We start from the raw sequence: 115,343 nt of genomic DNA on the forward strand, positions 1-115,343 counted from the left end.
AGAGGCTTATATTTACCATCTGTGATGGCTTGATACATTTCAGCAAGGAACAGCACCTCTAGCATGGCGTTGGACACAAGGCAGCTTTCACCGGCTAATGTATTTAAAAGGTTGATTTCACTGTCAGGGAGGCTGTGGCTGAATCGCTTTTCTTCACGCGCGAACCATTCGTTGCCGATCTCATGAATCCGCAGCTGTTGCTGCTGCTCGCCATGGGGAAGAAGAAGTTCAATAGCCGAATCCAGCGTTTGAAAATGAAAGGGGAGGAAGGTGTTTGTTGTCATTGTCATCAGGAATTCCTCTTTTCTGTCGAATCCATACTTATTATGAGATCAGTATATGAGGGGTAGCTGAGATTGAATTGACCGTTAGCTGAAAAGTAGCTGAAGATATGTTAACTTTCAGCTAGCTTTCAGCCGCTGCTCAGATTGCTTTTAGGCAGGATATGGGATACTGATTGTAGAAGTCGTGTACGAATGAATTTCTCGGGGGAGACGATGGCAGATGCGTCAATTAAAAGGGATTAAAATACTACTCGTCGATGACGAGCCGCATATCTTAGAATTTCTAGAGCTAGGGCTAACGAACGAAGGCTTCGAAGTGATGACGGCACAAGATGGCATCAGTGCGATCACAGCTTGTAATAAATTTCAGCCGCATATCGCGATTCTGGATGTCATGATGCCGGGGATGGATGGTTTCGAGGTATGTCGCATGATTAAGAAGACCGACAATGTCGCGGTCATTATGCTAACAGCCAAAGATGAAATCGATGATCGGGTAAAAGGGCTTACGCTCGGAGCCGATGATTACATGATCAAACCGTTTAGCTTTGAGGAGCTGCTAGCGCGGATCTATGCGCGGATTCGGAACCATTTTCCAAACTTGTTCGGGGAAGTCGTTATTGGACCGCTTCGCATGGACGACCGCCGCAAAGAAATCAGTATGCATGATCGGATCTTGGAGCTGTCGCCAACGGAATACGAGTTGCTTAAATTTATGGCGATCAATCACGGTCTCGTGCTGAGTAAGACGATGATTCTGGATAAAGTGTGGGGCTATGATTTTGGCGGTGAGGAAAATATTGTGGAAGTGTACATACGCTCCCTGCGTGACAAATTAGGAGATAAGGAGCACAAGCTGATTCGCACCATTCGCGGGGCGGGGTATCGGATGGATTTGACATGAAGACGCGCGGTTGGTTCGCTGCTGTCTTGGAGACGAAATCCTTAAAGTTTCAAATTTTATCTCGTACCTTATTGGTTATGTCGGCACTCTTGCTGTTAATTGGCGTGTTTCAATATGTTTTCATGCAGCAGTTTATGTTTCAAAATAAAGCAGAGACGATTCGCAACCAGCTTGCAGCGCTGCCGCCTAACGTCTGGCTTCGGGCTGAGCTAGGGGGAGATAAGAGTACGAGCCCATTTCTGCCTAGGCAGGATTTCATGCGCAATAATCGGCAGGATAATTTCGGCGAAGGTCCGCGGATTTTCGTACCGGATTTAACCATTGCGCTAATTGATGACAAAGGGACCTATAAACTCGTTTCCTCTCAAGATGAACAGTCGACGTTAGAGTTGGACAAAGAAGAATATGTGAGAATCCTGCAAAAGCGCACAAAGAAGCAGGAACATCTAATCATGAAAGACAGCAAAGGGAATGAGCAATTAATTGTATTTCATCAAATTGGGGGAGGGGAACCAGATCGTTCCCGCGGCTATCAGGGGCTCATTCAAGCAAGTACAAGCACAGCGCCGATTAAGGATGTTCTCCTAAGGCAGCTGCTCACGTTCCTATTTCTATCCATGCTTGCGATGGTTATTGGGTTGCTAGGCTTCCTGCCTGTGCTGCGCCGAACGCTTGTGCCACTGTCTAATTTGGTAGATACGGTAAAAAGTATTGATTCCGGTAACTTGAATGAACGCTTCCCTGACCATCAAGGACAGGCGGAGATGGATCGCTTGGCGACTTCCTTCAATAGTATGCTAGAGCGGCTGGAATTTTCATTTGAGGCGGAAAAGGAAGCGAAGGAGCAGATGCGGCGTTTTGCTGCAGATGCCTCGCATGAGCTTCGCACACCACTTACTTCCATTCATGGATTCCTGGAGGTGCTGCTGCGCGGGGCTTATCAACAGCCTGAACCGCTGTTGAAAGCTTTGAAAAGCATGCACGGCGAATCCGTTCGTATTAATAAATTAGTTGAGGACCTGCTGCTATTGGCGCGGTTGGACCGTACGCCGTCTTTCCATAAGACGGAGGTAGCCATGGACGATGTGCTTCATGAAATGGAGCATCAGCTGCGTCTGCTCGCAGGCGAGAGGGGGGTCACCTTCCTCTTGGAGCCGGAGACGCTGTGTCATTGCGATCCGGATAAAATCAAGCAAGTCATCCTCAACTTGTTCCACAATGCGGTCCAGCATACGCATCCAGAGACAGGTGAGGTAAGGGTCCTACTTACGAAAACGGACGCAGGCGTTGAGATCGCTGTACGCGATAACGGCCCCGGGATTGCGCCTGAGCATATCGCCCATTTGTTCGATCGGTTTTACCGCATCGACTCCTCGCGGGCAAGACGCAGCGGCGGAGCGGGCTTAGGCCTTTCGATTACGCGCTCCATCGTGGAGCTGCATGGCGGATCTATTCATGTGGAGAGCAGCGTCGGTGAGGGAAGCGCGTTTATCGTACGGTTGCCGGGATAGGTGGGAGAAGAAGAGGCTGACGCTGAGGCGTTGGCCTCTTTTGTGTTGGCGGTGTGCCCAGTGGGCAGGTAGGGTGGCTAAAGAAGCCAAGAGTAGGGGCATAGCAGGTTCATGCCGAGTATGTAGCCTAGAGGTGGAAATAGATGGATTTCATACAGTTAATTTGGAAGAAAATCCTGCTTTTGAGCAAATAGATGGATTTCATGTAGCTAAATTCAGCTGATGTGGCTGATTTTACTGAAATCGTCAGAAATAGATGTAGGAAATCCAGTTAACCGTTGATATTAGGAAATTGTGCGGGAATTAACTGTACTTTTTACAGTTAATGGTTGGTGGGGATGGAAAATGAGGGACGGAGTGAAGGAGGAAGTAGATAAGCAGGAAAGCAGGAAAGTAGGGGGAGTAGATAAGTAGATAGGGGAAGGAAGGTAATAAGTAGAGTAGAGTAGAGTAGAGTAGAACCCAAAGGCCAACCGTCGAACGGTTGGCCCTTGGCATCAGCTAAGAAACAAGCTTGCGGCTGCGCGGGCGAAGTGCCCATGAAGCCATAACTAGCGCTAGAAATACTAGCGGTTGGGCAGCGAGAGCTAGACTGTCGCCATTCAAAATATGCGAAGCCGCGGCACCCGTGAGCTCGAAGAAAAACCCAGCGTATGCCCATTCTTTCAGTCGCGGGAAACGCGGGATCAGGATGGCAATGACCGCCATGAGCTTCCAGAAGCCCAGGATGGTCAAGATATACTCGGGATATCCGAGCCCAGTTAATGTAGTGATTTGCTGCTCACCATGGGTTATGAAGAAGAATCCGCCGATGACGAAACTCGCAGGTCCTAGGATGGTGGTTACCCAGTAAGCGATTAGCTTATTGCGCTCTTTACGATAAGACATTAGACAGCGTCCCCCTATCTATTTCGAAATTGTACTCATATGATCCTTATTCTACCATAAAGAATGCTGAAAGCGAACACCAGTGCGTAAATTTTAATGAAATTTTTGCCATACCATTTTCAGCTAATTCTCAGATAGCTCTCAACCAACCTTCAGTTTACGCTCAGATGGGTTTCAGGTAAGGGGTCTATACTTGGTTTTGTAAGGGAAACACAAACACAAATCCAAAGATGAGGTGGAATACCATTATGAAAAAAATCAGCAAAAAAATTCTCGCAGGTTCACTAGTAGCATCTTTTGTCATCGGAGTTGGCTTAGTAGGAGCCCTACATAATGAAGCGTTCGCAGATACAGCAGTAGGCAATTCCACAAGCACAGCGGCACCAACAGCAGGACAGGGCGGTAAAGGCTTTAACGATAAAGGCCGTGGACAAATGGGAGATCGTGGAGGCTTCCGTGGCGGCAACGTGATCAAAGAAACAGCAACGATTCTAGGCGTTGAAGAAAGCGCTGTGCAGGAAGCACTTAAAGCAGATAAAACATTAGCAGCGTTTGCCCTTGAAAAAGGATTATCGAAGGAAGATTACTTGTCCAAGCTTGTTGCAGCCGAGACAGCTACGATTACAGCTGAAGTTACCGCTGGGAAGCTGACGCAAGAGAAGGCCGATGCGGTTATTAAAGGTCTGAGCGACCAATTAACGAAGCAAATTGATAGCACTGGCTTCAAGGGCGGCTTTCCAGGCGGCGGTAAAGGTCCAGGTCAAATGGGAGATCGCGGTGGCTTCCGTGGCGGCAATGTGATCAAAGAAACGGCAACGATTCTAGGCGTTGAAGAAAGTGTTGTGCAGGAAGCACTTAAAGCAGATAAAACATTAGCAGCTTTTGCCCTTGAAAAAGGACTAACGAAGGAAGATTACTTGTCCAAGCTTGTTGCAGCAGAAACAGCTACGATTACAGCTGAAGTAACCGCTGGGAAGCTGACGCAAGAGAAGGCAGATGAGATTATTAAAGGCCTTAGCGACCAGTTAACAAAGCAAATTGATGGCACGGGCTTCAACGGCGGTTTTCCAGGTGGCGGTAAAGGTGGCCCAGGAGGCCCTGGCGGATTTGGAGCAGGACACTTCGGCAATCCGGAGGTCATTACGACAATTCTAGGCCTTACACAAGATGAGTTGAGAACAGAGCTAGAATCCGGCAAATCCCTCGTGGATATCGCAACAGCGAAAGGGATTAGCGAAGATGATTTGATCAGTAAAATTAAAGACGGCATGACAGATTCGATCAAGAAGGCTGTTGAGGAAAAAGGTACGGCTCACCAACGTCCTGAAGGCGGTCAAGGTCGTCCGGGTCGCAACACCTCTAAACAATCAGCAACACCAGCCCCGACAGCTGCTAACTAAGGGGATGTCATAAGAAGCTGCTCACTGTGTGAGCGGCTTTTTGTGCTTGAGGTGGCAGGTTAGATGCGATTTTGCTAGATCGGGGGCTGTTAAAGTAGCTAAGTCATAATAACTGAAAAACATACAGTTAATTTCGCATGAATTCTCCCTTTCACTCTACTAACTGTAGAAAGTACAGCTAATTTCGGGCTATTAGGCGAAACACGTCAGAAAGTGAAAAAATAGATGTACATTTTCCATCTACTCTTTAAATTTGATGGAAATCCAGAGAATTAGATGGAGTTTTTCCAGTTATTTAGGAGTCGGGGGCAGACGAGGGGGCAGGGGCAGTCTTGGCGGCAGTTGGGTGGCGGAAACAGTAGCAGCATTCGCATTCGTAGCCTTAGCGATAGTAGTAACAGTTGCCGTAGTCTCAGTCTCAGCAACCGCAGCTAAGGCGATAAGCAGCCCGTCCCCATTTTCAGCAAACGCTCAGCTTTCGTTCAACTTACTTTCAGCTTACACTCAGACAGGTTTCAGTCGCCCCTAGTAGACTACATCTTGTGAAGATTGTACGACCTAGGCAACGAGTGTTTAGGTAAAACCGTGAGAGGGGTTATGACGGATGAAAGTAGGCAGTAAGAAAAGGTGGCTCATAGTAGCCCTAGCGGCCATCCTGTGTGGGGCAGGTACATACTACTATGTACATAATAATGCGAAGCCGGCAACAGCGGCAACACAACAAACGACAATGAAAGTGACCAAGGGCGCCATTTCGATGGCCGTATCAGGTACCTCCCAATTGGACGCTAAGGATAAGCAAAACATTGTGATCCCGATCGAAGGTATCATCAAAACGATGAATCTAACCCAGAATCAAGCGGTTAAAAAAGGCGATGTGCTCGTCGAACTTTCTGTCCCGTCAACGGAAACGAATCTTAAGGAAGCGCAAGTGACCTTAGGGCAGTTGGAGACTGATCTAGCTGAGCTTAAGTCTGAACAAGGAAATATGAGCGTATCCTCTCCGATGTCGGGCAAGATTACCTTGAATGCTAACTTCGATGTCGGCAGCCAAGTGAATAAAACGACGAAGATCGGTACGATTTCAGATACAACGCAGTTTAAGGTAAAACTGCCATTTTCACTGCAAGAAGCTGTGCAATTGAAAAAAGGTGACCCCGTAGAGCTGAGCGTGGATGGCTACTTGTTATCCAAGGTTGGGGCAGTCGATACGATTGGTCATGAAATTAGCGCTGACGCGAATGGGAATAAAGTGGTGTTAGTCGATGTGCTCGTCGATAACGATGGTACGCTTTCGGCAGGCTTAAAGGTCAAAGGCAGTATCGGCAGCGGCACGACCAAGGTAGCGTCCTCCGATCAGGCTGCACTGGCTTATGTGCGCACAGCGTCTATTTTCTCCGAAGCTAGCGGTACGGTGAAAACGCTGAAATTTAAAGATGGCGATACGATTAAACAAGGCGATCTGATTGTGACCCTTTTTAACGACGACCTCCAAAAGAATATCGTCGCTAAACAATCTGCGATTGAAAGCCAGAAAATCCGTGTTAGCGATGCCCAGCAAAAAGTCGATCAATTAACGATCAAAGCACCGTTTGATGGCGTGTTCTCGGCGGATTTTGCCAACAGTAAAAATAATGTCCTTCGTAATTACCCGGTTGGCGCGCAGATTAATGCGAACACCACGCTCGGTGCAGTGGCTAGTCTAAGCACGATGCAGCTCGCAATTGCTGTGGATGAGCTTGATCTGACGAGTGTGAAGGTCGGACAAAAGGTTAACGTTAAAGTCGATGCGATTGCGGGGAAAACTTTTACAGGTGAAGTGACTTCTGTATCCAATGTGGGTACAACGACGAATGGCGTGACTACGTATGATGCGGTTGTGGCCATTCCGAATACAGCACAGAATGATTTGAAATATGCGATGACGGCGACGGCTGAAATCCTCATCCAAGATAAGAAGGATATTCTCGTACTTCCGATTCAAGTCGTGACGACAACAAGAGGCAAGTCGACGGTTACGGTGAAGAAGGCCGATGGTACAACGGAAGAGCGGGAGTTAAAAGTAGGTATTCGAAGCAAAACGCAAGTTGAAGTGCTCGATGGCGTAAAAGAAGGCGAAGAGGTAGTCATGCCAGTTCGCAGAGCGACAACGACGACAAATCAGCAACAGCAAGGCTTCCCAGGCGGAGGTGCTTTCCCAGGTGGCGCAGGCGGCTTCCAAGGCGGTGCAGGTGGAGCTGCTGGCGGCGGTGGTTTCCAGGGTGGCGGTAATGCTGGCGGTGGCGGCGGAGCACGTCAATAAGGAGCTAATCTCGCCCGGAAAGGAGTTAATGGGATGAATATTATTGAGCTAAATGAGATCACGAAGAGTTATACCCGTGGTGCGGAAGAATTGCAGATTTTGCGCGGCATTACCCTGCATATTGCTGAAGGGGATTTTGTCGCCATTATTGGTCCCAGCGGATCGGGGAAATCGACGTTGATGAATACAATTGGGCTGTTAGACAGCCCAACGTCAGGTTCATATACATTGGATGGCGTAGCTACGGAGAAAATGTCAGACAACGGACTTGCTCAGCTGCGCAATCGGAAAATTGGTTTCATTTTTCAACAGTTTAACCTGTTGCCAAGGCTAACAGCGATGGAGAACGTGGAGCTTCCGATGATTTATGCGGGTATTTCTCCTAAACAACGGAAAGAACAAGCCAAGCGCATGCTGACGAAGTTAGGGATGGGAGAACGCGGACATCACAAGCCAAGCGAGCTTTCGGGTGGACAGCAGCAGCGGGTTGCGATTGCGCGTGCATTGGCCATTTCACCGTCGCTCATTCTAGCGGATGAACCGACAGGCGCCTTGGATTCCAAAACGGGCATTGAGGTACTCGAGTTGATCAAAGAGTTAAATCAGCAGGGCAATACGATTGTATTGATCACCCATGATCATCACATTGCAGACAATGCGAAGCGCGTGGTGGCGCTGCGAGATGGCGAAATCGTCAGTGATACGCGGGGTGATGCTTGGTCGGTTGAAGTGCCTAAGTTAGAGGAGGCGCATTCATGAGAATTTGGGAGCTTTTCCAAATGGCGATGAGCACCATTCGCTCGAATCCGTTACGAACGATTCTGACCATGCTAGGCGTTATTATCGGGGTTGCTTCGGTGATCACGCTTGTCTCGATTGGTCAAGGAACCTCCAAAGCCATCGAAAAGCAATATGAAGGACTGGGAACGAATCTTCTAACGGTTAACCTAATGGGGAACGGGCGCGCGACACAGTTGAATTATGATGAGTTCATGACCTTGGAAGGTACAGCGGGCATCTCGTCGATTGCACCCACCATGACGCAGAATAGCTCCATTAAATTCGACCGCACAACGGAGAGTTACAATGTGATCGGAACGAATGACCGTTATTTGGACTTGCAAAAAGGGAAGATGGCCAGCGGACGTTTCCTCGCTCAGGCAGATCTGGATTTCCGCAATCACGTTGCGGTTATCGGGAGTGACGTGGCGACGAAGTTTTTTGGCAAGGAAGACCCGATCGACGAAGAAATTAATGTGAAGGGCTACATGTACACGATTATCGGTGTTCTTCAAACGAAAGGCTCCAATACGAGTGGAACTTCATTGGATAGCTCCGTATTGGTGCCGCTGCCGACGATGAGTCGGGATTTTAAGCTAGGTAACATTCGGACCGCCTATGTGGAAGCATCCTCTGGTGATCTCGTCAGCCGTGCACAATTAGCCGTAGAAGCTTACTTATTTCAGAAGTTTAAGAGTACAACTGGATACAATATTTTGAATTCATCCGAGCTCATTAGCGCAAGACAAACCGCGTCTAGCACGCTGACCAACCAATTGGTTGCTGTCGCTGCGATTTCCCTGCTTGTAGGCGGGATTGGGATTATGAATATTATGCTCGTCACCGTGAGTGAGCGAACGAGGGAAATCGGGATTCGGAAGTCGATTGGGGCGAAGCGAAGAAATATTTTGCTGCAATTCTTAGTCGAAGCTACCTTGATTAGCGGGATGGGCGGTCTGATCGGTCTGCTGGTCGGGGTCGCTTTATCACTGGCCTGGCCGTATATCAATCCAAGCCAAGAGACGAGCCTATCGCTCAACGTTGGGTTTTACGCGTTCTTATTCTCAGCACTTGTTGGTGTCATTTTCGGTTTATATCCAGCGAATAAAGCATCAAAATTAAAACCTATCGACGCTCTGCGTTACGATTAGGCAACAGGAGGTTTGTACTATGATTCGTCAACTAACATCGATTGGACTCCGCTCCAAAAACTCACTTAAACAGACAAGTCTAGCTGTACTGCTGACGGGAAGTTTGCTGGCTGCCTCATGGGCAGTTCCGGTACCTTCCGCACATGCTGCATCTGAAGGCGTTTTTATCTCGAAGGATTCCTATTTTATGCTAAATAAAGCTTCACTTTCCTCATCATCCTTGCAATTCTCCGTCCTGTTCCATAATGGGGAAAATCAGACGCTTGATTTTAACAAATATGGTGTGCGCGTGACGGACAGTGCTGGACATAGCTACACGGCCAATTTGAGTGAGAAAAAGAGCGGCATCGTGAATGGCGGGCAAGAGGAAAGCTTCCGATTCTACGCGAATTTGCCAGCTGGTGAAAATGCTGATGATTTGAAAGTGGATGTATTCCGCTGGGATTACAATAAATCCGACTTCATGAATCATCTCGATGAGCTGCCGATTGCCTCCGTCATCCAAGATGGGCAGCTGGAAGCGCCAGAAGAGATTATTAGCTTGCGCACGCTAGACAGTACACTGGCGAATGATGCGTCCCTTGCTTTTCAATTAGGCCAGAGCGTACGTGTAACAGAGAATGGCAAATGGTACATGTACACGCAAGTTGCAGCGAAGAACTTAGGCTCAAGCAGCGTGAAAGTACCCGCAGGTTTGCTGGCTAGACTTGTGGATGCCAATGGCTTGAAATACACGGCGACTGTTGCAAGTGGGGCGGATACGGCTATCTTGCCGAATCAGTCCGATACATTGACGCTCAAAACGCTTATTTCCAAGGGCATGCCGACAAGCGGGTTAACGTTGGAATATTATTACCTCAATCAAAGTGAAGATGTTTCACTGGGAACTTTGGGTATGAACTCGTCGCTGAATACGGTAGCTTTGGGCGTGAAACAGAGCTATGCGGGGCAGCAAGAGGGCGAGAACGTGACAGCGAAAGCAAGCTCGTCTACGTATTCGATTCAAGCCGATGGTGTCCACGTTCAGACTGTGGTTACACTGAGCAATGATGGGGACGTTGTCGCTCCTATTCCTTCATTAGCAGCCTCCTACCAGTTCGGTGATTCAGGCTCATCCGTGTCATCGACAGATAACAGCACGCGCAGCGGCTTTTTAGCGCCGAAGGAAACGGCGTCTTATTACTTCAATGCGACGCTGCCAACGGGCATCGATCCGAATGCGGCACAGCTCGTGCTGTGGCAGAAAGCGGCGGCTAGCACGGGAAGCTCGACGGGGAGCGGGACCACGACTGGTAGTACGGGGAGTGGATCAACAACAGGTAATAGTGGAGCGACGACTGGAAGCGGGTCAACGACAACAGTTAACAGTACAACGACAACATCAGGACAACAGCCTGTGGCTGTGTTCCTGCTCAAGGGTGCGAGCGAAGCCCAAAACGGCTATACCACAGCAGTAGACTATGAGCTTGGAAGCAAGCTTGCGCTGGGCAGCAGCGTTGTGAATCCGAATCTGGATGTATCGCTCATCGAGCTTCATGCGCATGAGAATGATGATCTTGGCTACAAAACCGCGATCGCCAAGTACAAAATCACAAACAACGGTACGAGCACGCTTGCCCTGCCTGAGCTGCAGAACGAGCTTATCGATAATAAAGGCAATGCCTATACCGGCTCTCGCCAAAGTGCGGCGGCTACGCAAATTACACCGGGAAGCTCCTATGTAGTCAGCTACTCCTACTTGCTGCCTAATAAAGAAACGACAGAAGATGATTCATTTGCGCTGAATGTGTACGATGATAAGTCCGTTTCAGAAGGAAATGTGTCCGCAGGGACGTTCAAAGTTGCTTTACAGGGAGAAGAAACTGGAGATACCATCGCGATCTATCCATTCTCACTTAAAGTGAATGACAGCTCGATTGGCTGGACGTATAGCGGCGGAACCTATTCCTATGTTCTTCAACTAGACATGGATATTACACATGAAGATCAAGTCATTATTGATTCTAATTTCTCCAAAATCCAATTCGAAATGGTCGATTCTCTCGGTCGTATCGTTGGCACCCAAGATGCTTCATTAATGGGTACAGGCAAATTAACGAGCGGCAGCCAGAGAGTAAGCATTTCCGGTTTGAAAAATGAGCAAGTGCAAACTGGCGTCATCGTCAATATGTATGAAGTCATTGACACGCCGAACGGAACGGCGAAGCGCCTTCTGAAGCAATTTAAGTAAAAGAGAAAACAGCCCTACCCTTGAATTGTCGGGGTGGGCTGTTTTTGGTTTATTAGCCGATAAAGACGAAAGCCGAAATACCAGAACGAACCGTACGTGTACGGAAGATGACGCCGTCTGCATCAAAAGTTCTAAGCACTAAAGTACGTGTGGTAGGGGTACCGATTGTACGGAATACGGCAGTTCCAAATGCGTCAAAGCGAGCAGTTGCAAGGCGGGTTCCATTTAAAGTACGAGCCTCACAGAAAAAGCCCGAAGTGACGAAAGGAACACCGGCGTTATCTACCCAAAGAATAGTAAGTCGTCTAAGTGTTTGTGTAGGACCGAACTTTTTGCCCAGAGGAATGCGCGTGTACGACTTGCCGAACTTGCCAGAGTCTTTGAGAGTAGGGATGCTGCGTTTTGTGTTTTGCATGTAAGTTTCACCTCCTTCTCTCTATCTGCTTATAGTAGATGTCGAAGGAGGCATGCCCGTTAACTAGATTTACCTATGTAATAGAAAATGTGTTAATAGATTGATTAATAGATTCGGGTTTTGCGTGATGAATCCGAAGCAATTCCATTGTACGGGTAGATGAAGCGTGCAAGAAGAGAAAGAAAAGAGAAAGAGACCGTTCCAATGTGGAAGGGTCTCTTTCAGTGTAAGTGTGAAGGAATAGTTAGGAAAATCCAACTTAATTGAGCCAAGCAGTTCCAGAAAGTTACCTTAATCCGATATTACCGAACTAAATAGCTAATTACGGTGATATCAGCTGGTTAGGGGCATTTTAAGTGGGCAAAATCGGACTACAGCAGCTGAACACCTCGAACAATAGCCATTAAGCTGGCAGTTGGGGTGACGGTTAAAAAGTAGGAGGTATGAAGAAGAGATCCTACTCGAAGGAACCTATCGTCACTTCACATCATACCCCTTCGCGATGGATGGCTCGATCCATCGCTTCTCGGTATGCTCGCGGCGCAGAATAGCTACGCGATCAGGGTAAACATCGACGATGAGGCTCTGGCTAAGCGACCGCGTCTCGGGCTCATTCTTAGCGCTCCATACCTCGCGGATGGAGGCGCTGGAAGCGGCAAGAAACTTCAGCTGCTTCACTTGGCTGGTCGTTTCAACGTTCCAGTGGGTGTGCCCACTGAACAAAATGACGTTCGGGTGCGCGTCAAGCAGCGCACGCAGTTCCTTGTGCTGGACGACGCCCAGCTCCAAATCCGTACCATCCAGCGTGCGCGGCAGCGGCTGGTGGAGGAACACGAACACGGGCTTGCCGGCATCCGCCGAGCTCGCTGCCGTGAGCCGCTCGCTCAGCCAGCTGAGCTGCGTGGGAGAGAGATACGCATCCTCGTTAATGGATGCGTCCACATCTCTATACGCTTCCCCGCTAAGGAACAGGAAGCGGTAGCCATCCACGACAAGCTCGTGATACGGCTTGTCGTACCCCATCATGCGGTCGAATAACGCGACCGCATTCGCACTCGACCACGAAGAATTCATTTTCGTGTAATCCATCGTGCCATCCGGCTTGCGCCACACGCCGTAGTAGTCATGGTTGCCCATGGTCGCCTGCACAGGGGCATGGGGCTGTCGGCTGAGCAGTGTCAGCAAGCTGCGATAATCGCTCTCACTGCCATTCGTGAGATCACCGTTCAGCACAAGCAACTTGCTGTCTGGGCGCAGCTCATGGTGATCCGCGAGCGCTTGCCGCAGAAGCAACTGAGAAGCCGAGTCCGTCGATAGGATATGAACGTCGCTCATCACCGAGAAAGAAAACAACGGTGCAGCGGTTTGCGGCTCTACTTGTGCAGCAACAGTTTTCAGCTTATCTTGTACCGCAGGAAGTTGTGAATCCTCATGTGCAATAGTGGTTTGCGGCGCCACTTGTACTGTAGCATGCTGTGACGCGCGAGTAGACTTTATTCCTTCTCCAACAGGGTTAATCAACGCAAACCCTAACAAAACCACCAAACTACTCCGTATGATAGATAGAAACATAGAACCCCTACCTTCCAATAAGTGTGTCGTCATGCGCTTTTTCTTTTCTATGTCTTTAACCAGCTCTTCTTTTATTCAACCATTTCTTGTCCTTTATCTTGACCTAGACCGGTTCCCACCCCACGCCCTACTGGTATTCCCCTGCAAAAAAGAAATTATTTAACTACCCAATTTTTGTATTACGCTTGACTTCAACGTTATTTGGTTGTATGGTTAATTACATGAGTAACTAACCAATGTAGTAATGAAAGCGGTGGTGAGAATTGTGGGATTTATGATGGACGATAGCCGCCCGATTTTTGTGCAAATCGCAGAGCAGATTGAGGATGACATTATCGAATCACGCATGCCGGAAGAATCGCAGGTTCCTTCTACGAATCAATTTGCAGCCTTTTATCAGATCAATCCGGCAACGGCAGCGAAGGGTGTTAACCTGCTAGTGGACCAAGGGATTTTATACAAGAAGCGTGGAATTGGCATGTTTGTAGCGGAGGGAGCGAGGGCGAAGCTGATGGAGAAGCGTAAAGAACTTTTTTACGAGCAATATGTCGTGACGATGGTGAGGGAAGCCGAGAAGTTAGGCATAACGGTAGAGCAATTAACGGAAATGGTGCGGAGAGGGGAGAAAGCGTAATGACGAACGTTGTTGAGGTAAAAGGACTGACGAAGGCCTATGGCCAAGTTAAGGCTGTTGACGGGGTCAGCTTCACGGTAGAAGCGAACAAAATTTATGGCTTACTCGGCAGGAATGGTGCAGGTAAAACAACCATCATGCATATGATCTCCGCACAGCAGTTCGCGACAAGCGGTGAACTGAAGGTGTTTGGTGAAGAGCCTTATGAGAATAGCCGCGTGCTAAATCAGATCTGCTTTATTAAAGAAAGCCAAAAATATCCGGATACCTTCCGTATTATTGACGTTCTGGCCGTTGCCAAAACCTTATACCCGAACTGGGACGATGCGTATGCCAACGCGTTAATTGATGATTTCCGACTTCCGATCAAAAGAAAAATTAAAAAGCTTTCCAGAGGTATGCTCTCCTCGGTGGGTATTGTGGTGGGGCTCGCTAGCCGTGCGCCATTAACAATCTTCGATGAGCCGTATCTGGGGTTGGATGCTGTAGCGCGTGTACTTTTCTATGATCGTCTGTTGGAAGATTACGCGGAGCACCCACGCACAGTGATCCTTTCTACACATCTGATTGATGAAGTAAGTCGTCTGTTAGAGCATGTTCTTGTGATCGACAACGGGAAATTAATTCTAAATGAAGATGCCGATGCGCTTCGCGGCAGAGCATGTACGGTTTCTGGCCTGAAATCAGCGGTAGACGCCTTCACACGGGGGAAAGAGGTCCTGGAGCGTAACGCAATTGGTTCTGCTGCAACGGCGACCATCATAGGGGCTCTTTCGGTGCAAGATCGCAACTACGCCGGAGAATTAGGACTGGAATTCGCTCCAGTTTCCATTCAGCAGCTCATTGTTCATCTGACACGCACGCAAGTGGCGGGAAAGGGGTCTGAATCACTATGAACCGAGTTAAGCAAGTAGTCATGCTCCATCTAAGGAACAAGAACACATGGTTTTTGGTTCCATGGGCCATCCTGGGCGCTAATTTTCTGATCAATGCTTTAATTGCTCTTTCATTTAATGACGGTGAAACCGTCAATACGGGTGCAGTTGCTTCTGTCTTCGTATACGCATTTATAGCAGGTACGCTGACGCTTAAAGAAACGTTCCCATTCGCCATCGGTCTTAGTATTCGGAGAAAAGATTATTTCTTTGGTACAGCGTTGACTGTCCTTTTGGTAAATAGTATTTCGGGGATTGCCCTAACCATACTATCGGCCATTGAACAAGCAACAGACGGGTGGAACGTGAATTTGCATCTGTTTAAAATAGGTTTTCTAAGCGATCTATCGTACATCGGTATTCTGGGGTTTAATATCCTTGTATTGGTACACTGTTTTTTCCTCGGGTTTGCTATTTCTAGCTTGCATCGCCGTTTTGGCAGCATGTCCATGTACATCTTTTTTACAGCGATGCTGCTGATTGGGACGATTGGCTCTTATACGATGGCACATTTCGATCTATGGAGCGATTTTGGCCATTGGGTAGTTGATAATTACATGGATTTGTTCTGGTATATGATCCCTTTGGTCGTTATCTATTCGCTCATTTCCTATGGATTGCTGCGCAAAGCAGCTGTATAAATATCCTGTTACAAAACAAAAACGAGCCACAGAAGAGTTCTTCTGATGCTCGTTTTTGTTTGTTTGTGTATGGGATTAAGCTGTAATTTTCGCAATGTAGTCATCCAATTGCTTGAACGTTCCGCCAAATCCTTCTTCCATAGAACCTTTCATCGAAGCGAAGAACTGAATTTCTTCTTCCGTCGCATTGATCGGGCCGCCGCTCATGACGATGATCGTTTTGCCATCTTCTTCGGTGAATGTTAAATTATTTAAGATTTCAAGAGGGAAAATAGGACTAAATGGTGCACGAATTACGTTACCTTCTGGATCTGCGAAGGAAGTTACATAGGAAAGCTTCTCCGGTGCAACAACCTCTTGATATGCGAATCTGCCAAACATTTCAAAGCCTTCCGGTGATTTCATTCCGTAGTGGAAAAGGCCGCCTGGGCGAACATCCAGAGATACGACTGTCAACTCCATACCCGTTGGCCCCCACCATGCAGCTAAGTGCTCAGGTTCTGTCCATACCTTATAAACAAGTTCGCGAGGTGCGTTAACGATACGTGTAATTACCAATTCTGTACCTTCATGATTCATCTCAAATGTGTTTTGTTGTGTCATGTCTATTCCTCCATTATTTAAAATAGTTTACGCTAGCTTGATCGCGATTTATTTCGGATCAGCCGGTTTGTTTTCCTTTGCCTGCAAAGCCTCTATATAGGCCTCCATACGATCAAATCGGGTTTCCCACAGACGTCTGAAGGAACCGAGCCAATTCTCAATGTCCTGAAGGGACTGCGGCCGCAGTTTATAGACCCTTCGATTCGCTATTGGCTGTACCTCTACGAGTCCTGCTTCACTTAGTACACGGAGATGCTTGGAAACTTGCGGCTGACTAAGGCCGAGCCTGTCGACGATCTCCCCTACAGTTAGAGGCCCGTCTCGTAATAGCTCAACCATGCGTAAGCGATGTGGTTCGGCAAGAGCACTGAATATCGTATTCATGTATTGAATATAACTCAAATGGAATATTCCTGTCAAGGCATATTTAGATAGTGAAATAATCAGACAGGACTCATCTTATTGCTTTTAATATCATCCATAGGTTTACTATCGTAAACAGAACAAGGTGGAAATATACAAGACAGCCCTTATGTTCTCTCTTAATATTTCTATGTTTCTAGCATTAATTTCATAGGAAAGGTATAGAAAGTTTACTTTTAGCCGAGTCTAGTAGCTATAACTCTATTAACTTTTTTTAGGAGGAGCTATAGCTATGATGTTTCGTAAACTATGTATATCGACCTTATCCTTAATCCTGTTGCTTGGTTTGTGGTTCATGCAATCCAAAGCGTACTCGTATCCAACGAGCTATGAAGATATGGATATGTCGCCTGTCTATGTGGCCTCTACGAGTGGAAGCTCGGATTCTTCGACTTCTGAAGCTCCAGCTGCTGCAGTCGAGCAAGCTGCGACTACGTACAAGGTAAGCCAAGGAGATACCCTGTTCAAAATAGCAAAGAGCTTTGAGATCGCTGTCGATGACCTCATTTCTGCCAATTCCATTTCGAATCCGAACCAACTGACGATCGGACAAAGTCTAACAATCCCTCTTGTCGCTGTAGCAGCTGCATCCGAGGGACAGCCGAAAATTATCAAAAAAGTGATTAATACAACGTTAACCGCGTATACCGCGGGCTTTGAATCGACAGGCAAAAAAGCTTCTCACCCTACATACGGCATCACTTATAGTGGTATCAAAGCCAAGGAGGGCCGCACGATTGCCGTAGATCCAGCCGTCATTCCTTTAGGATCCACGGTGTTCATTGAAGGCATTGGCATCCGGAAAGCGGAAGATATCGGATCAGCGATTCGCGGCTCTAGAATTGATGTCTTCATGAATGATTTGGGCCAAGCACAGGAGTTTGGTGTGAAAAAGAACGTGAAGGTGTACGTGTTAGATAGGGAAACGGTGTAGCAGCGACTATGCGCATAAGAAAAACCGACGTCATTGACGTCGGTCTTTCTTTCATTTTCAAGCATACAACTTTGGTTTATGAGTTGTAACCGTATGTTGATCCAACCAATCTAGTAAATCAGAAAGAAATTGCTCTCGCCCTAGGTCATCAAAAGGACGATGAAGCATCCTATCGTAAGCGTAGCTCTTCTTATCTTGCGAACCCACCAAGTGCAGGAATTGCTGAAGCTTGGCGGGGGGAGTCAATTTATCTTCTAAGCCATATTGCAGGAGAAGGGGGAGTTGAAACGATTTTGCGTGATTCAAGATTCTTGGAATGGCTTGGCTTAGTCCAAGGCCTAAGCCTGGCGTTACGGTACTATGACGCAAAGGATCTGCTTGCAGCTTCGCCGCCATGTCGGGATCTTGTGTTAATCCATCGACACTGCCTGACTTTTGAATGGTGAGTTGTGGTCTTATTTTCCCCAGAAGTTTAATGAGCCAACGCTCAAAGGTCGTCATTTCATACGAAATCGCGGGAGCCACCAAAACGAGTCCACTAATCCCAGTGCCCTGATCGAGCACATAGTCCGCACTAATCACGCCACCCATACTGTGACCAATGATAAAGAGAGGCAATTCAGGATTTTCAGATAGGACGAGTTCTCTAAATACATGCAGATCTCCTTTGTATTCATCCCATGAGCGTATGAATCCACGAATACCGGGGCTTCGCCCATGACCGCGCGAATCAGCCGAATAGACAATATACCCTCCCTGTACGAGTTCGTTACACATATTGACTAATCCACCGCTGTGGTCTCCATGTCCATGGACAGCAATAATGGCGCCTTTGGCTGGTACTTCTGACGGAGTGGCTCTTCTATAGAAAAGTTCAACCCCACCAATTCCCTGAAAAGTTCCCTCCGAGATGTTCACAAGAGAATCCTCCTTACGCAATAAAGCGAGATAGTTCAAACTAGCCCTTATTTTACCATACTTCCAAAATAGGCACTCACGATAATTTTAGCCATGCCATCAAGGGGAATGCCTGTCTATCACAGGTCGTAGACCCACCCCGACTAAGGTCTAGGAGTAAATACCGTCCACGGTCCGTTTTGGAAAGCTGTGATTTTACCTAGAATAAAGACATGAAGAAGACGACGACAAAGGGCGAAAGGCGGTGACGAAACGATGAAAAGAAATACAGGATTTGCCGCTCTGCTGATCGCATTCGGCGCACTGATTTTATTCAATAAGCTAGGTTTTCACTTAGGAGACTTTATTGGCTCGGTGATGGGATATGTAATTCCCCTCATTATGGTTGGACTGGGTTACCTAGGGATTAAGAACGATAAGAAAATAGGATGGGTAATTGCCGGTATCGGGATAATCATTCTAGTAAGTAAGCTAGCAGGTTGGATCATTATTCTTCTGGCAATCGGGTTAATCGGATATGGATTTTCCATGTTAAAAGGAAGAACAGCTTAACGTAAGCGGTAAGAGAATCGAATATAGAGTGTGAAAAAGGTGGAGTGAAGATGAGCCTATTTAGGCGGATGAGAGATATAACCGTGGCAACTTTGAATGAACATTTAGAGAAGTCGGAAGATCCGGTACGCTTGATTGACCAATACTTAGCAGCCCAACGTGAGCAGCTTGTGCAGTCAGAACGATTGTATCAGCAATGCGTAAGTCATGCAGCGTCACTTCGGCAGCAATATTTAACCGCATTAGAAACGAAAGAAAAGCGCGAGCATCAAGCGCTGCTGGCTTTGAAGGCTGGCGAAGAGCACATGGCACGAATCGTGCTGCAAGAGAAGTTGCAGGCGGAAGAAAAAAGCGTGCAATACCATGATCTGTATGAGCAGGCGAAGCAGTCCATCCTTGAGCTTGATGAGGAGCTGCAACAACTGAAGGCAGATTACAAAGAAGTCGCAGACAAACGAAGCTACTACTTGGCTCGTATGGAGTCCGCTCGCTTGCAGCAGCGCATGCATGCTCGCAGCAGTGTCACACAAGATGGGGCACCGCGGATGTTCGGCCGATTGGAAGAGCGCGTATCCGATATGGAGCTGCACGCCAGGACGCTTCGCGACGTTAGGAAGATGGGTCGCGAAAGCTACTACAGCGGGGGCAACCCAGCTGTAGATGCGGAAATGGAAGCACTTCGCAATAGACTGAAACAGGAGGGAACACAGGATCATGAACAAACTATATCGCTCACGAAGAGATAAGAAATTAACGGGCCTATGCGGGGGACTTGCAGAAGCCATGAATGTAGATGTCACACTATTACGTTTACTAGTCGTGATCACCACGTTTTTCACCGGAGGCACCGTCATTTTCGTCTACTTTGTAGCGGCGATTGTTATTCCGAAGGAACCTGGGTTTGATCAGCCCCCATTTGATCCCTATGCAAGCCCGTATGGAGGGGGATCATGGAATCATCATAAATCCCATAACCACCATAACCACCATAACCACCATAATCACCGCCAAACACCACAACCGACTAGCAAGTATGCTTCGTATGAAGCTAGCCAACCAACGAACAACATCGATGAGATGATGAAAGACATTGAGAAGAAAGCTTTGCAAAGAGAAGTAGACGAACTAAGAGCCAAAGTCGCTCGTTTTGAAAAACAAACATTGGATAGTAAAAAAGGAGACGTGTAAACCATGGGTGTATTCACAAGAATGAAAGATATGACGAAAGCTTCAATTCACGAGGTATTAGATAAAATTGAGGATCCAATCGTAATGTTGAACCAGTATCTTCGCGATATGGAGCAAGAAATTGCTCAAGCGGAAGTAACGGTTGCTCGCCAAATCGCAAGTGAGCGCAAGCTGAAGCAGCGCCTTGAAGAGTCCGTTCGCCTAGTAGCTGATCGTGAAGCGAAAGCTTCCGCAGCCATCAAAAACGGCCAAGAAGCGATTGCTCGTCAAGCTGTTGAAGAAAAACTATACCACGAAGATAAAATTGTTGAGTACACAGATCTTCACGCTTCTGCGAAAGCACATGCGGATGAGTTGACACAGCAATTGCACGAGATGAAAGATGAATTCTACAAAATGCGCAACAAACGCAACGAGCTTGTATCCCGTGCTCAGTTAGCGAAAGCGAAGAAACAAATGGCGCAAGTATCCTACAACGGTGTGATCGAAAGCGGCAACGCATCCCGCGGTTTCCAACGCATGGAAGAGAAGATCATTCAGCTCGAAGTTGAAGCTGAGATCGCTCGCAAGCCATACGTACCAGCTGGTGGGGTTGGCAGCTACACGCCGATCGACACAGCGAAGCAAGCTAAAGTGGATGAGCAGCTGAACCTGCTCAAAGAGAAATTGAACGGTCAAGCTGCTGAGTAGCAGCTTGGGTAGTGAAGTGCGGAAAGCCCCTCCTAGTGAGGGGTTTTTTGGCGTTGGAGTGACGGTCTGCCGCAACCAACAGCCGGCCTCGAGTAAGGTTCCAATAACCCACTAGCCAAGCACAACCCAAGTCATTTAACAAGCACAACCCAAGTCACTTAACAAGCACAACCCAAGTCACTTAACAAGCACAACTCTAGTCACTTAACAAGCACAACCCTATTCACTTAACAAGCCATCTTCACCAACAGCACGCCCTCGCACCAAATCCAGTCTCCCACCAGCCAAGCCGCAACACTAACTAACCATCCTCCCAATTAGTCCACCTCCCCGCGCCCCATTGGATAAATCCACTAGAATGCTCCTCCAAGTAGCCCAAAAGTGGATTTGATTGGACAAATCCACTCAAATTTCAAAAATAGCCCCTTGTTAACACCAAAACAGGCTATCCCACTGGATATATCCAATTCAGCGATGGATTTTCCGCCTATTTTACTCATCCCATTGGATTTATCCAACGAAGCTCGCCGTTGGGTGCCCAGCGCACGATGAGCCTGTCTCTCTCACCATGAACAGACTGGTCTCGGAATCAGCGCACGACGTCCTGTGCCCCACACTTAGCTCGAACCCCATGCTCAGAATCAGAAGATTTTCAACTTTTTTGAAGAGATTTATCCACTCTCATTCCAGCTTTTGGCAGGTAGAATGAATTCATGAACAAGGGACATGACGAACTGGAGCACGAGGTGAGATCGACGATGAGTGAAGAAGTTTTGCTTAGGATGGAAGGGATTGAGAAGCATTTTCCCGGCGTGCACGCGCTGCATCAATGCCGACTAACTTTAGCGGCAGGTGAGGTACTCGCGCTGGTCGGTGAGAATGGGGCAGGGAAATCGACGTTGATGAAAATTGCCACGGGTGTGTATCAAAAGGATGAAGGAAATATCTTCATCAAAGGACGCGAAGTGAGCATCCCCCATACAAGAGCAGCGCAGCAGCTAGGTATTTCGATGATTCACCAAGAGTTGAACCTGATGCCGGATTTGACGATCGCACAGAATATTTTCATCGGCCGAGAGCCGAGACACGGTATTAAACTTTTCGTTGATGAGCGCAAGCTGAACGAGCAAGCACAGCGTCTCCTCGATCAGATGAACCTACAGCTAGATCCGCGAACGATGGTAGCGGATTTGACGGTGGCGAAGCAGCAAATGGTCGAAATTGCGAAAGCGCTGTCTTTTCAATCCGAGGTGCTGATCATGGATGAGCCGACAGCGGCGCTAACGCACGCAGAGATAGAGGAGCTGTTCCGCATCATCAACCAGCTGCGCGCAAGAGGTGTGGGAATTGTCTACATCTCTCACCGGATGGAAGAATTGAAGCGCATTAGCGACCGCATCACCGTCATGCGTGACGGTCGCTATATCGATACGGTACCGACGGCGACAACGACCATCGATCAAATCATTTCGATGATGGTAGGGCGAGAGCTCTACGTCAGCCCGAATCAACAAGCGACAAACACCTCACCGACAAAGGTGCTGGAGGTTTCCAAGCTAAACCGCGGCTCAGCGGTGAAGGATGTGTCCTTCCACCTGGCCAAAGGCGAAATCCTCGGCTTCGCTGGCCTCATGGGAGCGGGGCGCACGGAGGTGGCTAGGGCGATTTTTGGCGCAGACGCCATCGATTCTGGCGACATCCGCATCCACGGACAGCAGGTCCGTATCCAAGCGCCGCATGACGCAGTGAGGCATGGAATCGGCTACTTGTCCGAGGATCGCAAACGCTACGGGCTCATGGTGGACATGGATGTGAAAATGAACATCGCACTCGCATCGTATCGCAAGGCAAGGCGTGTTTTTGGCTGGATGCGTGACGGTGTTATCGCTCAAACCGCGCAGCACTATGTGGAAGCGCTTCAAATCAAAACGCCGACCATCCACCAACAGGTGAAATTCCTATCCGGCGGTAACCAACAGAAGGTTGTTATCGGCAAATGGCTGCACCGCAACTGCGATATTCTCATCTTCGATGAACCGACGCGGGGGATTGATGTGGGAGCCAAAACTGAGATTTACAAGCTGCTCGATGATCTCGCCGCACAGGGGAAATCGATCATTATGATCTCCTCGGAGCTGCCAGAAATATTACGTATGAGTCATCGCATCATGGTCATGTGCGAAGGTCGCATTACCGGTGAACTCACCCAACAAGAAGCAACACAGGAAGCTATTATGAAATTCGCCACGATGCGGATCAGTTAGGAGGACTCCGATGTCAACACGACTAGCACATGCCTACAAAAAAACCATTCCCACCTTGTCCAAACAAAGCGGGGCTGCACAAAAGCTGCTAGCATTCGCCAGCTTGATTATGCTCGTACTCATCTTTTCCTTATCGTCGAGCAACTTTTTCCAATTCGATAACTTAGTCGCGATCATGCTTTCAACCGCCGTTATTGGGGTTCTAGCCTTGGGCTCTACGTTCGTTATCATAACGTCTGGTATCGATTTGGCCGTAGGAACAGTCATGACCTTCTCCGCCGTGATGGCCGGTGTAATTATCACGACGTGGCAGCTGCCTATGCCGCTCGGCATACTCGGAGGCATCCTCGCCGGAGCGATTTGCGGTCTCATTAGCGGGCTGCTCGTAGCTAAAATGAAAATTCCACCTTTCATCGCGACACTCGCCATGATGATGGTAACGAAGGGCTTATCGCTAGTTATCTCAGGTGCGAAACCGATTTATTTTACCGACACGCCCGGATTTACCCAAATTTCAATGGGCTCGATTATCAGTGGAATTCCGAACGCGATTCTCATCTTCTTCGGGGCCGCGATTGTGGCCAGCATTATTTTGACCAAAACGATTATTGGCCGTTACAACTTCGCCCTAGGAAGCAACGAAGAGTCCACAAGACTCTCAGGCGTTAACGTCGACTACTGGAAAATCGTGATTTACACACTGACAGGTGTGTTTAGTGGGATTGCCGGCATCATGATGGCCTCCCGACTTAATTCCGCACAGCCCGCACTCGGATCTGGCTACGAGCTAGAAGCAATCGCTGCCGTTGTAATCGGCGGAACTTCTCTTAGCGGGGGTAAAGGATCTATCCTCGGAACGGTTATCGGGGCCTTGATCATGAGCGTGTTGACGAATGGATTGCGGATTTTATCCGTGAAGCAAGAGTGGCAGACCGTCATTGTAGGTATCGTGATTGTGTTGGCGGTTTACGCAGATATGATGCGTCGTCGTAAGAAATAACTGTGGTATTTACTCCATTAGGAGTCCTATACAAACCAAATTAATTAGGAATAAGGGGCGATCAACCGTGCAAAAACGGACTAAGAAATTTGCAATAGCGTCTTCGTTAATCTTGCTATCCGCTATCGTTTTGAGTGCATGTGGGTCCACTTCGACGAAAACAGCAACATCAACTGCAGGGACAACGACAGCAACTGTGAAATCAGATAAGATCTACATTCCTGTCATCTCCAAGGGCTTCCAGCATCAGTTCTGGCAAGCGGTGAAACAAGGTGCTGAGAAAGCAGCGAAGGAATTTAATGTTGAGATTACGTTTGAAGGTCCTGAAACCGAAACACAAGTCGACAAGCAAATTGAAATGCTGCAAGCGGCACTGGGCAAAAAGCCTGCGGCTATCGCTTTCGCTGCGCTTGACAGCAAAGCAGCTTCACCGCTGCTAGAGAAAGCGAAAGCGGGCAAAATTCCGATTATCGGTTTCGACTCTGGTGTCGATAGCGACATTCCGGTAACGACTGCCGCTACGGATAATAAAGCCGCTGCCGCACTCGCTGCTGATAAAATGGCTTCGCTTATTGGGAACGAGGGCGAGATTGCGCTAGTTGTCCATGACCAAACGAGCCGTACGGGTGTTGATCGCCGAGATGGCTTCGTGAACCAAATCAAAGCGAAATACCCGAATATCAAAATTGTAGATACCCAATACAGTGGTGATCCACTGAAAGCAACAGATTTGTCCAAAGCGATCATCCAAGCTCACCCGAACATCAAAGGAATTTTCGGATCTAACGAAGGTGCGGCCATTGGGGTTATTAACGGGATTACAGAAAGCAAAAAAGATGGCAAGATCGTCGTGATCGGCTTCGACTCTGGTAAACAACAAATGGATGCCATCCGAAGCGGTAAAATGGCTGGTGCGATTACCCAGGATCCAATCGGTATCGGTTACTGGTCCGTGAAAGCAGCTGTGCAAGCGATTAAAGGTGAAACGGTTCCGAAAAATATCGACACAGGCTTCCACTGGTACGACAAAACAAACATTGATGCAGCGGATATCAAGCCGCTATTATACGAATAAAATCTTCTAGTAAAAAGCATCGTTCACGCTAACATGGTGAATGATGCTTTTTTGCTGTGTAGTTAAGCGCTCGAGATGATTGTTGAATCATTCTTGTTAAAGTGTACAATTAACTTTAAAATCCGACAGAGACCGATACATCGTTCAATCTAAAAGAGGGAAGCTATGTATAGTCCACAAAGGAGTAAGTCATGGAGACGTATTGCAAGGTATTAATTGTTGATGATGAGATGCTGGTGCGTCAAGGAATCAGACATCTTCTTGATTGGGAAAGCGAAGGCTTTCAAATTGTCGGTGAGGCATCGAACGGTAAGGATGCCCTAGATATGGTGAAACAACTCGAACCCAACATGATCCTGACGGATATCGTTATGCCGGTCATGAATGGAGAGGAATTGGTCAGAGTTGTGAAAGGCTTATATCCGGAGATTGAAATTGTGGTTCTCAGCAGCTACGGTGAATTTGAGTATGTACGCTCCACATTTCAGAGTGGTGTCGCTGATTATTTATTAAAGCCCAAATTAGATGCGAAGTCGCTGCTAGCCGTCTTAAAAAAGACGGTAGAGGGGATGCCAGCCTTTCGACACATGGACTTTACGAATAAAAAAGGGCAGTCTGTCGACTATGTGTTGGACAAGTTGATTTCCGGCTATGCCATGGAGGTTGAAGGTGCGGAGATAAGGACCCTTTTCCCGTATCCTTGTTTCGTTCTACTCGTTGTAGATAGGCAAGATAGCTCATCCTCGATGAAACGAAACGAGGAATGGATCGAAGCCTTTCTGAAAGGTATGGTTCAGGATAGTAAGGAACCGTGCATCATTCACCGCCTTTCACATCAAGACAGCCATATCCGGTTTTTGCTGAATACAGAGGATACTGGCCGAATGGATGTCATTCATATGGCCGAGCAATTGGTACAATCCGGCGTAATGGCGGGTTTATCCTTTTATGCAGCACTTAGCAAGAATTTTACGAAAATTACAGAACTTCATGATGTGTATACACAGGATATTCTCAAAGTGTTGGATCACCGTTTCTTTCTGTCGGATCAACGACTGTTCTTTGCAGACGAATTGGTGGAACATGAAGGGAATGGCGAAACGTTTGATTCGGAGGCGTTTACTGCGGAGCTGAACCGACAAGAATTTCAACAAGCTTTTGGGCGTCTCAGCAATTATGTAGACACCATGCCAGACAGGCTGGATACGGATATGTTTGAGTTTAAATCTTTTTTAGGTCACAGCCTATTCAATATTATTGTTTCTTTACTGCATTTTCACTACGAGGCTAAAACGCTGGATGAAGCCAAGTATGAGTATTTCCGCGCCATTCATGAGGCCAAACATATTGGGGAAGTGCGTTCTCTTTTGGCCAAATTCCTGAATGAGGCGACAGATTGTGTCACAGGAAACAAAACAAGTTCTCCAGGCATACAAAAGATTTTATTGTATCTGGATGAGCATTTTACTGAACCTCTCACGCTGACAGAGGTAGCCAAACATTTTCATTTCAATCCATCGTATCTATCCAATTATTTCACCATTCATAATAAAGAAGGTTTTAATGAGTATTTGAATCGTATTCGAATCCAACGTGCGTGTGAATTATTAAGGGATAACGCGCAAATGTCGATTTCGGAAATCAGCAGTCTTGTTGGATACTCGGATCACAGTTATTTCACGAAAGTGTTTCGGAAGTTGATGGGGACTTCACCTAGCCACTATCGAAAAAAATAAAGATGAAGGGAATCATCAAACCTATGGGGGCGTGGCTTAGAAAGATCTCTGATCAAAGTTTATTTAGTAAATTGTTTCTTGTTATGGTGATTAGCATGATTACGGTTACGGTGGCAACTTCTTGGGTTACCGTGCAAATGTCGGAGAAGCTGTTTGTGCAGACATTTAGTATCACAAATTCCAAAATAATTGAACAAATTAAAAGCGGTCTGGAATCCATTCATTATTCCAATGTCAATATTGTCATTAACACCGCGCAAAGTGGTGCGATTAAACGTTTCCTGACGGAAGGCGATGTGGATTCGATAACCAACTCCAAAGTAACGTTTGACATGAGTGAGCAGATGAAGCGAATTCAGTCGGGTATTGGAGCTAAGAACATTGGAATGATCATTTCAGGTATAAATGGCAAAAGCTTTACGAGCGACCGGACCTATTGGTCCGGTTCTTCGGCGGATTTAGGGCGAAAACCGATTACACAAGAGTCGCGGAACCAGCCAGGACGGTTGTTGTACGGTTATTTAGGTGAAGGAACGCCGGGTTCTGGGGATCAAGGACTGGTTGCCGTCAAAACGCTAACTGATTCTGGCAGTAAAGAAGGGTATGGAACGCTTTATATTTTCCTGAAAGAAAGCGATTTAAGATCCATTTATACCAGCTTTACAAGTGTTGGGAATGATGTGATGATTCTGGATCGTCAAGGTCTAATCGTTTCTAGCGACCGAACCGAGTTGATCGGAACTACATCGCGAGAACTTTTAGAGAGTGCGCAGAGGATTCAGCAACAAGGTCTAGCTAAGGAAGAAATGAAGATGTCTGATAAGGATGTCATTGTATTGGCTGGCGACTTGCCGTTGTACGATTTTTACATTGTGAATGTCATTGATAAAAAGGTGACACTTGGTCAAATGCTCAACAGGAAAGCGATTTTCTTCATTGTGGCAGGAATCGTGGCTATTGCTGTGCTCATTGTAAATGTGATCACGCGGAGGTTGACGCTCTCGCTAAGAAGGCTTGTTAAGAAAATGTCCACGGTGACGAAAGAGAATTTTCACAATTATATGGCGGTAACGGGCACCTATGAGACAAGGGAACTTAGCAGATCCTTTAATTTTATGCTCGACGAGTTGAACGACTATATTAGCCAGCTTGTTGATACGCAGAAGGAACAGCGCAAGGCAGAATTAGCCGCGCTGCAGCAGCAGATTAATCCTCATTTTTTATATAATACGCTGGCTTCCGTTAACATCCTTGTTCAGCGCGGGAGCCAAGAGAGCGCCACACAAACGATTCATGCGCTTATTTCTCTCCTGCAGAATACGATCAGCAATGTGAAAGAAACGATTCCTGTTGTGCAAGAGTTAGTGAATTTAAAGCATTACGTGTTCATTAATCAGATTCGTTATGGCCAAGGGATTAAGGTTGATTACTTTGTTTCACCGGACTGCTTGCCTGCGCAAGTGCCTAATTTGATGCTGCAACCGTTTATCGAGAATGCTTTTTTTCATGCTTTTAATAAGAAGGGCACCGGATATATTTACGTTATCATCACCAAAGAGAGAGATACGCTGCATTGTGAAGTCGTTGACAATGGGGATGGTATGGAAATTTCGGACAAGACGGATGAGATACCGAATCCCACAAGTGCGAGGCAATTGTTCACAGGGATTGGTATTCGTAATGTGCATGATCGTCTGGTTCTTTTGTACGGAGAAGAGTATGGGGTTACGATATCAAGCACCTTGGGACAAGGAACGAAAATATCTATTAATCTTCCATGGCGTACAGATCAGTACACGTAGAAGTATAAAAACTAAAATAAATACAAAATATAAAAATAATACAAATGAGTAATTAAGGATGGGATGACAGACACAATAAAAACGCTAATTTCAGCAAATTTCGTTCTAACAGGACGATTTGCCCAAATGATATTATTTATAAGTAAGCACTTACAAAAGTAAATCATCCAGGGGGATCACATGAAGAAGAAAATTTCTACGGTTTTACTTGCAAGTTTTTTGCTTTTGACGGCATGTTCAAGTAATTCGTCAGACACATCCTCAACGACTACTCCTAGCGGCGGTGCAGCGAGCACTAGTAAGGAAATTACAGTTTGGGCATGGGATAAGAACTTTAATATCGCAGCAATGAACCTTGCGAAAGACGCTTATGCGAAGGATCATCCAGATGTGAAAATCAACGTTGTTGAATATGCACAAGATGACATTATTCAAAAAATGAACACTGGTTTGAACTCCGGTTCAAAGTCAGGCTTGCCGAATGTGGTATTGATTGAAGATTACCGTGCACAAAGCTTTTTGAAAACTTATCCAGATGCATTTGCAGATATGTCCGCATCCATTAAAGCTTCGGATTTCGCTGAATATAAACTAGGTCCAACAAGCTTGAACGGTAAACAATACGGTGTACCCTTTGATTCCGGTGTAACAGGACTTTATGTTCGCAGAGATTACTTGGAACAAGCAGGCTACAAGGTTGATGATTTGAAAAATATCGACTGGCAGAAATTCATTGAAGTCGGTAAAGCGGTTAAAGCCAAAACAGGTAAAGACTTGCTGACACAGGATCCAAATGATCTTGGTTTGATCCGTATGATGATTCAATCCGCAGGCGCTTGGTATCTGAAAAGTGACGGCACTACGCCAGACCTTAAAGACAACGCTGTGTTGAAGGAAGCATTCGAAACTTACAAAGAAATCATGAACGCGAATATTGTGAAAATCAACTCGGATTGGAACTCTTTCCTAGCTGGTTTCAACAGCGGTGCTGTTGCTTCTGTTCCGACAGGTAACTGGATTACGCCATCGATTAAATCACAAGCTGATCAATCCGGTAAATGGGCGGTTATCCCATTCCCTAAGTTGAAAAACACAGCTACTTCGGTTAACGCATCCAACCTTGGAGGAAGTTCCTGGTATGTATTAAACAGCACAGGTAAAGATACGGCTGCTGATTTCCTTGGAAAAACACTAGGTTCTGATGTGAATTTGTATCAAAAATTAGTAACAGACGTAGGTGTTGTTGGTACTTATAAACCTGCTGCACAAGGTGAAGCTTATACGAAAGCCGACGATTTCTTCGGAGGTCAAAAAGTGATTTCTGATTTCGCAACATGGACGGCTCAAATTCCTAAAGTCAACTATGGTCTGCATACGTATGCGATTGAAGATATTCTCAAAGTTGAGATGCAAAACTACCTGAAGGGCAAAGACATCGCGAAAGTATTTAGTGATGCTCAATCCCAAGCAGAATCCCAACTTAAATAAGTTAATCTTCCCATTTACCACATGAACGCTGACCTCTGAATTGCGCAATATGCAAAGAAGAGGACAGCGTTCAATTTTTAATCGCTAAGAATAGGAAGGATTTGGACTCAATGAACTACTCGATGCGTAGCCGTGCAAAGCTTACGGGATGGCTGTTTATCGCTATTGCCGTATTGATGATATGTTTGTTTTACTTTTATCCCATGATTCAGGCATTGCTGCTTTCGTTTAAAACAGGCGCGGGTGCTAATCTACATTTCAACGGGATCAGCAACTATAAGCGGCTCTTTAGCGATAAGACTTTCATTACTGCCGTTAAAAATACGTTTATCTATTTGATTATCCAGGTGCCGGTCATGATCATTCTGTCGATGATGATTTCCGTATTGTTAAATGATAGCAAGCTTCGTTTCAAAGGGTTTTTCCGTACAGCTATTTTCTTGCCGTGCGTAACTTCACTTGTTGCCTACTCCGTTGTTTTTAAATATTTGTTTGGCAACGATGGTTTAATCAATATGGCTTTAATTAAGATTCACTTGATTTCACAGCCCATCGCATGGATTTCTGATCCTTTCTGGGCGAAAATTACGATTATCCTTGCCATTACATGGCGCTGGACAGGATATAATATGATTTTCTTCCTTTCCTCTTTGCAAAACATTGATAGCTCTATTTATGAAGCAGCTCGTATTGACGGAGCCTCTGCGTTCAAACAGTTTTTCTTTATTACGTTCCCAATGCTTAAGCCTATTGTTCTCTTCACGTCCATTACCTCGACGATTGGTACGCTGCAATTGTTCGATGAGATCATGAATATTACGAAGGGTGGCCCAGGTAATTCTACCCTCTCCATATCGCAGTACATCTACAATCTTTCTTTCAAATACACACCTGATTTTGGCTATGCAGCAACAGTTTCCTATTCGGTTGTGGTCATGATCATTGTGTTATCTGTCCTTCAAATCAAATTGGCAGGTGATAAAAAATGATAGGTTTAAGACGTACAATCATCTATGTCTTCCTTTTTGCTGTGGCGCTTATCTCCATTTTTCCATTCATATGGATGGTCATTAGTTCCACGAATCTGTCTGTGGACGTTACACAGGGCAGAATGTTACCAGGATCGCATTTTATGGACAACTTCCATAAATTAACCAAGTCAATCAATCTCGTTCCTGCACTTTGGAATTCCTTGAGGATCTCGTTGGCTACAACCATCTTGGCCTTAGTCGTTGCTTCGCTGGCAGGCTATGCCTTTGAAATCTATCGGAGCAAAGCCAAGGACATCGTATTCAATATACTACTTGTCTCCATGATGATTCCGTTCGCGGCGTTAATGGTTCCGCTTTACCAAATGTTTTCAAGCCTATCTCGTGCGGTTCCATTTATCGGGATTAACACGATGAACGCGGTAGTCCTTCCGACATTTACGACAGCGTTTCTCATCTTCTTCTTCCGCCAAAGCACCAAAATGTTTGCGAAGGAGCTTCTGGAAGCGGGGCGTATTGATGGATTAACGGAATTAGGGTTGTTCTTCCGGGTCTATATGCCGACGATGAAAACAACGTATTCAGCAGCAGCTATCATTACCTTTATGTCGAGCTGGAACAATTACTTGTGGCCGCTTATCGTCTTGCAAACACCGGAGAAACGAACAATTCCTTTGTTAATTTCGAATTTAGGTTCTAGTTATTCACCGGATTTTGGGGTTATCATGACCGCTATTGTGATCTCAACACTGCCGACAGCGCTCGTATTTTTCTTGATGCAGAAACAATTTGTCGCTGGTATGGTTGGTTCTGTGAAATAGTACGTAATTAGAGACCCTTCTTGGGTCTTATTTTTTGGGAGGCGTTGAAGAATGAAACATTCGGTACCAAGCCTTGATTGGCTTCAAGATGTACGTGTATTCAAAGTGAATAGGCTGGAAGCCCATTCGGATCATCGTTATTATCATTCGATGGCGTCTGCGGAGGCAGGCGCACCAATGGACATGCGGCATAGCTTGAACGGGCGATGGCAGTTTAGTTACGCGGTTAATCCCGCTAGCCGCGTGGAGTCTTTTTATCAAATGGATTATAACTGCGCGGCTTGGGAGCATATTCAAGTGCCTGGACATATCCAGCTTCAAGGCTGGGGTCAGCCACAATATGTCAACACGATGTATCCATGGGATGGTGTAGAAGCGCTTCGACCACCTCATATTTCGCAAGAGCATAATCCAGTTGGCAGCTATGTGAAAAATTTTGAATTACCAGATACGATGATTGGCAAACCCGTCTATATTTCGTTTCAAGGTGTTGAATCGGCTTTCTATGTCTGGCTTAACGGCGAATTTATCGGTTACAGCGAAGACAGCTTTACGCCTGCTGAGTTTGACTTAACACCTCATATTCGTGAAGGTGAGAATAAACTGGCCGTTGAAGTCTATCAGCGAAGCACTGGAAGCTGGCTGGAAGATCAGGATTTCTGGCGGATGTCGGGGATTTTCCGCGAAGTGTATTTGTACACCGTACCTAAAGTCCATGTTTGGGATTTGCGTGTGAAAGCAGATTTGGATGATGCGTATGAGCAAGGGTTACTGGAAATTGACCTCAAACTTCGCAATGAACATACGGAGTCCGTCAGCGCTAAGCTTGAACTGAAGGATGCGGAAGGGCAAATTTGCCTCACAGAAGATGGTGAATTCCGCGGAGGCAACCTAACTTTCAACCTTTCAGCAGGTACTGTTCAGCCTTGGAGTGCGGAAAGCCCTTATTTATACGCCGCGTGTATCTCGATTTACGATGAAAGCGGAAATGTAATTGAAGCCATCGTTCAGAAGATCGGGTTCCGCCGGTTTGAAATGAAAGACAAGCTGATGTGCATCAATGGGAAACGTATTGTTTTCAAAGGTGTCAATCGCCATGAATTTAACAGCCGCAGCGGACGTGCGATTACGAAGCAGGATATGCTGTGGGATATTCAAACGCTTAAACGGAGTAACATTAATGCGGTCCGCACGTCTCACTATCCGAACCAGACTCTTTGGTATGAGCTTTGTGATGAATACGGGGTCTATGTCATTGATGAGATGAACTTAGAGACGCATGGCTCATGGCAGAAGATGGGTGCTGTTGAGCCTTCCTGGAACATTCCGGGTAACGATATGGCGTGGCAAGACATCGTAATGGACCGAGCGATTTCAATGGTGGAGAGGGATAAGAATCATCCGTCGATTCTCATTTGGTCTTGCGGTAATGAATCGTATGCAGGGCAAGTTATTCTGAATGTGTCCAACTATTTCCGTGAAACGGATCCTACACGACTTGTTCATTACGAAGGTGTTTTCTACGATCGCAATTATGGCGCGACAAGCGATATGGAAAGCCGCATGTATGCGAAGCCAGCGGATATCGAGGCGTACCTCAATAGTCAGCCTGATAAGCCGTACATTAGCTGCGAATATATGCACGCGATGGGGAATTCCGTCGGAGGCCTTCATAAGTATACAGAACTTGAAAACAAGTATCCGATGTATCAAGGCGGCTTCATTTGGGATTATATCGATCAAGCAATTGTGAAAAAAGACCGCAATGGCCGTGAGTTTTTGGCATACGGTGGTGATTTCAAAGATCGTCCGACCGATTATAGCTTCTGCGGTAATGGTCTCGTCTTTGCTGATCGTCAAATCACGCCTAAAATGCAGGAAGTTAAATTCCTTTATCAAAATATCAAGCTGGAACCAACCAGAACTCAAATTAACATCGTGAACGAGAATTTATTTGCGAATACAGATGATCTGGTGCTTGTGTACCGTCTGTTCCATGAGGGGAAAGAAATTGGTGCTGGGCAAGCGAATATCGAAGTCGAAGCTCAAAGTGAATTCAGTCTGCCAATTGAATTGCCGGATGTAGAAGGAACACCTGGTGAGTACTGTATTCAGGCTTCTTTAGTTCTAAGAGAAGCTACGCTATGGGCGGATGCTGGGTTTGAGACTACGTTTGGTGAAACGACGTTTGTGGTAGCGGCAAGCCGTCAGGTTGAGCAGCCTTCTGGCGAAGTCATTGTCGTTGAGGGCGATGTGAATATGAGCGTGACAGGCAAAGGCTTTATCGCTATTTTCTCGAAACAAGTCGGATCACTCGTTTCGTTGAAATATGAAGGTCGCGAAATGATAGCTACGCCGCCTGTTCCATTGTTCTGGCGTGCTACCACGGATAATGACAAAGGAACAGCAATGAGTTTCACTGCTGGAGCTTGGTATGCCGCTAGTCTGGCTCGCAAATGCGTCAATTGGGAGCTTAGCCAAGAAAAAGGTTCAGCAACTGTCATTTTCGATTACAAATTCAGCATCAACGCTGAAGTGACCGTTCGCATCGCGTACACGGTATTAGCGAATGGAACGATTCGTGTGAATACACATTATAAGGGTGCCACGGGTCTGCCGAATTTGCCGATACTCGCTGTATCGTTCAAGATGTCTGCGGATTATAGTCAATCCGAATGGTATGCGATGGGACCTGAAGAAAACTATATCGACCGCAATTTCGGTGCTCGCTTGGGCGTATTTAGCCGTCCGGTGAATCAATTGCCTACACCTTATCTGGTGCCACAAGAATCAGGTAACCGTACGGGCGTACGCCGTGTGAATGTGACGGATGTGGCTGGTGTCGGCCTGTCGATTCAGTCAGATCCACTAGCACCAGTTGAGTGCAACTTGTCTCCGTATACGGCATTTGAACTTGAGCATGCTGATCATGCCTTTGAGCTGCCAGAGGTTCATTATACGGTTGTTACCGTTGTTGGCAAACAAATGGGTGTTGGCGGGGATGACAGCTGGGGTGCACCTGTTCATGAAGAATATCAGATTCCAGCGGATCAAGAGATTAAGTTTGAGTTCTTCTTGTCTAGCCATAACGTACCTTCATAAGCATTGTAGCTGTAATCGGTTCTCCGAAAATAATCATACAAGCGATAGGGGCTGTAATAAATGCAGCCTCTTTTGCGCGTTTGTCAGCGCATCAATTGAGGAGTATGCATTGCCAGTTACTGGGACTGCTGTGTACAATACACATAGAGCCTAATTCGATGTAGCCAGAGGTGAACGGACCATGTACACAATCATCATGATAGATGATGAGGATGAAGTCAGAGAAGGCATCAAGAAGAAGACGAACTGGGAAGCTTGCGGCTTCCAGCTTGTCGGCGATTACGATAATGGCCGTGACGCCTACGAGGCGGTTGAGCGGCTGCAGCCAGACGTCGTTATCACCGACATTAATATGCCGTTCATGGACGGACTTCAGCTCACGGAGCGGATTGTCGCCAAGTACCGTACGATTAAAGTCGTCATTGTAACCGGTTACGAGGATTTTGACTATGCCAAGCAAGCGATTAAGCTGAAGGTGAAGGACTATTTGCTGAAGCCGATCAATAGCGCAGAATTCACGGAATTTCTGCAGAAACTATGCCTCGAGCTGGATGAGGAGCGCAAGCAGCACGAGGACATCACGTTCCTTCGCCACCAATTCCAAGAGAGTATGCCCTTGCTGCGCGAGCGGTTTCTGGAACGGTTGGTCACGTCCGGCATGCGGCAAGACGAAATCGAGCGAAAGCTTCCGATGTTCGGTCTGAACTTAGAGGGTGCCGGACATACTGTCCTAGCACTCGACATCGATGATTTTGGCAGGGAGCTGTACAGCGACCAGGTGGCGGAAGAGGAGCTGCTGCGATTTGCGGCTTATAATATTTTGCATGAAATTGTAGAGAAGGAGCATGGCGGTACGGTTTTTCGGACTCGTGATGATAAGCTTGTCGGTCTCGTTTCGGGCAGGGAGAACCAGGTCGAGGTCATCGGTCAGACGCTTGCCGAGCAAGCTAGATACAGTATTGAGAAATATTTGGGCATGACCGTCACAGTAGGCATTAGCCGCATGTACAGGGGACTGCAGGAGCTGCCGAAGGCTTTTCAAGAAGCGCTTGCCGCATTGGATTACCGCTTTATGTTAGGGAATAATCGCATCATCTCTATTGGAGATATGGAGTTCGGGAGCAGCCAAGATAACTCGAGCTATTTACGTACAGAGAAGAGATTGATTGCAGCGATCAAAACAGGTGAAAAGACTGCCATCACGAACACTCTGCACGAGTGGATCGACGATTTGAAGAAGTCGGCGTGTCCGATGGAATCTTGCTACGGCAAGCTCCACAAATTGCTCGTCGCCCTGATGAATGCTGGGGTGGAGACGGGGTTGGATGATGGAGATGTGCTTGGCGATCATTCGTTTATGGAACTCTACACACGCAAGACATTAGATGATGTGCGACTGTGGTTAGAGGGCATTTGTTTAGCGTTCGTAGATCGGCTTGCAGAGAAACGTACGCATGTGTCAGGGGCGCAGTTGGAGTCCGCTGTTGCTTATATCCATGAGCATTATGCCGATGAGCAGCTTTCGCTGCAGCAGGTGTGCAATCATATCTATATGAGCATGAGTTATTTCAGCGCCTTATTTAAGCCGTATACGGGGGAGACTTTCATTGAGTATGTAACCCGATACCGGTTGGATAAAGCCAAAGAAATGCTAGCCACCACGCAACTCAAAACCTATGAGCTTGCAGCGAGGGTAGGTTATGGCGATCCGCAGTATTTTAGTGTTATTTTCAAAAGACACACGGGTATGACCCCGAAGGAGTTCAGAGCCGTCAACAAGGCTGGGCTGAGCTTATGAGAAGTCTACTTCGATCTTTTCAATTCAAAAGCATTCATACGAAGTTCGCGTTGGCCTTTTCTTGTTTAATTTTATGTACAACCGTCATTCTCAGCTATAGCGCCTATCGGCTCTCAACAGTCGCCGTAACGGATGCCTCGCTGACCTATACGAACCAATTGATCGAGCAAGTGAATAAGAACATTCAAACTTACATTGGCAATATGGAGAGCATTTCTACGCTTTCTTTGAGCAATACGGACCTGAAGCAATATCTCTCTATGAAAAATCCGCAGGATACGGAAGCGCAGCAGTTGAAGCGCCAGATCAGCAGCTATTTCAGCACAATCGTTGCATCGCGAAATGATATCGCTTCCATTGTGTTCATCGGTTCGAATGGTGCTGTTGTATCGGATCGGGTGTCACCTGAATTTAAGTCTTATGCCGAGCTGATTTCACAGGAATGGTACACCAAAGCGAGCAGGAGCAAGGGAGATATCGTCATTTCCTCGTCGCATGTGCAGCATGTGTATCAAAATGAATATAAATGGGTCGTTTCAATCTCGAAACAGATGCCAAGTCCGCAGCCAGGCGGCGCAAGCGGGGTACTGCTGGTTGATCTGAACTTTAACCTCATTAATGATTTGTGCAATCAAATTCAGTTGGGCCAGCGGGGATACGTATTCATTCTCGATCAGAGCGGCGATCTTATTTATCATCCTCAGCAGCAGCTGCTGTATTCGGGATTGAAGTCCGAGGATATCCGCGCCTTGATGCAGGCCAAGGATAGTACGTTCGAGACGGAGGCGACGGATGAAAATAAGATCTATACCGTGCGTACCACAAGCTTTGGCTGGAAAATGATTGGCGTAACCTATGCAGGTGATCTCAGCGGGAACAAGAAAGAGATGCAGCTGACATCCGCGATGTGGGGAGGGATTGCGCTTATTATTGCGCTGGCGATTTCGATTTGGCTGTCGATCACGTTGACCAAACCGATTAAACAGCTCGAAGTGCACATGAAGCAAGTCGAGAAGGGCAATTTCGATATCCGTGTTGATGTGGAAGGCGCGAATGAGATTAGCAAGCTGTCTCGGACGTTCAATCTGATGATTAGCAAAATTAAAGAGCTGATGAGCCAGACGGTACTGGATCAAGAGGTCAAAAGGATTAGCGAGCTAAAGGCCTTGCAGGCGCAGATTCAGCCTCATTTTTTATACAATACACTGGATTCGATTATTTGGATGGCCGAGATGGGGAAAGTCGATGATGTCGTGACGATGACTTCTGCCTTGTCCAAGCTGCTGCGTTCGAGCATTAGCAAAGGAGAGGAACTCGTTCCTATTCGTGTGGAATTGGCTCATATTGAGAACTATTTAACGATACAAAATATCCGTTACCGTAATAAATTCACGTACGACATCGAGGTGGATGCGGATCTATTGGAGGATCGTAGTTTGAAAATCGTGCTTCAGCCGCTCGTGGAAAACGCGATCTATCATGGCATGAAGCATTTGGCAGAAAGCGGGCATATCCGTATTACCGGGCGGAAGTCGGACGGTGTCATCGAGCTTAAGGTTATGGATAACGGTGTTGGCATGAGCGAGGAGCAGTTGAAGGCTTTAAGACTGAAAACGACGCATCAATCACAATCAGGTAAAGGGTTCGGTTTGCAAAATGTGAATCACCGCATTCAGCTGTACTTTGGAGAGCTGTACGGGTTGCAATTCGAAAGCGAACTCGAAGAGGGTACGACAGTCACGATTACGTTTCCTGAAATGCCGCCCGTTCCGGGTCAAGGTGAAGGCTAGAAGTGAGGTGTTCTTTTGAAAATTAGAGTGAGTGCTGTTGTGATTACGCTTGCCGCTGCCGTTATTCTGATCACGGGATATCTAATCTTCGCTAACCAATTGGGTGCCAAGAACAATGCAATTATTGTGATCCCCAAGACGATTGATCCACATGTGGAATTCTGGCAGGTGTTGAATCAAGGCGTATTTGCAGCCGCGAAAGAGTATAATGCAGAGATTAAGATCGTGGGGACCGCTTCGGAATCACAAATCGAGGAACAGATTAAACTTGTGGAACAAGCCATAGTGGAGAAACCGAAGGCGATTATCCTGGCGGCAACGGATTATAATCGGCTAGTTCCTGTTGCTCGGCGTGCGATAGATGCAGGGATTACGCTGATCACGGTCGATTCAGGTCTTGCGGGAGGCGTATCGGAGAGCTTTATTGCAACGGATAATTACGCGGCAGGGCGCAAAGCTGTGGAAACGATGAAGGGTTATGTGCAAGGGCCAGCAACGTACGCAATCGTTAGCTTTGTGAAAACCTCGACCACCCAGATGGATCGCGAAAACGGGGTGCGGGATAGCTTGAACAGTGATGCTTCCGTTAAGCTGCTAGATTCGTTGTATAGTAACGGATCTGAAGACAAGGCGTATGAGCAAACGATGGAACTTCTCAGGGAGCACTCGGAAATCAAAGGCATTTTTGGTTTGAATGAGGTTTCGACTATTGGCGCCGGGAGGGCCCTGAAGGAGATGGACCCTGGGCGAACAATAAAGCTTGTCGGCTTCGACAGCTCAATGAATGAAATTTCCTTCCTTGAGGCTGGGATTTTGCAAGCAACAGTCGTGCAGAAGCCTTTTAACATGGGATATCTCGCTGTCAAAACGGCACTCCAAGCGCATCGCGGCGAAACGGTCAAACGTATGATGGATACGGGTTCCGAGGTCATCACCAAGGATAACATGTATACGAACGAGAATCAGAAGCTGTTGTTTCCTTTTGTCGGGAAATAGGATGGGGACAAAGAACGCTGGAGATCGTTCATCAGTAAGTTCGAGGGATTTAGACAAACGTTCACGCTCTTCTGCAAAATTTCCCAGGAAATAGTAAGCGTCTTGTCGAAAGTTAAGTGCATGAATGTTATGTTTAGGCAAAAAGAGTCGGAGGTCACCTATGCCTGAAGTGGTACAAATCGGACCGCTGCAATTGCAGGGGCAGTTAGTCGCGTTATTGTTGGCTTGTGTGCTCGGGTTTTGGCTGATGCGGCGTGTAGTGCGGCAATGGAATCGGGTGGAGCTGGAAGTGCCCGATACGGATCGGGGAGCCGTAAAAGGGTTGGATGATCTGATTTTGAACAGTGTCTTGATCGTGTTCTTTACTTGGCGCTTGGGTAGTCTGCTGACACAGCCATCCTTGCTATGGGAGAGCCCGATGAAGCTGCTTCTGACAGCAGGCTCTAAGATGGAGATCGTAGTAGGCATCGTACTAGCTTACATTTACTTATCGTATCAGGTGCGTAAGCATGGTATTGCTTGGCGAGTTTTATTGGATATGCTAGCGATTGGTGCTGCGTCAGCGGTGTTCCTATATGCGGCTTTGACGCCTTCATTCGGGCTGCCAACCCAGTTGCCCTGGGGAATTGGCGTGGAAGGTACGGTGTCGAGATTTCATCCCCATCATGCGTACCTGGCGGTCTTATTGGTGCCTTTACTGGTGTGGCAGCAGCTGTGGACAGCTCGTTCGACAACCTTTCTAGGAACAGGCAAGCTGCTGAAAATCACCTTGTTCTATGGTGGTGCAGCGGGGATGGTTGCGAGCTATTTCGCTTTGGCGGAGCCGACCGCTTTGTATCTTACCCCTGGGCAGTTACTGAATCTACTCATGCTGATTATTGGAATGAATCTCCCTATTTTGTCACATACTACGGGCAGAAGGGAGCTGATGGATATGAGTCAGAATGATTCCAAAACGCAAATCCAGCAAGAACAGCAAAATCAACAGCGTGATAAAAAACCTGCAAGTAAAGAGGGCTATGATAAAAAATTGGACGGCCCCAACCGCCCATCCACATGAGTCAAGATCAGAAGAAGTCGACCACGTCCAAGGACCAGAGCGAGCTCGATCCCTACGAGATCGAATTTTTGCCGCAATTTGAGCAGGGAAGAGGCCCGAGAGCGCCATTTGTGAATGAGTTTGGGGTAACCATCGGTGATCATGATTATGAATCCGATAACTCTCCCCTGGAGCAGTGGACGTCGGATACGAACCCCGAAGTCATGGCAGGCGACCAGTGGGTGCATCCCTTTAAGGATGTTGGTTTCCAAAGTGCCGAGAATCGGGAGATTTTTGAAGAGGGCGTCGCGCCGCAAAGCGGGATATTTACCCATGCGGATAAGAATGTGGCCTCTGTGACGGCCGAAGCTACGACTAGCAAAAAGAATGATGAAGCGGAAGCCTAACAGCTTTCGCTTTATTTCTTTGCCGGGAGGCTGGGACATTGGACTTTGCTTTCATCGCTAACGGATGTATAATATAAGTTATAGTCATTACGTTTTAAGAGTAACTATTAAATCCTAAGGGGTGGCACATATGGCAATGTCTTTTGATTCATACATGAAAGATATGGTTAAACCGATGAGAGAAGATTTGACTCGTCTGGGAATTACGGAGCTTTTGACTCCTGAGCAAGTGGAAGAAGCAATTGAAAAATCCAAGGATGGTACGATGTTACTTGTCGTAAACTCCGTTTGTGGATGTGCAGCTGGTCAATGTCGTCCAGGTGTTGCGAAAGCTCTTCAAAACGAAACGGTACCAACTTACACATACACAGTGTTCGCGGGTCAAGAGAAGGATGCTACGGCAAAAGCGCGTGAGTACTTGGCACCATACCCGCCATCATCCCCCTCCATCGCGTTGTTCAAGAACGGTGAGCTAGCTCACTTCATTCAACGTCACCAAATCGAAGATCGTTCCGCAGACATGATCGCTGGCGATTTGATTGGTGCTTTTGAACAATATTGCAAATAATAATTGTTAGGCATATAGGCCCTACCTGCCAATGAGCAGGTGGGCTTTTTTCTTTTTGCGGACTCACCTCAGGGAGGAGTAAGCATTGCGGGTGGAGTTAGTCGGAAAAACCGACTAACTCGGAGTGTTTAGGGGCATTGCAGGTGGAGTTAGTCGAAAAAACCGACTAACTTGGAGTGTTTAGGGGCTTTGCAGGTGGAGTTAGTCGGAAAAACCGACTAACTCGTACGTCTTTCGGCCCCGCTGGTGTAGATCGTCGAAATTATCGACGATCTACAGATACACCACGTAGCCCGAGTCCGCTGTTTTCGAAATTACTGTGGATTACACTTTGAAATTTGAGAGCCGAAAGTCTATACTAGATCTCAAAGAAGGCATCATTCCAAAATTTAGATAAAAGGTGGAGAGTTGCATGAGTTTACAAGCTGAAATTATCGCAAAGCTCGGCGTTAAACCTGAAATTGATATTGATGAAGAGATTCGCAAACGTGTGGATTTCCTGAAAAATTACGTGCTTGGCGCGCACGCGAACGGTCTGCTGATCGCGATTAGCGGCGGTATCGACAGCGCGGTAGCAGCAGGACTGTGTAAGCAAGCTACAGACGAGCTAACAGCGGAAAAAGGCAAAGAATACAAAACCGTCGGCGTGTTCCAGCCTTATGGCCAACAAGTCGATATCGAAGATAGCTACGCGGTGGCGAAAGCCTTCGATTTGAAATACCAAATCGAGAACAACATCGAAGAGTCCGTCGACGAGATTGCCATCGAAGTCGAATACGGGCTCAAGCACATCGGCGTTCACCAGCATGTGAGCCGCGGCGGCAAAGGCAACATCAAGGCGCGGACGCGCATGGTGATGCAGTATGCCTTGGCTTTCGAGCTGGGCTTGATCGTCGTAGGCACGGATCATGCCTCTGAAGCGGTCACCGGCTTCTATACGAAGTACGGCGACGGCGCAGTTGACATTACACCGCTGAGCACGTTGAACAAGCGCCAAGTGCGCTCGCTCGCTGCGAAGATCGGTGTACCGCAAAGCGTGTTAGACAAAGCGCCTACAGCGGGTCTTTGGGATGGCCAAACCGACGAGGACGAGCTAGGCATCACCTACGGTGATAACAGCGACTATCTCGAAGGTAAGCAAATTGATCCAGCTATTCAAGAAAAGCTGGAGAAGCAATATGTGAAAACCGAGCACAAGCGTGTTCCGATTCCAGGTATTTAGGTTTTGGAGTAAAGAGACTATCCATGTTAAATATGGATAGTCTTTTTCATTTTCTCTTTCTTTTTCATTTTCTTAAACTTACGCAGCTTGACAACGCTGGATTACAACTGTAATATTCAAATTGTATTACAGTTGTAATCCAACCGAAAGGAGGAAACGATGTGAAGACGGTCCCTCATATTACGGATGCCGAATGGGAAGTTATGAAGGTACTCTGGAACGAATCACCACGCACAGCCAATGAAGTTATTGATGCCATGCAGGAGCGGACAGAGTGGAAGCCCAAAACGATTCGAACGTTATTGAACAGGTTAGCGCAGAAACAGGCGATCTCGTTTACGCAAGAGAACAGGGTGTATGCTTATTTCCCTTTGGTCTCTGAGGGCGAGTGTGTGAAGTCGGAGACGCAATCTTTTCTGAAAAGAATTTATGGCGGGGCGTTTAAGCCGATGCTTGTTAATTTTTTGAAAGAGGAGCAATTGTCGGAGGAAGATATCAAAGAGTTAAGAGATATGCTGGACGGTAAAAACAAATGACAAGGAACCCGAGAATGGGCAGTGCTCCAGCAAGGTTCCACTTCTAGGGAAGAAGGGAGGGATGAAGGTGAACCCAATGAGTGAACTTCTTACAGGTTTTTTTGATTGGATCCTATCGGTATCGATCATGGCAACCATTACAGTAGTGTTCATCATGCTGATTCAGCGCATCCTGCATAAACGGATCAAACCTAGATGGCACTATCTCATGTGGTTATTGGTGATCGTAAGACTGCTCCTGCCTTGGCACTTGGAGAGCCATTTAAGCATTTATAATTGGTTATCCTACCCTGAAACTATTCGCGAACTCGATCCAGCAGTAGCGATAGGAACGCATGAGGAATTGGCAATTGGTGACTCGTTGTCGAATATTTTGTATAAATATGCGATGTACGTATGGGTGCTTGGAATCGTCCTATTTGCGATATATACCTTCGTGATCAACCGTAAATTTGCGCTGAAAATAACGAAAGAAACGAGACCGATCACAGACAACGGCATCTTACAGTTATTCACTCAGAGCCATCAGCTAATGTCGATACATAAACCAGTCACATTAGTGGTATCAAACAAATTGTCCACACCCACGTTATTTGGATTCAGGAACCCCTGTTTAGTCATACCGCAGTCGGTCATTAACAGTTTAAACCATGAGCAATTACGGCATGTTTTTCTACATGAATTGGCACATTGCAAACGAAATGATATTGGCGTCAATTGGCTGATGCAATTTTTGTTGATTATTCATTGGTTCAACCCTGTACTTTGGTACGCGCATCAACGGATACGTGAAGACCAGGAGATCGCAAGCGATGCTTTAGCCCTTTCTTATATAGAACCAGCTCGGAGAGAAGAATACGGATATACACTCATTCAATTATTGGAAAGCTATGTGCGACCCGTCAGTGTGCCTGGCAATGTTCATTTATCCGGAAATAAGTCACAGTTAAAGAGGAGAATTATGATGATTAAACAGTTTCAATTTAATTCGTACCGGTGGTCGTTCCTTGGTTTGGCTGCCATTCTCATCATTAGTGGGTGCTCGTTGACGAATGCGAGTGTGGATAAGAAATCAGCAACCGAATCGAATTCGCCGATTATTGATCAGAAGACAACAGATACAAGTGCGATAACAACGGGGACGGATAAGAATACCTCAGTTGAAACTTCAGGTGAAACCAAGACTACCGACGTAGTGACACCGACTACACCGACTACTCCGACAGTGGAGTCAAGTCCAGCACCTGCGGCATCCCAAGCAACGGAAGGGTCCAGATCAGCCCCAGCACCTGTACCAGCGCAAGTAACGGAGGGGTCTAGATCAGCACCTGCACCAGCCCAAGAAGTGAGGAAGCCAAGTTCAGTACCAGCAGCAGTTCCAGCAGTGGAGGGATCCAGATCAGGCCCAGCGGCAGTCCCAGAAGTGAGAAAGCCAAGATCAGCGCCAGCAGCAGCCCCAGCAGTGAGAGAGTTAACGCCGGTACCGACAGCTGTGCCAGTAAGAAATTAATGCCATAACACAAGTAGACCCTAGGCTAAATATGCCTTGGGTCTTTTTTAAATAAACAAATAACTGTAAAATATACAGCTAAAATTGTCATATTATCTAAGATTTAGCGAATAACTGTAAAATATACAGCTAATATCAGGAAGAATGGCCGATTGGTGGACTTTGGTGGAAATTAACTGCAGGAAATCCATCTAGTGCTCCCAAATGGGGAGAATCAGCAAAATTAGCTACATAAAATACATTAATTTGTTTAATGGGCGTAGAACAGGCTGGATGGTTGAAGCGGTTTTAGGAGTAGAAGGAGGATTAGGAGTAGAAGTCACCCAAAAAATAGTAACCATAGCTGAAATTTGAAGCCTTACATCGCCGGAATAGAAGACCTATAATGAGTAAAGTGAAAGTGCTTACAAGGACGAAGACACAGGAGGTGCAGCCAGAAATGAAGACGGAGACGGACATCGCCACTCCGAATCACAAGTCAGTCCCATTCCGCAAATCTGCCTCAAGGCTGCTCCGCATCGCATACGCACAGCGATATTTGCAGGTGATGGCGCTGCTGGGTGTCGCGTGGATGATCATTTTTCACTATGTCCCCATGTACGGGATCATCATTGCCTTCAAGGATTTCAATATTGTGAAACCCATATCCGCAGCACCCTGGGCGGGGCTTGAGCACTTCAAGGCTTTTCTGGAAGATGATAATTTGGCAAGTGTCATTAAAAATACTGTCGGGATGAGCGTACTCAAGCTCGTCATAGGCTTTCCGCTTCCCATCGTGTTCGCTTTGTTTCTGAATGAACTTCGTTCTATTCGTTTCAAGAAGCTGGTTCAAACCATATCCTATTTACCCCACTTCTTATCTTGGGTTATTCTCGGGGGGATTCTCGCCACTTGGTTAGCCGACGTTGGCCTAGTTAATAAGCTCCTTCTGGCGCTAAACATTATACAAGAGCCTATTAGTTACTTGGCAGAGCCCTCGTATTTCTGGAGTATTATCGTCACCTCTGATATCTGGAAGGAGCTCGGCTGGTCGGCGATTATCTATCTAGCTGCGATGGCCGGCGTATCTCCGGATATGTATGAAGCGGCTACGATCGACGGGGCAGGACGCTTTCAGAAAATGTTCTATGTGACCCTTCCCTCGATTAAAGGAACGATCACGATTCTGTTTATTCTGTCAGTGAGCGGTATTCTCAACTCCAACTTCGATCAAATTCTCGTACTCAAAAACCAACTGAACGCCAGCGCCAGCAACGTAATTGATGTGTATGTATATGAAGTAGGCCTTCGTCAGAGCCGCTTTTCCTATGCTACTGCGGTCGGCTTAATTAAGTCTCTCATCTCACTCATTTTACTGCTTTCGGCGAATTTCATTACCAAACGACTTAATAACACATCCTTATTTTAAAAACATAATGCTTCTAGGCAAGGAGGTGAGCCAACGATGCTTTCCCTGAATCGCAGAACCTACAAAGAGGCTGCATTCGATTATTTCAACTTTATATTCATGCTAGTCATCTGCTTCGTTACCATTTACCCGATCTGGTATGTGCTCGTCAATTCCTTCAATGAAGGGAATGACGCCATGCGAGGGGGGATCTATTGGTGGCCACGGGTGTTCAGCATCGACAGCTATAGGGCTGTATTTGCGAACAATGGCATTATGCTTGCGATGGGAGTAACTGTAGCGAAAACGCTGATAGGTACCGTGGTTCACGTGCTTTTTACAGCGATGGTTGCCTACGCATTTTCCCGCAAAGAGTTAATCGGCCGCAACGTCTACATGCTGATCGGTACGGTAACCTTATTTTTCAGCGGAGGCTTAATTCCGTATTACTTATTAATTCGAGATTTGGGGATGCTCGACAGCTTCCTGGTGTATGTCATTCCGGCGATGTTCAGCTTCTTTGATCTTATTATCTTCTTATCCTTTTTCCGAGAAATCCCGGACGCGTTGGAGGAGGCCGCCAAGATTGATGGCGCAAATGATTTCAAAATCTTTTATCAAATCATCCTGCCGGTGTCTATGCCTGTCGTAGCTACGATTGCCCTCTTTCATGGCGTCTACCAATGGAATGATTACTTCACCGGGATGATCTATATTAACAAAAGCGAGCTTCAACCCATTCAGACGTATCTCTATCGGGTAGTTGCGCAGTCCAGTTCCAATCAAATGATGGCAGCAACGACGGGAAGTGTGGCGAAGACGGTATCGTCTCAGTCCATTAAGTTAGCCACGATGGTTGTGACCACATTACCTATCGTGTTGGTCTATCCATTCTTACAGAAGTATTTTGTAAAAGGTTTTATGATTGGCTCCATTAAAGGCTAATCAGGTTTATCTTCACGTAACACAGGTGGCCAGCTCTGTTAATCGAACAGAGATTACACATAATGAATCCGAAAAGGGGAAACGCCAATGAGGAAACCACGCAAAACGCTAACGACCTTACTTGCTTTATTTACAGCTTTTTCAATAACCGCATGTACAACTGATAAAGAGACCAGCACCAGCACTGCAAGCCCAGAGGCCACCAAAGCAGCAGAAACGGCTGCACCGCAATCCGCTGCGCCTGTAGCTAATGCAAATGATCCAGGTTGGAAATCCGATACGAAGCCGATTACGTTCGATTGGTATCTTAACTTTTCCTGGTTTCCTAATAAATGGGGCGTTGATGCCACTTCGCAGTACATAACCAAGAAAACCGGTGTGAATATCAACTTTATCGTGCCTGCTGGCAATGAGAACGAGAAGCTGAATACGATGATTGCATCGGGTAAACTGCCTGATTTTATCACGCTAGGTTGGTACGAAGATGCTGTGAAGAAAATGATCGAAGGGAATATGGTGCTTCCGCTAAATGAGCTTGCCAAACAGTATGATCCATATTTCATTAAGGTTGCTGACCCGGCTAAAACATCGTGGTACACACAGAAAGATGGCAATTTCTATGGTTATCCGAACGCTTCTTCCTCCTCCGAGGACTATAAGAAATACGGGCAAAACTTCGTATCCAACCAAACGTTCCTTGTGCGCAAAGATATGTATGAGGCGATCGGTAAACCGGATATGAGAACACAAGAAGGGTTTCTGAACGCACTCAAAGCGGCGAAAGAGAAGTTCCCTGATGTGAACGGTCAGCCACTGATTCCGCTAGGTTTGCATGAGTTCGGAGACTTAGGGAATAGTTCACTGCTCGATGCTGGTCAAAATGGTTCCATGCTGCAGAATTTCTTAGCGATTCCGTATGAAAAAGATAATAAGCTCTATGATCGTTCCACAGATCCAGAGTTTGTGAGCTGGCTCAAAACGTTCCGTAAAGCCAATGAAATGGGCTTGCTGGCTAAAGATATTTTTATCGATAAGCGCCCTCAAATGGAGGAAAAGATTGCCCAAGGCCGTTATTTCGCCATGTTGTATCAACGTTCTGATTTAGCGAATCAAAATATTTCCCTGTACCAAAAAGATCCAAACAAAGTCTATATTGCCGTTGACGGTCCAGCTAATGCTGCAAAAAGCCCGCCAACCCTAGCAGGTCCTGGTATCTCCGGTTGGACAGTGACCTTGATTTCCAAAGACGTGAAGGACAAAGCAAGAGCAATTAAATTCTTGAGCTACCTCATTAGTGAGGAAGGAAATAAAGATCTGTACCTTGGTGAAAAAGGCGTCAGCTATGACACCATCAATGGCAAAGATCAATTTAAGCCAGAAGTGTTGGATCTGATGAATAAAGACCGAGCTGCTTTTGATAAAAAATACGGATCGTCCTACACTTTCTGGATGCTAATGGATACCAATATGAATCTGCAATGGGCGCCGCCTAGCGTAGAACCTATTAAACAACCTGAAGAGTGGACAAAAGGCAAGTCGAAGAGCTTCTCGCAGTACGACAACATTGTGCCAACAGGGACATCGGAAGAGGGAATTGCCAATACGAAAATCGCCCAGGCGTGGGGCAAAACGCTTCCGAAATTGTTATTAGCCAAGACGGATGCTGAATTCTATCAATTGTTCGATAAATACCAAAAAGATCGAAAAGCAGCTGGATTGGATAAGGTGCAGGCCTACCAACAGAAAGAATTTGAATCGAACACGAAGAAAATTGCCGCATCCGCGAAGTAAATCTATAAGTTGACCTGAGAACCCGAATTTATCGGGTTTTCGGGTTTTTCGCCGCAAATAGTTCCCGCATCCGATGCGTTTTAGTTTAAAATAAGAGAACTACCGAAAGAAAGACGGGATATGAGACCATGGGAACCATGCTGGGCAAAGGGAGAATGCGGATTACGCAGATGACGAATCGTATTTCGATTCAAACGAAACTAATCGGTGCCTATATTATCATCATTTTGATTCCCATTATATTGATTTCTTGGTATTTATTTAATGAATTTTACCAAAATACGATTCAAGACACCGTGAACAATAACCAGTACGCTTTAGAGAGCGAGAAGGCGAGTATCCTTAACAATATTGAAGCGATGGGACGCGCCGCTCAGTTTTCCATAACGGACAAAGAGGTTATTCAATATCTGCATAGCGCTCATGAGCTTGAAGTGTCTGAACTTGTTGATTTTAATATGAATACGTTTTCAAATTTACAGCGGCTCCTATTTAACAATCCGAGTATCGCGAATGTTCGCTTGTTTACGGATAATCCGAATACGGAGGAGATTTGGCCCATTTTTCTCAAAGAAAACCGGATTGCCAATCGCCCATGGTATAAGGATGTGCTGGAGCGGAAGGGCGAGGCTCGATGGGAAATTTTGCAGAATGAGAAAGATATTATGAATCGGTACAACACGGATAATGAAGCCAGCTGGACGTATGTATCCCTGTTGAAAGAGATTTATTACCCGAAGGACACGCGTGTTGCCATTCTTGAGGTGGATATGCTGATGGAGAAGTTTTTTCAGAAGCTGTTCAGTCCCATTCAGGATGGCCAGTCGCACATGCTCGTTATCGATCGACATGGTGGGATGTTCACGGGGAATGGCGATACGTTTTTCAAAAGCATGAACATGGAGCTGCTGCGCCAAGCGTGGAACGCCAACTCGCATCCCGAAGGGTCTAATTTCACTGTAACCATCGGGGATACGCTGTATCTCATTTTGACAACGGTCATCGATAACTTGGATGCTCACTTGCTGAATGTGGTGTCTTTAAAAGAACCCGTGACGCAAATCCATCATACCCGCAATATCTTTATCACGGCTGCTGTTGTGTTAATTGCGTTACTGTCAGCTATTACATATTTCCTGCAAGGGTTAATCTTGAAGAAATTGCATATCCTGCGTGATTCGATGAAAAAGGTGCGCAGAGGCGATCTCAATGTGCAAATTGATATGGATGCTGGCGGGGAAGTGGGCGAGCTTGCCCATCATTTCCGGCAAATGATGAAGAAAATGAATGAGCTCATCGTGGAGGCTGTGAATAAACAAGCGGCGACGAAAGAGGCGGAGCTGAGTTCATTGAAGAATCAGATCGACGCCCATTTCCTATACAACACGTTGGAAAATTTAAAAATGATGGCCGAAGTCGAAGCGCAGTATACGATTTCTAATGCATTGACGTCACTTGGCGCCATGATGCGCTACAGTCTGAAATGGTCCAGTGATCAGGTCCAGCTCCGCAATGAAATCCAGCATATTCAGAATTACATCGCGATCATGAACATTCGTTATGATGATAAATTAGAATTGAAACTAGATATACCCGAGAGCTATCTAGGGCAAGAAGTGTTGAAAATGTCGCTGCAGCCCCTTGTGGAGAACGCGGTAAAGCACGGCATGAATATCGATCGGGCCAGGCGGGAGGGTGTTACGATCTGGATTCGTGCAAGCGAGAGTGCGGATGGCATGCTCATTGAGGTTGGAGATAATGGCGCAGGCATGTCAGCGCATCAGCTGGAAGAGCTTCACGAGAAGATGCAAATGGAGGATGCTTATTTTCATAACAAATATGGGAATAGGCCTCAGCGAGAGCAGGAAGGCAACGGCATCGGTATGCGCAATGTGACGCAGCGAATTAAAATGTACTATGGGAACGAGTATGGGATTTGGGTAGAGAGTGCGGAGGGGACGTATACCAAAGTATTCATGAAGCTGCCTTATTTGATATTATCTGGAGGAATGTCTACGAATGAGAACCATACTTATCGTTGACGATGAGAAAAATATCCGACTCGGCTTGAAAGCCATGATTGCCCGTGAATTTCCAGAAGCATATACGTTCGAGTTTGCTGGGGATGGCGAAGAAGCGTTGCAGCTGTTGCGTAGCGTTACTATAGATATTGTCATTACAGATATTCGTATGCCTGTGATGGACGGGATTACACTAATTAATCGTATTCAGGAGATGGTTCTGAAGCCTGCCGTTATCATTCTAAGCGGGCATGATGACTTCCCCTATGCGAAGGAAGCGATCCGTTGCGAGGTGAAGGAATATCTCCTGAAGCCCATTATTCGAGATGAGCTGTCGAGCACGCTAGTTCGTTTGGAGAATGATCTGAAGCTGAAGGAGCAGATATCTGAGCAACTGAGTAACTCCTTACAACAACGGGAAGCCTTCAAGGAGAGTCAGTTGAGTTATATGCTCAGGCATTCCCATATAGATGGGGAGACCATGCGGAGCAAGCTGGGGCAGATTGATATGGCTTGGGTGGAGACGGGTTTTCAAGTCGGCGTCCTTCATTATCGGGGAACGATAACAGGGATGAAGCATTCCGAATTCTTGGCTCGTATCCAAGATGAGCTTGCTCATGTGCCAGAGCACTACCATCATCGGCACGCGATCATTCAAGATAAAGAAAATCAGTTAGTGCTAATTGCCGAGCAGGCTGACTTATTTCCGTATTTGACGGAGCGGATCGCCCCAGCAGGTTATTTCATGTACAGCATGGGTGTAAGTGACTACACGCGTGGAGCCGAGCGATTGCAGCCTGCGTATGCGGAAGCGCTAGAGGCGCTTAAGTATACGTTCTTGCAGTCGGGGCCAGGCAGTGTGAGCTATGAGAGCATTTGTCATAAAAACAAGGATTTCACTGTGCCTGTTGCTACGATTCAAAGAATCGCCAATATGCTCGGAACAGACCGCAATAAGGAAATGTCCGCGCTGCTATTGGAAATACTCGACATGAAAACCGTGACTCAGCTCGATATCGGCTATGTAGAGGCTGTGAGCAAAGCCTTGAATGAGCTTGTTTTTGATAAAGTATTTCATGTGTACGGTGGAGAGTCTGTGGAGATCCTGCGGCTGTTCAAAAAGGTCGGGGATATCTCGAATTTCTATTATTTCTCCGATTATTTCCATAGTGTCGAGGGTCTTGTGGATCGACTCAATGCGTATGTGCGTACGATGAAGACGTTCCATATCGATCACAGAGAAATGAAGAAAGCGACACAATACATACAGGAGAACTTTGATAAAGATTTGAATATGGCCATGGTTTCGAATCATGTTTCCTTCAACTACTCCTATTTCAGTCAGGCTTTCAAAGAGTACACCGGAGAAAGCTTCGTTCATTATTTGAAAAGGCTGCGTATTGAACGGGCACGGGAGCTGCTCGCAACGACGGACTTCAAGGTATACGAGATCAGCGAGCGGGCTGGCTTTGAGAATGTGAAGCATTTCAGCCGAGTATTCAAAGAGATGGAGGGGGTTAGCCCCCAGGAGTATCGGGATCTGCGTGAAGTAATCAGCTAATTGAAAAATCCCCGTCCTGTTATGTTGAGGACGGGGATTTTATGAAAGCTACGGCATACGCAAGCCGCGGGAACTTTCGAGCAGCGTATACCACTCTTCGCGCGTCATGGTGTCAGCGATGCGAACTGCATCTTCACAAGCGACGATACGTTTGGCGGAGGAAGTGCCAATGACCGGCTGAATACGGGCCGGATGCCTCATGAGCCAGCCAAGCACGATAGCTTCTGGCGTTGTTTCTTTCTCAGCGGCAAGCTTCTGAACAAGCGCTGCCGTTTTCTTGACGGTGTCAGGCGCATCAGAGATATCGCTGCCTGAGAACTTCCCTTTGGCGAGCGGGCCCCATGCCTGAATTTGAACGTCGTTCATTTGGCAATATTCGAGGATGCCGTCGGCGAAATTAACGTTGGCGCCTACCTTCTGATTCACCAGAATGCCTTGCTCGATCCAATCTAAGCGAGCTAAACTTAACTCTAACTGGTTCACGACAAGTGGCTCAGGAAGTGAGTTTTGGATGAAGCGCATTTGCGCAGACGTCATGTTGGACACGCCGAAGTGGCGAACTTTACCCGCTGAGCGCAGCGTATTGAAAGCTTCCGCGATTTCTTCAGGCTCCATGAGCGGATCCGGACGGTGCAGCAGCAAGATATCGATGTGCTCAACCCCAAGACGACCGAGAATACCATCGACGGAGCTTAGGATATGATTTTTGCTAAAATCAAAACGCTGTGGGTTCTGATCATCTTGGAAACGGATCCCGCATTTCGATTGCAAAATGATTTGGTCGCGCAAATCAGGTCTATTTTTGAGAACCTGACCGAAGACAGTCTCGGAGTTCCCTCTTTTATAAATGTCAGCATGGTCGAACATGGTAATTCCGATGGATAACGCGGCTTCTACAGCTTTTTCAGCGGTGATGTAATCTTCCTTGGTTAATGGATTACCGGCCCAATCTCCCCCTAATCCCATACATCCGAACACGATTCGGCTATTTGAAATCCCGCGTCTTTCCAGTGGCATGATTTTCACTATGATGGCCTCCTAAGCTATAAGTTCTACGCCTAGTATAACGCCTGATACAGATCGGCATAAGACCTGAAAATAGTGTTACTTACTTACCTCGACGTAAGCTATGGATCTTGTGTATGTCCATTCACTTGACCTTAGTGGAGGAATCGGTTAAATTGTACGCAAAGCGTATCGTTAGTAGAAAAGAGGCCAGTTGAGCGATGATCATTGGGGTCGGAACGGATTTAATTGAAATTGAACGGATTGGCAAAATGGTAGAGGGATCTTCAGGCGATCGGTTTCTGGAGCGGGTTTTGACACCAGCGGAGCGGGAGTTGGCACAAAAGCGCCGCGGACGGCTCGCGGAGTTTGTGTCTGGGCGATTCGCTGCGAAGGAAGCGATCGTGAAAGCCATCGGCTGCGGCATTGGCAAGCAGATTGGTTTTCAGGATGTAGAAGTGCTGCCGGATGCACTTGGCAAACCGGTCTGCAACGTGAAAGAAGAAGCCATGCTGCGTGCAGGGCTTCAAGGCAGTCATCGTATTCACATCAGCATTACGCATACGGGCTCTATGGCTGCGGCTTATGCGATTGTTGAGCAAGTGTAAATAGCGACTTCCACATATGTTGCAATTTGCGGCGGCTCAACTGGATTTTCTGCATCTAAATGCAGGGGATTTCGACTATAAAAGCAAATAGATGGATTTTCTGCCGTTAATTTCACCGAATTAGCCAAAGTAACTCCATTCGGTGAAATTAGATGCAGAAAAACCATCTAATCGTTGAAAAGCATGAATTTCTCTGAAATTAGCTGGAGGGTTTCCAGTTAGTTGATAGTGTTCCCATCCTGCAACTAGCTCCCTATCTTGCCCAAACTCGCAGCATATACCCGCTAACAAGCAGGCTAATGCCGCCCATTCCCTCGAGAATCACACCGGAATAGCCCAAATACCACACGCTCATTACAGCGGCTAGCGCGAATAGCCACACGCCCAAATAAATAAGGGACCTGCCAAGCAACAGTCCGACCTGTACGAACCCAATTGCAAGTAGGAATGAGCGAAGTATAGGAGCGAAAAACGGGTTCACCGCGCCAATCGCCTCCATGAAAGCAACCGCAGCAACGAGTAGTGCTCCTGGCAGCACTAGGAATACCGGATGGCCCCAGCTCTTCACAGCATCATTCGTTGTAGGCGTACCCCCTGTGTTAAACAGTTTCCGCATTCCCCAAATCTGGATCAAGCTGGCCACCACGGCTGTAACGAAAGCCGCTTGTTTGAGCCAATCCAGGTCGCGCCAGTAAAGGGCAAAATCAACCGCAGCACTAAACACCCACTCCGCGCCCCAAATGAATAACAGAGTGATTAAGCCCTGTGCATCGCGCAGCCAATCTTTTCTTTTATTTTCTAAACTCTGTTGTTTGGTCTGGTTCAAATCGGCTTGTTTCGACGTTTGCATACATTCACCTCTAGTTTTATGTTCCACACTTCTCGTATAATGGTACCATATCTATTCATCTCATCCATTATAACTTGAACGTGCCCCATAGAGAAGGAGTGCTCATGTACAGCGAAGAACAGAAGATGTATTTTTCCAAGAATCTCTTGGATTGGTACCAGACACATAAACGTGATTTACCTTGGCGAAGAAGTAAAAACCCTTATTATATATGGATTTCCGAAGTAATGCTGCAGCAAACGCGCGTGGATACGGTGATTCCGTATTTCCATCGGTTTGTGGATCAATTTCCAACTGTTGAGGCATTAGCGACGGCTCCAGAAGAAAATGTACTGAAAGCATGGGAAGGACTCGGCTATTATTCACGTGCGAGGAACCTTCAATCCGCTGTAAGAGAAGTTCACGAACGTTACGAAGGCATTGTCCCGCAAAATAAAGCCGATATCTCCGCGCTCAAAGGCGTCGGGCCGTACACGTCAGGGGCGATTCTCAGCATCGCCTATAACAAGCCTGAGCCGGCTGTCGATGGCAATGTGATGCGCGTGCTTTCGCGCTATTTTCTCATCGAAGAAGATATTATGAAGCCGTCCACGCGGACGATTATGGAGAAGCTCGCGCGCGAGCTCATACTGGAAGGGACAGCCAGCGACTTCAACCAAGCCCTGATGGAGCTGGGGGCCATGGTGTGTACACCGAGATCACCACACTGCTTGACGTGCCCTGTCATGGCACACTGTTCAGCGCGTGAAGCGGGCATGGAAGAAGCCCTGCCCATCAAAAAGAAAGCCAAACCGCCCCGTCCAGAGCTGCGGGCAGTGGCTTTCATCGAAGGCACAGGTGAGCATGCAGGCAAATGGTTGATCAGACAGCGCCCGCAAGAGGGCTTGCTAGCCCGCATGTGGGAGCTCCCACATGTGGAATGGCCGTCGTCCGGATGGCAATCCGATGAGGACAATATGTCCGGGCTTCGTAAGGCACTTGCCGAGCAAGAGCAGATCGGGATTCAGCCCGATGAGTGGTTCATGGATGCGGAGCATATTTTCAGCCATATTGTGTGGAAAATGAAGGTATACCGCGCTAAGCTCGGTGATGCGAATCGCCCAAGTACGGGAGAGGAATGGATTCCATTCCATTACCGTTGGGTAGGGCCGGAAGATCTCCAGAATTATGCGTTCCCCAATGTGTTTGTCCGAATCATCAAAGAATGGCAGGAACGCAACGAAGACTAGCTGCATGCAGCAGACTACAATCTTAACGAATTTCGGCCTGAATGGCCTCGATATTTCTTAACGTTATTAACTTCTTATCAATGAGAATCAGCTCATCATCAAGCAATTCCTGCAGGACCTTTGTGACGGATTCCCTCACCGTACCAACTAAGTTGGCAAGCTGCTGATGAGTCAGTTTTACATCAATAAGCAGACCGTCTGGCGTAGAGATACCGTGCTGCTCAGACAGTCGAAGGATCGTTTTAATAATACGTGAACGCACGCCAAGGAACGTCAAATCATAGATTTGATCATTGGCATGTCGTAATCGTTGCATCGTCGTTTCCAGGAGCTTTAGGCATAGCCTAGGGCTCTTTTCCATGAACGAAGTGAATGCGGTTCGACTAAGCACATACATCGTGCTGGCTGCCATGGTCTCAGCTGTAGCGGAGCGGGTCATGCCATTACTGAGCAGAGACATTTCTCCGAAGAAGTCTCCGTCACGGAATAAAGCTAGTGTGACTTCTTTCGCCTCGTCCAGACGATATATTTTCACGACACCTGAATGGATTAAGTACAATTCCTCGCCAACTTCTCCTTCTTTAAAAAGGATAGTTCCCTTATTTACTTTCTTAACTGTAAAAAGTGGTGCAATCCCGACTAGGTCTTCTTCCATTAGCTCTTGAAAGAGGGGGATGTTATGAAGCAATGGCACAATGGATTTCAAGGAATTGCCACCTCATTTCCTCATTATGGTATTACCTTCATGGTACAACGAGGCTCCATGCACGTAAAGGAAAATTGCTAACCGGCACTTGATGGCATGAGATTCCTCTTCCTGGAATATCAATGGGAGAAGAAAGGAGTCGATGCTCAATGGAATGGTATGTCAAGGTGTTATCGAATTATGTAGGATTTTCAGGCAGAGCAAGACGGAAGGAATATTGGATGTTCGTTTTGTTCAATATTATTATTTCGATCGGGTTAGGTATTGTGGAGGCCATTATCGGGTTGGATCAAGTCCTGTCGGGCCTATATTCGCTATTTATCCTCTTACCTTCTCTCGCTGTAGCCTTTCGTAGATTGCATGACACGGGTAAAAGTGGATGGTGGATACTGCTCGGCATCATTCCCTTGATTGGTTTCATCATTCTGCTCGTATTTTTCTGCCAGGATAGTGACGTCAACGATAATCAATATGGTCCAAATCCGAAGGGATAGCTAATCGCGCATCGCTGTTTCCAGGAGCTTTAGGCATAGCCTAGGGCTCTTTTCTTCAAGCATTTATAAACCATGAAATAAAGTTCACGTTGAATGGACAAATTTGGGCACCGAAAGACCCAGATGGCAAACAATTAAGTCCAATTATTTATGAAGGCTCATCCTATGTGCCACTTAGAGCGGTCGGAGAGGTTTCGGGACTGAAAGTTAATTGGAATGATGCCACCAAAACAATCGAGTTGCAAGGTGCTGGCTCTGTTCCATTTGACGGAACACCATATAAGGATTCACAAAATTACGGCAACCAAACAGGGACGCCAACAAGCAATGATTCCGAGTTGCAATTGCCTTCAGCTTCCAATGATTCAGAGACGACATATTCCACGTTTAATGTTCACACAGATACTTCAACGGCTGCCTACAAAGCAGATCAAGAGGAATCTGCTAGACGTAGTGGCATCGCTTTAACAGATTTGAAATATGAAAGAATTATCGGTACCAATGTATTGAAACGAGTTAACATCGATGCCAGTTTTAGAGATGAGAAATTGCATCCGCTTCTCCGAGATGGTGTTGAATATGCACGCGGTATCAGTGCAATGCTGGATTCCAATGCCACGAGTGAGAAGATTGTTTATAACTTGGATGGTAAATACGCATTCTTTAATACGCATTATGATGTTGACGATTACACCAAGAACTCCCCAGAAACACCTAAAATTAAATTTTATGTGGATGGTCAATTAATCGCAACAGGCGGCGTGTACGTTGGGTCTGATCAATTCGTTTTTTTTGACGTTAAAGGTGTGAAGAAGCTAGAAATCAGCTTTGAAGTTGCATCACCCAAATACGCAGCTGTTGCTGCCTTATACGCACCCAGATTATATAAATAAACTAAAAAAGCGACCCCTAAGGGTCGCTTTTTTAAATCCAATTATTTCGCTGCGTCGTAACGTTTGCCAACTTCGTTCCAGTTAACAACGTTCCAGAAAGCTGCGATGTAATCAGGACGTTTGTTTTGGTAGTTCAGGTAGTAAGCATGCTCCCAAACATCAAGACCAAGAACCGGCGTTTCGCCTTCCATGATCGGGCTGTCTTGGTTCGGCAAGCTGTACACTTTCAATTTACCAGCTTTGTCAACAGCTAGGAAAGCCCAGCCAGAGCCAAAACGTGTAGTTGCTGCTGCAGCGAAGTCTGCTTTGAATTTATCAAAGCCGCCAAGCTCGCTGTCAATTGCTGCTGCTAGAGCGCCTGTAGGTGCGCCGCCAGCTTCTGGTCCGATTGTTTCCCAGAATAGGGAGTGGTTAGCATGTCCGCCACCATTGTTACGAACTGCAGTACGGATATCTTCAGGAAGGCTGTTAAGGTCAGCGATCAGGTCGTTAAGGGATTTGTCATGCAGAGCTGGGTGTTTGTCCAAAGCTGCATTCAGGTTTGTTACGTAAGCGTTATGGTGACGGTCGTGATGGATTTCCATCGTTTTTGCGTCGATGTGCGGCTCAAGTGCGTCGTTTGCGTACGGTAGAGCGGGTAGTTGATGTGCCATTGAATAAATACCTCCTAAAAATTATGTAGTTTCAATTTCATTATGAAGGAACACAGCTAATAAAGCAACATTTGTGTTTACTAAGTCGGTAGTCCCTTAAATGCCGCGACGTTCCATTTCCCGTGTGATTTGATTATGCATGGCTGTATCTTGCTCATGAAGGTAGGGAGATAAGTCGCTCATAGTCCGGTGTAGCTGAAGCAGCTCGATTTCGGTCCATTCCTCAGGTTTCTTGGTGCTTAGAAACTGGAAATCCGGAATATCACGGGGGTACTCGTGCGCCGTAAGTTCATGATCTAGTTCGTTTTTGTTATCTGACATAGGTGTCACCTCTTTCTCAACGGAATATCCTCCTATAAGATGGTGTTTTTTCACGCATCTCATACATGCTTTATAGGGTTTCACCCATATTCTTTATTTTCGCCTTTACGTGGATACGAACATCAGCTTCCGAGAACGCGTGACCCCACTCATCCTGTACGCGCTCCCAGGCCTTGAATTGATAGGCGCGCGCATAAAGGCCTAGACCGATGGGATCAACTTCATGCTCTTGCATTTTTTTTACCAGAGATTTCATCTGCGCTTCTAGCTGCTGATTGATCTCGGCTTCAAGCTTAGGAGCATCATTCCTCACATCGAAGGTGAAAGGTTTTTCAGTCAATTGAATAGGCATGGAGCATTGGATATCAAAAACGAACTTATTCTCCTCGAAAGTGACTTTCAAGTCCCTTTTGATACGCAACGCATAGAAGCTGAGTGTGCCTGTTACAAAGGGGGAGTCGCCTTTCTCTTCTGGAAGTTTGACGGTGAAGGATAGAGCGCCATTCTTGTCCTTTTGCAGCATCTGAAGAAGCTGGTTCTCCGTATTGCTAATAGCGTAGGCATACTTTCCTTTTTTACTCAATAGCATCGTGCCTGCTGCCACAACTTCCGTATCCTTACGGAGGTTTGTTAAGTAGGGTGTAATTCCTTTCTCATACATTTGCCGATGAAGGTCAAATAGTGTCGAGACTTGTACCAAATTGCGTATATGCGCGGTATCCAGGAGCTTGGCAATATGCATGGACATTCTCCGTTTATCCGCAGGCGCAAAGTTCATAATCTCCTCGACGGAGCCCTCAACGGCGATCACTCTGGCCGTTTCCGATGTTTTAGGGTCACGGTAGAAGACATCCAGCAGCTTAAACCAATCGTCATGAGCCAAGATGCGTTTGCTTATAAGTACATTTTGGATTTTACCTGCGCTAACAAGTGCCGAAACTCGCGTGTCAAATTCGTTTCGGCTATCCCTTATGTTAACCGCTGTGACTTTGGTGACTTCATTTTTCGCCTTGGCTTCCTTATTAAAGACGGGACTTGATGCATAAATGACGAGATTATTATCTTTATCCAAATCCAACCCGACCATGAGAACAAGCGTCACATTTTCTAAGGGCATTTGATCTTTACAGCTAGATATCAGAATGAAGAAAGCAAAAAGCGGAAACAAAATAAGGCTTGTCCGCATCGGCTTCATGGGGAGGACCTCCTTAAGATGCGACGCATGCCCGATAGAATGGCCCATAAGAGCGGCGGTATAACAAAAGCGATCCCGATGCCAATATTTTGAACAATATCACTTAAACGCACACTGTCATTCCAACCAGGTTTCCAAACCCAAGTGACACCTACCATAACGGTAAGTATGAGGAGGATATGCAGTCGGGGCTGTCCTTTGAGCCCAAGCTGCTGTGTACAAATAACTGCCGCATATAGCACAGGAATGAAGGTTCTTACGATAATCAGCAAGTAGACGGACAGGATTAAAATATCAAAGCGTTCCAGAAAGCGAAACTCAATGATTTTAAATAAAGAGATGAGCGTATTATGGTATTGTGTGATCTCGTCTGGACTGAAATTGACAAAAGCAAGTAAAGTAAACAGCATGTAAACAAAAAAAGTGACGGAATTCGCAATAATGATGCCGAGGGAAGCAGAACTTTTTTTTTCTAAGTAGGGGTATAGAAAGAAGGTAATTTCAAACCCGACAAAAGAAAGAATGTTGGTTCTTAGGGTTTGTAATATAGGTATCCAGCCATGTTTCAGGATGGGGAGCAGATGAATCCATTGCGCATGTTTGAATAGATAGAAGGATGTTAATAGTAAGGCGCTTGAAAGGAACAGGATAATTTCAGAATAGCGTCCGATGATGCGAAATCCACCTCTAGTAATCATATAAGCGGGTAGGAGGAAAAGCAGCATGAGAACAGCAATATTCGTTTGCTGCATAATCCAATTCTGAACTAACAGGGCCATACGATTATAAATTAAAAAGATATAAAGAAGGAAATAGCCGACAAACATAACCATTCCCACCTTTCCAACCCATTTGCCAAAGTAATGACTCAATAAATCAATGATCGTGCCATTGGGGTGCGACTTCATGATCTGGATAATAATCAGACTGCTGACGATAGAAATAAGCCATCCGATGATTAGAACAATCCATCCGTCGGTTCCGCAGCCTTTCGCAAGTTCGCCAGGCAGAGGGATAAGGCCTACGCCTAATTGAACACTGTGAATGATCAAAATATATTGAAACAGCGTAATCTGATTGCCTTTGCCTGGAATCATGAAGAGTCGTCTCCTTCCTTTTTCATCATGCCATACCGACGTTTTTGAAGCGTGCGTACACTTTTGGGACGGTGGACCATTTTTTTGAGCGGCAGGCGGATGAAAACATCTTTCCAGTCCGCCATTCGAACCGGTGCAATGGGCGTGCTATACGGTTCACCGAGTGATTTTAAACTAATGAGGTGAGCTAGTATGACCATTGCACCTGCTATAATCCCAATGATCCCGTATAGGGAGGCAATCGTCATCATCGGGAAGCGAATTAATCGAACGGAAGCAGCCATATCATAATTTGGGAGAATGAAGGAGGCAACCGCCGTGGAGGCAACAACAACGACCATGAGATTGCTCACGATGCCTGCTTGAACGGCTGCTTGTCCAATGACAATACCTCCTACAATCCCGACAGTTTGACCAACTGGCGCAGGAAGACGGACGCCTGCCTCTCTTAACATTTCGAGCATAATCTCCATGATGAGTGCTTCAATGAAAGGCGGAAAGGGAACCGCCGATCGAAACTCCCCAATGGACAAAATCAAGTCCAAGGGAATCAGTTCATGATTATAGGAAACACAGGCAATATAAAATGCGGGAAGAAACGCTGCGATAATACAAGCGAAGAAACGAAGCAGTCGAAAGAAGGTCGCTACGGGCCAACGCGTACTGTAGTCATCAATACCCTGGAAGAAGGCGGCTAGGCCAACGGGTGCAATTAATACACTCGATGATCGATCTACGATGACACAAAAGCGTCCTTGCAACAGTTGGGATGCTGCCGTGTCCGGTCGTTCGGTTGTAATCATTTGTGGAAACAGGGAGAAGGGGTTATCTTCGATCAGCTCCGCAAGCTCGCCCGTATTTAAGATGCAGTCGATCTGCAAGCTGGAGATGCGACGCTCTAATTCAATGCGTATGTCAGGGAGCGCAATATCTTCTAAATACAAGATGGATACCTTACTTTTGGTCCTGTTTCCGACATAAAGTTCTTTAATCTTGAGCTCACGGCTGGGGATATATCGGCGAATTAAGGCAATATTTTGACTACCTGTTTCAACAAAGCCTTGATGCGCGCCCTTCAGCGAGGCTTCAATTTGGGAATCCTCAATGGCCCGTTGCGGCCAGCCCTGTGTTTCTAAGGAGAAAGCATGGGCTTGGCCATCGATGAAAAGAATACTATAGCCACGTAAAATTGAATTTTCTACGGTTTCCCAAGTAAGAAGGCTTTTGATTTCTCCTAAAGCGACAGGTAATTCATCTCTGTCATCCGTAGTCGTGTGAAACATGAGTTCGTGGAGGACGTTATTATTGATGGAGTTTTTATCCACAAGCCCATCGAGATAGGCAAGAGCTGCTGGAACTCCCGATTGTTTATAAGTAAATGTGCGAACGATCAAATCTGGCGTATCGCTGAAAATCGTGGCGAGTTGATCGATATTCTCCGATAGTTTTACCGATATTTCGACGATTTCGGACGATGGCGGTTCCTGTTGATCGTTGGAGTTTTCTTCGACCATCCGATGTGCGGCTTTAAATAAGCGGCGGATCAGTTCCATGTTCATCCATCCCATAAATTCTCAATTTCAAGGTTCTGTCTTTCATTGTTCCTTGGCGCATCGTCTTTTATGCGTCTTATAGGCTAGATCATAACGAATGACATAGAGGTAAAAAGAACTAGAATAATCAGCTAAAATGAAACTCCACTAATTGAAAACGCTTGCATTTAAGCGCTTTCAAGAGATATATCGAAAAAAACAAAGTTTTTTGTGAATTTCACCACATTTTCAGCAGGATTTCGTGTTTTTTTGTCGTATTTACTTCTTTACCAGAAAATTAATCTCTACAAATTAATATGGAATTGGGAGAGAACCGTATGCATGTTCGTTCATTTCAACTTGGTGATACCTCTTCGGTTAAAGAACTTCTAGAAGACGTTCTGTCGGAAACCTGCTATGAGGAGACGATTGAAGCCTTCGCTCGTCAGCTTTCGTGGGACACGGAGCTTGTTTTAATCGCTCAAGAAGAAGAGCAAGTCGTAGGCATGATTATCGGCACAATTGATAACAACAATGGCTACTACTATAGGATCGCAGTCGCAACAGCATATCAACGTAAGGGTATCGGCAAAGCTTTGATCGAGGCAATGAAGCAGCGGTTTCTCGGGCGGAATGTTAAGAAAATTATGGTAACGGTAGATGTGCACAATGAAATGGTGCTGCCTGTGTATGAGTCTGCTGGTTACAGTTCAGATGACTTTTCCAGAGCTGCTCATCGACTTAGCATTGTGAAAAAAGTAAGCGTCTAGTCTTCACTTGTTACGGGTAGGGAAGTAAAATAAGTTTACTTATAGGGAGCATATCTGTGCCGCCATTGCAATTGGGGGTCAGATATGCTTTTCTAGTATAATAAGGTAACGTTTCGGCAGCAATTTACAGAGGAGCTTGGAACATGGATAATTTCACGCCGTATGTGATAAAAAGCTTCAAACACGACGGGCATCTCCATCGCATGTGGTTGACCAATTGGCGGGTTCCTTCAAGTATGCTCCACGAAGAGCATCAGAAACAGGGCATGCTTGTGTTCATTAATAGTCAGACTAAGATTCAAGAAGCGGATGGCAAAGAGTGGGTTAGCCGCATTCCAGGGGTTTCTTTTTTTATTCCGAAAATGTGGTTTAATATCGTTGCTCTCATGGAGGAGACAGGGGTTCGCTATTACTGTAATGTGGCCTCTCCTTTATACGTGAATCAGCAAATTTTAACATATATCGATTATGATTTGGACGTTATTCGGTTGCCAGATCGAACGGTACATATTGTGGATCAAGATGAATACGAGCGTCATAAGCTCTGCTACCATTACTCGTCCCTTGTCGAAACGAAGGTGAAAGAAGGGCTTGCAGCGCTGCTGTCGTTAGTGAATGAGGACAAGCCGCCTTTTCAGGATGATATGGTGATCTACTATTATGAGCAATGGGAAAAGTATAAGAGCGGAGGCGGTTGAGTGAGCTTCTTCGTAGGGCGAGAAGATTCGAAAAGGCAAGTTTCTGTACAAGGGTATGTTCATGAATCGAAAAGCTTTACGCACGAGCTGTGGGATTGGACGAAATCCATTCTCGTAGCTCTTCTTGTTGTTATTATTGTTCATCAATTCGGTTTCAATTTGTCTACGGTGCGCGGTCACTCGATGGATCCGACGCTTCGAGAGGGCGAGTGGCTCTTCGTGAACAAAGCCATCACCTATTTGAAAGCACCGAGCCGTGGTGAAATCGTCATTCTCAAAGAGCCGGAGAAGCTTGCCCTGCCTCAGCACCCTTTATTGGTCAAAAGGGTTGTGGCTATCGCAGGTGATGAAGTACAGAGCCGCCAAGGGGCTCTCTATGTGAACGGCGATAAAGTCACCGAACCGTATGCGGATACGCCAATCGAAGATGGTGACTTCGGACCGACAGAGGTCGGACCGGGCCAGATCTTCGTAATGGGCGATAATCGGCATCTGGCAGCAAGCGCAGACAGCCGTATGTTCGGGGTCATACCGATCAGTCTCGTCCAAGGACGGGCTGACTTTGTGTTATGGCCGCTCGATATGGCGGGGAAGCTGTAAATTCAAACATAAGATGATGTGAAAGAGAGAGGTGAGCAGATTGGCGGTTTCCATGGCAAACACAACAGACTGGAGCAAGTTACAACAAGAGATCGTGGAAGCCGCGCCCTCTCTTGGTATTGATAAGATCGGCTTCACTTCTGCGGAGCCGTTTCACGCATTGAAAGACATCCTTCTCCGCCACAGGGAGAAGGGTTTCGAATCCGGCTTCGAGGAGCCGGACATCGAGAAGCGTGTACATCCTGAGCTGAGCTTCGACGCGCCACGGTCGATCATCTCGATCGCCGTCGCGTACCCGTCGAAGCTTTCGAACCCGCCCCGATCCGAGCCTGGCGCGTATCGGGGCATGATCTCGCGCTCCTCGTGGGGGAGCGACTACCACGACGTGCTTCGCGATCGGCTCGCGAAGCTGGAAGCCTTCATCGCCGAGCGCGTGCCGGAGGCGAGACTGCAGAGCATGGTCGACACCGGTGCCCTCGTCGACCGCGCTGTTGCCGAACGTGCCGGCATCGGCTGGAGCGGCAAAAACTGCGCCGTCATCACCCCCGAATGGGGGTCGTGGGTGTATTTGGGCGAAATGATCACGAACATCCCATTCGAATCCGATATAGGTATTATGGACCAGTGCGGAGACTGCACGATTTGCATCGATGCCTGTCCAACAGGGGCGCTAGTCGGCCCAGGGCAGCTCAATTCGAGCCGCTGCATCTCGTTCATCACACAGACCAAAGGGTATGTGGATGACGAATACAAACGCAAAATCGGCAACCGACTCTACGGCTGTGATACGTGCCAGGTCGTCTGCCCGAAGAACAAGGGGATGAACTGGACGCATCATCCCGAACTGCAGCCTGACCCGGAGAAGGTCAAGCCGCTGCTCATTCCCTTGCTCACGATGTCGAACAAGGATTTCAAAGAGCAGTACGGGCGCATTGCGGCTTCCTGGCGCGGCAAAAAGCCCATCCAGCGCAACGCGATCATCGCGCTGGGCAATTTCAAGGACCGCACAGCGGTGCCGGTCTTGAGTGATCTGCTGCTTAGCGACCCTCGCCCGGAAATCCGGGCTACTGCAGCGTGGGCGTTGGGGCGCATCGGCGGCGAGGAAGCTTTCGCCGCTTTAACTAAAGCTGCTGCGGCTGAGCAAGAGCCGCAGGTGATAACGGACATCGAGAAAGCCATGGCTGTACAGAACAGTCGAGCAGTGGCCGTACAGGAGGAATAAGATGAAACAGCAGCAAGAAACAGTCGTGCTCACCTATACCGAGATCGACTCGCCCATCGGTCCCCTCGTGCTTGTGGCCTCCCCACAGGGCCTCTGCAAGGTCGAGTTCGGTACCTATGAGAAGAATCGAGATCAACGTGAGCAGTGGGCAAGTCGTTGGTATGGGGCGTTTGAGCTTAGCGAAAATGCGGAGCAGCTAGCATCCGTAGCTGAGCAGTTAACGCAGTATTTTAAAAGAGAACGAGAGAGCTTTGAAGGGGATATGGATTTACAAGGGACGGAGTTCCAAAAGCGAGTATGGCTGGCCTTGCAAACGATCCCTTATGGGGAGACAGCATCCTATAAACATATAGCGGAAGCGATTGGCTCACCTAAAGCTGTTCGAGCGGTAGGGGGAGCGAACAATCAAAATCCCATTCCTGTCATTATTCCATGTCATCGGATCATTGGGGCAAACGGAGATCTTGTGGGTTATGGCGGGGGACTTCCGACCAAAGTGCACTTATTAGATTTGGAACAACGAACATTGCTAACCTAGAAGTTCAACAATTACAACATGTGGAGTGAATCCTATGAAATATGTGCATTTGGATTCGGTGGAGTCTGGTCAATACCTGGGACGTACGATATATGCCAGCAATGGGGCTATTTTGCTTTCGGAGAATGTGCAGCTAACCGTATTTATGATTAATACACTGAATCGAATTGGCGTGACGATGATTTATATCAAAGACCCGAACTTGGAAGATGTGGAAATCCCAGAAATTCTGTCGGACGAAACGAAGCGGCTTGTCATGACACAGATGGGGCAGACGTTCGCATCGATCCAGTCGGGCAAAGATTTCAACTCGCGCAATGTCAGCATGTCCATCAACACACTACTAGATGAGATTATGAAAAATCGTGATGTCCTCGTACAGTTGAACGACATACGGACCCAGGATAATCAAATGTATATCCATGCCATGAACGTCTGCATGATGGCTGTCCTCATCGGGATGAATATGGGGATGAATGCGACCCAATTGAAAGATCTCGCTATGGGAGCGCTTCTGCATGATATTGGTAAAGTGGAGCTGCTCACAGACGATGAATCGGAGGATCCGCGGCGGCATCATACGTGGCGCGGGTTTGAGCTATTGAAGAATAAGCGGGAGTTCAATCTGCTCATAGCACATGTAGCCTTTCAGCATCATGAAGCACTGAATGGAGAAGGCGTTCCGAGAGGGATCATGGGCGAAGATATTCATCTCTATGCCAAAATCACGGCCGTCGCCAATATGTACGACAACTTACTCTTTGATATGTCTGCAGGACGCCGCAAGCTACCGCATGAAGCCTGTGAATATATGCTGGCGTTGGCGGAAACGAAGCTGGATCGCGATGTGTTGATTCAATTTTTGAAAATTGTTTCGATTTATCCGACAGGAACTTCGGTGCGGTTGACGAATCGGGAGACTGGTGTTGTCGTTGGTCAGCATAGAGGACTTCCAACGCGTCCGATTATTCGGATTGTGAAGCAGGATGCCACAGATAAAGTATTGGACATCAAAGAGATCGATCTGGCGAAGGAAACGACTTTATTCATTGAGCAAGTTCTTTAATTTGTAAACCGTGGAACAGAAATGATATGATAGAACAAGCATTCTATTCTAAATATGTACAAGCAGGGGGCACAGGTTATGTGGAGTTATTTAATTCCCATTCTCACATTGATTGCAGGTTTGGTTGGCGGTTTCTTTATTGGTGTATTCTATTTGAAGAGACAGCTCGAATCCATGCAAAACAATCCTGAAATGCTAGCCAAAATGGCGAAGCAAATGGGCTACAACATGAATAAGCAACAATTGAATAAAGCACAACAGATGATGAAAAACCAAAATTTTAATCAAAAGCGGAAATAAAATATTATCAAGTGAAAATAGGGTGGAGTGATAGAGAAGATGGCATCCATCGATTATAAAAATGGATTAGTCGCAGAAAATCGCGAGCAGATTGAAAGTCATGTCCGTGAAATTTTGCGACTGATTGGTGAAGATGTAGATCGGGAAGGTCTGTTGGATACGCCAGCTCGTGTAACGCGTATGTACGAAGAAATTTTTGCAGGGTATGCAGCAGATCCACGCGAAGTACTTGGTGTTACTTTTGATGAACAGCATGAAGAGCTTGTTATTATCAAAGATATCGTTTACTACAGCCAGTGTGAGCACCATATGGCGCCTTTCTTTGGCAAAGTCCATGTTGGTTACTTACCGAGCGGTAAAGTGGCTGGTCTCAGCAAATTTGCTCGTTTAGTTGATGTTGTTACACGCAAGCTGCAAGTACAAGAACGGATTACTTCTGAAATTGCTGACATCCTATTCGATGTGCTTAAGCCGCATGGCGTCATGGTTGTCGTTGAAGGCGAGCATATGTGCATGTGCGCAAGAGGTGTGAAGAAATACGGCAGTCAAACCGTAACATCTGCTGTGCGCGGCTCCTTCCGTAAGGATGCAACACTGCGTTCGGAATTTCTATCTTTATTAAAATAATAAGAGCACTGGGGAATGTGCACGAAGACAATCGTCTTGTGCATCATTCCCTTTTTTCAGTTGTGCACCAGGTTAGGCTTGTTGGGGCATGGAGAATATAGTATTCTTTTAAATTAATAATCCTTCTGCATCAGGGGGGAGAATGGTGACTATCGTACATGCTCTCGCATAAACTGATAGCAGTGTGAGGAATCGCCCCAGCAGGAGGATACAGGTGAGATCGGCGCCCTACAGCGCTAGAGGGCTAGAGGAGGCAAGCATATGAACAACATACGGAAATATCGGCCTGGTGAGGCAGCTTCCTCGAAGTGGAGTGAAGAACGGGATGAATTTGAACGGGATTATGCAAGGTTGATTCAGTCACCAACTTTTCGGCGTCTACAAGGGAAATCTCAGGTTTTCGGGGCCGGCTCGGGAGATTACTATCGGACTCGTCTGACGCACTCCTTGGAGGTTGCACAGATTGCGCGAGAAGTGGCGAAGCGTTTAGAGCGGACGAATCCCTTTTTGAGCAAAAGAGAGCATCCAGGCCTGATCATCGATCCGACCGTGGTCGAGTGCGCATCCATTGCGCATGACTTCGGCCACCCGCCTTTTGGACATAAGGGCGAAGAAGTTCTCAATCATATCCTGATGAAGGATCACGGCTTGAAGTATGAGGGCAATGCGCAAAACTTCCGGATCCTCATGTTTCTTGAAAAACGAGCTGGCAGCGAGAGTGGTCTGGATCTGACGGCAGCTGTGCTTCTCGGTATTAATAAATATCCCTTCCTCATTGAGGAAGAAGGTCGTCTGAAGGGTGTATACGGCGCGGAGTGGGACGTTATTCGTGAGCTGCGTGACACTTGGAAAATGCCAGTGGGCTGCTCCACATTGGAAGCGCAATTGATGGACCTCTGCGATGATATTGCGTATTCTACGCATGATATCGAGGATGGCATTCGGGCAGGCAAAATTCAAATGAACGCTACCTTTTTCGAAGATCAACGATTGATTCGACATCTCGTGATGGAGATATTGAACGATCCCAATCAGCATAAATTCGGCTGGGAGCAAGTTGATATCGAGCAAATGGTGCGGCGCGTGCTGCACGATTATTTGGAGCAATGGGAGCTCATATTTGCAGAGTGCAACCGTGAGGAATCACGGACGCGCAGAGAGATGAAAGCCCGTTGGGTCAGCTCATTCGCGAGCCGCCTCGACATCATTGACGACACGGAGCGCGGCTGGAAGAAAGTCGCTCTCGTCAAAGACGGCGCAGAGGATATGGATCTGCTACGGACGATGGAAATCCTCAAGAAGCTGGCGTGGGTCACGCTGATCAAGGATTTCCGCGTCCTGCGCCTGCAAAAGCGCAGCGAAATCATCGTCGAGCGTCTCTGGGACAGCTTCATCGATAAGGACAAAGGGCAGTGGATCATCCCGCCTGACTGGATCGATAGCTACGAGCGGCGCAGCACGAATAGTAATTGGAGCTGGCCGCGCTTCGTCGCGGACTATATCTCAGGCATGACCGATGCGTATGCTGAGAAGGTATATGCGGAGCTGTTTGCGAGTAAATCGGGCTCGATTTACGAGATGGATTGAGTGGGGGCAGGCCCATTCAACTTCTGTCTGCTTGTAACGGTGAGCGGCTGCAGGTAGCTACATGGGGATAGAAGCAGGAGCAGGTGCGGGTTGCTACAAGCAGCTACAAGCAGTTATAAGTAGCCACAAGCACCAACAAGTACTTTAGAAGTACCCAAGCACCGACAAGTACCTTAGAAGTACCCAAACCCCGCCAACCCATTTTCACGAACCTGCCACCAGCAAATAGATGGATTTTCTCCAGCTAATCTAGCCGGTTTTTCACATTTTAGATGATTAGATGGAATTCCTGTAGTTAATTAAGCGAGTTTTAGGGGGATTGGTGGAAAGTACAGCTATTAGCTGTACTTTTTCCATTTAAATTCAATATTTGATGGAAAATGTCTGGATTAGCTGTAGGTTTTCTAGTTAAGTATTGGCTTGGGCGCATACGGTTGAGAAGTTGGCCAATTTGGTGATGAGAGGTAAGCGCTGCTTACCTCTTTTCGTATAGGCTCGTATAGGTATGCAAGCCGTTAAATGGCCAAAAAAATACCGACCTCATCAGAGGTCGATTTTATAGGGAGGAGGGAATACCAGCGTTAACGTGCTCGGATGTGGCCGATGGTTCAATACTGCCGAGGAAGTCCATTGTGCGGCTCACATACGTTTTGGGCTCAGCGCGATACAGAAGTTCATGCTGTGCGTTAGGGAGAATCCATAGCTTAGAAGCGGTGTTGTGTTGTTGCTTGAACATAGCCTCGACTAAAACATGAGGAGCCTTGTTATCATTTGTGCCATGAATCATGAAGATCGGCATCTCATATGACGTTGTGGTCACTTTAGTGAAAGGCACGTCGTGCAAGCTTACGCCATTAAGTAAAGGAAAGAATAAACGAACAAGTGGGAGAGAAGGGTATTTTGGCAGATGTACGACTTGATTCATATTTTGATAAAGGGTGTCTGAGTTCAGCAGAAATGTGCTGTCTAGGATCATCCCTGAAATATCTCCGTTTTGCTGTAGAGCAGTCTGTAAGGCAGTGCCTGCTCCCATGGAAAAGCCCCAAATAAAGATCGAACCGCCAGTGGATTGTTTGACGTAATCAATGGCCCCAAGCAGCTCTTGGGATTCCTGAACACCGCCGGTCATGAGGCGACTACTTGTGGGATTCACGTAGCCATAGTCAAACATGAGAACGTTATACTGCTTTTTATGGAGCTCACGGGCTAAGGTGTACAAAGGAACCCATTCTTCTTCACGATTGCCTCCATAGCCATGTGAGAAAATAACAGTTTTACTCGAGCCTGCTGCTGCGATGAACCAGCCATCTAAGTTGGATTTACCGTTTAGACTCGGGAATGAAATGTTTGTATAAGGAAGTCGGACTGCTTTCATCGGATTCGAATGTAGAGGCTCAATATGTGGCCTAGCCAAGGTCCAAGCAATATAAGCGTGGAAGATCAGTACGACTGAGGTGCATAGGATTAATAATACTAAAAAAGTTGTGGCGATTAGCTTTTTCCTGCGTAAAAAAGGTTGTGTAACCTGATCAAGAGTGGGTTGCAGCGATCCCGTTACAGGATTTAGTGTGGTTGTAGACATCGATGAAGCCTCCCTCCGTGAAGATCTGTATGTGAAATTCTGCTAGTTAGTGGTGTAAAATTGGAAGGGGGAGTTAATTGTTTAAATATTCTGATAAGTGTTTCTGTACTTTAATATTATTCTGAATGCGCTTTCAAGTCAATGTAGATGCGGCATTTGTAAGCCTTTTGTAACGGTTCTGTAATAATGGGAAAAAGAGGTGTTTGACCTTTACGGTTCCACGTAGTTTCGTTATACTGAACATAACAAGGTTTCATATAGTGAAACAGTTTGGTGTATAAAGGTGGTGACTCTTCTATGGAAGATGGCAAGCTGACCGTGCGTGCTGTTGAGCGCGCTTTAGATATTATGCTTTGTTTCACAGGGGCGTCAGAATTGACGTTAACCGAAATTGCTACACGTGTGCAGCTTCACAAAAGCACCGTGCATCGCCTTCTCGCATCGCTTGAAGGCAAGGGCTTCATCATGCGTGATGAAGCGACGGATAAGTACAGACTGGGCTACCGTCTCTGGGAGCTTTCGGCTAACCTGTCCAAAGAGGGAGACCCCGGCATCATCCTGCTGCCGGAGATGGAGCGGCTGCGCGATCAGCTCGGCGAGACGATCTCGCTATACGTGCAGGACGGCCTGGTTCGCGTGCGCATCCAAGCCGTGCAGAGTAACCATGCCATTCGCCGTGTGGCCCCTGTCGGGGCGCGAATGCCGCTTTACGTCGGCGCCTCGAGCAAGGTGCTCGTCGCCTTTGCTGAGCCAGGGCTGCTGGAGCAGCTGCTAACCTCGGCCGACTGGCCGACAGGGTTAGACACGCAGGCATACCTGCAGCAGCTCAGCGACACACGACGCGCGGGCTTCGCCACGAGCGTCGAAGAGCGCGAGCCTGGCGCGGCGGCTGTGTCCGCGCCGATTCTCGACCGCGGCGGCCGTCTAGTGGCCGCCCTCGCGGTCTCGGGTCCAGCGAACAGGCTCACGCTGGAGCTGATGCAAGAGCAGGCGCCGACGATTATGGAGGCGGCGCGCCGGATGGGCACGATGCTGCGCTAAGCACCTCTGTAGTCTTAACTCGCATTTACGCCAAGAATAGCGCGTAAAGCAGCTAATAAGCACTTTCAATCACCTTAACTCGTGATATCCCACGAGTTTATCTCAAATAAGCACTCGAGGAGTGCTTATTTCCCGTTTTACACTCAAAATACCACGTAAAGCAGGAAATAAGCACTTTCAATCACCTTAATCCGCGATATCCCGCAGGTTTATCTCAAATAAGCACTTTCCACAGCTCTATCTCGCAAATAGTCAAACCCCAGGATATCCCAGCTAACATTCCTCAGCACCTCATCATCATAGTCACCATCTATCATCACACCGCGTCGCATCCCAATCCCCATCCACTCATTAATCCCCACTACCTAGCCAACACGGACGGATGCTTTGCCGCTGAAAAGCCATACTAAACGTGGGAAGGGAGTGGAAGTCATGAAGAAGACAGCCTCGATGCTGGCGATTTGGATAAGCCTGGCCAGTAACATTGTGCTGACCGCGATCAAAATCATTGTCGGCCTTCTGTTTAATAGCCAAGTGCTAATTGCCGACGGCATTCATAATGCTGGAGACGTTATCGCCACGGCAACCGCGTATAGCTCCATGCGCGTGTCCTCGAAGCCAGCGGATGTAGAGCATCCATACGGACATGGAAAAGCGGAAGTACTCGGCGCTTTTATTGTTGCGATTATATTAGGCGGAGCCGCTATCTATATGGGCTATCATTCGATTCATGCCTTATTCGAACCAGCGGGTGAGGCGCATATTATTGCCTTTTGTGCGGCTATCGTCTCCCTCGTCTGGAAACAAATTCTCTATGTCTATACGATGCGGATAGGACAGAAGCTTAATAGCAAAGGGTTGATTGCTACGGCCTACGACCATTTGGCAGATGTGTACGCCTCAATTGCAGCTTCGGTGGGGATTGGCTTGGCATTGCTAGGTGATCACTACAATATTAGCTACTTGGCGTATGGAGATCCTGTAGCGGGTATTATCGTTTCATTTCTTGTATTGAAGCTGGCGTACGAAATGGGCAGCGAGTCTTTCGATATTTTGATGGAGCGAAGTGTGAATTCGACCTATATCGAGCAATATGCCCAGCTGATTCGTACTGTACCAGAGGTCAAGCGGATTGATCGACTAAGAGCGAGGGAACATGGTCATTACATATTAGTTGATGCGAGACTTGGCATTCCAGGCCAGCTAACGATTCAAGAAGGTCATGACATCAGCCGTAGTATTAAGCAGAAAATTAAAGAAGCCCATAACGATGTGGATGAGGTGTTGGTCCACTTGAATCCTTGGTATGAAGAGCAAGCCGACGCATGAGCAGCTGGTATGATTTGTTTCACTATGGCAAAAAACACCCCTACACGAGCTCGCATTAGCGGCTCCAGCTAGAGGTGTTTTTATTTATACATCGCGTTCATCACACGAGTCGCACACACATTTATTTTGCAAAAATATGATTCCCTATCTGTACCGTCTGTTGACGAGTCCAGATCCATGCGCTTGTCGCTGTCTTCGGGTTGAAATAGTAAAGCGCGCCACCCGTTGGATCCCAGCCGCGAACTGCCTCTAATGCAGCTTTATAAGCTTGACTATCCGGTGTTAAATTATATTGGCCATCGCTGACTGCCGTAAAGGCGCCAACTTCGAATACAATGCCTTGAATGGTGTTCTCAAACTGGCTGGATTTTAATCGGTTCATAACAACCGCTCCAACAGCCACTTGACCCTCATAGGATTCACCGCGTGCTTCACTGTAAATAACTTTAGCCAGCATGTCCAGCTCAGCTTGATTCACTGTGAATTTACGCAAGTACTCCCACGTCTTCGCACCAACGATCCCATCCACACTAAGTCCATAATTCGTTTGGAAGTTACGAACTGCCGCGGCTGTAATTGGACCATATTTTCCATCTATAGAAGGCTCATATATGCCTAAAGTTTTTAGTCGGAATTGTGCGTCCCATACATCACCATTCTGTGTGCCTTGCTTTAAAGTCGTAGCTTCTGCTGCGGATGCCTTCGGGCTCCACGTACCTGCATTCATTCCTAAACCAAAGGAAGCTACGAGTGCGACTACGACTAGTTTTTTAATCAACATCATCTTCATCTCCCCTTTCGCTTTCCTCAGTATAGGGGCCGATATACATCGTCTCAACCCGCAGTTTCTGGAAATGTAAGTCAATCCCTTGGGGCAGTAAGGGCCAGGCGGTCTCAATTTTTGATCAAAATGAGCGAATCCATCACTTCTTTTCCCATAAAAAGGAAAAAGCTCAGGACTGCCATGAAGGCAATCCCGAGCTTTTGTGTGTGTGTGTTTTGCTGGTTGTTTATGATTAGTTTTTGTTTTCTGCAAGAATCGAACGAAGAACGGTTTGCAGGATACCACCATTACGGTAGTAGTCTACGTCTACCAAGCTATCCAAACGCACAAGAGCTGTAAATTCGAAGCTAGTGCCATCTTCACGAGTTGCAGTAACTTTTACTGTTGAACCTGGTTGTACGTCGTTGCTAAGGCCTGTGATGTCGAATGTTTCGCGACCTGTAATTCCTAGCGTTTTCCAGCTTTCGCCGTTAACGAATTGAAGTGGAAGAACACCCATTCCAACAAGGTTACTACGGTGGATACGCTCGAAGCTTTCAGCGATAACAGCTTTAACGCCTAGCAAGAAAGTACCTTTGGCTGCCCAGTCACGGGAAGAACCAGTTCCGTACTCTTTACCTGCGATAACGACAAGGTTTTGGCCTTCAGCTTGATACTTCATGGAAGCATCGTAGATGGATTCAACTTCGCCAGTTGGCAAGTAAGTTGTAACGCCGCCTTCAGTTCCTGGAGCCACTTGGTTACGAATACGAATGTTCGCGAACGTACCGCGCATCATCACTTCATGGTTACCACGACGGGAACCGTAGGAGTTGAAGTCTTCTCTTTTTACACCATGGTTGATCAAGTATTGGCCTCCAGGGCTGTCAACTTTGATGTTACCAGCAGGGGAGATGTGATCCGTTGTTACGGAATCGCCCATAAGTGCAAGTGTTTTTGCGCTGCGGATATCAGCGATATCATCAAGAACTGTGCCTAGGTCTGTGAAGAAAGGAGGCTCTTGAATGTATGTGGAGTTCGTGTCGAACTCGTACAGATCGCCTTCAGGGATTTGAATTTGGTTGAATCGTTCGTTAGCGCGGAATACATTGCTGTATTTGTCACGGAACATATCAGGGCTCATAGCAATGTTAAGAGCATCTTGAATCTCTTGGTTTGTAGGCCAGATATCTTTCAAGTAGACAGGTTTGCCAGTGTGGTCACTACCGATTGGATCTGTCGCAAGATCGATGTTTACAGTACCTGCAAGAGCATAAGCAACAACTAATGGAGGTGATCCAAGGTAGTTCGCTTTTACTTGTGCATGCACGCGGCCTTCGAAGTTACGGTTACCGGAGATAACAGCAGCAACAGTCATGTCGTTGTCGATAATCGCTTTGCTTACTTCGTCTGGAAGCGGACCGGAGTTACCGATACAAGTTGCACAGCCATAACCTGCAACGTGGAAGCCAAGAGCTTCTAGGGACTCAAGAAGGCCTGCTTTAATCAGGTACTCAGTAACAACAAGGGAACCTGGCGTCAAAGAGCTTTTTACGAAAGCTGGTTTCTTCAAACCAAGGGCTACCGCTTTTTTTGCTACGAGACCAGCACCGATCATTACGCTTGGGTTGGACGTGTTCGTACAGGAAGTAATCGCCGCGATGACGACTGCGCCAGTACCCATTTTAACTGTTTCGTTTGGATACACAACATCAACAACTTCAGCCACTTTCTCTTCTGTCAAACCGTAGCCACCTTTTTCGATCGGTGTACGGATGATAGCATTGAAAGATTCTTTCATGTTTGTAAGCTCAACGCGATCTTGCGGACGTTTAGGACCAGCTAAGCTTGGAACTACCGTGCTAAGATCAAGCTCAAGAACATCTGTGAACACTGGATCTGGCGTGCTGTCTGTGCGGAACATGCCTTGTGCTTTATAGTAAGCTTCTACAAGCGCGATTTGCTCTTCTTCACGGCCAGTAGCACGCAAGTAGTTCAATGTTTCGTTATCGACAGGGAAGAAACCGATTGTTGCTCCGTACTCAGGAGCCATGTTCGCAACTGTTGCACGGTCAGCCAAGGAAATGTTGCTTAGTCCAGGACCGAAGAACTCAACGAATTTACCAACAACGCCTTTTTTACGCAAAATTTGTGTAACTGTCAATGCCAAGTCAGTCGCTGTAGCGCCTTCTGCCAATTGACCAGTCAATTTGAAACCAACAACGTCTGGCGCGACGAAGTATAGAGGTTGACCAAGCATACCAGCTTCTGCTTCGATACCGCCAACGCCCCAACCTACAACACCAAGACCGTTGATCATTGTTGTATGGGAGTCTGTACCTACGAGGGAATCCGGGTACACGACAGTTTCGCCGTCAATTGTTTTGGTAGCTGCAACAGATGCCAAGTACTCCAAGTTAACTTGGTGAACGATACCTGTTGAAGGTGGAACAGCACGGAAGTTATCAAATGCGGTTTGTGCCCAACGCAAGAAACGGTAACGCTCTTCGTTTCTTTCGAATTCTAAGTTAATGTTCATTTCGAGTGCATCCGGGGATCCGAAAGCATCAACCATGACAGAGTGGTCAATTACAAGGTCAACAGGAACAAGCGGGTTGATACGTTTAGGATCTCCGCCTTCACGAGCCATTGTCGCACGCATTGCCGCAAGGTCAACGACGACAGGTACACCTGTGAAATCTTGAAGAACGATACGAGCTGGGATGAAAGGAATTTCTTTGTTCTCATCGCGGCCTTGAGCCCAGCCAGCGATTTGCTTCACGTGCTCACTTGTAATCGCGCGACCGTCGAATTGACGAACGGCAGCTTCAAGCAATACGCGGATCGAAACTGGCAGATTGCTAATTGTGCCGTGACCTTGGCTTTCAAAGTCAGGAAGGCTGTAATACTGGAACGATTTCGTGCCGACAGTTAACTGCTTGCGCACAGAAAAAGAGTCCTTATTGGACATAGGTAGTTCCTCCTCAAATTATAATATCTAACCATGCCATCAAATTTCATCTAGTGAAACTCGATTTCATAATTCCCTCTACCTCAAGTATAGCGCTTCGCCACGTGTGAGTAAAGATTAATTTCAATCATTTTTACCGTCAAAATGTCATATATTGAATCAATTCAAAGCAATTCGGGCTTGTCTTAGCAAAACTTATTAAAACCTTAATAAAAGCTAAGGAGGGATACCAAGATGTCCTGGAAAACAGCGCTCTACAATTACATTCATGCGAAAAATCAGGCTGAGCTTGAGGGCTCATCCACACCCTTGGAAGCATTTGTTTCGGACAGCGCTTATGTACGGAAACAGGATGTCAAGGTGCGAAGGCTCCTGAACAGTTACCGAGAACGTGACGCTAAGCTGCTGCGCGGAGAAACCAAGCTCCGTATGCAGGGTGTTAAGGAATTGCCATATGGTATTATTGCGGATATCCAGTTGCATCGGTTTTTGACCTATCGAATTGGTTTAGTAGAACATCAGGAGGAGCGTATAGAGTCAGAACGCGTGATCATCGAGCAAAATGCTTTAGGCTGGAAAGTTCAAAGCGCGGAGCTTTTACAAAGCGAAAAGTCCCAGCCCAGCCGCGGCCGCAGCTTCCATTTGTCAGAGAATGAGACGTTCCTAGACGCCCAGCGCAGCTCACCATCTCTTCCTTATATCAATCCTAGTATACGCAATACGAGTGGTCTGGAATCCGCTCACCGCAAAATCATTTATAATCGTCCTAAAGCCGTCCAATATGCGGAAAAATGGTGGCAAACACCGAATCCGAGTTATGAGTATTTTGAAGTAGATTGTACGAATTATGTCTCGCAATGCCTCTTTGCAGGCGGGGCTCCAATGGACTATACTGGGAAAAGGGATTCGGGCTGGTGGTATGCTGGCAAAAAAGGGCATCAAGAGCTGTGGAGCTATAGTTGGGCCGTAGCCAACAGCTTGCATCATTATTTGGAACGCCCTCATAAGCATGGTTTGACAGGTACAGTCGTTAAGGACGCTTGGGAGCTACAGCCAGGAGACACCATCAGCTATGATTGGGATGGCGATGGTCGCTACCAGCACAATACAATCGTAATAGGTAAAGATGCCAATGGGATGCCGCTTGTTAATGCGCATACCTTTAATAGCCGTAATCGGTACTGGGCATACAAGGATTCACCTGCTTGGTCGGAACGGACGAAATACACGTTCATTCATGTTGCTGATGAAATGTAAGATGGCATAGAGATTTGTAAATACTAGACGGAGGTACGTAATGAGCCGCAAAATACGAATTGGTTTAATTTATGGAGGGAAATCCGGCGAGCATGACGTGTCTTTGCAAACAGCATTGGCGGTTATGAAAGCTGTGGACTTCACGAAATATGAGATAACACCGTTTTATATATCCAAAAAAGGCGAGTGGAGAAGCGGAACACCGCTTTTAGGTCCTGCTGAGTCCAAGGAAGCCCTAACCTTCAGTACGGAAGATGCTGGAGCTCCTGCTTCCAACGCACTGGCACCGATTTTTGGTGGTATTCAAACGAAGGGTGACATAGCTGTTTCTTCTATTACTTCCGTTGGAGCGGAGGATCTCGGATTAGATGTCGTATTCCCGCTATTGCATGGAACGTTCGGGGAAGATGGGACGATTCAAGGACTTTTGGAAATGGCCAACATTCCATATGTAGGTGCTGGTGTACTGGCTTCTGCAGTCGGCATGGATAAAGTCATGATGAAGAAAGTTTTCGCGCAGGAAGGACTTCCGCAGTGTATTTTCCGCCATTTTACCCGTACCGAATGGGAGAAGAACCGCGCTTATCACCTGATGGAGCTGGAGACAGCGATTGGCTACCCATGCTTCGTGAAACCGGCTAACTTAGGTTCAAGCGTTGGGATTTCCAAAGCTAGAAATCAAGAAGAGCTGATCGCGGCAGTTGCTTTTGCTTTCCAATATGATCGCAAAGTTATTATTGAAGAAAATATCGATGCCCGTGAAATCGAAGTTGCCGTTCTGGGGAATGATGAGCCTATCGCTTCTGTCGTAGGTGAGATCGTATCTTCGAATGAATTCTACGATTACAAAGCCAAATATCTGGACGGTAAATCAGCCATGATTATTCCTGCCGAGATCCCCCAAGAGGTGTCGGATGAGGTCAGAGCGCTGGCACTTCGTGCGTTCCTGGCGGTTGATGGCAGCGGGTTGTCACGTGTGGACTTTTTCCTAGGCAAAATAGATCAGAAAATCTATATCAATGAAATCAATACGATGCCTGGCTTCACCCCTTTCAGCATGTACCCATTGCTATGGCAAGAGACAGGTAAACCTTATAAAGAGCTGCTGGATGATCTCATTCGTTTGGCGATTGAGCGCCACGCAGCTAAACAAAATATCCAATATTCTTTCGATGCGGAGTAGATAAACCATGGGTTTTCAAACGGAATTCAATTCAGTTTGTAAGTTTAAGTCCGAGCAAGAGCTCTACGAGCTGCTGGAGTATGGCCGCGGCAAAATGGTAAAAAGCGGCTTTCGCGTTTTCCCAACAGGCCAGAAGGTTATCGCATACACGCCTGAGAATCAAGCGATCGCCATCGTCCGGATCGTTGCCTCCATTGCGGAAATCAATTTCCAAGGTGATGAGGTTACACAAGTGGAGATGGAGCTCATTCGTCGGTTAACCGAAGAAGAAGCTCGCATTCAAACTTCGCTTGCGTTCGAAATGTTTTTCGGAGAGCAAGCTGGGAAATAGAAGTATGGAGAGCACCGTCTGATGAGGACGGTGTTTTTTGTATAGGGTGGGTGGGGAGCCTCAGCACCTACAGCATCTACAACCAATCGCAGCAACCATAGTAATCTGAGCCCGCAATGTAATTTATCTTTATTCCTCGCATCCTCTCCCCGCAACTCATCGCCATACATCCGAGCCCATCCTCCGCAACTCATCCCCCAACTGCCGCGCCCGACCCATCCCATTGGATTAATCCAGTAGATTGCTCAATTTAGCTGCCTAAAACGCGATTTGATTGGAGAAATCCACTCAAATGCTCAGGAATGCCCCTATATCGACCATAAATAGAGGCCGCTAATGGATAAATCCAATCAAAGGGGAGATTTCGACCCTAGGATTGCCCATTTCACTGGATTTATCCAATGAGATTCGCGAGGGAAAGCCAGCACCATACACTTATCAAACCATTCTCTAGCTAATTGTGCCAAACATTGCCGCATGCGCGCCAGATTACAAGGGTAACCTAATTTAGATCATCCTGAGAAAAAGGAGACCCTGCTCATGCTTATTCGCCTAGGATACGTAGCCATGTCCACTGTGGTAAAGAATGCTTCCCCGTCCAAGACGATGACGGCAACAAATTTCAGCAAGCTGCTCGATCGAGAAGCAGCTATTCGCAAGCTGCAGCGCATCGGCGCTGAGAACTTACATAATACGCTCCGATTGCTCAAACATAATCGTGCTCATGACATCATGGTGTTTAGGTTTTCTTCCCGATTCATCCCGCTGATTGGCCATGAGATGCTGGGCGACTGGGACCCGATTCCATCCCTATCGGCGGAGTTTGAGGAGCTTGGCAGCTATGCCAAGCAGAACAACATGCGCGTTAGCTTTCATCCCGATCACTTCACCGTGCTCAGCACCGCGAGAAAGGATGTGCTCCAGAAATCGGTCGAAGACTTGGAACGTCACTCCGCCATGCTCAATGCCATGGGGCTTGGTATGGAAGCCATGTGCAACATCCATGTTGGCGGCTCCTATGGGGATAAAATTAAATCCGCGAAGCGATTTGTCCAAAACTTCACCGCCATGCGTATGCCCATTCAACAGCGAATCACGCTCGAAAATGACGACAAAACGTTCAATGCCCTTGAGACGCTCGAGATTGCTGAGGAAGTCGGTGCTCCCATGGTATTGGATGTGCATCATCATGCAGTCAACAACAATGGCGAAGACGCAGTCGAGCTGTGGCCTCGCATTCAAGAAACCTGGTTAAAACGCGCACGCTTGAACCTGGATGATGCATCATCCTCGCTCCCACCCAAAATTCACGTTTCCAGCCCCAAAGGCGAAACAGAACCAAGAAGTCACGCCGATTATGTGGAGGTAGGACCCTTATACAATTTCCTGAAAGCTATAGCCCCTATCACGCCAAAGCTCGATATCATGATCGAAGCGAAGATGAAGGATAGTGCTCTTTTCAAGCTCATGGAGGACCTCAAGGAACAAGAAGGCGTCACAGCCCTCAATGAAGCGTCGCTACAGCTCTAATCCCATATTTTTCTTGAATTGTTGGACAAAATGGGGTACTTTGGAGAATGAACGACTAACCATCCCATTGTGAGAGGGGCTTCTACGAACCATGAGTCAATTATTAAACGGAAAAAATATACTTGTAATGGGTGTTGCTAATGACCGCAGTATCGCTTGGGCCATTGCACAATCTTTAGCCGCGCAAGGCGCTAATTTGGTGTTCACGTTCGAAAACGAGCGTGTTGAAGAACGCGTACGCAAGCTTGCTGATACGATCCCAGGCTCCACGTTGATGCCTTGTAACGTAACCGTAGATGCAGAAATCGATACCTTGGCTTCCGCGCTCAAAGAGAAGTTCGGAGTCGTGCATGGACTTGTACATAGTATTGCTTTTGCCAAAACAGAAGAGCTGGACGGGCTGTTCGTGGATACATCACGCGATGGTTTCGCGCTTGCGCATGACATCAGTGCTTACTCCCTAGTGGCCGTATCCAAACGCATTTACCCGCTGATGACAGAAGGCGGAAGCATCATGACGATGACGTACCTTGGCGCAGAGCGTGCTATGAAGAACTACAACGTGATGGGCGTTGCCAAAGCTGCGCTTGAAGCCAGCGTTCGTTACCTCGCGGCAGATCTTGGCCAATTCGGTATCCGCGTTAACGGCATCTCGGCTGGACCGATCCGTACGTTGGCTGCCAAAGGCATCAAGGATTTCAATTCCATCTTGCGTCAAGTCGAAGAGAAAGCACCGCTTCGCAAAACAACTGATACAGCTGAAGTTGGCGATACGGCGATGTTCCTTATGAGTAATTTGTCCCGTGGAATCACTGGCGAGGTTATTTATGTAGACGGCGGATACCACATTGTTGGAATATAGAAGGCTATATTTTCATAGATAAAAGAAGATTGAAAACCGTACGGCGTTGGTGCCGATACGGTTTTTTTCGTTTAAATTCCAAATATAGTTTAAATTGTTTCACTACATTTGTTGGCTATATTTCTAGATAAATGCTCCGTCCAATAGGACGGTGTAGTCATTTATTTTGACGCCAATGTGAAAATGTACGAATAAATTAGGATGAAACGCACTAGTATTAGAAACGTATAATTTACTATACTTAACGTAATATCTAAATTAATGAAAAGAAAGAGTTGATATATATGGTAAATGGTGGGACGGAAACATTTGTTGTTGGTAGTAAAAGTTTTACAGCTGTAGCTATTAATACGGCAGCTAAGGCAGGTCAGTGGATCAAAACCAAGCTCGGAGATATAAATCATGTAGGGACGAAATTCTCTGCGCAAGACCTCGTGACCGAGGTTGATAAAGGTTCTGAGAAGTTGATTCGTAATTTGATTATGACGCATTTCCCTAACCATTCCATCCTTGGGGAAGAAGGCGTAGAGCCAGGACCGGAGGCGTCAGCCAAAGCACTGCAAGAAATGAGTGATGAAGAGTATCTCTGGATCGTAGATCCCATTGATGGCACGACGAACTTCGTTCATGGTTTTCCGTTCTTCTCCGTGTCGATTGCATTGGCGCATAAAGGGGAAGTCATCGTAGGGGTCGTATACGACCCATCACGAGACGAATTATTCGTTGCTGAGAAGGGGAAAGGCGCTTACATGCACGGTAAAAAGACGGAAGTCTCCGAAGATGAGACGCTGCTTACCAGCTTAATTGCTACTGGATTCCCAGCTGACCGTGATGGAGCGCTGCCTATTAATCTGAAGGGCGTTCAGGCGCTTTCGCCGAAAGTTCGTAACATCCGTGTGGCAGGCTCCGCAGCGCTGCATTTGGCCTATGTGGCTGCTGGGCGTCTTAGCGGATTTTGGGAAATCGGTCTCAACGCCTGGGACATTGCAGCAGGTGCCTTGCTCATTACAGAGTCAGGTGGTCGTGTGACGGATACGGAAGGCAAGCCTTACCACTTGGGGGTTCGTAACGTGATGGCGACGAATGGACATATTCACGAGGAGTTCCAGAACGAGCTCGCAGTAGCTGAAGCGACAGGGTTTGTGAAGTAAAAATAACCTCTTGCAAGGTCGTTCCCTGAGGGATGCCCTAGCGAGAGGTTTTTTCCTCTATTTGGAATGGCAGCAGCTCTTCGTAAAAGTCTGGTGAAATCCGTTCAAATCCTCTATAATATGAGATATCTCATTTATTTAAACGTTTCAATTAACGGGACACGCGAGTCGTGATCGGAATGGATGGAGTGCTTCTATGTCGGTAAATACAGGATCAGGACCAGATATTATTACGTTTGGAGAAACAATGGCTCTGCTTATGCCTTCAGGCGGTAAGGGCTTAGAGTACTCATCGGAGCTGTATAGCCTGTTTGGCGGTGCAGAGAGCAATGTGGCGATCGGCATTTCACGCCTTGGCGGTCATGTAGGTTGGTTCGGCAGACTAGGTAAGGACCCGTTAGGTCGTATGATTTTCAAAAAAATCCGGGGTGAAGGTGTCGATGTTTCCCGTGCGGAATTGACGCCCGATGCGCCAACAGGACTCATGATGCGTGAAGTTCTAATGGGCAAAACGTCCGTTTACTACTATCGCAAAAACTCGGCAGCAAGTCAGATGAGCCCGAAACATTTGGATGAGGCCTACATCGCTGGGGCTAAAATATTGCATATTACCGGTATCACACCGGCGCTAAGTGAATCGTGCAGAGAGGCAGCATTCGAAGCTATTCGTTTGGCTCGTAAGCATGGCGTGAAAGTTAGCTTTGATCCGAATTTGCGATTGAAGTTGTGGAACATTGAAGATGCGCGTCCTGTGCTGCTTGAGCTGGCGAAACTGTCGGATATTTTCCTACCGGGCTTGGACGAGCTGAAACTGCTGTACCAAACCGAAGACTGGGATGTCATCGTGAGCAAGCTGCGCGAATTGTCGGCGGTTTCCATTGTCAAAGGTGGAGAAGATGTGACCTATGTCGTTACGGCGGATACGATTACAACAGTGCCTTACTTCAAAGCAGAGCAAGTCATTGATACCGTTGGTGCGGGCGATGGGTTTTGTGCGGGCTTTTTGGTGGGCGTGCTGAGAGCGTATGAGTACCCTGAGGCTGTTCGCATCGGGAATTTGGTGGGCTCCATGATCGTGCAGACGGAAGGTGACTGGGAAGGCGCTCCAACGTGGGAGCAAGTGGAAGCAGTACTTAACAACATTAAACATATTGAACGTTAATTGTTTGGGAAGAAGATACGGAACCTAAATCATACATGCTTACACATGGAAGGGAAGATGACCAGTGAAGAAACTTCAATTACTTCAGCAAATTACAAATGAGGGCGTCGTTGCCGTCCTACGTGGAGATACACCAGAAGAAGTCGTCGAAATGGCGGATCAAGCGATCGCTGGCGGGATCAAAGTCATCGAAGTCACGATGACCGTGCCTTTCGCGCTGCGCGCGATCGAGGAGCTGGCGAAGCGCTACTCGAGCACAGCGAAAGACGCGTCTAAGTACGCAATTATCGGGGTGGGCACAGCCCTTGACCCCGAAACGGCGCGTGCCGCGATCCTTAGCGGGGCCGAGTTCGTTGTCGGCCCATCTTTGAACCCAAGCACGGTTACACTGTGTAACCGGTATCGGGTGCCGATCATGCCAGGGTGCATGACCATTGCTGATATTCAAGCCGCGCTAGAGCTTGGCGTGGACATCGTGAAGCTCTTCCCGGGTAATCTGTACTCCCCGGCGATGATTAAGGCCATTAAAGGTCCGCTGCCACAGGCGAACATTATGCCTACTGGCGGGGTTTCGCTGAGCAACCTCGGCGAATGGATCCAGGCCGGCGCAGTTGCCGTAGGCATCGGCTCCGATTTGACTAGCGAAGCGGTCAAAACAGGAAACTACAGCCTTGTTGCGAAGAAGGCTGCGCAATATATCGAGGCCTACCAAGCGGCCAAGAAGTAGGTTTGGATGTACGCTCCGTCGAAGTTAAGACGGAGCGTATTTTTTTTGTGCGGAAATGGAGGCAGGGCAGATGGTGCAGAGCGGCAGGGCTAGATTATTGCTCGACGTGAGCAATTTGGAGGAGTCGATAGCTTTTTATAGGAGTCAGCTAGGTTGGGAGCTGCTTGAGCGGGACGAGGCTTGTGGTGCGGCATTGCTGCACATAGGTGATACAGCAGATGAGGCTGTTCTAGTCGTGAAGGGGTGTGAAGCGAGTGAGGTTCTGAACCGTTGGTTAAGACCGAATTACAGCGCAGCACAAGCTGGAAGCCTTGTTTACATCGGTGTAGCTTCTGTAGCTGACGTGGAGTCGAACTTGCTCGCCAGAGGCTTCCAGCAGGCCATAGGGAGTCAGGAATCAGAGCATATTCGTGAACGCCATGTTCCAACCCTTGATGGATATACACTGGTCTACTGGGAAGAGCTGTTTCCATCTCATATCGAGATTATGAAGATGTATGGAGATGGCGTGGAAGAGTTACATCAAGCTATTGACCGCTTATCCGATGCACATCTTAACTTATGTGAAGTACATGACAAGTGGTCGATACGTGAGCATGTGCTGCATCTGATCGATTTGGAGCTGATCACCCTGAACAAAGTGAAATTTGCACTTGCGGAACCGGGGCGGATGTACACAGGAAATTCGTTTCAACCAGATGATTGGCATCGGGGACTCCAGTATGCAGAGCGGCCAATCGCTACAGAAATCCTGTTATTTGGAGCGGCAAGGCAGCATATTATTGGGTTGTGCAAGTATCTTCCAGATGCATTAGACCGCACCATAAGGACGATGAATCGGGAAGAAACCGTTGCACAATTGCTGAAAATGATGGCTGGACATGCCAAGCATCATTTACGTGCAGTCGAGCGAATTTGCAAGCTGCATGGGGTTCGTAGGTAGGGGATACATGCACAGGGAATTACCGCCTAATTCGACTATAGTTAATCTTTCTATATGTGCCCTATCCCTGCTTATGGTAAGTTGTATACAACAAGTAAGTGACTGAAGAAGCAGTAGGGAGTCGATCAAGTGATTAAGCAACTAAAGGATTGGATTGTAGAGGCGGATATAGCAAGTATGCAAGCTGCCATGGAGACAGGCTCAGTAACCTCAGAGGAGCTTGTTCGAGTATATCTAGAGCGAATTGACGAGTATGATTCAGCAATCAATACGATCTTAGAAATCAATCCTGACGCGATTCAAATCGCAAAGGACTTAGATAAAGAACGTAAGGAAACAGGGAGCCGAGGGAACTTACATGGGATACCGATTCTTCTAAAAGATAATATCGATACACAGGATAACATGCATACAAGTGCTGGATCGATTGCGCTGGCGGATTCGTATGCGGCTAAGGATTCATTTGTAGCCGCAAAACTGCGAGCAGCAGGTGCCGTTTTGCTTGGGAAAACGAATATGTCGGAATGGTCGAATTTTATGTCCAGCTCCATGCCAGCAGGATATAGTTCACGTGGCGGGCAAGTGCTGAATCCTTATGGTCCTGGGGAAATGTTCGTGAGCGGTTCTAGCTCGGGTTCAGCAGCGGCAGTAGCTGCAAATCTAGGAGCTGCTTCGATAGGAACAGAGACGGCAGGCTCTATTGTTGGGCCGTCAAGTCAGCATTATGTAGTGGGGATCAAGCCTACTGTTGGTCTAGTGAGCCGTACGGGTATTATCCCGATCTCAAGCAGTCAGGATACCCCTGGGCCGATTGCTAGGACGGTTAAAGATGCTGTTATTTTGTTAGGGGCATTAACGGGTACTGACAGCGAGGATCCGGCTACTTTTGCGAGCAGCAAAGCCACTTTGCAAGACTACACACCGTTTTTGGATGTAAGTTTTGTACGAAAGGCCAGAATCGGTATTCCGCGGCATTATTATCAACATTTGGACAAAGAAAGATTAGCCATTATGGAAGCCGCCATTGCAACATTGACAAAGGAAGGCGCAACAATCGTGGACCCGGTTAGTTTACATGTGGAACAGCAAAACTGGAACAATGATGCTATCACGTATGAATTTAAAAAAGGCCTGAATGCCTATTTATCGCAACTGGCTGAAGACATACCTGTTCACTCTTTGGAAGAGCTGATCGCGTATAACCACAACCATGCAGAGGCTGCTCTGCTATTCGGGCAGGACACACTCGTTCGCTCACAAGAAACGACCTTGACGGAGGCAACCTATCTGCAGAAGATAAAAGCCTACAAAGAACTGCCTCTCCAGCGAGGGATCGACTATGCACTAGACCAAGATGACCTAGATGCGCTCTTGCTCCCAGGTGATGTGGATGGGCTGTATATCGCGGCGCGATTGGGCTATCCGTTGATTTCCGTTCCGGCTGGATATGCCGAAGATGGAGTTATCGACGCACGTGGTCATTCAACCAAGGGGCCCTTTGGTGTTGTTTTTTCGGGCAGAGCTTTCAGTGAACCTACTTTGATCCAAATCGCCTACGGCTTCGAACAAGCTACCCATCACCGTGTTCCACCTGATTTAGACAAGATGAATGTGAGGGAGCAACATGTTTAGCTTTAATTGTGTACAAGCCCTCTCGCTACCTCCGAAGAGCATGACGCCTTTAATGGGGCGTAACAGTGAGTCACAGATACCGTCATAAAACGGAAGTTCGAGGGGGGGAGTTAGTCGGGAAAACCGACTAACTTAGAGGATTTAGGTACTTCGCCAGTGGAGTTAGTCGGAAAAACCGACTAACTCTGAGGGGGCGTAGGGAAGTTTCCGAATCTTGCACATTAACCCAACACAAAGAACCCGAAGACCTTATTTCCTTAGAAATAGGTCGAACGGGCTCTTTGTGTTGGTCCCTCTAACGTGTGGGAGAAGAGGGGGGGATCCTAATTACTTGTTTTCCGCGTCATACTCACTGGCGAATTCGGCCAGGGCTTTCACCTTACCATGTGGTGGATGTTGAGCTTGTTTACGACCCTTCCATGCAGCTTCTTGGCGGCGCTTCGAGTGGCTCATAGCTGAAAACCTCCTGTGGCATGCGGATGGTGTTGCACTAATAAAATGCGATAACTGCTCGCATTTTATGCACCAATAACACTTGCAATTACGAAAAAACTCCACCAGACCGATGAAGGTCTGATGGAGTTATTTGCATTGATACTATTCTGTAGCAACGGATTGGTCAGCTTGCATGTTGACTGGGGAAATCCGAATGAAGTTAGCTTCTAGATTGCTTAGCAAACCTTCGATTTTCGCCGCGGCTTCGGATTGACCGGAGTTCGCAAGCTCAGCGTGGTAAGCTGTGAGCAATTCAGTAAGATCTTTTTTACTTTGAAGGCCAATAGGCTCAAGTTTAACTTTAGCACCTTTAGCAATACGACGTTCGATAGCTGCTTGATCAAGACCCATTTCTGGCACTAGACGTTGGTAGATAACCCCACCTGTCATACCTGCACAGATCCATGGACCTGGATCGCCCATAACAACGGCACGGCCGTTTGTCATGTACTCGAACGCGAAGCCTTTAAGGTTCGCACGAGCTGCTAGACCGCCAAGCTCATCTTGCAGAGGCGTTGTGATCTCGCCGCCAAATACAACATCAGCACCGGAGAAACGGATACATGCACGTGTATCTGCACTGCCTTGGATCAAGAACAAACCTTTTTGAGCGCCGTAACCGAACGATTTACCAACGCTACCATTGATGAAGGTATTGTTTTTGCCAAGTGATTTCACGATAGCTACTTTACCACCGAAGGCCATTTTACCAAGACCGTCTTCAGCACCGCCGTGTACCGTAATGTCTACGCCACGCGCATTGAATGCGGCAAGACCGTTACCAGGAACGGAACCATCGATCAAGTTAAGTGCAACTGCTGGAAGCTCATCGTAGCTGCCGTTGAAACGGTCTCTTACGCGATGGCTGGAATAACGAGTTCCAAGGATACGGGACTCAGCGTCCACTTTGGACCAGTTGCGAACGACAGGAGCATCGAACGATACAGAATCTGGGAAGAATTCAAGTCCTTCAGCACCTGCCGCGATACGGATATCGGACGAAACTGCTGCTGCTTCAGCCGCTCTTGTCTCTTCAGAGATGAACTGAAGTGGAGCTGGACGAAGAATGTCGGACAGATCAATGCGTTCAATGTGGCTGATTTGCTCCAAAAGATCAGAACGGCCAACAAGTTCTTGTAAACTTTTGAAACCAAGGGAAGCAACGACTTCACGTACTTCTTCACCCATCGAACCGAACAAACGAACCAGGCTGTCAACAGCTAGATCGAATTGACGAGGTACGAAACGGCGAAGACCTTTTTCTTCAGCTTCTTCCATGGAATCGATTTGTGTTGCGATACCCACGTGACAAGTATCCAAATGACAACCACGACATGTTGTACAACCAATGGATTGCATAGCGATACTACCAAAACCAGCACGGTTTGCACCAAGCATAACCATTTTAACAACGTCAGCGCCTGATTTCAGACCGCCATCGGACCACAGCTCAACGCGGTGACGAAGACCAGCTTCAATCAAAGCAACGTGAGCAAGTTTAGTTCCAATTTCCGTTGGAAGACCAACGTGCGTCAAGGAGTGAATACGAGCCGCACCTGTACCGCCGTCGAAACCGGAAAGGGTAATAACGTCAGCGCCAGCTTTCGCTACACCAACAGCAATCGTACCGATACCAGGAACAACTGGGATTTTTACGATGATTTTGGCTTTACGACCGCTGCCTTCTTTAAGCTCGGAAATGATTTGCGCCAAATCCTCGATGGAGTAGATATCATGGTTGTTGGATGGCGAGATCAAGTCTGAACCGATTGTAGCGTTACGAGCTTCAGCGATTTTCGCTGTAACTTTGGAACCTGGTAAGTGACCGCCTTCACCTGGCTTTGCCCCTTGGCCAATTTTGATCTCAAGGAAAGCTACTGCGTTAGCAAGCTCAATGTTAACACCGAAACGTCCGGAAGCGACCTGCGCTCCGCGCGTTCTTTTGTAACGGCCAAGCATATCTTTAATCTCTCCGCCCTCGCCGTTCATGGTAACCATGTTCAAGCGTTCGCCGGCTTCAGCGTAGGCACGGAAAGCTGTTTCATTTTGTGAACCGAAGGACATCGAAGAGATCAACATCGGCAAGGAGTGACCGCCAATGGAAATATCAACTTGCGACGGATCAAGTGGTTGACGACCATCGCTGATTGCTTTGAAGCCCGCAATGTGACGAATGGAAATCGGATTCTTCTTCTCTTCTTCACGCAGTTTGTCGCGGTAGTCGCTGTAAGGAGCAGCTCCTGATGCAGCATCGCCTAGCGCTTTCCACATACGTTGGAAGAAACGGAAGTTTTTCGCTGCTTTCGCTTTCGGATTAATGAAATCTGCGTAACGAGCTTCAGCTTCAGCTTCAAGCTGAGCAAAGCCAGTACCTGCTTTTTCACTACCAAGGTAGTTCACGATATCCAGTACCTCAGATACTTCCGGATGGAAGCCGATGGAGGAGAAGAAACGTGTGTACCCGCGAAGCTCATGCGTACCGATCGTTGAAATGACTTTTTCAAGCCCTTTTGTAAGAGCCGCGTATACTTTACGTGCTGCTGCTGCATTGCCTTCTTTGTCAGAAGCCGTGGAGAACAACAAGTAAGGTGAGATCACATCTGCACCAAGACCACAAGCTACCGCGATATCATGCAGACTGCGAATAGCAGCTGAACGAAGGATCAATGTAACTTGGCGGCGCAGGTTGTCGCCGAAACCGAGTTTTTCTGCACGAAGTGCGATATCGATTTTGGAAACAGCAAGGTGAGGATCAAGCCACAAGCGGTCATTTTGGTGAGCTTCTGAATCGTCCAAGACGAGCAGCACCGCGCCATTACGAACAGCTGAGATCGCATCGGCAGCAAGTGCAGCCAAACCATCCTTCAGTGAAGTCCCTCTAGCGAAAGTTGTGGATAGAACAGCTACTTTGTTATCGCCTTGTGCACGGAATTGTGCAAGTAATTGCTCCAATGATGGCTGGGACAGGTTTTCTTCGCTGCCTACACCGTTCGTTCCTTCAAGAACAAGCGGAGTAAGAAGCTCAAGACGAAGGTTGCTATCCACCTGTGCAAATACCGGAAGACGAGCTCCGGCAATAACACGTGTAGAGAAGTGTTCCATTTCACGGTCACGGTCAATAGCCGGATTCGTAACAACAGCAACACTTTCTTTAATGAAGTCAGGCACGTTCTGGCGTTCCCACGCAAGAGCTGCATGAGGTGAATCATGGCCCAATGAACGAATGGGCTCAGCGCCTGTTTCGGACATGGATTCGATGTGTGAAATACCATCACGGTCCCAACCAAATGAACTGTACACTTGATCAGTTGTAACAATATTCTCATTAAGCTCAGCTTCTGTATTCGTTTGAGTAGGGTTCAAATACGAGCGGAGACCGCCAATATTTACACGCTTGCTCACACGCTCATACACGAGGGATTGAACTTCATGATAAGGAATCACTTGAATGTGCTCGCCTGGTGTTAGAACAACACCGACTTTCTCACCTGGTGCGATTGGCTTTGGATCAGCAACCATTTCGCCAACCGTAATAACACCTTGCTCCGATGAGAAGTACAGGGACGTGTCACTTTCAACCATCCATACTGGACGAAGACCTAACGCATCTACGCTGAAAATACACTCGTTACCGTAACGGGAAACGATACCTGCTGGACCTTGTGCAAAGTGGCCCCATACTTGACGGTAGTACACATAAAGATCTTGAAGTTCCGGACGGAACTGTTTCATTTCATTAATAATAGGAGGGAACACCATTTCCATCGCTTCGAAAAGGGACAATCCAAAACGGTGAATGAACGTTTCAATCGTTCTGTTCATGTCTTGGGAGTCAGACCCGCCGCTTACAAGCGGAACGCCAACCATGTCAGCTTCAAGGCGAAGTTTCTTCACCGTGTTAATTTCGCCGTTATGTCCAAGAAGGGAGAACGGTTGAACGCGGAAGAAGCTGGACAATGTGTTCGTTGAATAACGGTTATGACCAATCGTTACTTGGGATGCAAATAATGGATCACGCAAGTCGTTAAAATATTTAGGTAGGATGCTAGCTGCACCTAATACTTTGTAGGCAGATGTTACATTGCTAAGTGTAGCAACATGAACGTTGTAACGATCTTCAATCGCAATGTGCAGTTCATAAAGGTGATCGGCAACTTGACCTTCGGTCTTATTGCTGATGGCTGCAATTTGCCAGAACGTAGGCTCATCGAGCAAACCATTAGCGCCTAATGAGCCGCTATCAACTAGGTTTTCTTGCTCTAGAATAATGGATACATCATGGGAGGCAAAAAGCTCACGAATGCCGTTTTGAATCTCAGTAACAGTCAAATCCAACTTGCGTGGAACAAAGATATGTCCAACAGAAAAACGGTTGTCATAAGCAAGTTTGCTGTCCAGACCCGCATCTGTTAACTTCTTTTCCCAGAGAGCACGAGGAATATCTGTTAGAATACCGCAACCATCGCCTTCACCATTGATAAATCCAGAACGATGTTCCATTTTAACAAGGGCATCAATCGTCTTTTGGATGTTATCACGGGAAGGATGACCATTCTTCTCAATAATACAAATAATACCGCAGCTGTCGTGTTCGGTTCCTAGTAGATCTTGAAAACGGCCTTCATTACGCATAATTTCATTCATTGCTCTGGTCAGTTGCCTGACCGTCACCCCCCATACATAATTAAACTCCTCTTACTTACGCTTCTTGCATTCTGGCACGGTCGAGCCTGCTAGCCATCCTATTTCCGGGACAATTCCACATTGTGGGCTAAATCCGAAATATGCATAATTGTGTATAAAAATGCAATTCAACTGAATATCATACCAATTTACAGGAGATAAGTCTCTCGAAATACGGCATAAATCGACTCGTAGTAAAGTAAGGCATCACACACAAAAAACCATGCAGTATTTGTAAATCATGCCCTAAGTTTCTAGGAAAATACTGTGAAAACAAGCGATTTGGCTAAAAGGGTAAAAGTAATCTTAGAATAGCATGAAAAAGTTCATCCGACAATACTTGCAGACGGAAATCATAAATGTAAGCGTTACCTTTTTTGTATACAGGTGAATAAAAGTATAATTCTTACAACGCATGTTAGGGTAGAAAGACGAACGAACTACAATCCTAATAGGATCATAGTTCGTTTTTGGGACGACTATCGTGTTTTCATTATTCGGAAAGCTTGGTCTGCAGCCTCGAGCGTTTGAGTAATATCAGCCTCTGTATGGGCAATTGTCATGAACCAAGCTTCGTATTTGGAAGGGGCAAGATTAATGCCTTGCTCCAGCATAAGTCGGAAGAAATCGGCGAAGCGTTCGCCATCCGTATCTTGCGCTTCCTCATAATTGGTGATCGGATGATCACAAAAATGAGTAGAGAAGGCGCCGCCGATGCGGTTCAGCGTCAAGGCGATGCCATGGCGGGCGGCGGATTCGGAGATGCCATTCGCGAGTGTTGTACCAAGCTGTTCGAGCTTGGTGTAAACACCCGGCTGCTGGAGCACCTCCAAGCAGGCGATACCGGCGGAGATGGAGGCGGGGTTCCCCGCCATCGTGCCGGCTTGATACGCAGGTCCGAGAGGCGCGACCTGCTCCATCACTTCCTTGCGGCCACCGTAGGCCCCGATCGGCAGCCCGCCGCCGATCACTTTGCCGAGGGCCGTCAGGTCCGGTTCCACGGCGGCGAAGCGTGCGGCGGCTTCGGTGGGGCCTCCCTCTAGGATAGGGAGGCCTTCGTAGGTCTGTGCCGATCCGTAATGGAATCGGAACGCTGTGATGACCTCGTCGTAGATGACGAGGGCGCCGTGTTTGCGAGCAGCTGCGCAGAGCTGCTCGAGGTAACCGGCATGGGGCATGACCATGCCGAAGTTGCCGACGATGGGCTCGACCATCACCGCGGCAATGTCTTCACCCCAACGCGCAAGCGCGGCCTCTAGTGCCGGGATGTCGTTGAACGGCACGGTGATGACCTCTTGCGCGATGCTTGCCGGCACGCCTGCGCTGTCAGGCGTACCCAGGGTGGACGGCCCGGAGCCGGCCGCCACCAGCACGAGATCCGAGTGGCCGTGGTAGCACCCGGCAAACTTAATAATCTTGGTGCGCTTCGTGAACGCGCGCGCCACGCGAATCGTCGTCATCACGGCCTCAGTGCCGGAGTTGACGAAGCGCACTTTGTCGAGCGAGGGAATCGCCGACTTCAGCATTTTGGCGAACTCGATCTCGAGTTCGGTCGGGGTGCCGTACAGCGTGCCGTTCTGTGCGGCGCGGATAATCGCTTCGGTCACGTGCGGATGGGCGTGACCGGTAATGATTGGGCCATAGGCGGCGAGGTAGTCAATGAAGCGATTCCCGTCTACGTCCCAGAAGTGTGCGCCTTGCGCACGCTTCATGAAGACGGGCGCGCCGCCGCCAACAGCTTTGAATGAGCGTGATGGGGAGTTGACCCCGCCGACGATGTGTTGCAGTGCTTCTTGATAGAGGAGTTCGGATTGCTTGCGTTCCATGACGATATCATTCCTTTATATGTAGTAGTGGTTGATTTCATTAATTCATTAAGTAGCGACCTGCGCCAAGCGAAGGGGATCGAGAGGACGCAAATTACGAATAACAAATTTCCATTTTTGTCATTCGCGATTATTATATTCAGCAATATACACCCTCGGCGAATTGCGCACCCATACAAAAAATAAGAGTGGATACCCACTCTTATTATCCGTTTTTTCACGCTATGCTCTCATACTATTCCTGCTATAATTCCGTATCCTGCTCATGCATCCTACTTCACTGTTTTCGCAGCAACTTTCGGTGTTGGAGAAGGTGACGGCTTAGTTGGTCCTGAATCAGCTTCAGCTGTACCCGCAAATAGGTCTTTCATATACTTTTGAAGCTTCACCTTATCCGCTGTAATGACCGAAGCGCCGCGGATCGTTTTCTCCATCAGTAAGTCTGAAGGGGGAAGCTGTGATGTGACGATGCCATCAGCTTTGGCTTCATACCCAAGGCTTCCGAGCTTGAGCATGTCTGTTACGCTAAGATTCGTATCAATATACGGATCGATTGCATTCAGAATACGCGGGAGCTTGATCAGCGATGAAGTGGATTGCATTTTAGCCGCAACAGCTGTCAGGAACTTTCTTTGTCTCTCCGTCCGGGAGAAGTCGGACAATGCATCGTGGCGGAAGCGAACATATTGCAGGGCTGTTTTGCCATCTAGATGCTGCTGTCCTTTTTTCAAATTAATGTCGTATACATGGTCATCTTCGGAGTCGGAATATTTCATATCCTTCTCCACATCAATATCAATGCCGCCAACCGCATCGATCAATGCGATGAAACCTTTGAAGTCGGTGTATACATAATATTGAACCGGAATGCCAAGGAGATCGCTAACGGTTTTCATGGCCAAATTAGGTCCGCCTGTCGTAATCGCGGTATTAATCCGATCTTCGCCTTCACCGGGGATTTTCACGTAGGTATCCCGCAGAATCGAGAACAGATGAGCCTTCTTTGTGACTGGATCGATGGAGGCTAACATAATACTATCTGATCTTGGTAACTCATTCTTCACCATGCCGCGAGAATCACCGCCTAACAGCAAGATATTTACGCGTTGCTTGCTTTCCCATTTCGGTGGTGTGTATTTATCCGCATCCTTCGCGTTGTTCGGAATAAAGGTTGTGCTTCCATTACCTTTCCCATTCGCACTGTCAGAATTATGAGAGATATTGTTAGCGAAGCTGTAGAAGGCGTAAGAATAATAGCCGGCGACCACCAAAAGCAGCATGACGATCAGGAGCATGGTCCGTTTGAAGATTTTCATACTATGTAAGCTCCTCTCCAAGGTGAAATTTAGCGTTAATTTAAAGGTAAATACGATACCTGTTAATCTGTACTTTTTTTTCTTACAGAATTGGGGTATCATGAGCTTGTTGTACGGTTGTAGGAAACGTCATTATGATCCATATTATAGATGCTACGAAACTTCGATAGCAAGTTATGACGAATGTTGCCGTAATCTGTAACCGAGACGACGAAGTCAGGGGGGAAGACGCATGTTAGCCATAGATGTTCAAATGCTGCGCAAAGAATTTCAAGTTCAGCAAAGCCGCGGTGGCCTCAAAGGTGCCGTGCAAGATTTATTCAAACGTGAGTATAAGCAAATTACAGCTGTGAAGGACATAAGCTTTCAGATTCCAAAAGGCGAAATTTGTGGATATATCGGTGAAAATGGTGCCGGAAAATCGACGACGATCAAAATGTTAACGGGTATTCTCGTTCCTACGTCCGGTCACATCAAAGTGAATGGTTATGTGCCATTCAAAGAGCGGGAGAAATTCGTCGCTGGGATCGGTGTTGTTTTCGGTCAGCGCAGCCAGCTCTGGTGGGATATTGGTGTTGTTGAGTCTTTCCAGCTGTTGAAAAAGGTATACCGCGTCTCCGAAGCCGATTATAAAAAACGTCTCGATGAGCTCGTCGACCGTTTGCAGCTGTCGGATCTTCTATCACGACCTGTTCGTAAGCTGAGCTTAGGTCAGCGGATGCGCTGTGAATTAGCGGCTTCCTTGCTGCATAATCCTGAAATTTTATTTCTGGATGAGCCAACCATTGGCCTCGACATTGTTGTAAAAACAGAGATCCGTGAATTTCTGAAGTCGCTCAATCAGCGATATGAGACGACGATTCTGCTGACAACGCATGATTTGCAGGACATCGAGGCACTGTGCTCCCGTGTTATTATGCTAGATGACGGCCGAATTATTTATGATGGCGGTCTGGAAGAGCTGAAAGCCAGATGGGGAAAAGGAAAAGAAGTTGTCCTTCAGTTCGAACACCCAACAACGTTAGCGCGACTTCAAGAGCTGACCCTTGGCTTGGATGTAGCTTGGCAGCTTGAGAATGAGCTATCCGCCAAAGTGTTCATTCCGTACGAAAGAGCGAATATCTCGGAAGTGTTAAGCCGCGTCGTTGGCGTGCTGCAAATCCAAGATATCAAGATTAATGAAACGAATACGGATGATATTGTCCGTGAAATTTATAAATCAGGCTCGGCCGAAGTGAAACGTTTGGAGATTGATCAGCCAGAGGGAGTTACGATCCATGCATAGAGCTTATATAGAAGTTATACGCATGCGGTTTCTCATGATGCTCGCTTATCGGGTGAATTATTACAGCGGGATCCTGATCTATGCGCTTAATATTGGCTCGTACTATTTCGTATATAAAGCGATTTATGGCGACCAAGCTGTCATCGGTGGTCTTACCCTTGGTCAAATGACAACCTATGTGGCGATTTCCTGGATGGGCCGCGCTTTCTATTTTAATAACCTAGATCGTGAGATTGCTAACGAGATTCGGGATGGCAGTGTCGCCATTCAATTCATCCGGCCCTACAATTATATTTTTGTGAAAATGATGCAAGGCTTAGGCGAAGGTGTATTCCGTCTTCTGCTCTTCACGACACCTGGTATGATCCTGATCTGGCTGCTGCTCCCGATTCAATTCCCAACAGATCCGAGCTTGTGGGTCATTTACTTAGTGATGCTGTTCTTTAGCTTTTTGATTAACACGCAATTGAATATCATTACGGGCTTGTTTGCCTTTTTCCTCGAAAACAATGAAGGCCTTATGCGCATGAAGCGCGTAGCGGTAGACCTTTTTTCAGGGCTCATTATTCCGATTTCCTTTTTCCCAGGATGGTCCAAGTCGATTCTGGAGTGGCTGCCCTTTCAGGCGATCACTTATTTACCCAGTGCAGTGTTTACCGGAAAAATAACGGGCAACGCGATACTCCAAAACTTTGGCGTACAAGTTCTCTGGTTCCTGCTCCTTATTATTCCGATCTATGTGCTGTGGGTAAAATCCAAAACACGTCTATTCGTACAGGGAGGGTAACGCATGTTCTATATCACCCTCATTTTCGATTATTTCAAAAACTACATGAAAACAAGGCTCACCTACCGATCCGATTTTTGGATTGAAGTGCTGTCCGACTTGTTATTCAATGGGTTGAATCTATTCTTCATTCTTGTCGTCTTTCTGCAAACGCAATCGCTAGGCGGCTGGAATCAAGAACAAATTTTGTTCATCTACGGTTATTTTATGATCCCATATGGCATATTTATTTCCTTTTTTAATCTGTGGGGCTTTAGCGAGCGCTACATTGTCAAAGGGGAAATGGATCGTATCCTAACGCGGCCGGCATATAATCTATGGCAGCTTATGCTCGAGAATCTCGATCCAGCTTCCATGTTCAGTGCACTGGCAGGTTTGGTTGTAATGATCTACTCCTGGGTGCAGTTGGATCTGCCATTCCACTGGCATGATCCGCTGATCTTTATCGTCATGGTGGTGGGCTCGATCCTCATATATGCAGGCGTATACATCTCGCTGACCTCATTAGCCTTCTTCTCCGATGCGCCAACTGGCATCTTGCCGTTGATTTGGAACATTCAGAACTATGGTCGTTATCCAGCGACGATTTACAATAAGTTACTCAGAAGTATTCTGACGTGGATACTGCCGTTTGCGTTCGTTGGTTTTTATCCAGCCGCCTATTTCATTGACCCAGAGAACTGGAAGTGGTTTGCTCTGTTAACTCCTGTGGTCGGCATCGCGTTCAGTGCGCTAGGTATCACGGTGTGGAATATTGGCGTGAAGCGCTATCGCGGCGCAGGTTCATAGCTCAAATCGTAAGGCCGTCTTACAAGGTAAATAACCTTGTAGGACGGCCTTATATCATTTATCTGGCAGAAACCTTAAAAAACATTATTCACTATCCAAAGTCAGTTCGGAAGGTGGTTCTACGCTCGGGAGAGGCTGCTCGATTGAAGCGGTCGAAATATGCCGTTTCGGTGCTTTCTTCGCCTTCGAGCAGGTCAAATCATACTTGCGGCCATTGGCTCTGCCGAATCGGACGATTTTGCGGATGATGGTTTGATCCGCAAGTTTGGTGAAGGGGCACGGATCAGGCCTTGTGTTGACCTCGAGGATCCATGGCTTCAGCCGCTGATCGACAGCGATATCGATGCCGAGCTCATTCATGCCCGGGTAGGTGCGGCTTATTTGACCTGCGGTGAGATAGGCTACTCTTTCCATTTCATGCATAAGAATAGACGTTGCTTGGACACCGATTCGGGGTTCCAGGAGGTCATAAGGACTGTAGATGGTGCCGCCTTGACTGCCATTGGTGACAGCCTTCTGTGGATGAGCGACCCTGGCTGCAGTCCCCGTACATTCCCATTTCCCCGAAGGGTTTCGCTGAATCATGACACGGAAGTCATAGGGATTGCCTTCGTGCGTTAGCACGTGAATACCTTTTTGAATGAGATAGCGCTTGGTGCCGCAGCGGTGCCTCAGGGACTGATATAGCTTCTCAAATGTCGGAAAACGGTAAATGTTCACCCCACGCTGATAGCGATAGGCTCCTCCTCGTTTCTCAACGCGCATAACGCCTATCCCGAGGGAACCGATATCGGGTTTAACATAGAGCATGCCATACTGGGCGAGCATGGCAGATAGTCGATTTCGCTCAAAAGGATGTGTAGTTGGCACATACTTTCTTAATTTCACATTCCGCAGCGTGATGCGTGTTTTTATCCATTTGCTTGAAACGGCCTTCAGTGAACTTGTCATGGTGATGATCCTCTCTCTAACCGAGTTTGGCGTTTCATTATTTCAATTATGATATGAGCGACGCTGGAGGCGGGTGAACAAGGAAATGATTTAGGTAATTAGGAAAAAAGAACGATGGGCGGGAAGGGCGCATAGAATATGTAGTCAGGTGGATTTGGGTTAGAGGTGCAGTTAGTAGAGCTGAGAGGAGGAGCCGCACGTCTATGCGAATAAAGGAAGTTATACAAAAGATGAAGCGGCAATTTCCCTGGTTGCTATCAGGACACGAACAGGAAGAACACGCTGCACTACCGTTAGTGTCAGCTGGTGTGTTGGAATCGTATTACTACACGGATGCCAACCCGTTTCTACAAGTTGAGGAAATGAATCGGTATCAAACGTCAGGTACGAGTTCGAAGCGGCGGAAGACGATTTTTTACTCCCGCTCAGATGAAGAAGCTTATCTGCGAATTAAACTGGACGTGTTCCGAACTATTCTGGAAGGAACACGTTATCGAACTGCGATGGCAGACATGGGTACAGGGCATGCGGAAGCAACGGCCGTCGAAGTGTTTCGCGAACTCGGCATGGAGGTGGAATCGGTTTCCTTTCGGCTTCCGATCGAGCAGCATATCGAGCGACTTCAAAGCTTTAGACCCGAGGTGCTATATACAATGCCGTCGATTTTGGATCGGATTTTGCAAGCGTCGGAGAATCCTGCCCACTATGGCATCCAGCATGTCATTCTCGTTGGGGAGATTGCTTCACCGGGATGGAGACAACGCACGGCCGAAAGACTGGGGATAGCGGAGACGCAGGTCACCGATACGTACGGTTCTATCGAAATTGGGACGATTGCCTACTTTTCACACAAGCATGGTAGGTATTTATTTGCGGAGGGTATCGTCGCAGAGGGTGTCAAAGCAGAACTGCTCGATGGCGATCTGGAGCCGCTACCGGATGAGTTGGAGCAAGTTCTGGTCCTCACCTCGTCCGTAAGGGACGCGTTCCCAGCGCTGCGCTATGTCACCTACGATGTTGTACGTGATTTGAAAGCTATTGATGTGGATGGCATTCCAACGCAGAGCTTTCAGAGTGTTGTAAAGCGTATTGGACCCGACCTGAAGCACGGGGAGAAAATCAGTATCTATGACATCGAGGATGTCGTCTATCGTCATCTGCGTGAAGCCAGCGTTCGTGTACAGGTGAGCGGCAATGGATTGACTGTTTATGTCTACAGTGCCCTGGCAACTCCAGCTGTTCTTAACAGCATTCGTACGGATGTAGAAAGCCGCATTCCAGCTATCGGCATGATGATTCAGGCAAAACTTTTGGATGGTATCCAAGTTATCGGGGGCACCTTTGAGGATTCACAGAACCGCACCTTCGTGAAAAATAAAAAGATTTTTTACACATAAAGGAGGGGAGGAAGCGAATGGAGCTTGAAGGAGGAATTGTTCGTGCGATCGGACATACGCCGCTTATTCGGCTATCACGTTTGTTTAAGGATCAACCCTTTGAGGTTTATGGCAAAATGGAGTGGATGAACCCCGGCGGCAGCGCAAAGGATCGGCCAGCTTTGTTCATGCTGCGGGAGGCGATCCGCCGTGGTGAAGTGACGAGCGAGAGTGTCATCGTGGAGTCGAGCTCCGGCAATTTGGCGATTAGTCTCGCTCAACTTTGCCGGTACCTAGGGCTTCGCTTCATCTGCGTTGTCGATCCGCGTACGACGCAGCAGCATTTGCAAATCATCCGCAGCTTCCAAGGGGAGATTGACCTCGTTTCCGTGCCGGATGAGGCGACAGGCGAGTTTCTGCCAGCACGCATCCGTCGGGTAGCGGAGCTGGTGAGTCAAATCCCGAATGCCTACTGGACGAATCAGTATGGAAGTCCAGACAATGCGCTGGCTCATAGCGAGACAACGATGCGGGAAATTGGCGAGCAGTTAGGTAAGGTTGACTATTTATTTTGCGGCGTCAGCTCATGTGGAACGATTCGAGGATGCATGGAGTACATTCGCAGTCGCGGATGGTCGACACAGATCGTGGCGGTGGATGCCGAAGGCAGTGTTATTTTTGGCGGAGAAAAAGGTTCAAGGAAATTCCCTGGACTAGGCGCAGGTATCACACCTGGCTTGCATCGGCATGATGTAGCGGACAAAGTCATCTACGTATCCGATAGGGACTGTGTGGAGGGCTGCCGCGCATTAGTTCGTGAAGAGGCCGTTCTAGCAGGAGCTTCCTCCGGAGGTGTTATTTCGGCGATACGCAGACTGAGCGATTCCATTCCACCTGGAGCGATTTGCGCAGCAATTTTGCCGGACCGTGGTGAACGATATTTGAATACGGTGTACAACGATGAATGGGTTGGGCGAGAGATAGGGTATACACCGAGTAACTAGCATGGGAGACTAGCGAATGTTGTATTTACAGGATGACCATATCCGAGAGATCGGAATCGATTGGAAGAAGCTAACCGACATCATTCAAGATGTCATTGCCATACAAGACAGTGGGGATTGTGCTCATCCTTTGAAGCCGTACTTACGTTTCCGCGATCCGAAAAACCGGATTATTGCAATGCCTGCTTACGTAGGCGGTAACATCAATATTTCGGGCATTAAATGGATTGCGAGCTTTCCAGACAATCGCCTTAAGGGACTTCCCCGGGCTAATAATACGCTGATTCTGAATAAACCCTCGACTGGTGAGCCACTGGCATTTATCCACAGCGGACTGTTAAATGGCCTTCGGACCGCAGCGGTGAGCGGTGTGATGTTGAGTCAATTTGTGATGGTCAGGCAGCCTGAGCGTTTGCGCATTCACTTAATCGGGTGGGGACCCATTGGGCGGCTGCATCTGGATATGTGTGCTGCTTTGTTTGGCGAATGGATTGAAGAGGTTCGGATTTATGATCTGAATGGTGTCGAATTTGAAACGGTTCCTGCTGCTATTCAGAGCAGGACGCAAGTTATTAATGATTGGCGCATGGGCTACCGCGAGGCTAATGTGATTATGACCTGCACCGTGTCAGCGGAGAGGTACATTGATGAAACCCCGCCTCGCGGTGCGCTCCTTCTCAATGTATCCCTCCGGGATTATAAAGCGGAAAGCGTTGCTGACGTGAAAGCAATCATTGTGGATGATTGGCGCGAAGTATGCCGTGAGCAGACGGATATCGAGCAGCTACATCTGTTGAATAACTTACAAGAATCGGATGTACACACTTTAGCCGATGTAGTGCTTCGCGACCAGCTTGCTAAGGTGGAAGTGCACGAACCCGTTTTTTTCAATCCGATGGGCTTAGGCATCTTCGATATTGCCGTTGCAGGCTACTATTGGAGGGAAGCGTTGCGGCTGCAAAAAGGAATTACGCTTGAGGGCAGTAAGTATAAGTAGCCAAGAGGAGTTAGTTTTCTTGGAGCTGCGGAACGTGAGGGCGCTATTTCGCTGGAATGAAAGGTTTGTGTCCGAATTCCATGAAATAGCGGATCCTCGTTCCGCAAATATTGGAAGTTGCAGATATTCACTCGAATGGCGGAAGGACGTTCCGTTTCATTGGGGAGAGTCTGTAGATGGTGGGGATAGATAGAGGAAAAGGATTAGGTAGGGAATGTGTACAAGTTGATGTAAGTGTAATTGTGAGTAAGTATAGCTGAAGCACATCAGTGGTGCTATTGGCGTTTGAATTGTAGTGGGTTGGATGAATGAAGTGGTATAACAGCGATCCTAAATGGGGTGATTACAAAAGTAAACAAGGGTCGTATCAGAGGCTGTTGCAGCAACAAAAGGCGCTTCTTTTTATACTTATTCACATCTATCCACAGAGTTACCCACAAGTCCACAGGGCCTTAAGTCCCTGTTGTGCATAACTAAGACGATAGGTATTAACATATCCACATGTTGAGTTATCCACAGAAATTCGCCTGTGGATTATAAATTAATTGGTTTGCTGCATTCTATCCAACCCCAACCTTGTTTCGCCAACGTGCCCCCACCTACGCTTAGCCTTAGCTGTTACTTATCTGACTATCTGGATTTTCTACATCTATTCGAACTGTTTTTCACGTTTCTGAGGGGTTAACTGGATTTCATACAGATAAATTTCAACTTTTGTCCCGATTCTTCAAAGTTGCATGAAATTAACTGCCGTTTTTACAGCTAATGCTGGAAAACCATCGAATCCGCGAGAAATACCTGTATGTTATACAGCTAAACACGCGGACAAGCCACCTCAACTACCTCAATCCGTACAGTCAATTCCTCACCTCATCCACCTCAACTCCACGCCTAAGCCCCGCATCCTCATAATTCTTTCTGCTCTTGTCACAAACCATCCGACTATTTCGCCTTATAGATATAAAGCGAAATTGGAGGATGATGAACATGACCAAATACGATACAGCCGTCATTGGCGGAGGCTTAGCTGGATTCATTGCTGCACTTGAAGTGGCTAAAGGTGGCCGAAGTGTTGTTCTGCTGGAACGTTCGGGACGAATGGGCGGCAGAGCGATGACGAATAACAAAAATGGCGTACTTTTCAACCTTGGCGGACATGCGTTATACCGGGCAGGAGATGCTTTTCGCATTCTGCAAGAGCTTGGTGTTCGCATCGAAGGAGGCCCACCTTCTGCAAAGGTCAATGCATTGTGGAACAAAGGAGTAGTACCGATGCCGGCAACACCGCTCAGCATGCTCACATCGAAGCTGCTTTCGTGGTCCGGGAAACTGGGACTTCTGCGACTCGTCATACGGTTATCTAAAATGGACGCCAGCAAGGTTGGAAACGCACCGCTCAGACAGTGGGCGGAGCAAGAGATTGCTGATCCGATGGTTCGTCACATTTTTTACTCTTTGTGCCGAACGGCAACTTACACATTTGATCCAGATCATCAGCTTGCTGGTCCGGTGCTAGGGCAGGTACAGCGCTCATTAAAAGGAGTGCTGTACATCCACGGAGGCTGGCAAAAGATCGTCGATCAGCTTCATCAGAAAGCGATTGATGCAGGTGTCCACATCATAAGTGGTTCCGACGTGAAAGAAATTGTGCATGGGAATGGTCAGGTGCAGGGCATCAAACTTGCTGGTGAAGAAATGCTTGAAGTATCGCATATCATTAGCACCGCCTCCCCCTCGGAGACTTACAAACTAGTCCCGAACGCAGACCGCACGATATTGAAACAGTGGAAGGATGAAGCACGCCCTTCGAAGGCTGCTTGCCTAGACTTAGCCTTGAGAAAACTCTCCGTTCCAGGTCGAGATGTAGCGATTGCGTTGGACCAACCGATCTTTTTCTCGCATCACACTTTAAATGCCAAGCTTAGTGAGGACGGTACACTCGTCGTGCATATGGTCAAATATAACGGACAAGGGGAAAGTAATCCGAAAGATGACGAGGAAGCCCTTACTGCAGCCATGAATACCCTACATCCAGGTTGGGAAAAAGAAGTTGTTACAAAGCAGTTTCTGCCGAACATGACGGTCGTCCATGACACCTTACATGTAGGTAAGACCAATATGCAAACAGGTCCAGATGTTAAGGGCATTCGAGGACTTTATGTAGCGGGTGACTGGGCAAGCCATGGCGAAATGCTCGCGGATGCCTCAGCGGCAAGTGCTAGACGTGCGGCTCAAGCTATTTTAAAAATGCCTCAGTTCGCTTAAAATTATCCTATAACAGTAGATCGGGAGGTGTGACAAGATGGAGATCACAGGAGCAGAAGCTTCCGAGCAGATCTATCTAAGTTATAGACCGTTAATGTTTTCACTAGCGTATCGCATGCTGGGCAGTGTAATGGATGCGGAGGATGTGGTGCAGGAGGCATTTCTGTATGCCAATGAGACGAATCTGAACCATGTACACAATCCCAAGGCTTATCTGTGCAAAATCGTGACCAACCGCTGCATCGATAGCCTGCGCTCTGCCAGCAAGAAACGAGAGGTCTACGTCGGGCCTTGGCTGCCGGAGCCACTGATAACGACAAGCGCAAACGCGGATAATCAGATCCTACCTGATCTCGCGTATACGCACAAAGAATCGCTTTCCACCGCATACCTTCTGCTTCTGCAGCAGCTGTCTTGGGTGGAGCGGGCAGTATTCTTGCTTCGCGAGGTCCTGCAGTATGAATACGATGAAATCGCGGAGATTGTGGGCAAAAGCAGCACGAATTGCCGTCAAATTTTCCGACGAGCCAAGAATGCGATAAGTCTCCCGCCAGAGCGGGCGAGTGAAACGAAACAAACGACAGCAATCGTGGAACAATTCGTACACGCATTAGTGTCAGGGAATATCGCTCAACTGTTAACCATCGTGAAATCAGATGCTATTCTATACTCTGATGGTGGAGGCAAGGTGAATGCGGCGACCAATCCTATCTTGGGGGTGGAGCGAATTGCCAAGTTCTTATCAGGCATTTTGGCCAAATTACCAGAGGACTATCGCTTTACCTTTACGACAGTGAACGGACAACTAGGCATTGTTGCGTATGTAAATAATCAGCCTAATAATGTGATGACTTTCCAACTTGAAGAGGGGCAGATCAAGGCTTTCTATATCGTCGTGAATCCTGATAAACTGAAGCACATCGAACCATGGCACATGGAAGCGTGAGGTCTTAACCTCTTATTATAGAAAGCTGCTCAGGAGTCAATACGATTCGTAGCAGCTTTTTTCCGTTTGATGTCGTCCGGGGAATATCGCATAATGGGAGGAAGTCAAGATTTACATAGCAAGACGAGAAAGAGGAGAGAGCCGTATTGAAAAAAGGAAGTGAAACGGCAGTAACTAAGCGTAAGGCACCAGCCTTCTCGCTGCCTGCCTCCAATGGAGAGAAAGTTTCTTTAGCCGATTATAAAGGGCGTAAAGTTGTTATTTATTTTTACCCACAAGACAATACACCAACCTGTACCCAGCAATCCTGCGACTTTCGAGACTATAATGGGAAATTCGCGGAGTTAGGTGTAGAAGTGATCGGTATCAGTCCGGATGAACTAAAATCGCATGACAAATTTATTGCGAAGTACGAGCTGCCGTTCCTCCTGCTTTCAGACACCAATCATAAGGTAGCAGAGAAGTATGGGGTATGGGCGTTGAAAAAGCTATATGGCCGCGAGTACATGGGCATTATTCGATCGACCTTTCTAATTAACGAAAAAGGATACATTGTGAAGGAATGGAGTAAAGTGAAGATTAAAAATCACGTGCAGTCTGTACTGGATGCTGTGATGGAAATGAAGTAGGCTGCTTAGAATCTCGTATTCGTCAACTTATTTAGTAGAGATGCGCGTACCAGCTTCTTCCATATATATAGGGGATGATGAGTCCCAAAGCGATGCTTCTCCTTGCGGAGAGGGATCGTTTTTTTATGTCATACTCTCGCACCTCCGCCCATATAATCTATCAGATGTCAAAATGATAGAACATGCGGAGGGATCATCGGATGCGCTCACAGGTAAAAGCTCCAAACAACGGACGACTACGATTTCAAATCATGATGGTTGTTGTTTTACTAGTTTCACTCTTGGTTGGTAGCATGCCGGCCAAAGCCGCGGATAATGAAGCTGATCCATCTGTACAAGAGACGTTTGGGCAGCTTCAAGCAGGAAAGCGACTGAAGAGTGAGAGGACTTATGTAACACCGGAGCAGCCTACTGTATATCTGACGTTTGATGATGGTCCTAGCAAGTTGACGAATCAGGTGCTGGATATTTTAGATAAAGAAGATGTTAAAGCAACGTTCTTCGTACTTGGTGAACAAGCGAAAGCACATCCTGCTGAACTCAAAAGAATCGTAAAAGACGGTCATGCCATCGGCAATCATACCTATAATCATGTTTATAAAGAGCTTTATAGTGATTTTCAAACCTTTTGGAACCAAATCCAGCGCAGCGAAGATGTTATTTCAAATCTCGTGGGAATACGACCTCAACTCGTACGAGCGCCTGGCGGGACAGCTACGAATTTTGACGCCTACTACTTTTATTTGATGGAGCAAGCAGGCTATATCATGGAGGATTGGAATGTCGACAGTGGAGACTCCAAGAGGGCGAATGTGCCCGTGAATGAAATTTGGCAGACGGTGAAAGCTTCCCCCCTTGACCACGAGATCAACATTCTGTTTCACGATGGAACAGGCCATGAATCTTCCGTCCAAGTACTACCTCAAGTGATTAGCTATTACAAAAAGCTAGGCTACGCCTTCGCCACGTTGACAGATCAAGTGAAGCCCAAACAATTCGCCATCACGAAGCCGAAATGGTCGCGGAACATGAGTTTGAAGCAATTCCAAGGGATGATAGATCAGACGCAGCAATATGCAGTCGCTCATCCGAGCCCGTCGGATCTAGTGAAGCAGGCAGAGGAAAAGCGCCTCGCGCAGAAGCTTGAGGCAGAAGCTGAAGAGAAAGCGAAAGCGAAGATGGAAGAAGAAGCGGAGGCTGCGCGTATTCTAGCGAAGCAAGCTGCTTTGCCTCTGCAGGTTCATGTACTCGGAGGGAATACGTTTTCCATAGAACCTTCGATTTATAAGCTGCATGCGAATCAAATAGAGTTGCCTCTGCGCTATCTGATCGAGAAGATGGGTGGGAAAGTGGCGTGGCAGGCGGATACGAAAACAGCCAATGCCCATTACGGCATTTATGATATGGACTATGATCTTGTGAATAGAAGCATTAGTTTGTTCACTTTAGGGAAGCAAACAGCCACTTATTCGTTAGCGGATATGAATATGCAGGATAATCAAATTATCGTGCCACTGCGCAAAACGATCGTATCGCTCGGCGGCCGTATTACGAATGCTGTGATGGACCCCGACTACCGTGAGGTTTCTATGGCGCTGCGTCCCCTTCACTTTTTTAAAGAAAATAATACTATTCTCAAAAACTCTCTATTTGCAATGGGAGGATAGTGTCTAAAAGAGTAGAGAGATGGAAAAACTAGAAGCATACCCTTATAAAGGAGGCTTCTTGTCTATGGCATCGAAAACCCGAATATTCGATCAACCGCAGCCTCTTGTGGAACGGATGATCATGAACGTAGAGAAAGTGATAGTTGGCAAAAGAGATACGATAGAGAAAGCTTTTATCGCGATGTTGAGCGGCGGGCATCTCCTGCTAGAGGACGTTCCTGGTGTAGGCAAAACCATGCTAGCACGCGCGTTAGCCAAAACGATCGGTTGCGAGTTTAAGAGAATTCAATGTACGCCAGACCTGCTTCCTTCGGATGTGACAGGTATTTCTGTTTTTAATGTCAAAAGCAATGAGTTTGAGTTTCGGCCAGGGCCATTAATGACGTCTGTCGTACTTGCGGATGAATGTAATCGGACCTCCCCGAAGACGCAGTCTGCTTTCCTAGAAGCGATGGAAGAAAAACGAGTGACCATTGACGGCACAAGTTATGAGTTGCCGAAACCATTCGTCGTCATCGCGACGCAAAATCCGATGGATTATGAAGGCACGTACGCGTTGCCGGAAGCGCAGATGGATCGGTTTATGATGAAGCTCTCACTTGGCTATCCAACGCATGATCAAGAGATTCTGATGTTGGATCGACTGCAGGATCGTCACCCGTTGGAAAGCTTGAAACCTGTTATTGTGCAGGATGAGTTCGTGCAATTACAGAAAGAAGCGGCCATGATCCATGTGGATAACACGTTAAAAGACTTTATTGTTCGCTTAGCTTTAGCGACGCGAGATCATGCTGATTATTACATAGGCGCAAGTCCGAGGGCGTCTTATGCGTTGATGCGTGCCGCACAAACGGCGGCGTACGTGAAAGGGAGAACCTTTGTTGTCCCGGATGATATTAAAGATTTGGTTTTACCTGTGTGGACGCACCGGCTTATTCTGACATCGGATGCGCGCATGATGGGCCGTTCGGCAGAACTCATTCTTCAGGGCTTACTAGATGGCATGCAAACACCAGTTCTTCGTTATGTCACAGCGAAGTAGGGGGCATGACATGAAAAGCTGGGGGAAGACGACGCTATTGCTCGTAAGTTGTATGTTGGTGATCTTCTTGGCTTATCGCCAAGGCGGGGTTGCTGCGTGGTATCTAGGCATTTGTTTGTCGTTGATCTGGATACAGGCAGGATTATTTTATGTATTTGCGCTGAAAGGTTTGAACTTGAATCGGCGCCTGTCAGGTGACGTGTTTCTTGCAGGTGAAGATGTGACGATTGTGCTTGAGATCCAGCATCGTTCCTGGGTTCCCCTGCCATGGCTGCTGTTGAAAGAAACTTGGATCCATGAAGGAAATGGGAGAAAGCTGACGTACAGCAAGCTGCTTTTCCCTTGGTTTCAGAAGTCGATTTTGCTGCCTTACAAAATGACCCATCTCATGCGAGGCAGCTACCGTTTTGCTCACCTTGAAGCTTCGGCAGGTGACCTCTTTGGCTTCGCACTTCGCAAAATACAGAGGGAAGATTTACAACGTTATGTTGTTTATCCGCGGCCGGATGCATTGGGGCGGAGCGGGATGACCTTCCAATCGGAGGAAGGTTCTACAACGCTTAGTTCAAAGGGCGAAACGCCGCTGATCAGCTCCGTTCGTGACTACGTCAGCGGTGATCCGTATCACCGCATCCACTGGAAATCGACGGCTCGCCTGAGCCGTCTGATGACCAAAGACCCCGAGCAGGCCGCCTCCACGAAGTGGATGCTGCTGCTCGATGTCACGCCTGCGGCGGGCCCAGCAGAAGCGGCGCAGCCGCTGCTGGAGAAGGGCGTCGCCCTCGCGGCGGGTTTCTTCGAAGCCGCCGCGGGTGGGCGAGAGAGCTGCGGCTTCGCCTGCAGCTCCTCAAGTGTAAGGCGAATCGCGCCGACGATTCGCCCCGATCTAACGCTCGCGTACGAAGTACTCGCGAGCGTTGGCGGCAAGCCCGCCCTGTCTTTTCCTGACCTCGTCAGGAAAGAGGCGGCAGACTTGCCGCTGCATGCGTCGATGCTGTGCATCACGTCGACGCTGGATGTGGCGCTGGTGCGCGCTATCGCAGATAGCGGCACTAGGCGCCGAGCCGTGCACGTGATCTACGTGCACGCGCGGCCTTCCCTCTCGGTCGCAGAGCGAGAGGGGGCTTCTCAGCTGCAGGCCGCAGGCTGCAGCTTCACGGAAGTGCCGCATCCGCAGAGTCAGTGGCCAAGGCAAGGGGGTGTTGCGGATGCAACCGCTTGAACCACGCCGCGGGCTGCCCGCGCGCTCTCGCACTTCGCTTTTTAAAAAGTCTCACTCAGGCGCTTCACGATCTCGCACCTCGATTTCAGGCAGTTCGCCATTGAATTCGTCGTTGCACGCAGGCATCTCACATGCTAGCAATCCACAAGCCAATCCTTCCCACCCAGACACATCATCTCACAACCCATCAAAACTCATCTTCCGCGCAGACAACTTGCCGCCACAACACAATAGTCTCCTCCGAGATGGCCTCATCACCCTGCTGCTCTTTCTCCTTCTTTCGGAATGGCTGCGACCTTTGGCTTGGATGGGCGATGAGTTGATCCAAATAGGACCGATACTTGTTGTGTTTGCACTGTGTCTTGCACTGGATTGCTTCCGGGTCCCTTATGGATGGGGATGGTTGGCGAAGTGCAGCATTATCGTGGTTTTTATAGGTTATATGTTTAACCGTGAGACCTTGCTTGCTGGAGGATGGATTCTCTCATTGGTGAGAACACTCGCGCAAGATTTTGTATATATCGTACAGGCACATTTTGATCTTATCAGCGGTGAAATGCGCACGCTCCTGTTTCTAATGGGTTGGGCGTTGCTGCTTTCGGTTGTTCAAGCTCTAATGCTCCAAAGACAGCACAGTCTTTGGTTTGTGATGGCGATCTTAATCTATCTCGTAGGCATACAGCTCGTATTAGGGGCAGATACCGTTCAAGGAATCGTACGCACATTAGGTTATGGGCTGATCCTGATGGCTCTTCTCAATCTTTCGAGAATTGAACAGACCTATCGTGTGACAACTGTGCGTTCACGTCATTATTTGCAATGGCTGATCGTTAGTGTGATCGTCGTTGGTATGTTGTCTGGCCTTGGTTGGTTGTCGGCTAAGCAAACCGAGTCCGAGCCTTTGATGAAGCCAGTAAGCTGGGCGCATTGGTATGATCGTTTATTTGAGCTCTATGAGGACGAGACGGGAGTAAGCCAGGCCGTGGCGACTTCTGGGTATGGTCAGAACGATACGTCCTTAGGAGGTCCACTCCAAGTGGACACCTCGCCAGTGTTTACGGCCAAAACCTCTGAACTTACCTACTGGCGCGGCGAATCCAAAAGCTTCTACGATGGCAAAGGCTGGACCCAGCCTACTCAGAAGCTAGAACCTTTCGTGGCCTCTAGTTCATCGGCAACAGCTCCGGTCATTGTGCAGGAGATTTTAATGAATGAGAAGGCGGCGAATAAGCAATTGTTCGTAGGTGGTGGGCTGCGGAGCGTTGATATGCTGCTGAGTGAGAAAGGGAAGCTGATTTCTCCTGGGAGTCTGTTAAGTTCCGAAACGAGTGGCTTAACGACCTTGCCGGAGATCGCTGACCCTCTTTCTTATTACAAAATCACCGTTCAGCCTATTAAAGAAAATCCTGACCTTTTGAACACAGATATCGCACCTTATCCAGAAGAAATCACGCGGGAGTATTTGCAATTGCCAGAGTCGTTGCCGCGGACGGTACGAAGTACGGCTGAGCAAGTTACTGAAAACCGGTTAACGCCTTATGCCAAGGCAGTAGCGATCGAGCAATATTTAAGTCAAACTTTTCCCTACAGTCTCGAAAAGCCTACCAATCCCAGCCGAAGCGAAGATTTCGTCAGTCATTTCCTGTTCGTTGATCGAACAGGGTATTGTGATCATTTTTCAACGGCCATGGTGGTTATGCTTCGTTCTGTCGGTGTACCTGCTCGGTGGGTGAAGGGGTTTGCTCAAGGGACAGTAGACGCCACCGATGACAATGGGCTGCGCGAGGTAGTTGTCCGCAATCAAGATGCGCATTCTTGGGTTGAAGTCTATTTCCCTTCGATGGGATGGGTGCCATTCGAGCCGACACCTGGTTTCTCAGGGATATCCGTGGATCAACCTAGAGATATGTTAACGACAGCAACAATGGAGCAGCTTGGGATGACAGCTTCCCTTACGAATACACCGGTGACGAAATCCGTCATTTCCAAATCGAGTGAATGGTTGCACACGATGAAGAATAATCTCATCCAATTAGTAAAGGCTTATAAGAGTGCCGTTTTTGTTCTGATTTGCAGTAGCTGTTTACTTGTTGGTCTATATGTTGTACTAAGGCGGCAAGGATACTTGTTGCGCAGAACAGTGGAGTTCTCAAGTTACAACAATGGATCTCTTAGTCAGCAACATCCGTTGACGCCGTATATGGATCGACTGTGGAGACAGCTTTTCCGCAAATATGGTGTAAAGCCTGCCAATCAAACGGTTCGCGAATATGTCATGAATCTCCAAGTGACCCATCAAGGGCAGCAACAGGCACTGATGGCTTTCGCTCACATCTATGAAAGTGTCCGCTACGATCCGGCGCGTGCCTTGGCCTATTCGAAGCGGGAAATTGCAGCAATTTGGAAAGCCATTCAAAAGACACATTAAATCCCCTTTACATCCTAGGTGCCTAATGTTTAAAATTAGTACCTAGAAATAGCGGTAAGCGGACAAGGGTTCTACCCAATCTTCAATCGCTATGAACCTAGGAGGTCGGATATGAGTAAACCAAGTGAATTGATCGTCGTTTTAGATTTTGGAGGCCAATATAACCAACTGATTGCTAGACGAATCCGTGATTTAGGCGTTTACAGCGAATTGCTGCCGCACAATACAACGGTTGATAAAATTCGTGAGATTAACCCGAAGGGGATCGTGTTCTCCGGCGGACCTGCAAGTGTTTATGGCGAAGGAGCTCCTTCGGTTGATGCTGGCATTTTCGATTTGGGTATCCCGATCTTAGGTATTTGTTATGGCATGCAGTT

General features: G+C 47.3%; 103 protein-coding genes (2 of these 103 cut by a window edge). 79 read left to right on the plus strand and 24 right to left on the minus strand.

The annotated features are described in order from the left end of the window. Window positions 1-290 carry the beginning of an FAD:protein FMN transferase gene (locus L6I86_RS14425; RefSeq protein ID WP_236288109.1) on the minus strand. It extends 640 nt beyond the left edge of the window, so 290 of the gene's 930 nt are visible here — the first part of the coding sequence; its start codon is at window positions 288-290; its stop codon lies beyond the left edge, outside the window. Between the two features lie 214 nt (window positions 291-504). On the opposite strand from L6I86_RS14425, the gene L6I86_RS14430 reads away from it, so the two are divergent. Next, entirely contained in the window at window positions 505-1,188 is a 684-nt protein-coding gene (locus L6I86_RS14430) for a response regulator transcription factor (protein WP_056610663.1), read from the plus strand. Next, entirely contained in the window at window positions 1,185-2,699 is a 1,515-nt protein-coding gene (locus L6I86_RS14435) for a sensor histidine kinase (protein ID WP_236288110.1), read from the plus strand. Before L6I86_RS14430 ends, L6I86_RS14435 begins: the two co-directional genes overlap by 4 nt. A gap of 501 nt (window positions 2,700-3,200) precedes the next feature. On the opposite strand, the gene L6I86_RS14440 is transcribed toward L6I86_RS14435, so the two are convergent. Further along, entirely contained in the window at window positions 3,201-3,587 is a 387-nt protein-coding gene (locus L6I86_RS14440) for a DoxX family protein (protein ID WP_236288112.1), read from the minus strand. Between the two features lie 248 nt (window positions 3,588-3,835). On the opposite strand from L6I86_RS14440, the gene L6I86_RS14445 reads away from it, so the two are divergent. The 6 genes from L6I86_RS14445 to L6I86_RS14470 all read left to right on the plus strand — a co-directional run bounded on the left by L6I86_RS14445 (window position 3,836) and on the right by L6I86_RS14470 (window position 11,450). Next, window positions 3,836-4,987 (plus strand): hypothetical protein, encoded by a 1,152-nt coding sequence (locus L6I86_RS14445; RefSeq protein WP_236288114.1) that lies wholly within the window; start codon window positions 3,836-3,838, stop codon window positions 4,985-4,987. Window positions 4,988-5,243: 256 nt separating this feature from the next. After that, complete coding sequence (locus L6I86_RS14450; protein WP_236288116.1) at window positions 5,244-5,516, plus strand: hypothetical protein; 273 nt, start codon at window positions 5,244-5,246, stop codon at window positions 5,514-5,516. 75 nt (window positions 5,517-5,591) lie between these two features. After that, window positions 5,592-7,289: a permuted SH3 domain-containing protein gene (locus L6I86_RS14455; RefSeq protein WP_236288118.1), complete on the plus strand. Its 1,698-nt coding sequence runs from the start codon at window positions 5,592-5,594 to the stop codon at window positions 7,287-7,289. Window positions 7,290-7,322: 33 nt separating this feature from the next. After that, window positions 7,323-8,048: an ABC transporter ATP-binding protein gene (locus L6I86_RS14460; RefSeq protein ID WP_276574859.1), complete on the plus strand. Its 726-nt coding sequence runs from the start codon at window positions 7,323-7,325 to the stop codon at window positions 8,046-8,048. Beyond that, window positions 8,045-9,220, plus strand: a complete 1,176-nt coding sequence (locus L6I86_RS14465) for an ABC transporter permease (RefSeq protein WP_236288120.1) — start codon at window positions 8,045-8,047, stop codon at window positions 9,218-9,220. Before L6I86_RS14460 ends, L6I86_RS14465 begins: the two co-directional genes overlap by 4 nt. A 19-nt stretch (window positions 9,221-9,239) precedes the next feature. Then, a complete protein-coding gene (locus L6I86_RS14470; RefSeq protein ID WP_236288122.1) occupies window positions 9,240-11,450 on the plus strand; it encodes a hypothetical protein in 2,211 nt (736 codons plus the stop codon). Window positions 11,451-11,502: 52 nt separating this feature from the next. Here the strand turns inward: L6I86_RS14470 and L6I86_RS14475 are convergent, their stop codons facing one another. Both L6I86_RS14475 and L6I86_RS14480 read right to left on the minus strand, forming a co-directional pair. Beyond that, window positions 11,503-11,865, minus strand: a complete 363-nt coding sequence (locus L6I86_RS14475; protein ID WP_063795615.1) for a hypothetical protein — start codon at window positions 11,863-11,865, stop codon at window positions 11,503-11,505. Between the two features lie 477 nt (window positions 11,866-12,342). After that, entirely contained in the window at window positions 12,343-13,470 is a 1,128-nt protein-coding gene (locus L6I86_RS14480; protein WP_236288124.1) for a metallophosphoesterase family protein, read from the minus strand. 211 nt (window positions 13,471-13,681) lie between these two features. Here L6I86_RS14480 and L6I86_RS14485 point away from each other — a divergent pair, with 211 nt between their 5' ends. Genes L6I86_RS14485 through L6I86_RS14495 form a run of 3 tightly spaced genes read left to right on the plus strand, consistent with a single transcriptional unit; the run spans window position 13,682 to window position 15,647 of the window. Beyond that, the gene (locus L6I86_RS14485) at window positions 13,682-14,071 is read left to right on the plus strand and encodes a GntR family transcriptional regulator (RefSeq protein WP_236288126.1); all 390 of its coding nucleotides are present in this window, start codon (window positions 13,682-13,684) and stop codon (window positions 14,069-14,071) included. After that, on the plus strand, window positions 14,071-14,967 hold the full coding sequence (locus tag L6I86_RS14490) for an ABC transporter ATP-binding protein (protein WP_236288128.1): 897 nt from the start codon (window positions 14,071-14,073) through the stop codon (window positions 14,965-14,967). Before L6I86_RS14485 ends, L6I86_RS14490 begins: the two co-directional genes overlap by 1 nt. Next, window positions 14,964-15,647, plus strand: coding sequence for a hypothetical protein (locus tag L6I86_RS14495; RefSeq protein WP_236288129.1), 684 nt, complete (start codon window positions 14,964-14,966; stop codon window positions 15,645-15,647). The genes L6I86_RS14490 and L6I86_RS14495 overlap by 4 nt, the downstream gene beginning before the upstream one ends. Window positions 15,648-15,722: 75 nt before the next feature. Here L6I86_RS14495 and L6I86_RS14500 read toward each other — a convergent pair whose 3' ends face one another. Together L6I86_RS14500 and L6I86_RS14505 are read right to left on the minus strand one after the other, a co-directional pair. Then, complete coding sequence (locus L6I86_RS14500) at window positions 15,723-16,250, minus strand: SRPBCC family protein (RefSeq protein WP_236288131.1); 528 nt, start codon at window positions 16,248-16,250, stop codon at window positions 15,723-15,725. Window positions 16,251-16,298: 48 nt separating this feature from the next. Further along, complete coding sequence (locus L6I86_RS14505; RefSeq protein ID WP_056617650.1) at window positions 16,299-16,634, minus strand: ArsR/SmtB family transcription factor; 336 nt, start codon at window positions 16,632-16,634, stop codon at window positions 16,299-16,301. A gap of 271 nt (window positions 16,635-16,905) precedes the next feature. Between L6I86_RS14505 and L6I86_RS14510 the strand changes: the two genes are divergently transcribed. Further along, the gene (locus L6I86_RS14510) at window positions 16,906-17,607 is read left to right on the plus strand and encodes a 3D domain-containing protein (protein WP_236288133.1); all 702 of its coding nucleotides are present in this window, start codon (window positions 16,906-16,908) and stop codon (window positions 17,605-17,607) included. Window positions 17,608-17,664: 57 nt separating this feature from the next. On the opposite strand, the gene L6I86_RS14515 is transcribed toward L6I86_RS14510, so the two are convergent. Further along, entirely contained in the window at window positions 17,665-18,525 is an 861-nt protein-coding gene (locus L6I86_RS14515; RefSeq protein WP_236288134.1) for an alpha/beta hydrolase, read from the minus strand. A gap of 255 nt (window positions 18,526-18,780) precedes the next feature. Between L6I86_RS14515 and L6I86_RS14520 the strand changes: the two genes are divergently transcribed. The 28 genes from L6I86_RS14520 to L6I86_RS14655 all read left to right on the plus strand — a co-directional run bounded on the left by L6I86_RS14520 (window position 18,781) and on the right by L6I86_RS14655 (window position 52,803). After that, on the plus strand, window positions 18,781-19,077 hold the full coding sequence (locus L6I86_RS14520; protein ID WP_056617426.1) for a LiaF transmembrane domain-containing protein: 297 nt from the start codon (window positions 18,781-18,783) through the stop codon (window positions 19,075-19,077). Window positions 19,078-19,127: 50 nt separating this feature from the next. Next, a complete protein-coding gene (locus L6I86_RS14525; RefSeq protein WP_056617430.1) occupies window positions 19,128-19,823 on the plus strand; it encodes a PspA/IM30 family protein in 696 nt (231 codons plus the stop codon). Then, complete coding sequence (locus L6I86_RS14530) at window positions 19,792-20,265, plus strand: PspC domain-containing protein (protein ID WP_236288135.1); 474 nt, start codon at window positions 19,792-19,794, stop codon at window positions 20,263-20,265. The genes L6I86_RS14525 and L6I86_RS14530 overlap by 32 nt, the downstream gene beginning before the upstream one ends. A 3-nt stretch (window positions 20,266-20,268) precedes the next feature. After that, complete coding sequence (locus L6I86_RS14535; protein ID WP_171632810.1) at window positions 20,269-20,955, plus strand: PspA/IM30 family protein; 687 nt, start codon at window positions 20,269-20,271, stop codon at window positions 20,953-20,955. A gap of 713 nt (window positions 20,956-21,668) precedes the next feature. Next, the gene (locus tag L6I86_RS14540; protein ID WP_236288137.1) at window positions 21,669-23,219 is read left to right on the plus strand and encodes a sugar ABC transporter ATP-binding protein; all 1,551 of its coding nucleotides are present in this window, start codon (window positions 21,669-21,671) and stop codon (window positions 23,217-23,219) included. A 10-nt stretch (window positions 23,220-23,229) separates the two neighbouring features. Continuing rightward, window positions 23,230-24,219, plus strand: coding sequence for an ABC transporter permease (locus L6I86_RS14545; protein ID WP_420851888.1), 990 nt, complete (start codon window positions 23,230-23,232; stop codon window positions 24,217-24,219). Window positions 24,220-24,286: 67 nt separating this feature from the next. After that, complete coding sequence (locus L6I86_RS14550; RefSeq protein ID WP_236288139.1) at window positions 24,287-25,294, plus strand: ABC transporter substrate-binding protein; 1,008 nt, start codon at window positions 24,287-24,289, stop codon at window positions 25,292-25,294. Window positions 25,295-25,485: 191 nt separating this feature from the next. Continuing rightward, complete coding sequence (locus tag L6I86_RS14555; RefSeq protein WP_236288141.1) at window positions 25,486-27,030, plus strand: response regulator transcription factor; 1,545 nt, start codon at window positions 25,486-25,488, stop codon at window positions 27,028-27,030. A 23-nt stretch (window positions 27,031-27,053) separates the two neighbouring features. Beyond that, window positions 27,054-28,832, plus strand: a complete 1,779-nt coding sequence (locus L6I86_RS14560) for a sensor histidine kinase (RefSeq protein ID WP_236288143.1) — start codon at window positions 27,054-27,056, stop codon at window positions 28,830-28,832. Between the two features lie 180 nt (window positions 28,833-29,012). Further along, the gene (locus L6I86_RS14565; RefSeq protein WP_236288145.1) at window positions 29,013-30,320 is read left to right on the plus strand and encodes an ABC transporter substrate-binding protein; all 1,308 of its coding nucleotides are present in this window, start codon (window positions 29,013-29,015) and stop codon (window positions 30,318-30,320) included. Window positions 30,321-30,442: 122 nt separating this feature from the next. Beyond that, complete coding sequence (locus tag L6I86_RS14570; RefSeq protein ID WP_420851889.1) at window positions 30,443-31,309, plus strand: carbohydrate ABC transporter permease; 867 nt, start codon at window positions 30,443-30,445, stop codon at window positions 31,307-31,309. Next, window positions 31,306-32,130 (plus strand): carbohydrate ABC transporter permease, encoded by an 825-nt coding sequence (locus L6I86_RS14575; RefSeq protein ID WP_056617458.1) that lies wholly within the window; start codon window positions 31,306-31,308, stop codon window positions 32,128-32,130. The genes L6I86_RS14570 and L6I86_RS14575 overlap by 4 nt, the downstream gene beginning before the upstream one ends. 51 nt (window positions 32,131-32,181) lie before the next feature. Then, window positions 32,182-35,232 carry a beta-galactosidase, LacZ type gene (lacZ, locus tag L6I86_RS14580; RefSeq protein ID WP_236288147.1) on the plus strand — a complete coding sequence of 1,017 codons (3,051 nt, stop codon included), beginning with the start codon at window positions 32,182-32,184 and terminating at the stop codon, window positions 35,230-35,232. A 181-nt stretch (window positions 35,233-35,413) separates the two neighbouring features. After that, window positions 35,414-37,030, plus strand: a complete 1,617-nt coding sequence (locus L6I86_RS14585; RefSeq protein ID WP_236288149.1) for a response regulator — start codon at window positions 35,414-35,416, stop codon at window positions 37,028-37,030. Next, window positions 37,027-38,820 (plus strand): cache domain-containing sensor histidine kinase, encoded by a 1,794-nt coding sequence (locus L6I86_RS14590; RefSeq protein ID WP_236288152.1) that lies wholly within the window; start codon window positions 37,027-37,029, stop codon window positions 38,818-38,820. The genes L6I86_RS14585 and L6I86_RS14590 overlap by 4 nt, the downstream gene beginning before the upstream one ends. Window positions 38,821-38,835: 15 nt before the next feature. Next, entirely contained in the window at window positions 38,836-39,816 is a 981-nt protein-coding gene (locus tag L6I86_RS14595) for a substrate-binding domain-containing protein (protein WP_236288154.1), read from the plus strand. A gap of 160 nt (window positions 39,817-39,976) precedes the next feature. Then, window positions 39,977-40,876, plus strand: coding sequence for a prolipoprotein diacylglyceryl transferase (locus tag L6I86_RS14600; RefSeq protein WP_236288156.1), 900 nt, complete (start codon window positions 39,977-39,979; stop codon window positions 40,874-40,876). Then, complete coding sequence (locus tag L6I86_RS14605) at window positions 40,873-41,262, plus strand: DUF3905 domain-containing protein (protein WP_236288157.1); 390 nt, start codon at window positions 40,873-40,875, stop codon at window positions 41,260-41,262. The genes L6I86_RS14600 and L6I86_RS14605 overlap by 4 nt, the downstream gene beginning before the upstream one ends. Window positions 41,263-41,392: 130 nt before the next feature. Continuing rightward, the gene (locus tag L6I86_RS14610) at window positions 41,393-41,830 is read left to right on the plus strand and encodes a BrxA/BrxB family bacilliredoxin (protein WP_236288159.1); all 438 of its coding nucleotides are present in this window, start codon (window positions 41,393-41,395) and stop codon (window positions 41,828-41,830) included. 412 nt (window positions 41,831-42,242) lie between these two features. Continuing rightward, window positions 42,243-43,052 carry an ammonia-dependent NAD(+) synthetase gene (nadE, locus tag L6I86_RS14615; RefSeq protein WP_056617478.1) on the plus strand — a complete coding sequence of 270 codons (810 nt, stop codon included), beginning with the start codon at window positions 42,243-42,245 and terminating at the stop codon, window positions 43,050-43,052. A 203-nt stretch (window positions 43,053-43,255) separates the two neighbouring features. Continuing rightward, complete coding sequence (locus L6I86_RS14620) at window positions 43,256-43,588, plus strand: BlaI/MecI/CopY family transcriptional regulator (protein WP_216626205.1); 333 nt, start codon at window positions 43,256-43,258, stop codon at window positions 43,586-43,588. A 76-nt stretch (window positions 43,589-43,664) separates the two neighbouring features. Next, window positions 43,665-45,098 carry a M56 family metallopeptidase gene (locus tag L6I86_RS14625; RefSeq protein ID WP_236288162.1) on the plus strand — a complete coding sequence of 478 codons (1,434 nt, stop codon included), beginning with the start codon at window positions 43,665-43,667 and terminating at the stop codon, window positions 45,096-45,098. A 204-nt stretch (window positions 45,099-45,302) separates the two neighbouring features. Further along, window positions 45,303-45,452: a hypothetical protein gene (locus tag L6I86_RS14630; protein ID WP_236288165.1), complete on the plus strand. Its 150-nt coding sequence runs from the start codon at window positions 45,303-45,305 to the stop codon at window positions 45,450-45,452. 31 nt (window positions 45,453-45,483) lie between these two features. Next, window positions 45,484-46,506 carry an ABC transporter permease gene (locus L6I86_RS14635; RefSeq protein ID WP_420851890.1) on the plus strand — a complete coding sequence of 341 codons (1,023 nt, stop codon included), beginning with the start codon at window positions 45,484-45,486 and terminating at the stop codon, window positions 46,504-46,506. A gap of 36 nt (window positions 46,507-46,542) precedes the next feature. After that, on the plus strand, window positions 46,543-47,430 hold the full coding sequence (locus tag L6I86_RS14640; protein WP_236288167.1) for a carbohydrate ABC transporter permease: 888 nt from the start codon (window positions 46,543-46,545) through the stop codon (window positions 47,428-47,430). Between the two features lie 87 nt (window positions 47,431-47,517). Then, window positions 47,518-49,221, plus strand: a complete 1,704-nt coding sequence (locus tag L6I86_RS14645; protein ID WP_236288170.1) for a type 2 periplasmic-binding domain-containing protein — start codon at window positions 47,518-47,520, stop codon at window positions 49,219-49,221. Window positions 49,222-49,349: 128 nt separating this feature from the next. Beyond that, the gene (locus tag L6I86_RS14650) at window positions 49,350-51,263 is read left to right on the plus strand and encodes a sensor histidine kinase (RefSeq protein ID WP_236288172.1); all 1,914 of its coding nucleotides are present in this window, start codon (window positions 49,350-49,352) and stop codon (window positions 51,261-51,263) included. Further along, complete coding sequence (locus tag L6I86_RS14655; protein ID WP_236288174.1) at window positions 51,241-52,803, plus strand: response regulator; 1,563 nt, start codon at window positions 51,241-51,243, stop codon at window positions 52,801-52,803. The genes L6I86_RS14650 and L6I86_RS14655 overlap by 23 nt, the downstream gene beginning before the upstream one ends. Before the next feature lie 48 nt (window positions 52,804-52,851). On the opposite strand, the gene L6I86_RS14660 is transcribed toward L6I86_RS14655, so the two are convergent. Then, window positions 52,852-53,829 (minus strand): aldo/keto reductase, encoded by a 978-nt coding sequence (locus L6I86_RS14660; protein ID WP_236288176.1) that lies wholly within the window; start codon window positions 53,827-53,829, stop codon window positions 52,852-52,854. 200 nt (window positions 53,830-54,029) lie between these two features. On the opposite strand from L6I86_RS14660, the gene acpS reads away from it, so the two are divergent. Further along, window positions 54,030-54,416, plus strand: coding sequence for a holo-ACP synthase (gene acpS, locus L6I86_RS14665; protein ID WP_236288178.1), 387 nt, complete (start codon window positions 54,030-54,032; stop codon window positions 54,414-54,416). A gap of 253 nt (window positions 54,417-54,669) precedes the next feature. On the opposite strand, the gene L6I86_RS14670 is transcribed toward acpS, so the two are convergent. Then, window positions 54,670-55,266 (minus strand): hypothetical protein, encoded by a 597-nt coding sequence (locus L6I86_RS14670; RefSeq protein ID WP_236288180.1) that lies wholly within the window; start codon window positions 55,264-55,266, stop codon window positions 54,670-54,672. A gap of 104 nt (window positions 55,267-55,370) precedes the next feature. On the opposite strand from L6I86_RS14670, the gene mutY reads away from it, so the two are divergent. Further along, window positions 55,371-56,495 carry an A/G-specific adenine glycosylase gene (mutY, locus tag L6I86_RS14675; RefSeq protein ID WP_236288182.1) on the plus strand — a complete coding sequence of 375 codons (1,125 nt, stop codon included), beginning with the start codon at window positions 55,371-55,373 and terminating at the stop codon, window positions 56,493-56,495. A 22-nt stretch (window positions 56,496-56,517) separates the two neighbouring features. On the opposite strand, the gene L6I86_RS14680 is transcribed toward mutY, so the two are convergent. Continuing rightward, the gene (locus L6I86_RS14680; RefSeq protein WP_236288183.1) at window positions 56,518-57,201 is read right to left on the minus strand and encodes a Crp/Fnr family transcriptional regulator; all 684 of its coding nucleotides are present in this window, start codon (window positions 57,199-57,201) and stop codon (window positions 56,518-56,520) included. A gap of 149 nt (window positions 57,202-57,350) precedes the next feature. Here L6I86_RS14680 and L6I86_RS14685 point away from each other — a divergent pair, with 149 nt between their 5' ends. Together L6I86_RS14685 and L6I86_RS14690 are read left to right on the plus strand one after the other, a co-directional pair. Beyond that, the gene (locus L6I86_RS14685) at window positions 57,351-57,695 is read left to right on the plus strand and encodes a DUF805 domain-containing protein (protein ID WP_056617522.1); all 345 of its coding nucleotides are present in this window, start codon (window positions 57,351-57,353) and stop codon (window positions 57,693-57,695) included. An 89-nt stretch (window positions 57,696-57,784) separates the two neighbouring features. After that, entirely contained in the window at window positions 57,785-58,588 is an 804-nt protein-coding gene (locus L6I86_RS14690; RefSeq protein ID WP_236288185.1) for an NPCBM/NEW2 domain-containing protein, read from the plus strand. Between the two features lie 41 nt (window positions 58,589-58,629). On the opposite strand, the gene L6I86_RS14695 is transcribed toward L6I86_RS14690, so the two are convergent. The 5 genes from L6I86_RS14695 to L6I86_RS14715 form a co-directional block, all read right to left on the minus strand. Further along, window positions 58,630-59,241, minus strand: coding sequence for a superoxide dismutase (locus L6I86_RS14695; RefSeq protein WP_236288187.1), 612 nt, complete (start codon window positions 59,239-59,241; stop codon window positions 58,630-58,632). Between the two features lie 96 nt (window positions 59,242-59,337). Next, window positions 59,338-59,562 carry a hypothetical protein gene (locus tag L6I86_RS14700; RefSeq protein WP_236288189.1) on the minus strand — a complete coding sequence of 75 codons (225 nt, stop codon included), beginning with the start codon at window positions 59,560-59,562 and terminating at the stop codon, window positions 59,338-59,340. Between the two features lie 70 nt (window positions 59,563-59,632). Continuing rightward, the gene (locus L6I86_RS14705) at window positions 59,633-60,757 is read right to left on the minus strand and encodes a Ger(x)C family spore germination protein (RefSeq protein WP_236288191.1); all 1,125 of its coding nucleotides are present in this window, start codon (window positions 60,755-60,757) and stop codon (window positions 59,633-59,635) included. Further along, window positions 60,754-61,854, minus strand: coding sequence for a GerAB/ArcD/ProY family transporter (locus tag L6I86_RS14710; protein ID WP_236288192.1), 1,101 nt, complete (start codon window positions 61,852-61,854; stop codon window positions 60,754-60,756). Before L6I86_RS14710 ends, L6I86_RS14705 begins: the two co-directional genes overlap by 4 nt. After that, a complete protein-coding gene (locus L6I86_RS14715; RefSeq protein WP_338113411.1) occupies window positions 61,851-63,422 on the minus strand; it encodes a spore germination protein in 1,572 nt (523 codons plus the stop codon). Before L6I86_RS14715 ends, L6I86_RS14710 begins: the two co-directional genes overlap by 4 nt. 302 nt (window positions 63,423-63,724) lie before the next feature. Here L6I86_RS14715 and L6I86_RS14720 point away from each other — a divergent pair, with 302 nt between their 5' ends. From L6I86_RS14720 to L6I86_RS14760, 9 genes are all read left to right on the plus strand, one after another. Continuing rightward, on the plus strand, window positions 63,725-64,156 hold the full coding sequence (locus L6I86_RS14720) for a GNAT family N-acetyltransferase (protein ID WP_157256964.1): 432 nt from the start codon (window positions 63,725-63,727) through the stop codon (window positions 64,154-64,156). A gap of 143 nt (window positions 64,157-64,299) precedes the next feature. After that, window positions 64,300-64,854 carry a DUF402 domain-containing protein gene (locus L6I86_RS14725; protein ID WP_236288194.1) on the plus strand — a complete coding sequence of 185 codons (555 nt, stop codon included), beginning with the start codon at window positions 64,300-64,302 and terminating at the stop codon, window positions 64,852-64,854. Then, entirely contained in the window at window positions 64,855-65,454 is a 600-nt protein-coding gene (lepB, locus tag L6I86_RS14730; protein WP_236288196.1) for a signal peptidase I, read from the plus strand. A gap of 52 nt (window positions 65,455-65,506) precedes the next feature. After that, window positions 65,507-66,676: a tRNA epoxyqueuosine(34) reductase QueG gene (gene queG, locus L6I86_RS14735; protein WP_236288271.1), complete on the plus strand. Its 1,170-nt coding sequence runs from the start codon at window positions 65,507-65,509 to the stop codon at window positions 66,674-66,676. A 1-nt stretch (window position 66,677) separates the two neighbouring features. Beyond that, the gene (locus L6I86_RS14740) at window positions 66,678-67,214 is read left to right on the plus strand and encodes a methylated-DNA--[protein]-cysteine S-methyltransferase (protein ID WP_236288197.1); all 537 of its coding nucleotides are present in this window, start codon (window positions 66,678-66,680) and stop codon (window positions 67,212-67,214) included. Window positions 67,215-67,248: 34 nt separating this feature from the next. Then, complete coding sequence (locus L6I86_RS14745; RefSeq protein WP_236288199.1) at window positions 67,249-68,280, plus strand: HD-GYP domain-containing protein; 1,032 nt, start codon at window positions 67,249-67,251, stop codon at window positions 68,278-68,280. Between the two features lie 78 nt (window positions 68,281-68,358). Further along, on the plus strand, window positions 68,359-68,580 hold the full coding sequence (locus L6I86_RS14750) for a YneF family protein (protein WP_056617548.1): 222 nt from the start codon (window positions 68,359-68,361) through the stop codon (window positions 68,578-68,580). A 39-nt stretch (window positions 68,581-68,619) separates the two neighbouring features. After that, window positions 68,620-69,207, plus strand: coding sequence for a GTP cyclohydrolase I FolE (gene folE / locus L6I86_RS14755; protein ID WP_056617551.1), 588 nt, complete (start codon window positions 68,620-68,622; stop codon window positions 69,205-69,207). A gap of 261 nt (window positions 69,208-69,468) precedes the next feature. Next, on the plus strand, window positions 69,469-70,794 hold the full coding sequence (locus L6I86_RS14760) for a deoxyguanosinetriphosphate triphosphohydrolase family protein (protein ID WP_236288201.1): 1,326 nt from the start codon (window positions 69,469-69,471) through the stop codon (window positions 70,792-70,794). 556 nt (window positions 70,795-71,350) lie between these two features. Here L6I86_RS14760 and L6I86_RS14765 read toward each other — a convergent pair. Further along, window positions 71,351-72,376, minus strand: coding sequence for an alpha/beta hydrolase (locus tag L6I86_RS14765; RefSeq protein WP_236288203.1), 1,026 nt, complete (start codon window positions 72,374-72,376; stop codon window positions 71,351-71,353). Between the two features lie 297 nt (window positions 72,377-72,673). Between L6I86_RS14765 and L6I86_RS14770 the strand changes: the two genes are divergently transcribed. Then, window positions 72,674-73,417 (plus strand): IclR family transcriptional regulator, encoded by a 744-nt coding sequence (locus L6I86_RS14770; RefSeq protein WP_056617559.1) that lies wholly within the window; start codon window positions 72,674-72,676, stop codon window positions 73,415-73,417. 209 nt (window positions 73,418-73,626) lie between these two features. Here the strand turns inward: L6I86_RS14770 and L6I86_RS14775 are convergent, their stop codons facing one another. Further along, window positions 73,627-73,779, minus strand: coding sequence for a hypothetical protein (locus tag L6I86_RS14775; protein ID WP_236288205.1), 153 nt, complete (start codon window positions 73,777-73,779; stop codon window positions 73,627-73,629). A 70-nt stretch (window positions 73,780-73,849) separates the two neighbouring features. Here L6I86_RS14775 and L6I86_RS14780 point away from each other — a divergent pair, with 70 nt between their 5' ends. Beyond that, on the plus strand, window positions 73,850-74,746 hold the full coding sequence (locus L6I86_RS14780; RefSeq protein ID WP_236288207.1) for a cation diffusion facilitator family transporter: 897 nt from the start codon (window positions 73,850-73,852) through the stop codon (window positions 74,744-74,746). Between the two features lie 121 nt (window positions 74,747-74,867). On the opposite strand, the gene sleB is transcribed toward L6I86_RS14780, so the two are convergent. Further along, on the minus strand, window positions 74,868-75,536 hold the full coding sequence (gene sleB, locus L6I86_RS14785) for a spore cortex-lytic enzyme (RefSeq protein ID WP_056617563.1): 669 nt from the start codon (window positions 75,534-75,536) through the stop codon (window positions 74,868-74,870). Window positions 75,537-75,762: 226 nt separating this feature from the next. Then, entirely contained in the window at window positions 75,763-78,480 is a 2,718-nt protein-coding gene (gene acnA / locus L6I86_RS14790; protein WP_236288209.1) for an aconitate hydratase AcnA, read from the minus strand. 234 nt (window positions 78,481-78,714) lie between these two features. Here acnA and L6I86_RS14795 point away from each other — a divergent pair, with 234 nt between their 5' ends. The 10 genes from L6I86_RS14795 (at window position 78,715) to L6I86_RS14840 (ending at window position 89,258) form a co-directional block, all read left to right on the plus strand. Continuing rightward, window positions 78,715-79,737 (plus strand): amidase domain-containing protein, encoded by a 1,023-nt coding sequence (locus L6I86_RS14795; RefSeq protein ID WP_236288211.1) that lies wholly within the window; start codon window positions 78,715-78,717, stop codon window positions 79,735-79,737. A gap of 40 nt (window positions 79,738-79,777) precedes the next feature. Further along, window positions 79,778-80,920 carry a D-alanine--D-alanine ligase gene (locus tag L6I86_RS14800; protein ID WP_236288213.1) on the plus strand — a complete coding sequence of 381 codons (1,143 nt, stop codon included), beginning with the start codon at window positions 79,778-79,780 and terminating at the stop codon, window positions 80,918-80,920. Window positions 80,921-80,927: 7 nt separating this feature from the next. Further along, complete coding sequence (locus L6I86_RS14805; RefSeq protein ID WP_236288215.1) at window positions 80,928-81,251, plus strand: hypothetical protein; 324 nt, start codon at window positions 80,928-80,930, stop codon at window positions 81,249-81,251. Between the two features lie 540 nt (window positions 81,252-81,791). Further along, window positions 81,792-82,781, plus strand: coding sequence for a UV DNA damage repair endonuclease UvsE (gene uvsE / locus L6I86_RS14810; protein ID WP_236288217.1), 990 nt, complete (start codon window positions 81,792-81,794; stop codon window positions 82,779-82,781). Between the two features lie 91 nt (window positions 82,782-82,872). Continuing rightward, window positions 82,873-83,643 carry an enoyl-ACP reductase FabI gene (gene fabI, locus L6I86_RS14815; RefSeq protein ID WP_028555353.1) on the plus strand — a complete coding sequence of 257 codons (771 nt, stop codon included), beginning with the start codon at window positions 82,873-82,875 and terminating at the stop codon, window positions 83,641-83,643. A 284-nt stretch (window positions 83,644-83,927) separates the two neighbouring features. Then, window positions 83,928-84,794, plus strand: a complete 867-nt coding sequence (locus tag L6I86_RS14820) for an inositol monophosphatase family protein (RefSeq protein ID WP_236288219.1) — start codon at window positions 83,928-83,930, stop codon at window positions 84,792-84,794. Between the two features lie 196 nt (window positions 84,795-84,990). After that, entirely contained in the window at window positions 84,991-85,956 is a 966-nt protein-coding gene (locus tag L6I86_RS14825; protein ID WP_236288221.1) for a sugar kinase, read from the plus strand. Window positions 85,957-86,020: 64 nt separating this feature from the next. Next, window positions 86,021-86,683, plus strand: a complete 663-nt coding sequence (locus tag L6I86_RS14830; RefSeq protein ID WP_056617588.1) for a bifunctional 2-keto-4-hydroxyglutarate aldolase/2-keto-3-deoxy-6-phosphogluconate aldolase — start codon at window positions 86,021-86,023, stop codon at window positions 86,681-86,683. A gap of 70 nt (window positions 86,684-86,753) precedes the next feature. Further along, complete coding sequence (locus tag L6I86_RS14835; RefSeq protein WP_236288223.1) at window positions 86,754-87,626, plus strand: DinB family protein; 873 nt, start codon at window positions 86,754-86,756, stop codon at window positions 87,624-87,626. 129 nt (window positions 87,627-87,755) lie between these two features. Next, a complete protein-coding gene (locus L6I86_RS14840; protein ID WP_276574860.1) occupies window positions 87,756-89,258 on the plus strand; it encodes an amidase family protein in 1,503 nt (500 codons plus the stop codon). 327 nt (window positions 89,259-89,585) lie between these two features. Here L6I86_RS14840 and L6I86_RS14845 read toward each other — a convergent pair whose 3' ends face one another. From L6I86_RS14845 to L6I86_RS14860, 4 genes are all read right to left on the minus strand, one after another. Beyond that, window positions 89,586-89,711 (minus strand): DUF6254 family protein, encoded by a 126-nt coding sequence (locus tag L6I86_RS14845; RefSeq protein WP_235549887.1) that lies wholly within the window; start codon window positions 89,709-89,711, stop codon window positions 89,586-89,588. 144 nt (window positions 89,712-89,855) lie between these two features. Further along, entirely contained in the window at window positions 89,856-94,385 is a 4,530-nt protein-coding gene (locus tag L6I86_RS14850; protein WP_236288274.1) for a glutamate synthase-related protein, read from the minus strand. 530 nt (window positions 94,386-94,915) lie between these two features. Next, window positions 94,916-96,262, minus strand: coding sequence for a glutamate-1-semialdehyde 2,1-aminomutase (locus L6I86_RS14855; protein WP_276574861.1), 1,347 nt, complete (start codon window positions 96,260-96,262; stop codon window positions 94,916-94,918). A 272-nt stretch (window positions 96,263-96,534) separates the two neighbouring features. Then, window positions 96,535-97,578, minus strand: a complete 1,044-nt coding sequence (locus tag L6I86_RS14860; RefSeq protein WP_236288225.1) for an LCP family protein — start codon at window positions 97,576-97,578, stop codon at window positions 96,535-96,537. Window positions 97,579-97,810: 232 nt separating this feature from the next. On the opposite strand from L6I86_RS14860, the gene L6I86_RS14865 reads away from it, so the two are divergent. From L6I86_RS14865 to L6I86_RS14875, 3 genes are read left to right on the plus strand one after another with little or no spacing between them, the layout of a single operon-like run. Continuing rightward, window positions 97,811-98,863, plus strand: a complete 1,053-nt coding sequence (locus tag L6I86_RS14865) for an ABC transporter ATP-binding protein (RefSeq protein ID WP_236288227.1) — start codon at window positions 97,811-97,813, stop codon at window positions 98,861-98,863. After that, window positions 98,856-99,650 carry an ABC transporter permease gene (locus L6I86_RS14870; protein ID WP_236288229.1) on the plus strand — a complete coding sequence of 265 codons (795 nt, stop codon included), beginning with the start codon at window positions 98,856-98,858 and terminating at the stop codon, window positions 99,648-99,650. Before L6I86_RS14865 ends, L6I86_RS14870 begins: the two co-directional genes overlap by 8 nt. A 3-nt stretch (window positions 99,651-99,653) precedes the next feature. After that, on the plus strand, window positions 99,654-100,439 hold the full coding sequence (locus L6I86_RS14875; RefSeq protein WP_057313366.1) for an ABC transporter permease: 786 nt from the start codon (window positions 99,654-99,656) through the stop codon (window positions 100,437-100,439). Between the two features lie 84 nt (window positions 100,440-100,523). Here L6I86_RS14875 and L6I86_RS14880 read toward each other — a convergent pair whose 3' ends face one another. Further along, complete coding sequence (locus tag L6I86_RS14880; protein WP_236288231.1) at window positions 100,524-101,390, minus strand: YheC/YheD family protein; 867 nt, start codon at window positions 101,388-101,390, stop codon at window positions 100,524-100,526. A gap of 203 nt (window positions 101,391-101,593) precedes the next feature. Here L6I86_RS14880 and L6I86_RS14885 point away from each other — a divergent pair, with 203 nt between their 5' ends. From L6I86_RS14885 to guaA, 11 genes are all read left to right on the plus strand, one after another. Beyond that, window positions 101,594-102,787, plus strand: coding sequence for an AMP-binding protein (locus tag L6I86_RS14885; protein WP_236288233.1), 1,194 nt, complete (start codon window positions 101,594-101,596; stop codon window positions 102,785-102,787). Between the two features lie 17 nt (window positions 102,788-102,804). After that, complete coding sequence (gene sbnA / locus L6I86_RS14890) at window positions 102,805-103,770, plus strand: 2,3-diaminopropionate biosynthesis protein SbnA (protein ID WP_236288235.1); 966 nt, start codon at window positions 102,805-102,807, stop codon at window positions 103,768-103,770. A 16-nt stretch (window positions 103,771-103,786) separates the two neighbouring features. Beyond that, on the plus strand, window positions 103,787-104,767 hold the full coding sequence (locus L6I86_RS14895; RefSeq protein ID WP_236288237.1) for a 2,3-diaminopropionate biosynthesis protein SbnB: 981 nt from the start codon (window positions 103,787-103,789) through the stop codon (window positions 104,765-104,767). 987 nt (window positions 104,768-105,754) lie between these two features. Continuing rightward, a complete protein-coding gene (locus tag L6I86_RS14900; RefSeq protein ID WP_236288238.1) occupies window positions 105,755-107,032 on the plus strand; it encodes a phytoene desaturase family protein in 1,278 nt (425 codons plus the stop codon). Window positions 107,033-107,069: 37 nt separating this feature from the next. After that, window positions 107,070-107,978 (plus strand): RNA polymerase sigma-70 factor, encoded by a 909-nt coding sequence (locus tag L6I86_RS14905; RefSeq protein WP_236288240.1) that lies wholly within the window; start codon window positions 107,070-107,072, stop codon window positions 107,976-107,978. A gap of 146 nt (window positions 107,979-108,124) precedes the next feature. Continuing rightward, window positions 108,125-108,607: a thioredoxin-dependent thiol peroxidase gene (bcp, locus tag L6I86_RS14910; RefSeq protein WP_236288242.1), complete on the plus strand. Its 483-nt coding sequence runs from the start codon at window positions 108,125-108,127 to the stop codon at window positions 108,605-108,607. A 200-nt stretch (window positions 108,608-108,807) separates the two neighbouring features. Continuing rightward, window positions 108,808-110,274, plus strand: a complete 1,467-nt coding sequence (locus L6I86_RS14915; protein ID WP_236288245.1) for a polysaccharide deacetylase family protein — start codon at window positions 108,808-108,810, stop codon at window positions 110,272-110,274. Between the two features lie 64 nt (window positions 110,275-110,338). Further along, window positions 110,339-111,316 (plus strand): AAA family ATPase, encoded by a 978-nt coding sequence (locus L6I86_RS14920; RefSeq protein WP_236288247.1) that lies wholly within the window; start codon window positions 110,339-110,341, stop codon window positions 111,314-111,316. Between the two features lie 10 nt (window positions 111,317-111,326). Continuing rightward, window positions 111,327-112,538, plus strand: coding sequence for a DUF58 domain-containing protein (locus L6I86_RS14925; RefSeq protein WP_236288249.1), 1,212 nt, complete (start codon window positions 111,327-111,329; stop codon window positions 112,536-112,538). After that, window positions 112,525-114,966 carry a transglutaminase TgpA family protein gene (locus L6I86_RS14930; RefSeq protein WP_236288251.1) on the plus strand — a complete coding sequence of 814 codons (2,442 nt, stop codon included), beginning with the start codon at window positions 112,525-112,527 and terminating at the stop codon, window positions 114,964-114,966. The genes L6I86_RS14925 and L6I86_RS14930 overlap by 14 nt, the downstream gene beginning before the upstream one ends. 111 nt (window positions 114,967-115,077) lie before the next feature. Next, window positions 115,078-115,343: the start of a glutamine-hydrolyzing GMP synthase gene (gene guaA, locus L6I86_RS14935; RefSeq protein ID WP_173118255.1), read on the plus strand. Its footprint extends 1,273 nt past the window's final position; the window shows 266 of its 1,539 coding nt (coding positions 1-266); the start codon lies at window positions 115,078-115,080; the stop codon falls past the right edge of the window.

It is taken from the genome of Paenibacillus allorhizoplanae, assembly GCF_927798215.1.
GTDB lineage: Bacteria > Bacillota > Bacilli > Paenibacillales > NBRC-103111 > Paenibacillus_E > Paenibacillus_E allorhizoplanae.

What these genes read in the sequence shown, in the direction of transcription:
- L6I86_RS14430 (WP_056610663.1), top strand. Translation starts at nt 505, where the DNA reads ATGCGTCAATTAAAAGGGATTAAAATACTACTCGTCGATGACGAGCCG.
- L6I86_RS14435 (WP_236288110.1), top strand. Translation starts at nt 1,185, where the DNA reads ATGAAGACGCGCGGTTGGTTCGCTGCTGTCTTGGAGACGAAATCCTTA.
- L6I86_RS14440 (WP_236288112.1), bottom strand. Translation starts at nt 3,587, where the DNA reads ATGTCTTATCGTAAAGAGCGCAATAAGCTAATCGCTTACTGGGTAACC.
- L6I86_RS14445 (WP_236288114.1), top strand. Translation starts at nt 3,836, where the DNA reads ATGAAAAAAATCAGCAAAAAAATTCTCGCAGGTTCACTAGTAGCATCT.
- L6I86_RS14450 (WP_236288116.1), top strand. Translation starts at nt 5,244, where the DNA reads ATGGAAATCCAGAGAATTAGATGGAGTTTTTCCAGTTATTTAGGAGTC.
- L6I86_RS14455 (WP_236288118.1), top strand. Translation starts at nt 5,592, where the DNA reads ATGAAAGTAGGCAGTAAGAAAAGGTGGCTCATAGTAGCCCTAGCGGCC.
- L6I86_RS14460 (WP_276574859.1), top strand. Translation starts at nt 7,323, where the DNA reads ATGAATATTATTGAGCTAAATGAGATCACGAAGAGTTATACCCGTGGT.
- L6I86_RS14465 (WP_236288120.1), top strand. Translation starts at nt 8,045, where the DNA reads ATGAGAATTTGGGAGCTTTTCCAAATGGCGATGAGCACCATTCGCTCG.
- L6I86_RS14470 (WP_236288122.1), top strand. Translation starts at nt 9,240, where the DNA reads ATGATTCGTCAACTAACATCGATTGGACTCCGCTCCAAAAACTCACTT.
- L6I86_RS14475 (WP_063795615.1), bottom strand. Translation starts at nt 11,865, where the DNA reads ATGCAAAACACAAAACGCAGCATCCCTACTCTCAAAGACTCTGGCAAG.
- L6I86_RS14480 (WP_236288124.1), bottom strand. Translation starts at nt 13,470, where the DNA reads ATGACGACACACTTATTGGAAGGTAGGGGTTCTATGTTTCTATCTATC.
- L6I86_RS14485 (WP_236288126.1), top strand. Translation starts at nt 13,682, where the DNA reads ATGAAAGCGGTGGTGAGAATTGTGGGATTTATGATGGACGATAGCCGC.
- L6I86_RS14490 (WP_236288128.1), top strand. Translation starts at nt 14,071, where the DNA reads ATGACGAACGTTGTTGAGGTAAAAGGACTGACGAAGGCCTATGGCCAA.
- L6I86_RS14495 (WP_236288129.1), top strand. Translation starts at nt 14,964, where the DNA reads ATGAACCGAGTTAAGCAAGTAGTCATGCTCCATCTAAGGAACAAGAAC.
- L6I86_RS14500 (WP_236288131.1), bottom strand. Translation starts at nt 16,250, where the DNA reads ATGACACAACAAAACACATTTGAGATGAATCATGAAGGTACAGAATTG.
- L6I86_RS14505 (WP_056617650.1), bottom strand. Translation starts at nt 16,634, where the DNA reads ATGAATACGATATTCAGTGCTCTTGCCGAACCACATCGCTTACGCATG.
- L6I86_RS14510 (WP_236288133.1), top strand. Translation starts at nt 16,906, where the DNA reads ATGATGTTTCGTAAACTATGTATATCGACCTTATCCTTAATCCTGTTG.
- L6I86_RS14520 (WP_056617426.1), top strand. Translation starts at nt 18,781, where the DNA reads ATGAAAAGAAATACAGGATTTGCCGCTCTGCTGATCGCATTCGGCGCA.
- L6I86_RS14525 (WP_056617430.1), top strand. Translation starts at nt 19,128, where the DNA reads ATGAGCCTATTTAGGCGGATGAGAGATATAACCGTGGCAACTTTGAAT.
- L6I86_RS14530 (WP_236288135.1), top strand. Translation starts at nt 19,792, where the DNA reads ATGAACAAACTATATCGCTCACGAAGAGATAAGAAATTAACGGGCCTA.
- L6I86_RS14535 (WP_171632810.1), top strand. Translation starts at nt 20,269, where the DNA reads ATGGGTGTATTCACAAGAATGAAAGATATGACGAAAGCTTCAATTCAC.
- L6I86_RS14540 (WP_236288137.1), top strand. Translation starts at nt 21,669, where the DNA reads ATGAACAAGGGACATGACGAACTGGAGCACGAGGTGAGATCGACGATG.
- L6I86_RS14545 (WP_420851888.1), top strand. Translation starts at nt 23,230, where the DNA reads ATGTCAACACGACTAGCACATGCCTACAAAAAAACCATTCCCACCTTG.
- L6I86_RS14555 (WP_236288141.1), top strand. Translation starts at nt 25,486, where the DNA reads ATGGAGACGTATTGCAAGGTATTAATTGTTGATGATGAGATGCTGGTG.
- L6I86_RS14560 (WP_236288143.1), top strand. Translation starts at nt 27,054, where the DNA reads ATGGGGGCGTGGCTTAGAAAGATCTCTGATCAAAGTTTATTTAGTAAA.
- L6I86_RS14565 (WP_236288145.1), top strand. Translation starts at nt 29,013, where the DNA reads ATGAAGAAGAAAATTTCTACGGTTTTACTTGCAAGTTTTTTGCTTTTG.
- L6I86_RS14570 (WP_420851889.1), top strand. Translation starts at nt 30,443, where the DNA reads ATGCGTAGCCGTGCAAAGCTTACGGGATGGCTGTTTATCGCTATTGCC.
- L6I86_RS14575 (WP_056617458.1), top strand. Translation starts at nt 31,306, where the DNA reads ATGATAGGTTTAAGACGTACAATCATCTATGTCTTCCTTTTTGCTGTG.
- lacZ (WP_236288147.1), top strand. Translation starts at nt 32,182, where the DNA reads ATGAAACATTCGGTACCAAGCCTTGATTGGCTTCAAGATGTACGTGTA.
- L6I86_RS14585 (WP_236288149.1), top strand. Translation starts at nt 35,414, where the DNA reads ATGTACACAATCATCATGATAGATGATGAGGATGAAGTCAGAGAAGGC.
- L6I86_RS14590 (WP_236288152.1), top strand. Translation starts at nt 37,027, where the DNA reads ATGAGAAGTCTACTTCGATCTTTTCAATTCAAAAGCATTCATACGAAG.
- L6I86_RS14600 (WP_236288156.1), top strand. Translation starts at nt 39,977, where the DNA reads ATGCCTGAAGTGGTACAAATCGGACCGCTGCAATTGCAGGGGCAGTTA.
- L6I86_RS14605 (WP_236288157.1), top strand. Translation starts at nt 40,873, where the DNA reads ATGAGTCAAGATCAGAAGAAGTCGACCACGTCCAAGGACCAGAGCGAG.
- L6I86_RS14610 (WP_236288159.1), top strand. Translation starts at nt 41,393, where the DNA reads ATGGCAATGTCTTTTGATTCATACATGAAAGATATGGTTAAACCGATG.
- nadE (WP_056617478.1), top strand. Translation starts at nt 42,243, where the DNA reads ATGAGTTTACAAGCTGAAATTATCGCAAAGCTCGGCGTTAAACCTGAA.
- L6I86_RS14620 (WP_216626205.1), top strand. Translation starts at nt 43,256, where the DNA reads ATGAAGGTACTCTGGAACGAATCACCACGCACAGCCAATGAAGTTATT.
- L6I86_RS14625 (WP_236288162.1), top strand. Translation starts at nt 43,665, where the DNA reads ATGAGTGAACTTCTTACAGGTTTTTTTGATTGGATCCTATCGGTATCG.
- L6I86_RS14630 (WP_236288165.1), top strand. Translation starts at nt 45,303, where the DNA reads ATGGGGAGAATCAGCAAAATTAGCTACATAAAATACATTAATTTGTTT.
- L6I86_RS14635 (WP_420851890.1), top strand. Translation starts at nt 45,484, where the DNA reads ATGAGTAAAGTGAAAGTGCTTACAAGGACGAAGACACAGGAGGTGCAG.
- L6I86_RS14640 (WP_236288167.1), top strand. Translation starts at nt 46,543, where the DNA reads ATGCTTTCCCTGAATCGCAGAACCTACAAAGAGGCTGCATTCGATTAT.
- L6I86_RS14645 (WP_236288170.1), top strand. Translation starts at nt 47,518, where the DNA reads ATGAGGAAACCACGCAAAACGCTAACGACCTTACTTGCTTTATTTACA.
- L6I86_RS14650 (WP_236288172.1), top strand. Translation starts at nt 49,350, where the DNA reads ATGGGAACCATGCTGGGCAAAGGGAGAATGCGGATTACGCAGATGACG.
- L6I86_RS14655 (WP_236288174.1), top strand. Translation starts at nt 51,241, where the DNA reads ATGAGAACCATACTTATCGTTGACGATGAGAAAAATATCCGACTCGGC.
- acpS (WP_236288178.1), top strand. Translation starts at nt 54,030, where the DNA reads ATGATCATTGGGGTCGGAACGGATTTAATTGAAATTGAACGGATTGGC.
- L6I86_RS14670 (WP_236288180.1), bottom strand. Translation starts at nt 55,266, where the DNA reads ATGCAAACGTCGAAACAAGCCGATTTGAACCAGACCAAACAACAGAGT.
- mutY (WP_236288182.1), top strand. Translation starts at nt 55,371, where the DNA reads ATGTACAGCGAAGAACAGAAGATGTATTTTTCCAAGAATCTCTTGGAT.
- L6I86_RS14685 (WP_056617522.1), top strand. Translation starts at nt 57,351, where the DNA reads ATGGAATGGTATGTCAAGGTGTTATCGAATTATGTAGGATTTTCAGGC.
- L6I86_RS14695 (WP_236288187.1), bottom strand. Translation starts at nt 59,241, where the DNA reads ATGGCACATCAACTACCCGCTCTACCGTACGCAAACGACGCACTTGAG.
- L6I86_RS14700 (WP_236288189.1), bottom strand. Translation starts at nt 59,562, where the DNA reads ATGTCAGATAACAAAAACGAACTAGATCATGAACTTACGGCGCACGAG.
- L6I86_RS14705 (WP_236288191.1), bottom strand. Translation starts at nt 60,757, where the DNA reads ATGAAGCCGATGCGGACAAGCCTTATTTTGTTTCCGCTTTTTGCTTTC.
- L6I86_RS14710 (WP_236288192.1), bottom strand. Translation starts at nt 61,854, where the DNA reads ATGATTCCAGGCAAAGGCAATCAGATTACGCTGTTTCAATATATTTTG.
- L6I86_RS14715 (WP_338113411.1), bottom strand. Translation starts at nt 63,422, where the DNA reads ATGGGATGGATGAACATGGAACTGATCCGCCGCTTATTTAAAGCCGCA.
- L6I86_RS14720 (WP_157256964.1), top strand. Translation starts at nt 63,725, where the DNA reads ATGCATGTTCGTTCATTTCAACTTGGTGATACCTCTTCGGTTAAAGAA.
- L6I86_RS14725 (WP_236288194.1), top strand. Translation starts at nt 64,300, where the DNA reads ATGGATAATTTCACGCCGTATGTGATAAAAAGCTTCAAACACGACGGG.
- queG (WP_236288271.1), top strand. Translation starts at nt 65,507, where the DNA reads ATGGCAAACACAACAGACTGGAGCAAGTTACAACAAGAGATCGTGGAA.
- L6I86_RS14740 (WP_236288197.1), top strand. Translation starts at nt 66,678, where the DNA reads ATGAAACAGCAGCAAGAAACAGTCGTGCTCACCTATACCGAGATCGAC.
- L6I86_RS14745 (WP_236288199.1), top strand. Translation starts at nt 67,249, where the DNA reads ATGAAATATGTGCATTTGGATTCGGTGGAGTCTGGTCAATACCTGGGA.
- L6I86_RS14750 (WP_056617548.1), top strand. Translation starts at nt 68,359, where the DNA reads ATGTGGAGTTATTTAATTCCCATTCTCACATTGATTGCAGGTTTGGTT.
- folE (WP_056617551.1), top strand. Translation starts at nt 68,620, where the DNA reads ATGGCATCCATCGATTATAAAAATGGATTAGTCGCAGAAAATCGCGAG.
- L6I86_RS14760 (WP_236288201.1), top strand. Translation starts at nt 69,469, where the DNA reads ATGAACAACATACGGAAATATCGGCCTGGTGAGGCAGCTTCCTCGAAG.
- L6I86_RS14765 (WP_236288203.1), bottom strand. Translation starts at nt 72,376, where the DNA reads ATGTCTACAACCACACTAAATCCTGTAACGGGATCGCTGCAACCCACT.
- L6I86_RS14770 (WP_056617559.1), top strand. Translation starts at nt 72,674, where the DNA reads ATGGAAGATGGCAAGCTGACCGTGCGTGCTGTTGAGCGCGCTTTAGAT.
- L6I86_RS14780 (WP_236288207.1), top strand. Translation starts at nt 73,850, where the DNA reads ATGAAGAAGACAGCCTCGATGCTGGCGATTTGGATAAGCCTGGCCAGT.
- sleB (WP_056617563.1), bottom strand. Translation starts at nt 75,536, where the DNA reads ATGAAGATGATGTTGATTAAAAAACTAGTCGTAGTCGCACTCGTAGCT.
- acnA (WP_236288209.1), bottom strand. Translation starts at nt 78,480, where the DNA reads ATGTCCAATAAGGACTCTTTTTCTGTGCGCAAGCAGTTAACTGTCGGC.
- L6I86_RS14795 (WP_236288211.1), top strand. Translation starts at nt 78,715, where the DNA reads ATGTCCTGGAAAACAGCGCTCTACAATTACATTCATGCGAAAAATCAG.
- L6I86_RS14800 (WP_236288213.1), top strand. Translation starts at nt 79,778, where the DNA reads ATGAGCCGCAAAATACGAATTGGTTTAATTTATGGAGGGAAATCCGGC.
- L6I86_RS14805 (WP_236288215.1), top strand. Translation starts at nt 80,928, where the DNA reads ATGGGTTTTCAAACGGAATTCAATTCAGTTTGTAAGTTTAAGTCCGAG.
- uvsE (WP_236288217.1), top strand. Translation starts at nt 81,792, where the DNA reads ATGCTTATTCGCCTAGGATACGTAGCCATGTCCACTGTGGTAAAGAAT.
- fabI (WP_028555353.1), top strand. Translation starts at nt 82,873, where the DNA reads ATGAGTCAATTATTAAACGGAAAAAATATACTTGTAATGGGTGTTGCT.
- L6I86_RS14820 (WP_236288219.1), top strand. Translation starts at nt 83,928, where the DNA reads ATGGTAAATGGTGGGACGGAAACATTTGTTGTTGGTAGTAAAAGTTTT.
- L6I86_RS14825 (WP_236288221.1), top strand. Translation starts at nt 84,991, where the DNA reads ATGTCGGTAAATACAGGATCAGGACCAGATATTATTACGTTTGGAGAA.
- L6I86_RS14835 (WP_236288223.1), top strand. Translation starts at nt 86,754, where the DNA reads ATGGTGCAGAGCGGCAGGGCTAGATTATTGCTCGACGTGAGCAATTTG.
- L6I86_RS14845 (WP_235549887.1), bottom strand. Translation starts at nt 89,711, where the DNA reads ATGAGCCACTCGAAGCGCCGCCAAGAAGCTGCATGGAAGGGTCGTAAA.
- L6I86_RS14850 (WP_236288274.1), bottom strand. Translation starts at nt 94,385, where the DNA reads ATGCGTAATGAAGGCCGTTTTCAAGATCTACTAGGAACCGAACACGAC.
- L6I86_RS14855 (WP_276574861.1), bottom strand. Translation starts at nt 96,262, where the DNA reads ATGGAACGCAAGCAATCCGAACTCCTCTATCAAGAAGCACTGCAACAC.
- L6I86_RS14860 (WP_236288225.1), bottom strand. Translation starts at nt 97,578, where the DNA reads ATGAAAATCTTCAAACGGACCATGCTCCTGATCGTCATGCTGCTTTTG.
- L6I86_RS14865 (WP_236288227.1), top strand. Translation starts at nt 97,811, where the DNA reads ATGTTAGCCATAGATGTTCAAATGCTGCGCAAAGAATTTCAAGTTCAG.
- L6I86_RS14870 (WP_236288229.1), top strand. Translation starts at nt 98,856, where the DNA reads ATGCATAGAGCTTATATAGAAGTTATACGCATGCGGTTTCTCATGATG.
- L6I86_RS14875 (WP_057313366.1), top strand. Translation starts at nt 99,654, where the DNA reads ATGTTCTATATCACCCTCATTTTCGATTATTTCAAAAACTACATGAAA.
- L6I86_RS14880 (WP_236288231.1), bottom strand. Translation starts at nt 101,390, where the DNA reads ATGACAAGTTCACTGAAGGCCGTTTCAAGCAAATGGATAAAAACACGC.
- L6I86_RS14885 (WP_236288233.1), top strand. Translation starts at nt 101,594, where the DNA reads ATGCGAATAAAGGAAGTTATACAAAAGATGAAGCGGCAATTTCCCTGG.
- sbnA (WP_236288235.1), top strand. Translation starts at nt 102,805, where the DNA reads ATGGAGCTTGAAGGAGGAATTGTTCGTGCGATCGGACATACGCCGCTT.
- L6I86_RS14895 (WP_236288237.1), top strand. Translation starts at nt 103,787, where the DNA reads ATGTTGTATTTACAGGATGACCATATCCGAGAGATCGGAATCGATTGG.
- L6I86_RS14900 (WP_236288238.1), top strand. Translation starts at nt 105,755, where the DNA reads ATGACCAAATACGATACAGCCGTCATTGGCGGAGGCTTAGCTGGATTC.
- L6I86_RS14905 (WP_236288240.1), top strand. Translation starts at nt 107,070, where the DNA reads ATGGAGATCACAGGAGCAGAAGCTTCCGAGCAGATCTATCTAAGTTAT.
- L6I86_RS14915 (WP_236288245.1), top strand. Translation starts at nt 108,808, where the DNA reads ATGCGCTCACAGGTAAAAGCTCCAAACAACGGACGACTACGATTTCAA.
- L6I86_RS14920 (WP_236288247.1), top strand. Translation starts at nt 110,339, where the DNA reads ATGGCATCGAAAACCCGAATATTCGATCAACCGCAGCCTCTTGTGGAA.
- L6I86_RS14925 (WP_236288249.1), top strand. Translation starts at nt 111,327, where the DNA reads ATGAAAAGCTGGGGGAAGACGACGCTATTGCTCGTAAGTTGTATGTTG.
- L6I86_RS14930 (WP_236288251.1), top strand. Translation starts at nt 112,525, where the DNA reads ATGCAACCGCTTGAACCACGCCGCGGGCTGCCCGCGCGCTCTCGCACT.